The organism is Rhizobium sp. BR 314 (assembly GCF_047445805.1).
GTDB lineage: Bacteria > Pseudomonadota > Alphaproteobacteria > Rhizobiales > Rhizobiaceae > Rhizobium > Rhizobium lusitanum_B.
Map to the genome: position 1 here is coordinate 173,014 of NZ_JARWLA010000005.1, position 115,343 is coordinate 288,356.

The following is a 115,343-nucleotide window of genomic DNA, read 5'->3' on the forward strand; positions in this document are numbered from 1 at the left end:
CGCCGGATGCCGAGCTTTGGGATCTGCAAAATCCCATTATCGATGCCTATTTCGCGGCTCTGCCGAAGGGCCGAGCACCGCGGATACTGGGATCACGCAGCCTTTTCGTTGCTGATGATCGCAAGGAGGCGCTTCGCCTTGCCGATATCGGCCTGCGTCGGAGTGCCGAGCGCTTTGCCGTCAGCGGTTTCAAGGTTCGTGGCGAAACGACGGCTGATCTCATCAAGGCATTTGATGTGCATGTCGGTACACCCGAAGATGTAATCGCCTCACTGCGCGCAGATACGGCTCTCGAACGGGTGACGGATCTGGTCTTTCAGGTGCATTCCATTGATCCGCCGCACGACTACATCCTGCGCTCCCTCGAGCTGATTTCGCAGAAGGTTGCGCCGGCACTCGGCTGGTCGAAGCAGATATTCGCCAACAAAGGTCCGCAACTTGCTGCCTCGGCCTGAAACAAGAACAGAGAAAGAGAAGGTATATCCATGACCTCGTCGACAACTGACGTCATCGATCTGCTGGCCGGCATCCGCGAGGGATCCTCGCTGCATGCCTTGAGAGCGGCAAGGCCACAAACGCGGCACAATGCTCAAAGAAGCTATGAAGCTCTGTTCGAGCCTGCGCATGAGGGTGATGTAAGCCGCGGCGAACGCTTTGCCTTAGCATCGTTCGTGGCGGGCCTGCATGCGGCCGATAACGTCACCCAGTTTTATCTGGCTGCACTGGAGAAGGCGGAAAGCGAGCGTGGGCTCATCGATGCCGTCAAGACGGAGACCAATGGCGGCCGTACCGTCGGCCCCTATGGACATTATCCGGCAGGATCGCTTTCCGCCGAAGATCGCGATGGACTTGTCTATCATGTCTCCGAAGCGGGGCGGCCGGTTCTTGGCAGCAAACTTTCGGTGGGATTTGAACATGCCCACCTTCTCGTCTATCGCCCGCGCGAAGCGAGTGCCGAGGCACTGCAGCGGCTCTTGAATGCCGGTTGGACGACGACGGGCGTGGTGACGCTGTCTCAGATCGTTGCCTTTCTTTCGTTCCAAATCCGGGTGGTCGCCGGGCTGAGCGCATTGAATGCCGCCAGCGCCCAGCAGACCGTCTCCGCCTAACTGCAGAAGGACAGTTCCCATGACCGAGACCGTTATCCATCCCACGATCGAAGATCGGCCGAATGTCTTTACGCAGACGGAAATCGGCTGGACGCCCTGGTTGAACCCCCTTCCCGAAGAAGAGCTGACCGAGCGTCACTGGCGAGGACTTGTCGACGCGTCGCGCGCCAAGTCGCCCTATTTCATGCTGCTGGCCCGCGATCCGGAAATCCTCGAGGCGCGGACGAAAACCGACAAGGACATCTTCTACAATGTCGAGGGCGGGTTGCCGCGCGCCGACCGCGAGCTTGCCGCAACGGCAGCGTCGCGCACCAACGGCTGCATTTTCTGCGCTTCGGTTCACTCCCGCTTTGCCTCGCATCATTCGAAGCGCAACGACGACGTCCAGCGTCTACTCGATGAAGGCACCGGCACCGATCTCGGCAGCCGCTGGAATGCCATTGTGGCATCATCGGTCGCGTTGACGACGACGCCGTCGGAATTTGGGGCCAGCGAAATCGCAGAGCTGCGCAAGGAAGGCTTGAGCGATCTTGAGATCGCCGACGTCATCCATGGTGCGGCTTTCTTTAATTGGGCAAACCGCTTGATGCTGTCGCTTGGCGAACCTTTGCCGGTCCAGTGATCTGGCCGAGCCGGCCCTAGATGTCGATGCGCGGGGGACCTTCATATCTTGCCCGGCGCACTCCAAAGCATGGGGTGCGCCAGGGTAAATTCTTGCTTGATATTTTCCGATACGCTTCTGTTGTCGTGGCCATGAAAACCACCCGAAAACGCGGTCTTTGAACCATGCCCGGAACGGCGCCGACACGGCACGGGTCTCGGCTGCGAACGAGGTGCCCGCGCTTGCTACGGCAGCCAAAGTTTGATACTTAACAAGCTAAGTGTCGTGCATGGATGTGAGGCAACGTTGGAACTGTTGAGCTCTCTGGATCTGCTCCACAAGGACCGCATACGGACGCCCTTCAATCGCTGGGTCGACGATCTGCACGACATTTGCGGTAGTTTCCGTCCCAGTAGCATGGATACGAGTCTCGACATTCACGGTGAGGCCCGGCGCATCAATGCATGCGGCATGGAATTTTCCCATATCTCGAACGATCTCGATCGCATTCATCGCGACTGGGACGACGTGCGCCGTGACGCGGTCGAGCAGCTCTTTCTGATCGTTCAGTTGGAAGGCTCTTGCGGCGTGGAGCACTCTGGCCGGCAAAGCGCACTGAATGTCGGCGATTGCATACTGGTGGACTCCACCAAACCCACGACGTTTCATTTCCATGGGAAATACAGCAACCATCTGTCCCTCAACGTCCCGGGACAGCTCATCTATTTCCATGGCAGTGACAAGCTCAACGTGGCGCGCACATTGGAAGCCGCAAATCCAATGGCTGTAACCCTGCGGGCACTGGTTGCCAAGATCCTTTCGACCTCAGAGAGCGACGCCCAGGCGCCGGACCTGCGACAGACGATGCTCGATGCAACCCGACAGGCGTTTGTATCCGATCTCGAGAGCTTGATGTCCTTCGATTCTCTGAATGATCTGGGATCCAGCCGGCTGCAGATGGTCGACGTTCTGATTGATCAGCATCTGACCCGGTCCTACCTGTCAGCGAAATGGCTGGCAAAGCGTATCGGTGTGTCGATGCGGGTGCTTCAGCTGCATTTTCAGGATATGGGAATGACCTGCACCACCCTCATTCGCGACAAGCGTCTGCGTTTCGCACGGGAAAAGATCAAACAGCTCCGGTTTCAGCACGATGCGCAGACCATAGCGGATGTGGCTTATTCGGTCGGCTTCAATGATTTGTCCTATTTCAATCGCTGTTTTAAAGACCTCTTTGCCTGCACGCCGACCGATCTTCTGAGATCGACAGATCGCAGCCTCGCAAACTAGATCAGCCCCGGCGCTTACCTTCCCACATGTTCGCTGCGTCCGTTGAACTGGGGTGGTCGCCCACCGAGCGGCAACAGACCTAATCCAATTGGTCGTTAGTCGGTCGAGCAAATGGAATCGGCTCGACTTCATCTCAGATTCGTTTCGCTCCAAGACAGGCTTTCATGGCGCGTGTTCGTTTGTGCAGACGCGGTCGCAAAAGAAAATCCGCCCGAGTTTCTCGAGGACGGAGCGCAGGCCGGCGTATTGGAGGAGGAACGAAGACTATGAATTCAGTGAACTTCAGGCGCGTAGTGGCGTTCGGCCTGCTGACGGCGACAACGGCTCTGGTCGGCTTTTCCGTTGCACAGGCGCAGGAGCTTGTCCTCGGGGTCATCGGCAACAGTAAGGATATGGTGCAGCCATACTCACCCACGGACTCTGTATCCGCAGATTCCATGTACGATCAGCTGTATGACGGCCTAACCAACCACGATTCCAAAGGTGGCGTCGTCATGCGCCTTGCGGAGTCCATGACCCCGAACGCGGCCATGGATGTCTGGACCGTCAAGCTTCGTCCGAACGTCAAGCGCCACGACGGAAAGCCGTTTACCGCAGATGATGTGATCGCAAGCATCCGTTACATGTTGGACAAGGTCAATCATTTCGTCGTCTCCAGCCAGATCGACTTTGTCGATCCCGCCAAGATCCGCAAGGTCGACGATCTGACTGTAGAGTTCACACTCAATCGTCCCTTCGGTCTGTTTGCCAACGCCTTCGCCGACGACCACTTCAGGATGCGCGCTATCGCCGCCGATGGCTCCGTGGTCGGCACGGGGCCGTTCACACTCGATTCCTTCACGCCCGGTCAGGAAACCCGTATGACCCGGTTCGAAGACTATTGGGGCGAGAAGCCCGGTTTCGACAAGCTTCGCATCATCGGTTTCCGCGATCAGCAGGCGGTCACCAATGCTTTGCGCGGCGGCCAGATCGATATCGCCTATTCAGTGCCCTATACGGACGTACCGGCGCTGACGAAGGATCCGAAGCTGAAGACCGTGATGAGCGGTACGACGACCTATCCCATGCTGGCCGTCAGGGTGGACACAGAGCCCTTCAAGGATCCTCGGGTCCTTGAGGCGCTGAAGCTGGTCGTTGATCGTCAGCAGATTGTCGACAATGCATTCAGCGGTTATGCGACGATCGCCAACGATTATCTCGGTAACAACACAGCCTGCCCGGTTCCATCCGTGGCGCAGCGCGTGCAGGATATTGCCAAGGCGAAACAGCTGCTGGCCCAGGCCGGGAAAGCCAATCTTCGCCTCGAAGTCGTGACCGACGGCGCCTATTCCGGCATGATGGAAATGGCGCAGCTTTTCGCCCAGCAGGCTGCACAAGCCGGCATTACGGTCAAGGTGCGCCGCCTCGATCCCGCAACCTTCCTCAACCGCTGGCGGGAATGGCCGTTCCTCGTCAGTCTGGCGAGCGGACCCTATGAAACCGGGACTCTTGCAGCCCTGCTGCCGGATCAGGGCGAGAACGCCACGCATTTCGACGATGCCGAGTATAACGATCTCGCCAAGCGCCTGGAAAGCACGAGTGATCTAGCCGCGCAGTGCAAGCTGGTCACCCAGATGCAGGAAGTCGAATACAAGCGCAGCGGCCACATCGTGCCGGCTTATCCGGAGAACATCACCGTCTATCGGGATACCGTCAGCGGATTGAAGCCGGATTTCTATGGCCGTACGCCGATCCAATATGCCGGCGTTACCGTCAAGAAATAGAGCAATTCCGGGAAAAGTGCGGAGCGACTTTCCGCCCGGAATGCGGAACTGAACAAGAAAATAGGGCGCTTTCCGCGATCCGAAGGAAAGCGGAAGCGCCCTAGCAGGCCGCATAGCAGGAAGAAGTATTTCCATGACTGCCGATAGCCAGAACCATAATGACCCTATGGTGTTCGGGTGGCTTTCCAGGCTACAGCCTTTGTTCGCAATGCTGTTGCAGGGCATCCTTACCCTACTTGCCGTATCACTCCTGATCTTTCTCGCTGCGAGAGCCTTGCCTGGCGATGTCGCCAATATGATCCTCGGTCAGAGCGCGACGCCGGAACAGCTCGTTTCACTTCGCTCAGATCTTGGTCTCGATCAGCCGCTGTGGTGGCAATATCTGTCGTGGCTCGGCGGCATCCTGCGCGGAGACTGGGGTGTCTCCCTTGCCAATGGACAGCCGGTCGCCGATATCCTCGCGCTTGCGGTACGCAATTCCGCAGCCCTGAGCGGCGTTGCGCTTGCGGTGATGTTGCCGCTATCTGTGCTGCTCGGGGTGCTGGCCGCGCAGTTTCGCGACGGCTTCATGGACAAGCTTTTTCTCGGCATGTCGATGATTGCCAATGCTGTTCCGGATTTCGTCACCGGGACTGTGCTGGTGGCGCTCTTTGCGACAACTGTGCTGCATGTCCTGCCGGCGGTCTCCTTCATTCCGCCTGGCGGCTCGCCCTTCTCCTATCCAATTGCGCTGGTGCTACCGGCATCGACGGTCATCATCCCCGGCGTCATGTATCTCTCAAGGCTGGTCCGCGTCGCCGTGATCGATGTGATGGCGACCGAATACATCCAGACGGCGATTCTGAAGGGACTGTCTCCGAGCCGAATCCTCTTTCGCCATGCCTTGCCGAATGCGGTGGCTCCGATCATTCCGGCAGCAAGCATGGTGGCGGCGTTTACCGTCGGCGGCGTGGTCGTGGTCGAATACCTGTTTGCCTATCCCGGTGTCGGAAGCGCTTTGGTCGATGCTGTCACCAACCGCGATCTGCCCGTCATTCAGGCGAATGTCCTCGTGATCGCATCGGCCTATTTTATCCTCAATCTCGTCGCCGATGCACTCGCCCGCAGAAATGGCGCACCGGACCGGCAAAGGAGGCTCAGCGCATGAGTATCGATGTGGACCTAAATGCTGCGACACCGCGTCGATCTCGCCCTCGTCCGGCTGGTTGGCGGCGTCTCTGGACATCGGCACAGGTGCGATGGGGCGTCACGCTGCTGGTTGCCATGACGGTGTTGATCGCAATCGGCCCGTTTCTGGCGCCGTACGATCCGGCGGCACCTGTCGGCAAACCCTATGCCATGCCGTCTGCTATGGCCTTTTTGGGCACGGACAATCTCGGGCGTGACGTTTTCTCCCGCGTGCTTTCGGGGGGCACCTATCTGGCCTGGATGGCGCCGATTTCGGCGTTGCTGAGTGTTGCGGTCGGTGCCGCCATCGCGCTTGTCACAACCTATTACGGCGGTTGGACGGACCTTCTGCTGATGCGCTCCCTGGATGTCCTGCTCGCATTCCCGGGCGTTCTGCTGACGCTTCTCTGCGTTTCGGTATTCGGGCCTGAGCCGGTTCTGCTGGTTGGACTGGTGACGCTGACTTTGATGCCAGGCGTAGCGCGGGTCATCCGCGGCGCTGCCCTACCGCTACTCAATCAGGAATATGTGCTGTGGGCAAAGGCCGTCGGCAAACCCGCACACAATATCATCCTGCGCGAGCTCTTACCCAATGTGTCCTCGCCCCTGCTCGTCGAGCTTGGGTTGAGGCTCAGCTGGTCGGTCGGGATTCTCTCGTCGATGAGTTTCATCGGCTACGGCATTCAGCCGCCGGCTGCCGATTGGGGGCTGATGGTCAACGAAAATGGCGGTGGCCTCGGCACCCAACCCTTCGCAGCACTCGCTCCCATCGTGATGATCGTTCTCTACACCATTGGCGGCGCTCTCGTTGCCGAAGGCGCCGCCCGCGTGGTCGCCCGAACTGAAGGCAAAGCATGATGCCGGTACTGAATGTTTCTGGATTGACCGTAGAGCGCAGCGACGGCGCGTCGATCATCGAAGATGTTTCGCTTGTCCTTGAAGTCGGCGAGGTGATGGGTGTCGTCGGCGAATCCGGCTCTGGAAAGTCGACTTTGGCGCTGGCGCTTCTCGGCCATGCGCGCCATGGCGTCCGTATCGGAGCGGGTTCGGTGCGCATAGCGGATACGGAAATGCTGGAGCTGGATAAGGCCGCGCTACGCACGGCGCGCAGTGGCCTCGTCGCCTATGTCGCCCAGGATCCGGGTGCGGCGCTCAATCCGATGCTAAAGCTCGGCACGCTGCTGACCGACGGCCTGAGCGGCACCAGCGCGGAGAAGACCGAACGGGCGCTGGAAATATTGCGCAAGGTCGGCTTACCCGGCGACGACAAGTTCCTTGAGCGCCGACCTCGCCAATTGTCGGGCGGCCAGCAGCAGCGCATTGCAATCGCAATGGCGGTGATTGCCAGACCCAAGCTCATCATCCTGGACGAACCCACAACGGGTCTCGACGTCCTGACGCGGAGCAAGGTGCTGGAGCTGATCCGGCAGCTTTGTGTCTCCGACAATCTGACGGCGATCTACGTCAGCCACGATCTTGCCGTCATTGCCAATGTGGCCGATCACGTGACAGTCATGTATGGCGGCCAGGTCGTCGAACAGGGACGGATGCGAGATGTTCTGGCGACCCCACGCCACCCCTATACTCGCGCACTGCTCGATGCCGTTCCCTCCGTCCAGACGCGGCAGGCGCTGCGGCCGATCCGAGGGCGCGTGCCGGCCGTCGGCGAAGGGCCGAGCGGCTGCATTTTCTCGGACAGATGCGATCATGCCATCGAGGAATGCCGGGTTCGGCCTGGGCTGAAATTGGCGGGCGGTAGTCTCGTGCGCTGTTGGCGCCCCGAACTGGCGCACTGCCTCACCGGACTTTCAAGAGGTTCCGACCACCCGGAGAAGGCAACGGTTGTTAAAGCTCCGCCTATGTTGACGGCGACGGGACTCAATGCTTTCTACGGTAGTTGGCAGGTGTTGCATGACGTCGATCTTCGCGTGGAGCCGGGCCGCTGTCTCGCCGTGGTCGGCGAGTCCGGAAGTGGCAAGTCGACCCTGTCGCGCTGCCTGATCGGGTTGCATGACAATGCAACCGGGCAACTGAGCCTAGACGGCGCATCCTTGCCTATAACGGTGGGCAAGCGTGACCAGAATGCCCGGCGGCAGCTGCAATATATCTTTCAGAACCCGAATGCCTCTCTGAACCCCCGCCGCACGATCGGCGGGAGCCTGGAAGCGGCGATTTTCGACGATGTCGACAGGCGGAGCGGCAGGGCCAAGGCCATCATCGCCGAGGCGCTCGACCGCGTGGGCATCTCCGTCGACCTCGCATCGTGTTTCCCGTCCGAACTATCCGGGGGCCAGCGGCAGCGCGTTGCGATTGCCCGTGCCCTCGTCGCCAAACCAGCCGTGCTCTTATGCGATGAGGTGACCTCCTCGCTCGACGTTTCGGTACAGGCGTCCGTCATCGAATTGCTCCGCAGCCTGCTCGACGATGGTCTCGGCATGCTGTTCGTCACGCACGACCTGGCCGTGGTTCGCAACATTGCCGACGAGGTCGTCGTTCTGGCCGGCGGCCGGGTGGTCGAGCGTGGCGCGACAAGCGCCGTGCTGCAGGCGCCGCAACATCCCTACACACGCTCTCTGCTCGCAAACACCTTGCAGCTGCCGACCGATGCCGGCTGCCCGAGCATGAAGCCCGCTGCGGCAAGATAGGCCGCGATCAGTTCACACACTGTCCATCCAACAAGAGGAGAAAACGATGGCAAGTCACTTTGACGGATTATTGAACGAAACGATGCCGCTGCTGGAAGTCGATTTCACGGCCGAAGGGGCGCTGGCCGATCTGCAGGATCCGCCGAATACAGGTGGCTTCGAACTCGTCGGCAGCCTCGTGCAGCCGAAGTCTCCGATCCATATGACGCATATCTGGATTACGGAAACCGAACAGCCGATCCATTGGGTCTCGGAACACGTCCATGACTATGATGAGGTCCTGATCTGGACCGGCAGCGACCCGAATAATCCGCGCGATCTGGGCGCCGAAATCTATATCGACATCGAGGGGGAGCGGCGCACGATCACCGCCTCCGGCTCGATCTTCATTCCGGCCGGCGTCAAGCATTGCCCGCTCGGCATCAATCGCGTCTGGCGGCCGTTTACCTTCCATGCCCTGTCGCTGGCCTCGACCTACAAGGCGAAAGTTTGATCGGCATCAAGCATAAGCTTCCGTCGGTGGTGCTTCTGCCGACGGGGCCTTCCGCATTGACCTAGAGTCGGATGATTTTAGGTCGAGTCGACCTAAAATTTGAATCCGCTCTAGAATCAAAGAGGTAGAGCATGATGTCGTCCGAAAACCGCTTACACTTTTCGGCATCATGCTCTAGAACCGTAGGTCTTCATCCTTCCAGAGACGGAAGCCGCCGAGAAACGCATTCTCGTTGTCGCCGGCGCGGCAGCCATCGGGCAACTCATCCAACTTATCGACATTGCCGCCACCGATGACGATCTCATGCGGCAGCAGCGCCGCCTGCAATTTGGCCACCACTTTCTCGACCGACTTGCGCCATTTCTTCTTGCCGTATTTTTCCAGGCCGCGCTCGCCGACATAATCCTCGAACGTGCCATCCTTCTTGTAGGGCAGATGCGCAAGCTCCATGGGCAGGCAGACGTAATGGACGATCATGGTCGAGCCCAAACCGGTGCCGAGCCCCAGAAACAGCATGTTGCCGCCTTTATAGCTGCCGATTGCCTGCATGACCGCATCGTTGACGAGCCTGACGGGCTTGCCGAAGGCGGCGGAAAAGTCGAAGTCTTTCCAGCCAGGCCCGAGATTGTGCGGCTCGATTGCCGGCCTGTTATTTGCGACCGGGCCGGGATATCCCATGCCGATAACGTCAAACTGCCAGTCGGCCGTAAGCTGCTTGACGGCCTCGACCATCTTTTGCGCCGACATCTCCATGCCGGAGGGAGCCGTACGGCGCTCGCTACCAGAACTTAGCCGAACCTTGACGTGAGAGCCGCCAAGATCGATTGCCAATACGACAAGATCCTTGGCTGCGGCTGATGGCGCTTGCTTGGCAGACTTAGGTTTTACGCTCACGATGCGCTTCCCTCCGGGTACGTTTATTGCGATTGAGGTTTACTTGGCCTTGTCGGAAATGGTCACCGAAAAATCCGCTCCCTCCCAATGGTCGGTATCGGGCCAGTAGAAGGTGAACACGATGGGTGTGCCCATGGGCAGCCGCTCTGTCGCAAGCTCGACCACATCGATACCGAAGCCGTTTTGCCGGGTCGTGATATCGTTTTCACTCGCCCAGCCATCTGCGCTCCAGCGAATGATTGCTTTCGCCATCACTTCGATCCTAAGGCGCTTGCCTGCCGGGACCTGCGACATCTTGTTGTTGAAGCGCCAGAGCACGAAGGGCGCGGTCGTCTTGTTCCTGACGTAACGTTCGACGCCCTGCGACGGCATATCGAAGACGGCATTGTCCTTCAGCGAACGCAGTAGCTTGATATGCTCGGCATGAGCCCATACGAGCGGCATGGCGCTGCCAGACGGTTCACCGAAGACGAGGCCCCGCTCAGGCATATCGGGCTTATCCCAGACCTGCTCGGGCAATAGCCCGCCTGGTCCGGCCGATCCCTCAAGCGCTCCGAGCAAGGTGATGGCGGCTTTTGGCCTGCCGGCGGCAAGTTCATAATGGGCACGCTCGCCGGCCAGCAATGGCCAAGGGCGACCGATACCGGTACCGTCAAAGGCGCTGCCATCCTCGTGTTCCCCATATCCGTCGCCCGTATAGCGATACCAGAGCGGGCCTTGCGGCAGATCGCATTTGAGTTGCGCGTCGATCACCTTGACCGTGTCGACAATGCGCGGATCGTTGGCGGCGCGTAGGCCGAACCGGACGAGCGCCAGGGCATCAGGGCTGACGACACGGGCAGTCGGCAGATAGGACTCCGCAGGCGGGCGGTTCTTGATAGGCACGAAGCCATCGGCGGGCGAGGCGCCCTCGGCAATGTCCGGGGGCGCGATGCGGACATAGTAGCCCTTGACCCCGAGATTCGCAGTGGTGCTGTCGGCATCGACATAGGTCCAGCGCTCAACCTGATCGTTCCAGGCGTCCGCCGTCTGCCTGAGGTAATCGGCATTGTGATCGTGCCCGGCAATTTCCAGAATGTCGGCGGCGGCGAGCAGCGCGGCGATTTCGACCGCGAGGGTGAAGGGGGAAAAGCCGCCGTCTTCCTCCCAGCGGTCTTCGCCAGTCACCGGGCCGTTGACGACCACGTAGCGAGCCGCTTTCTCGACCATCGAGACATAGGAGAGCAGAGCGTCGCCGGTCAGCGCGCCCTCGCGGCGCAGCGCGTCTGCAAGCAGGATCGGAAAGGCGCACTCATCCATCTGTATGCCGGTCCAGTAGGGCTCGCCGTCGAGCCAGGCATTCTGCGGCCAATGTCCATCAGCCTCCTGGATCGCGCGCAGATAGGCGAGGATGCGGATTGCGTCCTGCGGAGCGCCTGCTGCAAGAAAGCCTCCGGCCGTCTCGACCAGATCGCGCGGCCAGACCAGATGATAGCCGCCAAGATCCTCGTCGCCCTTGGCGAAACCCCAGGGAATGGAGAGCGAGGCGACGGCAGGTCCTTCGAACGACAACGGCCGGTGCGTTGCAAGCACGGCGGTCGATATCCGGTAGCGATTGAGTTCGGGCGGCGGCGCTCTCGGCTCGTCCAGTGCCAGCAGCGTGCTCTGCCAWTTCCGCCAGTCGGCAATATAGGAGCGTTCGGCATCCTTGTAGCCAGCTTGCAAGCTGGCGAGTGCGTTGTAGCCTGCTTCCTCGGCGCGGTTTCCGAAGCCGAGTGACAGAAGGACCGTGTCGCTGCCGGCAGCAAGGTCGATTTCGCCTGTCAGCGCCACATTGCCGTTGGCGGCATGGGCAATACGGGGATCCAGCTGGCCAGTTTCCTGAAGCTGGCGCCATCCGTCGGAAATGCCGACATAGCCGGCCGACGCGGTTCGCCATCCGCCGCTCACGGCAAGCGCCAGCGAGATTCCGCCTCTGCCCTTCGCAAAGAGCATCGGCGTGCCCTTGTAGTCTCCCACCCAGCCGGTATTCCCGGCACCGGCATTGATGAGATGCGGGGCGGTCAGCACATAGAGCCGGTAGTCGTGAACCGATCCGTGCAAGGCTTCGAACGATATCTGCTGCAGCAGGCTGTTGCGCACGGGATCGACGATAATGCGCTTGATAATGCGGTAGCGCCCGTCGAGGGCCGTATTGACGAGGCGATAGGCGGGGACGCCGTCCTCGATCGTCGTGACCACGCTTTCAGTATCGCGTTTTTCCTCGGAGAAGTAGCCGTCAGGACCGGTCACGATCAGGCCGATGTCGCGCGTACAGGCGCAATCGACCCGCGGAAAATAAACCTCGTTGAGAATGCCGTGGCTCAGTGTGAACCAGATGCGGCACGCCGGCGAGAGAGCCGTTCCGACGCCGCTTTTTGCGCTGGATGTCCAACGAGGAGCGATACCCCCCGCACTAGAGGCCGAGATATCGTCCTGTATCATTCGTTTATCTCCGTTGCCGTTGCAATCTGCTCCGACAAAGCGGCTTCGGCAAGTGCTGCGTGTGAAGATGTTGTTGCAGATCTCGCGGCCTTCCGTCTGGTCATGGATCATGCTCGGCGGCAGCAAAATCGTCAAATTGACATATTAATAAACATGTTAAATAGTTGATCTGGGCAGGAGACTGATCGGCGAGCGAGTTTGACGCTCGATCACATGAATCATGCCTCAAAACGCTCCGTCGGTTCCAGCTAAGAGGCTTTTCAGATGCAATCAAAGCACCTCGTCGACCCCCAGCTTCTGCCCTTGCTCGATGTGTTGATTGAGCAGGACTTCTCGATCGAAATGCTTCCCAGGCTGAGACGGCTGTTCGACGAGCAAATGGCGGCAATGCCGAAGGCTGACGTATCGGGCGTGCTGGCCCATGAATTCATGGTCTCTGCTGCCGACGGGCATTCCATCCGCGTTCTGGCCTACCGGCCGGAACAGTCGCCGGCGCGTCTGCCGGGGATCGTGCATATTCACGGTGGCGGTTTCGTCGTCGGTAATCCGAATATGGACGATGCGGACAATCGTGCGCTCTGTCGCGATCTCGGCTGCGCCATCTTTTCCATCGACTATCGGCTAGCGCCGGAACATGCCCATCCGATTCCGATCGAAGACTGTTACGCCGCGCTCCTCCATATCTACGAGCATGCAGACGAACTTGGCGTTCTCCCGAACAGGATCGGCGTCAAGGGAGAGAGCGCAGGCGGAGGGCTTGTCGCCGCCCTGGCGTTGCTGGCTCGGGATCGCAAGCAGGTTCCGCTCGCCTTTCAGCATCTCGCCTATCCGATGCTCGATGATTGCACTTGCGTTGCCGCCAATCCGCATCCCTATACCGGCGAGTTTGTCTGGACTGCGAAGATGAACCGCTTTGGGTGGACGTCTCTTCTCGGGCATGCCCCCGGGACAGATGAGGTTTCACCTTACGCATCGCCTGCACGCGCCGACGACCTGGCGGGACTGCCACCCTGCTTCATGATGACCGGGACGCTGGATCTTTTCCTTGAGGAAGATCTGGAATATGCGCGGCGCCTCATCCGGGCCGGTGTGCCGACGGAATTGCATGTTTACCCCGGCGCATTTCACGCCTTCGATTTTCAGAGGGATGCCGATGTAACGGTGCGATACCGCGCCGACAGCCTGGCTGCTCTTCGTCGATTTCTAGAAGCCTAATCGAGCCACGGCACTCTGCTGCGCTGGTGGCGGAATCGGTTCTTAGTTCGCGCGCCGTTGATGTCTATGTAGAAAGTATTGACTTACCTAAGATGGGCCTTCCCGGCTGCGACTATCCGTGGTCTTGCGGCGCAATAAGCTCTGCCATCACCGTGCGATCGAAACTCCGGCGGGTGTCGGTTTCAAACGCAAGTCGTCGATCTTCATGAAGGCTGGAGACCGGATTGCGGTCGAGATCGAGAAGATCGGCTGGCTCGAAAATCATGTTGTCGCCGAGAGCTGATTTCGGCAGCCAATGTCAGGCAATTTGGCAGGTGAGTGGTCCGTCCCGAACCATGCGCCGCGGGCTTGCGCGAATGCGGAGATGCGCCAGGCATGGCTGGCGCATCTCGTTTTACATTGCGCTGGCGGCATCCTTCCGCCTGGCTGTCCGTGACATTGCAATGACCGCGATGATGAGGATGACGATCAGGCCAGCTGCGACCATTGCCGGCACGATATAGGGCTGCACCGTCGCGAGGAACGGCATCGGACCACCCTTTCGCGCAGTCGCGACATCGTCCGGAGCAACCTTTGCGTCTGGATTGCCGAAGCGGGTCAGCACGTAGTTGGCGATGTCTGCGACCTGTCCGTCAGTCAGAGGCGTGACATAGGATTGGTTGCCGAAGCCCGGCATAAGGATTTCCTGGCCGCCTACCTCGCGCTCCACTCCGTAGAGGATCGTCGCCACCAGATTGGCCGGATTGCGCGCGCCCGTTGCCGTATTGCGGAATAGTGAGGGATAAGCCTGGTTGGTGCTGCCGGCACCATCGGGCTGATGACAGCTTGCACAATAGCCGCTGTAAAGTTCGGCGCCGGTTTTCAGGCTCTCATGCGCATTGGGTGGAAAAAGGCCTCGGATCGATGGTTCGTCGGATGCCCGCGCGCCAAAATCGTGCGCGGCTTTCTTGTCCATGGGATCGCGGACCGGCGGCGTCGATTTCAGGTAGGCGGCAAGCGCCTTCAGGTCGTTCTCGGGCAGATGCTGCAGGCTGTTCTGGACGGCTTCCGCCATCCCGCCGGCTGCCTGCGCCTTGCTGTCCAGATGGCCGGTGCGGAAATATTGCACCAGATCCGCCTCGTTCCAGGCACCAATGCCGCTGATCGGATCGGAGGTGATGTTCGGCGCATACCAGGGGCCGACGAAGCCGCCTGTCAGGGCCGCATCTGCGCTTTGCCCCATCAGCAGATTGCGCGGCGCGTGGCAGGATGCGCAGTGGCCGAGTGCACCGGCCAGATAGGCACCCCTGTTGATCTCGTCGCTCTTGGAGGTATCCGGCACGAAGGGGCTGCGATCGGCGAAGAGAAGATTCCACGCCGTCATCGAGAAGCGAATGTTAAAGGGGAAGGGCAGTTGGGTCGCGTTCTCCGGTGCTTCCTCAACCGGTTGAACGCCATGCATGAAATAAGCATAGAGTGCCTGCATGTCCTGGTCGCTTATCGCGCCATAGGCATCATAGGGCATGGCGGGATAGAGGTGAGCGCCGTCTTTCTTGATGCCCTTTCGCACCGCTCTTTCGAAATCTTCCTCCGAATAGTCACCTATTCCGAACGCCTTCGAAGGGGTGATGTTGGACGAATAAATCGTGCCGAGCGGAGAGACGATGCCATAGCCGCCGGCAAAGGATTTCCCGGTTTTCGGCGCGGTGTGGCAGGCCATGCAATCGGCCGCAGTCGCAATTGCCTTGCCTTTGTCGACCAGGGCAGCGAGATCCTCGGCGGCAGCCGCCGCAGAGGCAGAGCCGAACGTAAGGCTCAAAAGCGCCAAGCCGGCGAGACGGGGGATCGTTCTCATCGTCATCATCTCCCTCATGCGCCGAGGGCTTTTGAAATATCGTCGGCGGCCTTGATGCCCAGCGCGGCCATGGTCAGTGTCGAATTGACGACGCTGGCGGATGGGATCGCGGCCCCTCCGGGGATCCAGAGATTGGCGTGATCGTGGGCGCGGCAATTGCCGTCGACGACCGAATCCTTGGGGTCGCTTCCCATAATGCATCCGCCCATGATGTGATTGTTGGCGTTGAGTGCTGTCGTGATCTGCAGATCCGCCGCATTGAACAGCGCGGCGATTTCCTTGAGCTGCACGACGGCGGCGTCGTAACCTTTGCGGACGTAATCGCCGACGTCGTAGTAAACGTCGGGGCAAGGAATTCCGTGCGGATCCATGCGCGTTTTGCTGAGCGTCACGCGGTTCTTGGCGTCAGGAAGCGGCTCGAGGCTGATCGACATGTCGACGCCATGAATGGTCCTCTTGCGGATTTCCGCGTCCAGTTCCGCGCCGACAAGCCCCTGTTTGAGTGCAGCCGATGTGGCCGAAGTAACCTGCGTGATGTTGTTGAGGATCATCTTGTTAGCGGAATAGTCCGAGCGAAAGGCGCCGTCGCGCGGGCCGACAAGACAGCTCGATTGCGCCGGCCCGCGACCGATCCACAGGGGTTCCGATGCCTGGAAGAAGCAGTGGAAGCCCGAGTGATCCATCATATTGCGGCCGACCTGATCCGAGGAGTTGGCAATACCGGCCGGGTTGCGATCGTTGGCGGCCGCCAGAAGCAGGCGTGGCGATTCCATCGAGTTGCAGGCAATGACGAAGGTCGTGGCCGTCGCTTTGTGCGACCTGTGGTCGGCGTCGTACCAATGGACGGCAGTGATGCGATTGTTCTCATCGGTATCCATTTTGTAGACGACCGATTCGGCAAGAACGATCGCGCCTTTCGCTTCGGCAGACTGGACCGTGTGAATGCCGTTATACATTGCCCCGATCGGACAGATCGGCTGACAGTTGTTGTTGCCGCAGCACGTGGGACGTCCGTTCCAGGGACGGGTGCTGCGGGCTTGCGGAATCGGCACGGATCGATAGCCATGTGCATTGACGATCTCAGCGAAACGCTTGTCGCCATAGCTCCACGGCACCATGTCCATCGGGTAGGGCCGCGACCGCTCGGAAGGAGACTGAAGCGCCGGGTCGTTCGGGCCGGCAACGCCCATTGCGTCTTCGGCCCGACAGTAATAGGGTTCGAGCTCGTCATAGGAAATCGGCCAGTCGCGGCCGACCCCATATGTGGAGCGCATCTTCAGATCGACGGGCAAGTGCCGCCAGCTGGACGCCGCCCAATGCCATGTCGTTCCGCCAACGGTTTTCAGATAGCCTTGTTTGAAGCCTTTTCCGTCGGGACCAGAGAGCGCAACATAGTTGTTTTCGGGCCAATAGAGCGGCGCGGGCGCCATGTTCGATTGCGGATATAACCCCTGGAAATCCGACCCCGACCGGTTGGCGAAGGGCATATTGCGCCAATTCTCCACCGCTTGGGCGCGCTCGATGCGCAGGCCGGCATCGAGAACGAGGACCGACTTGCCCTTGGCGGCAAGTTCATCTGCGACGAGGGCGCCGACGACACCTGACCCGACGACGACGACATCGGCAACCGCATCGCCATTGTTGAAAACGGGAGATTTCATGATCAGAGCACCCTTGGAGAATTGACAGGCATGCGAGTGACCTCCGGCGGCAGGCCGGTCCACCACATAGGGCCATTGTTGCAATAGGTGGGGACCGTCAGCCCATCAGCGACGGGGCGGTACATCAGTGCGTCCTTGTAAGCCAGCACGACGGGACCGTGTGCCGTTTCGACAGTGCCGGTATACCAGGTCGAGACGATTTTCATGGCAATGGCATCCAGGCCAGCTGCCGCGGCCGCCATTTTCAGCGAAGTGCCGGTCACATTGGCTTTTGCCAGCACGGCAAGCTTGATCGCTTTGTCCGCGAAGCCGGAATCGTCGGCATTCAGGATCTGGAAGATGCGCTTGGAGGTTATTGGAGAGAGGTCGCGCTTGTCGGTCAGTACGCTCGACGCGATATAGAAGGCAGCTTCTGCCGCGGAGGGTGTGTCGGCGAATGCCTTTGGCACGTTGAGGCCCGCAAGCAGAAGCGTTGTACCGGCCAGCAAGCTACGACGGGTGATTGCCGGCGCTTTCGCGTTCGAGCGCGCCGCGGTTGCGGCATCTTGGGGCGTCTTTGGCGTGTTCATGATCCAATATCCTGAAAGCTGCCGGCGGGAGGGCACCGGACGGGTGATGACGGACACACCTCGCTCTTCGTACTTGGATCGATCTAAGTCAACAAAAATCTGGCATGATGGAAGGAGTGGACCGAGCGATGCGGGAGGACTAATCATAGCGCCCGCAATAAGCCGCGTTCATAGCGGCGCGGGGGAGGAGATGGCGCATTGATGGTGAATGGCAAGGGTCGAAAGGGTACCACGCGGCTCATCGACGTGGCGAGAGAAGCGGGCGTGTCGCGCGCCACGGCTTCGCTCGTCATGCGTGACAGCCCGCTCGTGGCACAGGAGACGCGCTTCAAGGTTCTGGCAGCGACGGAACGGCTCGGCTACGTACGCAACATGACGGCGGCACGGTTGAGGTCGCGTAGCGGCGGGATCGTCGGCGTCATCGTCCCCAATCTGCGCAACCCGTTCTTCGCGGAGCTGTTCGCCGGTATTGAAGAGGCGCTCGAAACGCATGGCCTGGCGGTCCTGATCGGCAACAGTCGCGACGATCGGGAGCGGCAGGCGGATCTCATGCGGCGCATGTGCGAGCACGGCGTGGACGGGATCATTTTCTGCCCTGCTGTCGGGACCGCGGAAGATTGGCGAGCCATGCCGTCGCTGCGCCGCCTCCCCTGCGTGCAGGTGCTGCGACATGTGGTGGAAACGGTTGATTATGTCGGCGTCGATTACCGCGGTGGAATGTGGGCGGCAGTCGAAGCGCTGGCGGGGCTCGGTCATCGCCATATCGCGTTTGCTATCCAGGAGGCGGAGCATTCCGCCCTTGTCGAGCGGCTGGAGGGATATAACGCGGCGATAGAGGCGTTTGGCCTTGGCGCTCCTTGCATCGTCAAGATCCCGGAGACCTTCGAGGATATGGGGAGCCGGGTTGCCGCACTGCTGAGCGCCACGCCCGCGCCGACTGCGACCATATGTTTCAACGATGTGGTAGCGTTTCATCTGGCTGCGGCGTTTCATGATCGCGGGCTGCGACCGGGGCATGACCATGCATTGATAGGCTTCGACGATGTGCAGGCGATCGAGGTTCTACGCCCGCGCATGGCTTCCGTCGCTACGCATCCCGGCGAGGTCGGCAGAGCGGCAGCGCGACGAATGCTCTTTCGCATCGAGCAGCCGGATGCGCCAGCCGAGCGGATTGTTCTGCCGACAGAGCTTGTATTGCGCCCATCTGCCGCAGCGCCTTCAGAGGCCAGCAGCCACACCATATCCTCATAGGGTGCAACGGCGAGGTGGGTCGATCCTTGAAGGCTGCCGCAGGAGTTCTTTCGCTGTTTTAGCCTGTGATGAGTAGCATACTGCCATCGGAAGTTTTTGACCGGGCAGCGGCAGTTTCCTAATATCCGCGATCACCCGCTCCGCTCCTACCCAACTCTTCCGGCGGCGGCAGGCGCATGGAGTGTCGATGCCCTCGGTTGCAATTCTGGTTTTCCCCAAAGTCCAGGCACTGGATGTCTCAGGTCCAATGGACGTGTTTGACGAAGCGAATGCGTTCGTCGCCGCCGAGCGTCGTTATGATGTGACCTTGATTGGCCCCCGCGGGTTTTTCCATGCGTCCAACGGCATGCCCATGGCCGCTCACGAGCACTATGAGCGTGCGACCCGGAAATTCGATCTGGTTCTCGTGGCCGGCGGCCCGTCGCTTCCGAGCGAGGCGCCCGATTTGGTCGTCCTGTCCTGCATAAAGCGACTGACCGCTCTTGCCACCCGCTACGGTTCGATCTGCACAGGTGCGTTCATCCTCGGTCACGCAGGGCTTCTGAATGGCCGACGGGTCACTACTCACTGGCAGAATGCCGATGCCTTGGCGCAGCAATTTCCCCTCGCCGAGGTCGATCGCGACCGGATCCACGTTCGAGATGGCGCCCTGTTGACGTCGGCGGGTGTTACAGCCGGCATCGATCTGGCATTGGCCATCGTCAATGAGGATCACGGCAGCGCCGTCGCTCTGGCTGTCGCCAAGCGGCTTGTCGTCGTGGCTCAGCGGCAAGGCGGCCAATCGCAGTTCAGCCCTTACATAGCCGCACCTTCGGACGATGGTTCTCCGCTTGCCGTCATCTACAGATTCGTCATGGCCAATTTGAACGGGAAGCTGTCGGTCGGCGATCTGGCGGAACATGTGGGCATGAGCCGACGCAATTTCGCGCGCTTCTTTTTGCAGGAGGCGAAGACAACGCCCGGGGAGTTCGTGGAGCAGGCAAGGGTGGACGCGGCAAGGAACTTGCTGGAGGGAAGCCCGCTTGCCTTGAAGGAGATTGCCTTTCAATGCGGTTTCGGCACCCCGCATCGGATGCGGCAGGTCTTTGCAAAGAGGCTTGGAGTGACGCCGGGCCAGTATAGAGCGAGCTTCAGAAGCCCGTGATAAAAGTGGCGACCGAAGGGCATTACCTTCGATCGCCATCGGCGACGAACAGTCCTCAGCTATCCCATTTCGAGCCCATGATCAGTTCTGCGAAGTCGACCCGCTTGTAGGTGGGATCCATGCGGGCGAGGACATCTGCCTTGACATTGCCGAACGTCGTCTCCGGCTTCTTGATCGTGCCGTAGCAGAACGCCGACAGGATACCGTGCTTGAACTTGAGGCCGCGCGGATGGCAATTGCAGATTTCGTGACGCTGTTCGCTCGTGAAGTCGTCGTAGGCAAGGCCAAGGACATCCATCTCGACGCCTGCGGTAACAAGGGCAACTGTTGGTCTCTTATGCTGGGGAATGCCCGGTGTTGTGTGGAGCGCGATGGAATCCCAGACATCATCCAAATCGCGTTCCGAGACATCGTAAGATTTGAGGAAGGTGCGTGCGGCATTCGCACCATCCACCTCGAAGCGCTCGGTTTCGCTGGCATAGGAATCCATGAGGCCCATGTCGTGGAACATCGCCCCGACATAGAGAAGTTCTGGATCGTATTTCAGGCCCTTGCGCTCGCCGGTCAGTGCTCCGAACAGGAAGACGCGGCGCGAGTGGTGATAGAGCAGGTCGGTCTCGGTGTCCCGGACCAGTCCGGTCGCGGCTTTTGCCATTGGACTGTCCGGGATCTTGATACCTGCGATGACTTCGGAAGTAGGGGACATTTGCAGCTCCAGTCGAGTGGGTTGTGGGCGAACGGACCGCTCTTGTCACCGAAACCAGTGTTTGCCGATCCGTCGGAACCGGCTTGATACTCGCGGAAGAGGACTTGGCGTTCAAACGGGTAAAGGGTTTGAATGGTGCCAACAAGGGTACGAAAGCGGCCAGCATTCATGGCAGGCGCTGGAGAGAGCGGAAGCTTCCGCCATTCCGTCCGGATTGCTCCAGATGGCGAAAACTATTGGGCGAGCAGGGCCTCGACCTTACCGGCAATCGCGAGCAATGCGCGGTCGCCATGGCGGCTGCCTTCGATCATCAGGGCGACGGGAAGGCCATCCCGATCCAGTCCTGCGGGAATCGAAATAGAAGGTGCTCCCGTCAGGGTCGCCAGCACCGCATGGCTCGTCACCGTATGGAAGGTCGAAACCAAACCGGCATCCGTTTGCATGCGTTCATCCTCGCTCATCAGAGGCGGTTGCACCGGAACGGTCGGCATGATGAGCGCATCGAGTTGGTGGCTGCGGAGGAGTTGCTCATATGTATCTCGCAGCGAGGCCAATCCGCCGTTGTGGGCATAGAGAAAGGCCTCCCTGGTTTCGGCGGCAAACGACGGAAGCCGCTCGAAAATCATGCGGACATCGGGACTGGCGATGGTGGAGGTGAATTCCGTCAGCGTTTTGCCGAGCCGGTTCGCACAAAAGGCCGTCCAGAATTCGAATGCCTCGTTGAACACCACAGGCCCGCCGATGCGCGCATCGATATCCTCAAATTCAGAAGCGGAAATCGGAACGAGATCTATTTCTCCCGAGAGGGCAAGTCTGCTGAGTGCGCTAGCTATGGCATGGTCGACACTCTGCGACAAGCAGCGTTTGTCCCAGAGAACACCGAGGCGCAAAGGCCGCTCCGGCAGCGCCGGGAGGGCATGCTCGCCTGTTATGATTCCGTCGATTTCGGCCAGATCGGCACAGTTTACCGTCATCGGGCCGATCGTGTCGCGGGTTGGCGACAGCATGAGAGCGCCTCCCTCCCTGTACCGTCCCGTCGATGGCCGAAAGCCGACGATCGAGCAGAAGGCAGCCGGAATACGCGACGACCCTCCCGTGTCGGAGCCTAGGGCAAAGGGCACGACGCCGCGAGCGACCGCGGCGCCGCTGCCGCCGGAGGAACCGCCTGCACTGCGGTTCGGGTCGAATGGGTTGCGGACGGCGCCGAATGCAGGGTTGTTTGATGTAATGCCGAACGCAAGCTCGTGCATGTTCAGCTTGACCGGAACATAGCCGCCGGCCGATCGAAGGGCGGCAACCGCTGGCGCATCGGCGTTTGCGAGATTTTCAGCGAGACCTGGGCATGCGCCGGTGGTCATATAGCCCGCCACGTCGATGTTATCCTTCACTCCGAAGGCGATACCGTGAAGAGGCCCGCTTTCGGCCGTGGGAAGAGCTTTGGCGTTCGTTTGAATGACAGCGTTGTCATGATTATCCGCGGCGCGCGCCAAAACGATTTCACGCAGGGCGTCAAGACCATGTTCTGCGACGATGAAACGAGCATCACGAAGAGACATGGGAGAATAAACAACACTCATACAGCGAACCTCCCTGTTCAAAGCATGCTGTGGTTATAGATGGGCCGGTCGATTTATCAACGTGACCCGAGGTCAATGTTACGAAAATGATGCTCCCCTTGGCCGAGGCCGGTAGCGCAAAGGCCGGGCTTCAGTCGCCTTCGGCCAGGTGAACACGCACGCTCCAGCCCTCCAGCAGTGGAAATCTCACTGTGTCAAAAATGGACGGCGACAGCGCAGGGGAAACTTCATAGCGTCGAGACTGATTGGTTTGAGCCGGTTGTGTGACTGTTGAGCCTGCGACCGAAAAAACGCGGCCACGGGCCAATTGGGGGGAGACGATCGGTCCGGCGTGGCGGCGCTGGCCGATCTGTCGGTGTTGAGATCGAAATAGACGGCTGAGGGGATGCGAAAGGCGCTTAGAGAAATATCGAGATCATGTACGCAGCGCGCGGCAGCGCTGACGGGCGAGAAGGGCAATTCCAACAAAGAGATCGAGTTGCCGTGAGCGTCCGGATGCCTTCGCCAATTGCCATGCGGTCGCTCAGACGCGAGACCCGCATTTCTGCGATTTATCCACTGCCTGTTCTGCATCGCCACAGCGTCAGGCTCAACGAAAGAATGACAATGACTGACCAAATGACCCCTGACAGAAAGACCCGTCTACCGGGCGGAGCCGACGCGTTGCGCGAGGTTCATGGCGATTGGCTCGTTCTCGGCGCGATCCAGGCGAACGAGACGTCGACGCAGAAATCCTGCGTGATCGTGCAGGAGCAGATCCACAACGACACGCGCCAGCGGTTGCTGCTGATCGAATTGCGCCCGGATGCCGGAAAGGTGACCGGAACCTTGGTGCTGCCGTTCGGACTTTTGTTTCAGAAAGGGGTTGTCCTGCAGGTGGACGAAGGCAGCCGAGCGCCTGCCATCCCCTTCCGCACGGCGCTGCCCGCCGGCTGCTTCATCGATCTTGAAATCGATGCGCTGCGTCTTTCATTGCTGAAAACAGGCAAGACGATGCAGATCCACGCCATTGCCGCTGACACTGGTCAGATCGTCACCTTCCCCGTCTCCCTCAACGGCTTTGCGAGCGCGCTTGCCCGCGCGGAAATGATCGTTCGATAAGATTGCTTCTGCGAGAGAACCTCATCGTTACCAATGCAGTACGCAGAAAATGCGATGCGAGGCCAAATAGCGTCACCAGAGCGTTTCCGCGCTTCAAAAAGGCGGAAGCACTTTAGACGATAGCGGAGCCCATCCTATTGATAGGCTCCGCCAAAATCTGGGTTGGAACGTAGGCCGGATAGTAGCTCGTTGCTGCTTTGAGCCTGCTGCTATCTTTAATCGTGCGTTGTCTTGAAATAGCGTTCCAGAAAGCGACTGTAGCTGCCCATCAACGCGCTGAAGGTAAAGTAGACGGCTGCAGCGAAGAGATAGCCTTCCAGTACAGCGATGCCTTGCCATGCAGGATCTCGCATCGCCGACCGGACTGTATCGAGAAAGTCGAGAAGACCGACGATGGTCACGAGCGTGGTGTCCTGGAAAAAGCCGATGAAGAGGCTGACCAGCGGAGGGATGACCTTCTTCATGGCTTGCGGCAGTACGATCTTGTACATGACAAGCCAATAATGGAGGCCAAGGGCCGATCCGGCTTCGCTCTGGCCTCTTGGAATATCCTGAAGACCCCCGCGGACGATCTCGGCGATATAGGCGGCGGCAAAGATGATGATGGCAACCTGCGCTCGGAGCAGCTTGTCGATCGTGACACCCTCCGGCATGAACAGAGGCAGCATCACCGTCGCCATGAAGAGAATGCTGATCAACGGAACGCCGCGGACGATCTCGATGAAGCCGACCGCAAGAATTCTGATGACGGGCAGGTCGGATATACGTGACAACGCCAGAAGGATGCCCAGAGGCAGGGCACAAGCAAGTCCGACGAAAGAGAGCAGGAACGAGAGCGGCAAACCTCCCCACTGGCTCGTCGGCACGGGTGGCAGACCGAAAGCGCCGCCAGCCATCAGAATATACAGCGTCGGCATCAGTACCAGGCACCATGCGCCGAGCAACGTTCTGCCCCAAAGCCAGGGCAGCATTGACACCAAGGCGCCGGCCATAAATAAAATCTGTGCCAAAAGCGGGCGCCACTGCTCCTCGTAAGGATAGAATCCGAAGAGCATGTAGCGCAGTTTCGTGGCGAGAAACGGCCAGCATGCCCCGGAACCGCTCTTGCAATCGGCAGGAGTGCCCGCAAATGTCGCATTGACCAGCAGCCAGTCGATTGCCAGCCTTCCCAGCATCAGCAAGGCGCCTGCGCAGGCAAGCGTGATCATGGTGTTGCCAGGCGTTCCGAACCAGGTCCGCATCCATTGCGTCTGCCTTTTGGGCGGCAGTTGCGGGGTAAACTCGGTCAGTCGAAGGTCGAGATCAGCCATTGTCAGCGCTCCTTCAACGCCATGCGGGCATTGTACCAGTTCATCAGAAGTGAAATTGCGATGGAAAGGCCGAGATAGACCCCCATGAACACAGCTATCGTTTCCATGGCCTGCCCGGTCTGGTTCATGATGGTATTGGACACCATAACGAGATCCGGATAGCCGATGGCAATTGCAAGCGAACTGTTCTTGAACACCGTCAGATAAATGTTGGTAAGCGGAGGGATCATGATCCGCAGCGCTTGGGGAAGGATGATCAAGCGCAGTGCGGTGCCGCGTGAAAGTCCAAGGGCTATGGAAGCTTCCCATTGCCCCTTATTGATAGCCTGAATACCAGCGCGCACGATCTCGGCAACGTTGGCCGATACGTTCAGCGCAAGGCCAACGAGAAGCGCGACGAATTCCGGTCGTATCTGAAGGCCGCCACTTAGGCGGAAGCGACCCTGCTGAGGAAGATCCCAACTCAGATTGATCCCGTATAGAAGCCAAACCAGTAGGAGTGGAGTGATAGATAGTGCAATTGCAATCAGCAAACCATGGTTCGATTGGCCGCTAGCAAGGCGGCGGCGCAAGGCCGAGCGATAGGACAGGAAGCCTATTACCAAGCCGGTGGCAACTGCGAGCAGCGGAACAGCGAAACCGTTAGCTGCCGATACTGCTGGAATAGCAAGTCCGCTATTGGAAAGATATACGCTTGGCGCAATTGCCAGAGCAGCGCGCACCGGCGGCAGAACATTTATGATAAGAGCATACCAGAATAACAGATAGAGCAGCAAAGGGACGTTGCGCATCACTTCGATGTAGGCAAGCATCACGTGCTGTAGCAACGGATTGTGTGACATGCGTCCGATGCCCACGAGCAAGCCGATCAAGGTGCCGAGGATGGCCGCCAGAACGGAAACCTTCATCGTATTTGCTACGCCGGCCAACAATGCGCGCGCGACGGTGTCTGTCGGCTCATAAGCGATCGCGGTCTCGCTGATAACGAATCCGGCCTGTCGTGACAGGTAACCGAAGCCGGTTGCAATATCCTGCTTGGCCAGGTTCTGACTGGCCGTCGTAAACATCGACCACGCGAGGATGACGACGAATACGACTGCCAGGCATTGATAGAATAGCGCGCGATACCGCACGTCATGAAGCAAAGCCATGCGTTCTTCCGGTACATTCGAGAGCGGGGGATGTCCCGTATTCGGTTTCCGAATACGGGATTGATTTCCTTAGAGCGTTTCCGACCGGCTTTGAGCCGTGAAACGCTCTATCGTCTTGGTTATACGCATTCCAGATGGAAAGCGGCTGTGCATCTTCCCGAGAAGGCTTAGCGGAAAGGCGGTGCGTAAAGCAGGCCCCCAGCATTCCAGGGCATGTTCGGGCCACGGGTCAGGCCGAGCTTGGTCTTTTCCCCGAGGTTGCGATCGAAGATCTCAGCATAGTTGCCGACCGACTTGATGATGTTGTAGCCCCATTTCTTGTCTAGCTTGAGCATCGGCCCGAGTTCGTCCGTCACGCCGAGCATGCGCTGGATTTCCTGGTCGTCGCTTTTCAGCTTTTCGTCGACATTGGCCTGGGTAATGCCCTTTTCTTCCGCTGCCATCACCATCCATTCGGACCAGGATACGATGTCGTGCCAGTTTGAATCATTTTGACGAACGGCAGGAGCAAGCGGCTCCTTCGAGATGGTCTCGGGAAGAATGACATAATCATTCGGGTTGTTGGCAACCGCACGGATTGAGGCGAGGTCTGATCGGTCGGACGAGATGGCTTCACAGCGGCCGCCGAAGAAGGCTGCGCGATTTTCGTCGGGGCTTTCGAACACGACCATCTCGAATTTGGCACCCTGCGCCTTGAAGAAATCGGTGAGGTTCTGCGCCGTGGTCGTTCCCGGCAGGGTGCAGATTGCAGCGTCCTTCAGTTCCTTGGCGCTGGTGATCCCCAGTGATTTCGGAACCATCAGGCCCTGACCGTCGAAGAACACATAAGGGCCGAAGTCGAGACCGAGCGATGCATCGCGAGAAAAGGTCAATGTCGTCTGCCGGGACAGAATATCGATTTCCCCGGACTGGAGCGCCTGGAAGCGCGTGTTGATATTCGTGGGAACGAACTCGACTTTGTCGCCGTTACCAAACACCGCAGCTGCGACGGCACGGCAGATATCGGCATCGAAGCCTTCCATCCGACCTTTGTCGTCAGGCGCTGCAAAGCCTGGATTGGCGATGGATACCCCACATACCACCTTGCCGCGCTGCCTGACCGTGTCGAGCGTATCGGCTCGAGAAATAGATGGTGCCAGCGTACCGAAGGTCGCGAACACGCAAGCGACGCCTGCCCACAAGATCTCACGTCTCATTAAATTCCTCCCATTTTCTCATTCGGTGCAACGCCGCGCTCCTCCGCTTGGCTTATTTTGCACACATGATTGTCTACAATAAAAGAATACCCATAACAACTACATGTTTCTAAATTGGCCGCTCATTGTCATGTGGTGCAGGTTTGGCGGCACTACAGGGCCAATCTGGCTGAATGCAAAAACTCTTGGATGCAAGAACGAGGCCAAACTGAATAATATTGTGTACAATATTTTGAGGCCGGCACTCTCAAACCTATGTCGAGCCTCGCAAGCGATCTGATCGGTTGCTCGAGCGTCGGATTGCTCATTGATAGGAGCGGCCAACAGGCCTTGCAGTTCGAAGCCGTCAAGCGGTTGTCATTGGCGGTGATGAAAACAGCTCGCGCGGGCGGCCTATCCGGCCTCGCCGGCGTGCAGGGTGCCGATACATAGGTTTTTACCCATTCATGTAGAGGATCTTAAGGAAATCGTCGCTATTGGACCTCAGTGCCAATGAACCGCCGGTCTTCTATGCGTGTTGTCCTGATCAAAGCCGTTCTGAGCGGTCTGCTGTCTCTTATGGCCTCGCTGGCGATCTGCTTTAGCATCGTTCCCCTTCTCGGCGGCCAGGTCGATGGTGCCGGCTTGCTGATGGCGATCATCTGTCCCCTGACGATCGCCATTCCAGTATCGGCTGTGCATTTTCATCAAGCGGAGAAGCTGCGGCGGGCCGAGGCTAGCGCTGCGAACGCATTGGTCCGATTGGCCAGGATCTATGAAGAGTTGCGCGTGCAGTCACGGTTGGACGGGCTGACCGGCATTCCCAATCGTCAGACCTTTCAGAAGGAACTGGCGGATATAAGCAAGATGGGCACGCCTGGAGGGCTGCTGTTTCTTGACCTTGATCATTTCAAGTCGATCAACGACCGATATGGGCATGCAATCGGTGACGAGGTGCTGCGAAAGGTTGGGCGGTTGCTAAGCAGCCGTTGCGGGCCGGGCGATCTGACCGGGCGTCTCGGAGGTGAGGAATTCGTGCTGTTCTTCGGCGACCTCGCCGTCGGAGATATGTTCGAACGCTGCGAGGAAATCAGGCTGGCTGTCGCGCGGCTGGATGTTCGGGCGTCGACGGGAGCGACTGTGCGCGTTTCAGTCAGTATCGGCGCGGTCTATTGCGAAGCAGGTTTCGATGCGGAAGGCTGCCTTGGTGACGCAGACAGGAACCTCTATGCGGCGAAAGCGGGCGGTCGAAATACCGTCGCGCTTGCTGGTTCGGACTTGTGACGGACTGAGGATTTGATCCTGAAAGCCAGGCGATGCCGCTTCAAATCCCTTGGCATCACCGGCATGTTCCGATCGCATCCAGCCGGCCCATCCTGTTGAAGCTTGCCAATCCCGTGTAAAACCGAAATGGCATGCCGATTTGGCTGTCCAATCGTGTATGTCTTGGGAAAATCCTCGTTGAGAGCAAGCAATGATTGCGGCTTGTCAGTCGATTGCATTTATGGTGGTGCCGAGGCTACAATTCTGAAAGTTGTGTGCCGACGGGTTTGGTGAGGCATGATGAGTGGCATTCTGAAGCTGGTTGGGGCTGGCGCCTTTATGGTGCTGCTGGCCAGCGGTGCGTTAAATGGATGGCCGCTTGATACAGAGCGTCAGGCGGATGGCTTGCAGAAGCAGATGACCGATTGCGATCGCAATATCGACGTTTTGATGCGCTTTCGAAATGGCGAAGCCGGAACGGAAAAGCTGGATCGCAAGGTGGTTGAGGGCAGAGTCAAGACATGCCTCGGCGAACTCAAAAACTACTTCTATGTTACGGTCGCCAGAACAAAGCTCAAGGCGAGAGGTGTTTCCACCTTTTCCGGCTTTTAGTCTGGATCCCGGCATTGCTGCAAAGTCACGGAGCACGAGATGCTCTGGCCTGGGATGCAGCAACAGCTAGCGCTGCGAGACAACCTGCCATCTGAAATGAAGTCTGGCATTGCTTTCCAGCGCATGCGTGTTCATCAGCCGATCTTACGTGTAAATCGATTTGCAAAACTATTTGCAAATCGATTCATAATCTCCTAGCTTGCCCGTATGACCACGATCGCCAAAGTTGCTAAGCATGCGGGAGTGTCGCCGACCACTGTGTCGCATGTGTTGAATCATGCCGATCGGGTCTCGGCGGATCTGCGCAAGCGCGTGCTGGAAGCGATCGCCGAGCTGGGTTACGTGCCGAACCCGATGGCGCAAAGCCTTCGGACGGGCCGTACCAATCTTGTCGCCATGCTGATCCCGGATATTCGCAACCCGTTCTATCCGGAAATGGTCCAGGCCGCGCAGTCCGATCTTGAAGCTCTCGGGCTCGACCTGTTGATCTTCAACACCGACGTTCCAGGCGGGCACTCGCAGGAGCACGGCGAGCACTATCTCCGCCAGATCCGCAACCGCCGGATCGACGGGCTGATTGTCGGTGATTTCGCGCTGCACGGCATGCATGACGCACTTCTCGAAATAGACCTTCCGACCGTGTTCATCGGCGATCTACCCAATCAGGCCGTCGACAGCGTTAAGATCGATGACTTCGGCGGCGGTTACCAAATGGGAGCCTATCTGGCCAAGAAGGGGCATCGCCGGATAGCGCATCTGACCGGCCCTTCGTTCTTTGCCGAAGCCATGGCGCGCGCTGCCGGTTTCGAACAGGGGCTGCGCGACAATGGCGTCGAGCCGCTGGCTGAGTTGCGGCGCGAGGGAAGCTATCTCGGCCCGTCAGGCGAGGAGGCGGTGGATTGGCTTCTTGCGACACATCGCGATGATCTGCCATCGGTGATCTTCTTTGGAAATTACCTGATGGCAGCAGGTGCGCTCGCCGCCTTCTTCGATCGCGGCGTCAGCGTGCCCAAGGATATCGGCGTTGCCGTCTTCGGCGATCAGCCGCAGCTGGAATATGTGCGGCCGCGGATCACCAGGGTCGGCAACACGCCATCGCTGTTAGCTCATCGTGCCACCGAGTTGCTGCTCGAAAGGCTCTCCGGAGCCTATGCGGGGCCGCCGCGCTCCGAAGTCATTCCGTGCAATCTGCACGCCTTCGATACCGCATGATTTGACTGATGCCACGCGGGGGGAGCTGTCGTGGCGCGTTGATAAAATGGGAGGTAGTCATGACAGGTAAGGACAAGTCTATTGCCGCAATCACCCGGCGTGGCGTGCTTAAGGCCGGCGCCACCATTGCAATCGGGGGTGCTGCCGGATTGAGCGGATTTCCATATTTGAACCGCATGGCGGTTCGGGCACAAAGCGCGCCGCTGAAGTTCTGGCAGTTCTACGCGCCGGGCGGCGCGGTGCAGAGCCAGGTCGACTGGTTCGAAAGGGCCGTGGCCGCCTGGAACGATAGCCATCCGCAGAAGGTCGAGCTCGAATATGTGCCCAATGCGGAATACATAAACGGCCCAAAGCTTGCGACCGCCTTCGCCTCAGGCGAAGGGCCGGATGTCTTCCTCATCTCGCCGGGCGATTTCCTGCGTTATTACAATGGCGGTGTCCTGCAGGATCTGACGCCGCATATCGACGCCAAGGCTGATTTCCCCGAAAGCGTAATCGCCAACCGGATGGTCGACGGCAAGATCTACGGCATTCCGATGGAAGTCGAGCCGATGGCGATGTACTACTCCGTTAAAGCCTTCGAAGAGGCGAAGCTGAATGAGAATGATGTCCCCAAAACGTGGGCGGAATTGCTCGAACTCGCCAAAAAGCTGACGACGCCGAAGCGCTTCGGCGTGCTGTTTGAGACCCAGCCGGGCTACTATCAAAACTTCACTTGGTATCCCTTCCTCTGGCAAGGCGGCGGCGAATTCCAGACGAAGGACGGCAAGAGCGCCTTCGATTCACCCGCCACGGTACAGGCGCTGAAACTCTGGCAGGATGCGATCAACTCGGGCGCCGCCCCACGGCAGGTCATGGGCACTGGCGCAAATGACACCGTCGCCAATCTTGCTTCGGGTTACTGCGCTATCCAGAATGTCGGCATCTGGGGTATCTCGCAACTGCAGAGCAATGCCAAGGATTTCAAGTATGGCGTCTTTCGCCTGCCGACGCCGTCCAAAGGCAAGTATGTCACTGTTGGCGGTGGCTGGGCTTTCGTGGCCAATGCGAAAGGCAAAAATCCGGATGCAGCTGCACAGTTTTGCGCCTGGGCGCTTGCTTCGAAGGACGCGGCTTCTGTTCAGCGGGTGGCCGACTGGTGCACCAAGGGCAAGTCCGACATGCCGCCACGCGAAAGCGCGCTTGCCGCAGGCGGTGACGCGTTCAAGACAGGCATGATCGGCAAGTTTGCCGCTGACGTTCACCCAGGTACGCGCGCTGAGCCGCGCCTGCCACCGGAGGTCTACAAGATCATCTCCGATGCGATCCAGCAGACACAACTCGGTGGTGCCGATCCGCAGGCGACCGCGACCTCTGCCTCGCAGCAGCTCGACGCATTTCTTGGCTCCTATGGCGGCGCACCAATCCTCTAGGAGGAACCGCCGACCGCCGTGGCAATCGGCTTCGGCGGCTGCTTCCTATTTCGGGATGAGATCATGACGACAATTGTGGATGTAGCGGAAAACCGTGTCAACGGAGAGTGCAAAGGGCTTTCCGCTCGCCATCGTGAATGGATTGCAGGATATCTTTTCGTGCTGCCTGACGCACTTGGCCTCTTCCTTTTCCTCGGCGTGCCGATGCTTCTGTCGCTGGTGTTGAGCGTCTATGAAGTCAACGGATTTGGCGCTTACAATTTCGTCGGCGCCAAGAACTATATCCGCATTTGGCATGACCCGTTGTTCTGGAAGGGGGCGAGGGTGACGGCCCTCTATGCTGTCATGCTCGTGCCCTCCCTCTTTGTCGCTGGCCTGGGGCTGGCGCTTCTCGTGCAGCAGACCAATCGCTTCAATGCCGTCATCCGCTCAATGTTTTTCGCGCCGAACATGGTGAGCCTCGTGGTCGTCGCCCTCGTCTGGCAATTCATGGTCATCGACAAGATCGGGGTCGTCGGCCAAACGATGGCGAGCCTCGGTCTCAACTCGATTTCCTTCCTTGGCGATCCGAATTTCGCGTTGATCACTGTCGTCCTCGTCAGTGTCTGGTTCCTGATGGGCTTCTACATGCTGATCTTCCTGGGTGGCCTGCAGGACATTCCAAAGGAATATTACGAGGCGGCGATGATCGACGGTGCCGGGTCGGTGAAGCGCTTCCGGTACATCACGCTGCCGCTTCTGAAGCCTACCAGCTTTTTCGTTCTCATGGTGTCGATGGTCGCTGCCGTGGCCGGTGCGCAGGCCTTCGACATCATCTACGTCATGACCAAAGGCGGTCCGGCAAATTCAACGGCCGTACTGATTGTCTACATCTATCAGCAGGCATTTTCCTTCGGCGCGTTCGGCTACGCTGCGGCGATGTCATCGATCCTGGTGATTGCGCTCATGGCTGTTACCGCCATTTTCTTTGCCGTCACGCGCGGAGGGCGTTTCGACCATGCGGAATGATCCATCCAATACCTACGTCGCGCGATCGCAGGTAACGCTGGTGCGGTGTCTGTGGATGCTCATCGCTGCCATATTGGCGCTGATGACACTTTTCCCATTGCTCTGGATGGTCTCTATCGCCTTTAAGCCGGCAACTGAATCTTTTTCATCGGCGCTCATCCCAGAAGCGCCGACGTTTGATAATTTCATCTACGTGCTGACCGGCGTACCGTTTATTCGCTATATGCTAAATAGCTTCTTCGTCTCGGCAACAGTGACAGTTGTAGCTCTATTCTTCCACACCATGGCTGGATATGCACTTGCGCGACTGCGGTTTCCCGGGCGGGAAATTATCTTCCTCGCGATATTTTCAACCTTCCTTGTCTCGCTGCCTGTCGTGATTGTGCCGCTCTTCATCATTGTCAAGGCGATGGGCATGATCAATTCCTATGCGGGACTGATCGTGCCGGCGATCTTCAATGCTTTCGGTATCTTCCTGCTGCGACAATATTATCTCTCATTACCGCGCGAGATAGAGGAGGCTGCGGTGATCGATGGTGCCAGCTATTGGCGCATCTATTGGAGCATCATCCTGCCTTTGAGTCGCCCGATGATGTCGGCTCTCGCCATTTTGTTCTTCCTTGCCAACTGGAATTCTTTCCTCTGGCCGCTCACCATCACCTCCAATCCCAACCTCTGGATGGTGCAGGTCGGTATCGCCAACTTCAAAAGCCAATATTCGGCATCCTGGAACTACATGATGGCCGCCTCCACCATCGTCGCCATTCCTACCCTCATCCTCTTCGTGATTTTCCAGCGTCAGATCATGGATTCGCTGAAGACCAGCGGCCTGAAATAGCCGCCTTCATCCAAGACAGGAGACCTTCATGAACAATCTCGGCCTTTCACCCCTGCGCGGGCTGGCAAAACTGCGCGAGGCAAAAACGCGACGGTTTTCGAGTTACGATCGTACCGGCGGCAATGATGATCGTTTCCACATCGAGCCGGGCAAGACCGAGGTGATCGCCGAACACAAAGGGGCGGGCATCATCACTCATATCTGGGCGACGCTTGCCTGCGAGAGCGAGAGCTTCCTGCGCAAGATCGTACTTCGCGCCTATTGGGATGGTGAGACGGAACCCAGCATTGAAACCCCGATCGGTGATTTCTTCGGTATGGGTCATGGCCGCACCGCAAATTATGCCAGCCTGCCGATGCAGGCGAGCCCGGAGGACGGCAAGGCGTTCAACTGCTATTTTCCGATGCCGTTCGGATCGCACATGAAGCTGACAGTGACGAACGAGGCCGAGCACGACCTGCTGTTTTACTATTATGTCGATCTTGAACTACACGAAAAGCTGGAAGAGGGAATGGGCCGCTTCCATGCACAATACCGGCAATCGCGGCCGCAGGGCATGAGCGATGTAGGCCTTACCAATGAGGAATATCTCTTCGGCGGCGAGAATGTCGACGGCAAGGAGAATTACACGATCTTGGAGGCCGAGGGTCGGGGCCACTATGTCGGCGTTCTCTACAGCGTCTATTCGCGGCGCCGCTCCGATGTATGGGACTGGTATGGTGAGGGCGATGACATGATCTTCATCGACGGCGAGCAAGGGCTTTCCGTGCCTGATACGGTGCGGAAGCCCGATCCGCGCATTGGGCCGAAAGCGGCTTTGATCGATCCTCGGGCTGAGACCTCACCCGGCGCCAATGACGCCTGGCCACCGACGCTGCACGGAACCGGGACGGAGGATTATTTCAACACGGCGTGGTGCCCGACGCAGGAATATTGCGCACCCTATCACGGCATCATCGCCGCCGGCGGCCCGAACTGGACCGAGCCGGTGACGCTATACCGCTGGCATATCGAGGATCCGGCCATTTTTCAGGAGCATATTCGGGTGACGATCGAGCATGGCCACGCCAACCGCCGTTCCGACGATATTTCCTCGGTCGCCTTCTGGTATCAGGCCGAGCCGCATAAGCCGTTCGGTGCCCTTCCAGGCGTTACCGAGCGCGTTCCGACTTTTCGCCGGCCGTTCAAGGAGATGGACATCGCCCTGAAAAGAGCCAGGGGGTGATCCCGGCTGATTTCACGGGCGTCGGCACAGCGTCAGGCTGCGCTTACTCCGAACGGCACGGCGGCTTCGCTGCGCGTCAGGGCTTCGGCTGTTTCGATAATGGCGTGCGTGTCGATGCCGAAATGCGCATAGAGGTCGGCGATCGTGCCGGTCTGACCGAAATGCTCGACGCCGAGCGACACGGTTTTATGACCATGAACCGAGCCGAGCCAACCAAGCGTTGCCGGGTGGCCGTCTGTAACGGTGATCAGGTTGGCCACGCGGGAAACATCGCCGAGCACCGCTTCGATGTGGCTGTGGGCGCGGAGATGCCCGTGGCGACGGGCACGTTGCGCCGCTGTCCAGCCGGCATTCAGTCGATCGGCGGAGGTGACAGCCAACACTGCTACGTCGCCATAGGCTTCGGCCATGCTCCCTGCCGCCATCAATACCTCCGGCGCGACGCAGCCCTGATAGGCAAGCACGATGCGGGTGCGGGCGGAAGGCTTGCGCAGCCAGTAGGCTCCGTCGATCACACCCTGCCGGAAGGCGTCGTCCTCGCGCCGCAGGGCTATCTGCTCCAACGGCCTCGTCGTCAGGCGCAGATAGATCGAGCCGCCGGTTTCGTCGCGAAGCCAGGTGCGCGGATCGTGTGTCGCGTCGCCATCACGCTGCATGTAGTCGAACGCCCAGTCCATGATGACGGACAATTCGTCGAGATAGGCCGGTTCGAAGCTTGCCAATCCGTCCTGGCTCATGCCGATGAGCTGTGATCCGATTGATTGATGCGCGCCGCCTTCGGGTGCGAGCGTTACGCCCGACGGCGTGCCGACGATCATGAAGCGTGCGTCCTGATAGCAGGCATAGTTCAGCGCATCAAGGCCGCGGGCCACGAACGGGTCGTAGACGGTACCGATCGGCAACAGCCGCTCGCCGAATAGTGAGTGCGAGAGGCCGGCGGCCCCGAGCAGCAAGAAGAGGTTCATCTCGGCAATGCCGAGCTCGATATGCTGGCCGGCCGGGCCGAACTCCCATTTCTGCGTTGAGGGAACGCGCTCGTCGCGGAATGTGTCGGGCAATTGTTCGCGGGCAAAAAGACCTCGGCGGTTGACCCAGGGGCCGAGATTGGTCGAGACCGTGACATCGGGTGCGGTCGTGACGATGCGTGCGGAAATAGGATCGTCACGTTGCGCCAGCGCGTCGAGAATCTTGCCGAAGCCGGCCTGCGTCGACAATTCGCGATCATCGAGGAAAATTGGCCCGACCGACGGCAGCGTGGGCGCGCTGAAGCGCCGCCTGCCTTCGGCGAAGAAGGGAACAGTCTTTAGGAAGTTGTGCACCCGCTCGGGCGAGCGGATCGCGCCGAATTTCTCCCATTCCTCCCCATGCTTGACCCCGATGCGGGCCTGGAAGGATTCCATCTGTGCCTTGGTCATCAGGCCGGCATGATTGTCCTTGTGGCCCGCCAGTGGCGTGCCCCAGCCCTTGATCGTGTAGGCCAGGAACACCGTGGGCCGGTCATGGTCGATGCTTTCAAAAGTGCGGGTCAGCGTCTCGATGCAATGGCCGCCGAGATTATTCATGAGGTCTGAGAGTTGCTCATCGCTTCGCGCTGCAAGAAGCTCGGTAACTCCGGCTTCGCCGCCGATTTCGTCGCTGAGCCGCTTGCGCCATGCGCCGCCGCCCTGGAAGGTCAGCGCGGAATAGAGCTGGTTCGGGCAACGGTCGATCCAGCCGCGCAGCGCCTCGCCGCCGGGCTCCTTGAAAGCGGACTGCTGGAGTGCGCCATATTTCAGCACCTTCACATCCCAGCCGAAGGCGGTGAAGATGCCCTCGATACGCTGCCACAGTCCCTCGCGCACCACGCCATCGAGGCTCTGGCGGTTATAGTCGATCACCCACCAGGTGTTACGCAGATCGTGCTTCCAGCCTTCCTGCAGGCATTCATAGATATTTCCCTCGTCCAGTTCGGCATCGCCCACCAGGGCGATCATCCGCCCCGCCGGGCGATCCTTCGACCACGACTTGGCGGCGATATAGTCCTGCACGATCGAAGCAAAGGCGGTAATCGCAACGCCGAGGCCGACGGAGCCGGTGGAAAAATCGACGTCGTCGATGTCCTTGGTGCGGCTCGGATAGGACTGCGCGCCGCCGAAGCCACGGAAATTCTGTAGCTTTTCCTGCGTCTGATTGCCCATCAGATACTGGATACCGTGGAAGACGGGCGAGGCATGCGGCTTGACGGCGACGCGATCCTCCGGCCGCAAGACATGGAAGTAGAGCGCCGTCATGATCGAGACCAGAGACGCGGACGAGGCCTGGTGCCCACCGACCTTCACCTCGCCCTTTTCGCGCAGATGATTGGCATTGTGGATCATCCAGCATGCGTGCCAAAGAGCCTGGCGCTCCAAATCCTTCAGGCATTCCAGCTTTGCTGGCGTCAAGGACGCTCCCCTCATCGTCGACTCTCTCCCTCATGTGCGACTTTTCCGAAATGCTACACCTGAATTCGAGGTAAAATTGGTCTCAGTTGACCAAATCTTGGGAAAATGCGAAATTTCCTTTCGAAAAATGATCAGTTAACGGTTAAACATGCCTATACCAAAACCTTCGCTCGATACCGCCACCATTCGAATTCTCGATCTGTTGCAGCAGAATGCCGAAATGAGCATTTCCGAACTAGCGGAAGCGACCGGCCTTTCGGCCTCGCCCTGCTGGCGGCGTGTCAACGATCTGAAGGAGAGTGGCGTCATCAAAGGGTCGGTGGCGCTGGTCGATGCGCCAGCGCTTGGACTGGCGGTCAACGTCTTCGTACAGGTCTCGCTAAAGCAGCAGGACCGGGAATCGCTCGACGTGTTCAACGCCGCCATCAAGACCAAACCGGAAATCGTCGAGTGCTATCTTATGACGGGGGAGGCAGACTATATGCTGCGGGTCGTGGTCGAGGACCTGATGAAGTTCCAGGCGCTCGTCGTCGATTTCCTTACCCGCATTCCGGGCGTTGCCAATATCCGCTCAAGCTTCGCGCTCAGCCAGATCAAATATACGACGGCGCTGCCGACCGACCATCTGAAGAGCAAATCGTAGCGCGTTGAAACTAGGTAGCTGTGCCGATTTCATTCAGGGAAAATGACAGCTGAGATTATTCGGATTATCGCGACTCGCGGTCGATATCCCGCCTCAGCACCACCGCGGTTGTGATGTCTTCAACGGTCTCGTGGCTGGCGATCAAGTCGCGAACCTGGTTGAGGTCGTTGATCGATGCCGCCTCCAGTTCGACGACCAGATCGAGCTGACCGCTCACCGACGAAACGCGCTTTACCTCGGTGTGTCGTGCGAGCAGGTCAAGTAGGTGGAGCGCCGGTGTGCGCTTGAGGCTGACGAGAAGGATCGCGCGAATGACGTTCGCGTCGATCTCGCCAATGTCGGCGCGATAGCCTCGGATGACGCCGCTGCGCTCGAGGTTGGTAACGCGTTCGCTCGTTGCGCTTCTCGACAGGCCGATCCGCCCGGCCAGGGCTTTGACCGCGATACGTGCTTCCCTCGACAGGATTTCGAGTATTTCCCGATCTTTGGCGTCAAGGTCACGCATGGTCTTCTCGCTTTGAGGCCGGACATCTGTCGGCATATTCCGACAGTGTGCCGGTTCTATCCGACAGGATACTTGCTTGATCCGGCAGGATACTTGATGCCTGAAAACCGATTGCGTGCCAAGCTATCGGAAAGAAAATAGCTTGGAAAAACAACAACTATGACTGATCTCTCCCATCCGGCTCCTCAACTGTCCGCAGGCGATGCCGAGAGGCTCGCCAAGGAAATATTCGGCGTCACGGCCAAGGCCTCGCCGCTCGACAGCGAGCGCGACCGCAACTATCGATTGAAGACGGAGGCCGATGCCGGCTGGATCCTGAAGATCGTCAACTCCAGCGAACCGAGGATCGAAAGCGAGTTTCAGACTGCTCTTCTCAATCATCTTGCCGCCGCCAATTCGGAGCTTGTGGTTCCGCATCTGAAGCCCAGTCTCTCCGGCGACTTTCTGGCTTCCACGACGGCTCCGAATGGCGAGACCCATGCCTTGCGTCTGGTCGGCTGGCTGGCCGGGACGCCGCTTGCCGAGGTCGGCAGAACGATCGATTTGATGCGCAGCCTCGGCCGGTCGCTTGGTGAACTTGACCGGGCGCTCCAGGGCTTCATTCATCCGGGCGCCCTGCGCGAGCTTGACTGGGATCTGCGTCATGCGGCGCGGGCACGGTCTCGCCTGCATTTTGTCCGCGACGGCGCCAGGCGGGCGATCCTCGAACGCTTTATCGCGCGCTTTGAAACTCTCGTCGAGCCCAAGCTCTCGCGGTTGCGCGCGCAGGTCATCCACAATGATGCCAACGACTGGAATGTGCTGGTCGACGAGCACAACAATCAGAGAATTTCGGGTGTTATCGATTTCGGCGATGCCGTCCACACCGTTCTCGTCGCCGAAGTGGCCATTGCCTGCGCCTACTCGATCCTGGATATGGAGGATCCGATCGGTGCGGCTGCGGCTCTCGCCGCCGGATTCCATGAGAAATATCCGCTGCAGTCCGAAGAGATCGACATCCTGTACGACCTCATCGCTATGCGTCTGGTGACGAGCGTCACCTTCTCCGCTTCCCGTCACGACCAGACCGACGACAATCCCTATCTGGCGATCAGCGAAGCGCCGGCATGGCGTCTGCTTGAGAAGATGGATGCCATGAATCCGCGCTTTGCCACTGCCGTTTTGCGCAAGGCATGCGGCTTCGATGCAGTCGACGGAGCCGGCGCGGTCCGCCGTTGGATCGCCGACAACAGCAAGAGCTTTGCCGATATCGTCCGCCCGGCGGCCGCCACGATGAGCAAGGCGATCGTCCCTTATGGCGACGCGTCGCATGTCATGACCGTGGCATCGGCGGAACAACGCCCACAGGAAGCGACCAAATGGTGGACGGACTTTGCCAAGCAGCACAAGATAGAACTCGGCGTCGGTTCCTGGGGTGAGAAGAGAACCGTTTATACGGACAAGGCCTTTGAATCGCGGTTCATCGAGGGCAAGCGACGCATCCATCATCTCGGCGTCGACCTGTTCATGCCCGCCGGAACGCCGCTTTACACTCCGGTGGCAGGTATTGTCAGAAGTGTCGAGATCGAACACGAACCGCTTGGCTATGGCGGCCTCATCGCGCTCGAACATGCCCCCGAAGGCTGCCCGACCTTCGTCACGCTTTGGGGTCACATGGCGCATGAAGCGCTCGGCCGACTGAAGCCCGGCCAACGCCTGGAAGCCGGTGATCTCGTCGGCGATATGGGCGATATTCATGAGAACGGCGGCTGGACTCCTCATCTGCACTTCCAGATTTCGACCGACACCGCGCTGACGGCGACAGAGATTCTGGGCGTCGGTGAATCCGCCTATCTCGACGTCTGGGCCGAACTTTTCCCGGACGCGTCGGCTCTAGCCGGCCTGCCACCCGAAACTTTCACTCATGATGGTCGGACGAGAGAGGAATTGATCGCCAAGCGCAAGGAATTGCTGCTGCCCAATCTTTCCATCTCCTATTCCGAGCCGATCAAGTTCGTCCGCGGCGATGGTGTCTGGCTGATCGACAATTACGGCAGGGCCTATCTCGATTGCTTCAACAACGTCTGCCATCTCGGACACGCGCATCCCGATGTCGTCGAAGCACTGTCCCGTCAGGCCGGGCTGCTCAATACCAATACACGCTACCTGCACGATAACATCGTCGAGTATGCGGAGCGCCTGACCGCGACATTGCCTGAGGGCTTGTCGGTTGCGTCCTTTGCCTGCTCGGGGAGCGAGGCTAACAGCCTGATGCTTCGCATGGCGCGCAATCATACCGGGCGCAACGACGCGATCGTCGTCGACTGGGCCTATCATGGCACGACGCAGGAGCTGATCGATCTCAGTCCGTACAAGTACAAGCGCAAGGGCGGCAAGGGACGTCCGGAGCATGTGCATGAAGCGGTCATTCCGGATAGCTATCGTGCTCTGGAGGAGTGGCCGGCCGAAGAACATGGCAAGCGTTTTGCCGAAAGCGTTGCCGAACTGATCGAAAGCATGCGCAAGAAGGGGCGGGCTCCCGCATTCTTCATGGCTGAATCGATCCCGAGTGTTGCCGGTCAGGTCTTCTTTCCCGATGGATATCTGAAGGAAGTCTATGCCATGGTGCGTTCGGCGGGCGGTCTTTGCCTTGCTGACGAAGTGCAGGTCGGTTTCGGCCGTGTCGGCAGCCATTGGTGGGCTTTCGAAACCCAGGGCGTGGTTCCAGACGTTGTGTCCATGGGCAAGCCGATCGGAAACGGCCATCCCATGTCGGCGATCGTTACGACACGCGAGCTTGCGGACAGCTTCAACAACGGCATGGAGTATTTCAACACCTTTGCCGGCAATCCGGTATCGTGCGCCGTAGGGTTGGCGGTTCTTGACGTGATCGAGCGGGACAAGTTGCGCGAGAATGCCTTCAATGTCGGCAACTATCTGCTTGATGGTTTCCGCAAGATGCAGGATCGCCTCGACATCATCGGCGACGTGCGCGGCCTTGGCCTCTTCCTCGGGATGGAGCTGGTCACCGACCGCAGGACAAAGGTGCCTGCAACGGATCTCGCGCGAAAGATCAATGACGGCGCGAGAGAGCGCGGCATCCTGATGGGAACCGAAGGGCCGCACGACAACGTCCTGAAGATGCGCCCATCCATGATCTTCAGCCAGGCAAACGCCGATCATCTGCTCGATGTTCTGAGTGCAAGCTTCGAAGCCGCACTGAGATAGTTTGTAGCACATCGGCAGGCCATCAAAAAGACCGCACCCCCGCTCCAGCAATGGTCGGGGGTGCGGCCTTTTACGTTTCAGGTGGCCAAGCGCAGATCTTGTCGCTACCGCCTCGGCCGTGTGATCGGCTGCATCGAAACATGTGGGGACCTTCATTTTGCGCGGCCTATCTCGTCTGCTCTCGGCTGACGATGGCACCGCGAAAATCACCGGCCGACACAATGCCGGTCAGTTCCGGCAATGTGTCAGGTACGCTGACACCTTGCTTGGTGCTTGCCAAAAATGGCTATGCAAAACTCTGATGGTGAAGGTTGCTGGGAAACCGACAAAACGAAACAAAATACCAACAGAGGAAACTGACGTGTTCAAACACAAGCTTACAAATCTGATCGCTGCGGCGGCCGTTGCGATCACGGCGACATTTTCCCTATCGCATGCTCGTGCTGACGAGTTGGCGACGCTGAAGCAGTCGGGCGAACTGCGCGTCGCCATGAGCGGCCAGTATCCGCCGTTCAGCTTCACGAACGATCAGAACCAGGTCGTCGGTTTCGACGCGTCGATCGGCGAGGCCATTGCCGAGCGTCTGGGCGTCAAGGCCAAAATCATCACGACGCCCTTTGACGGGATCATCGCAGGCCTCCTGGCGAAAAAGTACGACGCCGTCGTCGCGTCGATGACCATCACGCCGGAGCGCGAAAAGGCCGTAGACTTCGTCGGCCCTTACTATCACGCTGGCAGAGCGATCGTGGTAAAGGCAGATTCCTCCATCCAGAAGCTGGAAGACCTCAACGGCAAGATCGTCGGCGTCACGCTCGGCGACGCGCATGAAAAGTGGGCGAAGGCCCAGGGCAATCTGACGGTCCGCTCCTATAAGGGTCTTCCCGAAATGCTCGTCGATCTCGACGCCGGCCGCATCAACGCTCTCGTGATGGACAGCGTTCCGGTCATGGTCGCCGTCAAGGAAACCGGCCAGAAGATCCGCATTCTCGATACGCCGAACATCGAAGGCGGCCGAGTCGCTCTTGGTATCGCGATCCGCAAGAACAATCCGGAACTCAAGGCAAAGATGCAGAAGGTTCTCGAGGACATGCTCGCCGACGGTGCCTATGAAAAGATCTCGATGAAATGGATCGGTAGCGATATTCGCTAACCAGCATTTCAGCTTGGGCCGGAGTGATCCGGCCCATTCATTACGAGTTTTCGGAGCGTTTCTATGGATTTGGCGCTAATGCAGCGCGTCCTCCCGTTTTTTCTGGAGGCCGCGTGGGTGACATTGAGTATTTCCGTCCTCGCTATCCTGCTTGGTTTCTGCATCGCAGTCGTCTTGGTGGCGGGTCGGCTGTCGGATTTCTTCGTCGCTCGATGGTTTTCGCGGGCTTATGTCAGTGTGTTTCGGGGTACGCCCTGTCTCGTGCAACTGTTCGTCCTTTATTTCGGCGGCCCGCAAATCGGGCTGGAACTTGAGCCTTATTCGGCCGGCGTCATTGGCCTTGCCCTCAACATCGGCGCCTACATGGCAGAGTCCATTCGCGGCGCCATCATCAATGTCGATCGCGGGCAGGCGGAAGCAGCGCGTTCGATCGGTTTCGGTCGCGGCCAAACGCTGTGGCTGGTGACCCTGCCGCAGGCGGCGCGCCTGATGATCAGGCCGCTCGGCGTGAATGCCGTTGCCTTGATCAAGGGATCGGCTCTGGTATCGACGATTTCGGTTATCGAACTCACCTACACTGCTCAGCGCTTTATCAGCTCGACCTACAAGCCCTTCGAAATCTTTACCGTGTCCGCCGCGATTTACATCGTGATGGTCTACGCGGTTCGGTTCCTCGTCGATCGCCTCGATCAGCATTTCGCGCCAAGGTGAGGATGCCCATATGCAAAATCTCGATTTCAGCGTCGTAACGCCCTATTTCGGTCTTCTGATGACCGGTCTCTGGTGGACGCTTATCATGTTCGTCTGTTCGAGTGTGGTCAGCCTTGTGTTCGGCATCGCCTTTGCGCTGATCGTCCTCTACGCCCCGCCGATCGCAGCCTTTCCCATACGGTTCCTCACCTGGCTTTTCATGGGAACGCCGCTCCTGCTGCAATTGTACCTGATCTACTACGGACTCGTGCAGATCGGCATCGATATTCCCGCTGTTGGCGCAGGCATCATTGGTCTCAGCCTGCATTTCGCCGTCTACAACGCCGATGTCTTCCGCGCCGGCATCCTGTCGGTCGATTCCGGCCAGATGGAAGGTGCGCGCTCGATCGGCCTCAGCCGCGGCCAGGCTCAACGCTACATCATCGTGCCACAGGCGCTACGCAAGACGATAGCGCCGATTGGCAACAATCTGATCGTGCTGCTCAAGGACACCTCGCTTGTTTCGATCATCGGTATCGCCGAGCTCGTCTACAGCGCGCAGATCGCCATCAGCGAAACCTATACGCCCTTCGAATTTTATCTAACCATTGCAGGTATTTACTACGTGGCAAACCTCGTCCTCGAAGCCGGATTGCAATTTCTTGAAAACAAGGTGGAGATGTCCCGATGAGCGCCGCTAAGCCCATGGTAGAAGTCAAGGGTGCCCGCAAGGCATATGGGGCGCTCGAAGTGCTCAAAGGGATCGATCTGTCGGTCTCGCGCGGGCAGATCATCGCAATCATCGGCCCGAGCGGTTCGGGCAAAAGCACGCTTCTGCGGTCGATCAATCATCTCGAAGTGCTGAACGGCGGCGAGGTCTGGCTCGATGGCGAGTTGGTCAATCGTCGGCTGAAGGGAAATGCATTCGAACGGCACATCAACGCCGTGCGCCAGCAAATGGGCATGGTGTTCCAGCATTTCAATCTGTTTCCGCATCTGACCGTCCTTGAGAATATCACGCTCGGCCCCGTCAAGCTCAAGGGCCTTTCGAAGCCGGCCGCGCGGGAACTGGCGGTGGGGCTGCTGTCCAAGGTCGGGCTTGCCGACAAGATCGACGCCTATCCGTCACGGCTTTCCGGCGGCCAGAAGCAACGAGTCGCGATCGCGCGTGCTCTGGCCATGCAGCCGAAGGTGATGCTCTTCGACGAAGCGACATCGGCCCTGGACCCAGAGCTGGTCGACGAGGTCAATGCCGTTATGAAACAGCTTGCCGCCGAGCACATGACGATGCTGATCGTCACCCACGAAATGCGCTTTGCCGGCGAAGTGGCCGATCGCATCGTCTTCATGGATGGCGGCGTGGTCGTCGAGGAAGGCGCGCCGCAACAGATCCTGCAGAACCCGAGCCATGAAAGAACCCGGTCGTTCCTGAAAAAGCACCTTCATGATCGATAGGATGCATCCGGCCTGATCGGCTTGGAAATGCATTTATATCACCCATGTCAGGATTTGTGACGATCCGCTCTCTTTTGCGGATCGTTGCCGCACGATATTCTCCGCTTTAGATTTATAGGAGTGGGCATGAAGAAGATCGTCTTGTTTTCCGGTGGGAGCGCGTGTCGTTCGATCAACATCGCTTTGTGCCAAAGCGGTGTCGAGGTCACACGCATCGTGCCCGCCTGGGACAGCGGCGGAAGTTCCAAGGTCATTCGCGAGCGATTGGGCATCCTCTCCGTCGGCGACATCCGCCAGGCGCTGATGACGATGGCCCATGGAGAGGGATGTGCCGGCGATGTGGTGAAGATCTGCAATGCGCGGATCTCGGCCAACCTCGGTCTCGATGACGCCCGGAAGGAGTTCCTGTTCTATGCCAAGCGCGGCCATCCGCTGCTCGAGAGAATGGAGCCGGGCCTGCGCAGCGCGATCCTGAACTATCTCAATACGTTCGCTTCGGCTGTCGGCGACGATTTCGATTTCAGGCATGGCAGCATCGGGAACTTCATTTTGACCGGCGCTTGCCTTGCGCATAACGGCGATGTCAACACGGCAATCTTCGTGTTTAGAAAGCTATGTGGCATCAACGGCAATGTTTGGCCCTCCTCGATCGATAGTGATCTCGTGCTGTCGGCGACGTTGAAAGATGGAAGGACAGTGGTTCCGCAGGATGCGATCACGACCATGTCCGAACCAGAGGCCCGGATCGGGGTCGCTAAACTCGACCTCAGTCGCACGAGCGGTGAGCGGCCAACCGCAAACTCGGCTGTTCTCGACGCAATAGCGCAGGCTGACCTCATCGCCTTCGGGCCGGGCAGCGTCTATACGAGCGTCATCCCGCATCTTCTGGTGGATGATGTCGTCGCAGCTGTCGAACGGGCCAACTGTCCGAAAGTGCTCATCGGCAATATTCTGCAGTGCCGTGAGACGATCGGCCTGACGTTGGCGGATGTGTCATCGGCGTTCGATTTTCACTGGCGCGACCACGGTGGATCGTCGGGCCTGTTTTCTCACATTCTGGCAAACCGCGTGCTCTTTCCCTTCGAAAAGACGGTTGGCAGATTCCCCTATCTCACGGACGGTTTGTCCGAAACGCCTGCCTATCTGCTCATTCGGGATGAGTTCGAGGATGCCTGGAGCCGCGGTCAGCATGACGGCGAAGCGATTGCTGCAAGCCTGCTGAAGATCATGGCAAGCGGCAACGAGGCTGGCCGGGCATGAGGTGAGCGGATAGGCTCCATTGCCGATGTCTATTCCGAAGCTTGACTATCCCCGTCGCATCTTTGCGCGCGACTTTGCCAAGACGTGAGCAACGTTAAAGGCCGTTAAAATGGGCGCGCAGCGGCGTTACGAGCGGTCTCGATCCTTGGCATCACCAGCAGGAGCCGGGCCAGCAGTGTCGCGGAGTATGAAGCGCGCGCCCAGAACGACCTTCATGTCCTGCGAACCGTCCCTGTGTTCGATGGCGTCGCAGAGAAGCTTCAACGCATGCCGTCCGGCCTCCTGCGAAAGACCGCTCAAGGTCGAAAGCGCTGGGTAGGTCATGGCAGGCAGCGCGTCGTCGCATCCGATGAGGCTGATATCCCTGGGAACATCTATGCCGAGGGCCGAGAGCCGTGCATGCGCTCCCTGGGCCGTCAGATCGTCGAACGCCAGGATTGCCGTCACGCCCGCCGCGACGGCTTCCTCGGCGGCCGCTTCGCCGCCCTCGAAGCTCGGTTCGGATAGGGGGATGATCGAAAGGCGCATGTCCGTCCGGCGGCATGCCTCGGTCGCCGCCTCCATACGCTGCTGATTGGACCAGGATTCCTTTGGGCCTGAGAGATATGCAATGTGGCGGTGGCCGTTTTCGGCCAGGAAACCGACGGCTTCCATCACAGCCGCCTGCGTATCGATCAACACGCGCGGCAGACCGGCCATATCGCGATTGATCAGCGTGATGGGGTGGCGCGCGGCATGGATCTTCACTTGCGCCTCGCTCAGGCGGGTCGACGCCAGGATGATTCCGTCGGTCTGTCCGGCAAGCCGCTCGAAGAGCGTGTTTTCCCGCGCACCGCTCTCGCCCGAGGAACCGAGAAACAGGCAGAGCCCCAGCGCGTCTGCCTGGCTCTGGATCGCCTTGATGAGCGGCGGAAAGAACGGATTGGCGATATCGGGCACCAGCAGGCCGATATTGCCTGTCCGGCCCGTCGACAGCGCGCGCGCCATATTGTTTGGCCGATAACCGATCTCCTCGGCGATCGCGAGGATCTGCGCAACGGTCTTCGGATTAAGCAGGTCGGGCCGGCTGAACGCGCGCGACACTGTCGAGCGGGACGTATTGGCGCGTTCGGCAATCTCATCCAGCGTCGGCTTTACCCTCGTCTTCGGATCCCTTTTACCAGCGATAGTCGTGCCCTCCCTCTTCGGCACTCGCGGCGGCAAGGGCCGCGATGCAGCTTGCCAGAAGAGCCTCTGCGGTCGAAACCTGCAAGGGTGCTTTGCCCGTCAGCGCGTCGAGGGCGTCGTCCGCCGGGCCGATAGGGGCGGGCAGATCAGGTTCCCAAAGGCTCCGGCTGTCGGTCTCGACAAGAAGACGGCCTTCGCCGAAAAGAATATCCATTCGCCCGCGCGTGCCGATGAGGCGCATGGCGTAATCGCCGTGCCTTGCTGCGGCCTCAGGCTGCCTCCAATCCATGTCGATCACAGCCTGCAAACCAGTCTCCAATGTCAGCAGCGCACGGCCGGCCAGGGCAAATCCCGCGTGCTTCTCCGGGCAAGCGGGGCTCTTCCAGCCGCTGACACGGCCCGAGCGCGCGCCCGTCAGCCATAGGACAAGATCGATGTCGTGAACAGCCAGATCGTTCACGATGCTGCCATAGAGTGAGGGGTCGAAAAACCAGGCTGGCCGCGCCGACGGCAGCAGCTTGTGCGGGCCTGTGGAGGTGATGGCGACCAGATCGCCGATCTCACCGCCAAGGAAAAGTTCGCGCGCCTTTCGTGTGACGGGATAGAAGCGCTTCTCCAGCATCAGCGCCACACGGTTGCGGCCGCCGTCGGCCTTGGCGATCCTTTCCACCTCCTCGACGGTCAGAGCCAAAGGCTTGTCGGCGATGACAAAAAGTCCTCGCTCAAGGCAGGCTTCGATCAGCCCGGCACGAAGTCCTGGTTCGGCAATCACCGCAGCCGCATCGATATCATGCCGCGCAAGCAGCGACGTCATATCGGCATAACCGGGAACGCCAAGCTTGGCGCCATAGCTGGCCCGCCGTGCCACATCGTGATCGGCAAGAGCAACCAGTTCGACGTCCGAGCGTGTGGCGAGGGCGTCGGTCACATAGCTGATATGGCCATGGGCGGCGCCTAGGATCGCAAGCTTCTTGACGGACATCACGCGCCTCCGATCTCATTCATCGCGACTCGCCGGCCGGTTTCGGCCGAGCGATAGATGGCGGTAATCACGCGCACAGCTTCAAGCCCGTCGCGGAAGGTGATCCGCGCGGGGCGCTTGTCGAAAATGGCATCCCTGACATCCTCCCATTGGTCGACATGGCCGCGAATGCCGATGCTAACCTGGCTTCCAGCCCCGCTTTTGATCGAGGAATCCGCGGTGGCCGGCAAAGGTTGGTCGGGAAAGCTCCAATCGACGACATCGGTGTGATTGAGCGCTACATGCCCTTGATCGGTGAACAGCATGAGTGCTGCAGGCCGGCCGGGAGGTGTTGCCGTGCTGGTGATGAGCGTGCCGCGAGCGCCGTTTTCGAAGAGCAGAAGTGCCTGGCAGAAATCCTCGCTGCCACCGGCGCGTCCGGCCATGTTCGTCGCCTCTGCCGTGACGCTGGCAACGGGGCCGAAAAGCCAAAGCATCAGGTCGAGCGTGTGAATGCCCTGGTTGAAGAGCGATCCTCCGCCTTGCGCATCAAGCTTACGCCATGGTTTTTCATCGTAATATGCGTCGGCGCGATGCCAGTAGACCTGACCTTCAATGGCGATAGGCCGGCCGAGTTCGCCTGCATGCAGGCGGCGATGAATGTCCTGATGCTGCGCTTCCAGCCGTCGCTGGGACATGGTCGAGCACACGAGATCGGCGGCGAGGGAGCGGTGATAGAGATCGATTGCCTCTTCGAGGTCGACCGCGAGCGGCTTTTCGACGACGACATGCAAGCCCTTATCGAGCGCGGCGCGGGCGGGGGCATAGTGGGAGCCGCTCGGGGTCGCAATCACCACGACATCCAGATCGGCATTGTCGATCATGGTCGATGCATCGGCGAAGAATTGCACATTTGCCGGCGTTCCGAACGCTGCCAGCTCCTCTGCTGTTCCTCCGGCAACGGCGGTCAGCTCCACCCCGTCCGTGGCGGCGATCGCATCCCGGTGAACCCTGCCGATCGTTCCTGGCCCGACCAATCCGACTTTGATTGCCGTCACATCTATCTCCTTTGGTGTCCGCTCTGTTGCTTATTTATGCAACCGCTTTCATGGAAATTGCAAGGGCATTTAAGTGATAGCAGTACAAATGTCGCGATTATCGCATCAATCCCATACCAATAATCTTAGAATGTCGATATCTGTCCTATTGACTTATGCAATCGGTTGCAAATAACTTGGAGGCAATGACACAGGGAGCACAGCAAATGCCGCTTGCATGGCAAACAGATCGTCTCGCCACCCAAAGCTATTCGTCCCGCGACGAGATGGCGGAAGCGGCAAGCCGCGATTTGGCCGAGGCCCTGCGCGGCCTTCTGGCTACAAAGACGCGCGTCAGCGTCATGTTCGCTGCTGCTCCGAGCCAGCAGGATACACTCGCGCTTTTGCGCAATGCGGCAGATATTGACTGGAGCCGAATCGCGGCCTTTCACATGGATGAATATATCGGCCTCGATATTGGTCATCAGGCGCGTTTCGCCAATTGGCTGGATCGCCACCTCTTCACCCTGGTTCCGTTCGAGAAAATCCACCGTATCGAACCCCATCGCTTTTCCTCGCCGGAGGCCTGTGCGGCCGACTATGCCGGAAGGCTTGCGGAAGAGCCGCTCGATCTCGTCTGTCTCGGCGTCGGCATGAACGGACATCTTGCCTTCAACGACCCGCCTGACGCCCGCTTCGAGGATCGGCAGAGCGTGAAGGTGGTCACGCTTGCGCAGGACTGCCGCATTCAGCAGGTGGAGGACGAGTGTTTCGCAAGTCTGGCCGATGTGCCGCAACAGGCGATTACCGTCACCATCCCGGCTCTGCTGTCGGCTGGGCGAATGATTTCCGTCGTCCCCGGTGCGCTGAAGAAAGCCGCCGTCACGCGGATGCTGACAGGGCCGATTGCGGAGGATTGCCCGGCCAGCATTTTGCGGCGGCATCCACAAGCGGTGCTCTATCTCGATGAAGCTTCCACGCCCGACGTCTTTCGGAGAGCGGCATGATCGTCGGGCGGCACGCGATATCAGGAGACATCCTTGAGCTGACCGTGAGCGACGGCCGGATTGCTGCCGTCAAAGAGCTGGATGGCGCGACCGGTGAAGACCTTCCCTGGCTGGCGCCTGGTCTGGTCGATCTGCAGGTCAACGGATGGGGCGGTCATGACTTCAACAGTGCCGATATCGATGAAGAAACGGTTTACGCCGTTGCAAGAGGATTGCGCGAACAGGGTGTCAGAGCCTTTCTGCCGACCGTGATCACGGCTTCCCAAGAGACGATCTGCAATGCGCTTTCCGTCATTGCCGGTGCGCGCCGGAAGCATGCCTGGCTCGCCGGCATGATACCCGGCATCCATGTCGAGGGGCCGTTCATCTCGCCGCAAGACGGCGCGCGTGGTGCGCATCCGCGTGATCATGTCCGCGAACCCTCATGCGAGGAGTTCGACCAGTGGCGGAAGGCATCCGGCAACCTGGTGAAGTTGGTAACGCTCTGCCCGGCTACGGAAGGTGCGGATGCCTTCATTCGTCACGCCCGTGCTAGAGGATGCCTCGTCTCCATCGGGCATTCCGCGGCCGACACGGCTGACATCGCCATGGCTGCGCAAGCCGGTGCAGGCTTCAGCACGCATCTCGGTAACGGCATTGCCTCGACACTGCCCCGTCACCCCAATCTCCTATGGGCGCAACTCGCAAATTCGAGGCTGCAGGCGATGTTCATCGCCGATGGCCATCATGTCGATCGCGAAACTCTGACCGCGATGATGAGGGCTAAAGGCGTGGAGCGGTCGATGCTCGTCAGCGATATGGTTGCGCTCGCCGGCATGGCGCCTGGCCGCTATCGCCAGCCGATCGGTGGCGACGTTGAGCTGTCGGCTGATGGACGTCTGGCGATGGTGGGAATGGCGACCCTTGCAGGCGCGGCGACGCCGCTTGCCGACGGCGTGGCTCTGGCAGCAAGCCTTGAGGGCTTCAGCCTCGGCGATGCGGTCACCATGGCGGCGGTCAACCCGGCGAGAGCGCTTGGTCTGGAAACGGGCTTCGTCGAGGGCGCGGCAGCGGATTTCATTGCTTTCCATTGGGCGCCGGGAGATCGCCACCTGCGCCTGTGTGAAACGACATTGGCAGCGGGCCTTCCCGCTTCGCCCAAGAAGACATCGGGGAAATAAAAATGGCACGCGTGGAAATCCGCAAACTGCATAAACACTACGGCGACTTTCATGCGTTGCGCGACCTCGAAATCACCATGGAGGATGGTGAGTTCGTCGTGCTCGTCGGCCCCTCTGGCTGCGGCAAGTCAACCTTGCTGCGCATGATCGCCGGGTTGGAGGACGTCTCCGACGGAGAAATCCTGATCGACGGCCGTGTGATCAACGAGGTCGATTCCAAGGACCGCGATATCGCAATGGTCTTCCAGAACTATGCGCTCTATCCGCACATGACCGTTCACGACAATATGGCTTTCTCTATGAAGCTGCGTCGGGCTCCGGCGGATCAGATCCGCAAGGAGGTGGAGGCCGCCGCTGCTACCCTCGGCTTGAGCGATCATCTCAAGCGCTATCCGAAGCAGCTTTCCGGCGGGCAGCGCCAGCGTGTCGCCATGGGGCGGGCGATCGTGCGCAAGCCGAAAGTCTTCCTGTTCGATGAGCCGCTGTCCAATCTCGATGCCAAGCTGCGCGTGAAGATGCGCTCCGAGATCAGGTCGCTGCATCGCCGCCTCGGCAATACGATGATCTATGTGACCCACGATCAAGTGGAAGCGCTGACCATGGCGGACAGGATCGTCGTCATGCAGGGCGGAGTCGTCGAACAGATCGGCTCGCCGCTGGAACTCTACGATCGTCCGGTCAATGTTTTTGTTGCCGGCTTCATCGGCTCCCCGTCGATGAATATCCTGGCGGGTAGCATTACGGGATCTGCCTTCATTACGCGGGACGGCACCGCCATCCCTCTTCCGCAAAACTTGCCCCACGCCGCCGGAGAGTTGCTGCTCGGTATTCGCCCTGAGGCACTGGTTCTTTGCGATCCTGCCGATCCGTCCGCCGTGACGGCGAGGCTTGTTTCGGTCGAGCCGACCGGCGCGGAAAGCCATGTGAGCCTTACACTTGGCGGCGAGGAAATCGTCGCGGTCATTCGGGAGCGCCTGGCCGACAAGCCCGGTACAGCGCTGAGTTTGAAACTCTTGGCCGCCGGCGCACATCTGTTCGACAAGGCAACCGGCGCAAGGGTGCCGGACAATATCCCATAATAATCGACCACGAAGGTCCAATTCGTGAAGAGGAGAACTGAAATGGCATCGCACTTTTTGAAGACAGTCTCGCTCGCCGCAATGCTCGCCGGTCTTGCCAGCTCGGTACAGGCTGAGACATTGACCCTTTGGGGCGGCTCTCCCGAGCTTGAGCCTTTTTACAATCACGTCGCGGCAGAGATGAAGGCGGCTCATCCGGATTTCGAACTGAAGGTGGAAACCATCAGCCTGCGGGAGCATGAGAAGCGGCTTGCTTTCGCGTTGCCGGCAGGCTCGGCGGCCGACATCGTCGAAATGCAGTCGGAGGCGCCGCGATACGTACAGTCGGGGCTGCTGGCGCCGGCACCGGAGGCGATCAATGTTTTCGTGAAGGACCCTAAGAACTTCAGCCCGGTCTACATTGCGGCCGTTTCTGACAGCGAACATGTCTATGGCGTGCCGCTCTATCACGGCCAATCGGCGCTCTACTACAACACGGAGAAATTCGCCAAAGCCGGGCTTTTCGGCCCGCCGAAGACGGCGGACGACTATTCGCAATATGCGGCGAAGCTGACCGAGCGCGATGCCTCGGGCAATCCCACCATCAGCGGCTGGTCGTTGCGCCTGTCAGGCGGCGGCCAGGGGATCAGCGAGAAGTTCTGGATCAATCTACACCAGTTCGGTGGCAAGCTCGTCGAGAAGGATGGCGAGGGATGGAAAGCGGCTGTTGCAAACGAGGCCGGCCGCAAGGCTCTCAAGCAATATCTGGATCAGCTTTTTGTCGCCAAGACTGTCAGCCCGCAGATGAAGGCCGATGCCGAGGCTTTCGAACTGGGGCAGACGGCGATGTTCATTCGCGAATCCTGGGTCATCGGCGATATCGCCAAGAAGGCGCCTAGTCTGAAATACGCGACCGCGCCGCTGCCGACGGGGTCTCTGGTCGTGCCGGCATCGCTGTTCGTTCCTGCTGATAACGACAAGAGCAAGCTTGCCTGGGAATTCGTGCAGAAGACCAACGCGCCGGAAAATCTCCAATGGCTTCTGGACAATGTCGGCTGGTTGCCTTCGCGCAGCAATGTCGATTTCTCCGCGATCATCGCCAAGAAGCCGGTTCTCGAAGCTTTCGTCGCGCCGCCGGTCGATTACACCTATTTCAGCCTGCCGCCGATTGCACCATCCAGTGAAATCCTGACCCGATTTGCCGCCCGCCTCGAAGCTGCTTTCGCCAATCCGGCCCTGGCGAAGGATGACGCCGCCATCGATGCCATGCTCAAGGAAGCCAGCGGCGAGATCGACAACATCCTGAAGCGCGAAGGTCTTCTGGCGCAATAGCGCCGGCAGAGGCAGAGAAGAGAGGGGATGGGACGCTCCCGTCCCCGCAAGGGAAGGACTGTCTGATGAAAAAGCGCAGACAATTGGGGTTTGTGATAAGCGCGCTGGCGGCGCCGCTAACGCTCTTCGTTTTGGTCAGAGTCATGCCCATTTTCGAGACGCTGCGGCTCAGCCTGTTCAAATGGGATATCATTTCCAAAAACAAGCCGTTCATCGGCCTTGCGAACTTCCAGGAGCTTGCTGGCGATCCGTTGTTTCTGGAAGCGCTGCGCAACACCACGATCATTGCCTTCGGGGTATTGGCTCTGACGATCCCCTTGGCACTTGGACTAGCGGCGCTCATCCAGCACCGCTTTGGCAGCGCGCTCTCCGGCTTCTATGAAACCAGCCTGTTTATACCGCATATCGTCTCGCTCGTTCCTGCCGCCATGGCCTGGAAATGGGTATTCGACGCGCAGTTGGGGCCGCTCAATGCCTTTCTCGGGATCTTCGGCATCCCGGCGCAGGCGTGGCTTTTTCATCCCGCCTGGTCAATCGTTTGCATCATCGTGCTCTGCTCGTGGCAGGCGCTCGGCTACGCAGTGCTGATCTTCCTGATCGGGCTGCGCAATATTTCCACCTCGCTCTATGAGGCCGCAAGGTTGGATGGCGCCACGGCGTGGGAGTGCTTCCGCTATATTTCCATACCACAATTGAGACCCGTTACGCTCTATGTCTCGGTGGTCACAATGATTGCGGCTTTCAACATCTACGGTCAGGCCTTCGTGCTTGCTTCCGATTCACAAGGGGCGCCAGGTAAGCTGGTGCGGGTGCTGGTGCTCGATATGCTCGAAAACAGCTTCCGCAACTATCGCGTCGGCTACGCTGCCGCCGAGGCCGTCGTTCTCCTTGCCATCGTTTTGCTCCTGACGGCCGGTCAATTCGTTTTCTTTCGTGACAAGGCAGCACGTCGATGAGCATGACCCCAAGTAAGAAGAGCCGGGAACGATATTCCGGTTCCAAATTCGCCATCGATTGCGTCCTGACCGTTTTCGGCATCCTGATGGTTTTGCCGCTGATCATGCTCACGGCGAACGCCTTCAAGACACCGGCCGAATTGCTGGCATGGCCGCCGCGCCTGATCCCGCAATCGCCAACGCTCGACAATTTTTCCTCGGTTCTGACCGACACGCCATTGCTGACATGGATGGGCAACAGCCTTGCATTTGCAGCGATCTCCACGATGGCGATCGTCCTGACATCATCGATCACGGGCTATGTGCTGGCGAAGTTCCGCTTTCCCGGCGTCAATCTCATCTTTGTCGGGGTGCTGGCGACCGCCATCGTTCCCTTCGAAGTCTATATGATTCCGCTCTATCTCGGTGTGAAGCAGCTGGGCCTGCTGAACTCGATCGGCGGCCTCCTGGCCGGGTACCTAGTGATGAGCTTCGGCATATTCCTCATTCGGCAATATGCCCTGACATCGATTCCCGACGAATTGCTGGAAGCCGCACGCATGGACGGCGCCGGCGAATGGTGGATTTTCTTTCGCATCGTGTTGCCGCTGATGCGCGGTCCGATCGGAACGCTGACCGTCCTTGCTTTCTTCCAGGCGTGGACCACATTCGCCTGGCCCATGATCGTCAACACGGCGCGAGACAAATATGTCCTAGAGGTCGGGCTGGCCCTGTTCCAGACCGGGTTCACCGTCGATCTTGGCCGCCTTAGCGCCGCCGCCGCTCTGTCGCTCATTCCGAGCGTCATCTTCTTCGGCACGATGCGGCGCAATTTCGTCAAAGGTGTCGCGACGAGCGGCATGAAGGAATAGGCTCGGTAAGACTTCGATTCTCCCACTTTGCCAAACAACATATGCACTGAAGAAAGGGACAGATGATGCGGCAGACTTGGCGTTGGTTCGGCCCGTCCGATCCGGTATCGATCGACGACATGTTACAGGCGGGTGTTGAAGGCGTCGTCACAGCACTTCATCATCGCGCCCCCGGCGAGGTGTGGACGTCGGAGGATATTGCCGCCCGTCAGCGCGAAATCTCGGTCATGAGCGATGGCAGCGCGTCAGGATTGAGCTGGGATGTGGTCGAAAGCCTGCCGGTTTCCGAGGACGTCAAGCGCCAGAGCGGGCCTTGGCGGGAGCATATCGGCAGCTGGAAGACGAGCCTTCGCCATCTCGCCGATGCCGGGGTGCAGACCATCTGCTACAATTTCATGCCGGTCCTCGACTGGACGCGGACCGATCTTGCCTATCGCCTGAAGAATGGTGCGACGTGCATGCGTTTCGATGCGGTGGATTTCGCCGCTTTCGATCTGTTCCTACTGCAACGCCCAGCGGCGCGGGAGGAACTTGAGCCGGAGGTCGGCGAGGCCGCGCAGCGCCGCTTTTCCGAAATGGATGATGAGCGCAAGCGCCAGCTCGTCGCCAACATCGTCTCCGGCCTGCCGGGTGCCGCGATCCACATGACGATCGACGAGGTGAAGGATCATCTCGCGCAATATAACGGTCTGTCCGCTGAAAAGCTGAAGGCGCACCTCATCGATTTCCTGGGCGAAGTCGCACCGCTTGCGCAGGAGCTGGGGATGCGGCTTTGCTGCCATCCGGACGATCCGCCGTTCCCGCTGCTGGGGCTGCCGCGCATCATGTCGACCGAAGCCGACTACCGCGCCATGGTCGAAGCTGTCGATATTCCGGCCAATGGCGTCACGCTTTGCACCGGCTCGCTTGGTGCCCGGCGCGACAACGACCTGCCGGGCATGATGGCAAGGCTCGGCGACCGCGTTCATTTCCTGCATCTGCGCAACGTCGCGCTGGAAGACAATCAGCATGGCGGCTCGTTCCACGAGGCGGCGCACCTCGAAGGCAATACCGACATGGTGGCGGTGATTGCCGCCGCGCTTGCCGAAGAGACGAGACGGAAAGGGCAGGGCCGTAAAGACTGGCAGATTCCTTTCCGCCCTGATCACGGCCAGAATATCCTCGACGACCACATCAGGCAGACGCGCCCCGGCTATCCGGCGATCGGCCGCCTCAAGGGACTTGCGGAACTGCGCGGCATCATGACAGCCCTGTCGCATCCGATTGTTGCCGGCGGCAAGATATGAGCAGGCTGAGCGCTGCAAGTGTACCGTTGCCGCACAGGGCGGCCAAATGGCCTGCCTATAGGCCGCAGGACCATGGCGCCGGCATAGTTCATCTCGGTATCGGCAACTTCGCCCGCGCCCACCTGTTGTCCTATACGGACAATGCGCTTGCAGCCCATGGCGGTGACTGGCGGGTCGTTGGCGCATCATTGCGCGGCTCACCGTTTGCCGGCCTTCTGGAGCCTCAGGACTATCGTTATACCCTTGTGGAAAGAGGCGTGGAAACGAAGGCTTCCGTCATCGGCGCTCTTCATTCCGTGGTTTCCGGAGGAGAGCGCATTCCAGACGTGCTCGCGTTGATGGCCTCCCCCGCATGCCGGATCGTCAGCCTGACCGTGACGGAAAAGGGTTATGGCTTGACCGGCACGGGAAAGCTCGACACGTCTCATCCCGACATCGCGCGGGATCTTGGCCGGCCGCAATCGCCGCAGGGAGTGATCGGCTTAATCGTCGCCGCGTTGGCATTGCGGCAGCAGAAAGGGCTTCCCGCCTTCACCGTCCTTAGCTGCGACAATCTTCCTCAAAACGGCCGCCGACTGAGGGAGGCGGTGCTGGAGCTTGCCGCGCTCGTGCACGATCCATCGCTCGTCCGCTTTATTGAGGCCCATGCAGGCTTTCCCTCTGGTGTCGTTGACCGCATCACGCCCATTCCGGGTCAAGAGGTGTTCGTGCTAGCACGGGCAGAGACCGGTTATGATGACCTGGCGGCCATTGAAACCGAGCCGTTCCGCCAGTGGATATTGGAGGACAGCTTCTGCGTCGGCCGTCCCGCCTGGGAAGCGGCAGGCGCACTCTTCGTGCCCGATATAACAGACTATGAGCGCATGAAGCTATGGATACTGAACGGCACCCATTCGCTGATCGCTTATTGCGGCTGTCTCTACGAAAAGAAGTATGTCCGGGACGTTATGGCCGATGGCCGCCTGAAGGACCTGGTGGCGCGGCATCTCTCGGCGGCTTCGAGCGCGATCGGGCAGCTAGGCATCGATCTTGACGCCTATGTCGGAAAGCTGAAGGCGCGTTTCTCCAATCCTGCGATTGCCCATGCGACGGCGCAGATTGCGATGGACGGCACGCAGAAGCTGCCGCAACGAATAACTGCTCCTGCCTTCGCCGCGTTGAAGCGCGGAACGGACTTCGAGCCGTTCGCCTTTGCGATCGCAGTCTGGATCGCCTATGTGGAGCGCTGGGCAAAGGGTCTAGCGGCCTATGAAGTCAGCGACCCGCAAAGTGCGGTCCTGCGCGAAGCGCTATCGAAGCCGTCGAGCGAGATGGATCTCCTGCGGGCGGCCAGTGCGGCTTGCCCGCATGTTCTTCCAGCCGAGCTGCTGGACGGAAAGTTCGGCGCCGCCTTGCTGCGGCACATCGGAACCGTGCGAGCTTGAGCTCCATTGGAAGCCGCGGGGATGCAGCGTTGCTGTTTCCTGCGGCCGAGCTTGGTCTCACGACAGCTGATAGGGCGTCGTCTCTCGGACATTGTGATCGACGGAGATGCTGCGGCGCAAAGGCGGAACGGCCCGGCTGGCACAATTGTTTCGCTCGCATATGCGACAGGATATGCCGATTGGTTCGAAGGCGGATTTGTCGGTGACATTGAGATCGTCGGCATAGACGAAGGCGCTCGCATAGGAGATCTCGCAGCCCAGCGCCAGCGCATGGCTGGACCGTTGTGTGCGAAACCCGCCAACGCCCTTGCTCACATGCGTGGCAAGACAGAGATAGCGGACGCCATCCGGCGTTTCGGCGAGTTGGCGGATGAAGCGGCCCGGTGTCTCGAAGGCCTGGTGAGCGTTCCAGAGCGGACAGGCGGCTCCGAAGCGTGCGAATTGCAGCTTGGTGGCGCTGTGGCGCTTGGTAATGTTGCCGGCGCGGTCGATGCGGGCAAAGAAGATCGGTATCCCTTTCATGCCCGGGCGCTGCAGGGTCGATAGCCGATGGCAGCCCTGCTCCAGCGACGTGCCGAAGCGGGCGGCGAGCAGTTCGATGTCGTGCCTAAGGTCGCGGGCGGTTTTCAGAAAACTTTGATAGGGCATGAGAAGCGCGCCGGCGAAATAATTGTGCAGGCCGATGCGGCAGACCTCGCTGGCCTCTTCGCTACGGAAGCCTGCCTGGCGAACGATGCTTTCCACGACCTCGCTGGCGTAGAGTTGCGCGGTTTGTACCGCCATCTGGAACGTGCGGGTTTCGGCCGGGGCATAGGGATTGAGGGTCAGCACCCGTCCCGCCGGATCGTAGCGGCGGACCGCATTCATGGCCGACGGCCCGTGTATGACGCGAACGCTGAATTGACTGTCCAGATAGTCCGTCAGGATCGGCTGGCCATCTCCGCCTTGCAGCCCGAGCTTGCCTGCGAGCGCTTCGGCCATGGTGTCGAGTTCCTGCACATAGTTGTCGACATAGTGAAAGAAGTCGCGCACCTCGTCATAGGGCGTCGCTTCAAGGGCTGCAGCGCGGCCGAGCCTGTCGTCCAGGCTGGCAAGCTGTTCGCTATTGCGCCGATAGGCCTGATGACAGCTGACCAATGCGCGGGCAAATCCCGGCGCATTCTGCGCGATCAGTTTCAGCTCCTGCAAGGTCGGCGAATAGGATTCGAACAAGGGATCGCCGAGTGCTTCGGTGAGTGCCGACATAAGTCGATCGGTCTCGCCGGTGGAGAGTTCCGCAATGTCGAGACCATATTTGTCGGCCAAGGCAAGCAGGACGGCGGCCGATACGGGGCGCTGATTGTTCTCGATCTGGTTGAGATAGCTCAACGAGATGCCGAGACGTTCGGCAAACTGGCTTTGTGTCGCATCATGTTCCAGACGCAGCTCCCGGACTTTTCGCCCGATGAAGAGTTTCCCGATGGCCATCTTCGCAACTTCGCAATTGTTAATTTGAATTTTTATAAGTCCGCATATCTGCGCGTTCAATGATTTTCTCGTCGCCGGACCCTCGCTATGACTTCGGCATATCGAGGGAGGCATCATGCAGACGATATTGGATCAGCTCGAAGCACGCCGCGCCGAGGCGCGGCAGGGTGGTGGCGAGCGCAGAATCGCGGCCCAGCATGGAAAGGGCAAGCTGACTGCGCGCGAGCGCATCGAAGTGCTTCTCGATGAAGACTCCTTCGAAGAATACGACATGTACGTCACTCACCGCGCGACTGATTTCGGTATGGCGGAGCAGAAGATCGCGGGTGACGGCGTCGTGACCGGATGGGGAACGATCAATGGCCGCCAGGTCTATATCTTCTCCCAGGATTTCACCGTGCTCGGTGGCTCCCTGTCGGAGACCCACGCGCAAAAGATATGCAAGATCATGGACATGGCGATGCGGAACGGCGCGCCGGTCATCGGCCTCAACGATTCCGGTGGCGCGCGCATTCAGGAAGGCGTGGATTCGCTTGCCGGCTATGCCGAGGTGTTCAAGCGCAACGTCGAGGCCTCCGGCGTCGTGCCGCAGATTTCCGTCATCATGGGACCATGCGCGGGCGGTGCTGTCTATTCGCCGGCCATGACGGATTTCATCTTCATGGTGCGGGATTCCTCCTACATGTTCGTCACCGGCCCCGACGTGGTGAAGACGGTAACGAACGAGATCGTCACGGCGGAAGAGCTTGGCGGCGCACGCACCCACACCTCGAAATCCTCGGTGGCCGACGGCGCCTTCGACGATGATATTGATACGCTCGAACATGTCAGGCTGCTCTTCGACTTCCTGCCGCTGAACAATCGCGAGAAACCACCGGTAAGGCCATTCCACGACGACCCGGCGCGGCTGGAAAATCGGCTCGACACGCTGATACCCGATAGCTCGAACAAGCCCTACGACATGAAGGAACTGATCCACGCCCTTGCCGACGAGGTTGAATTCTTCGAGCTGCAGACCGCTTTTGCGCGCAACATCATCACCGGCTTCATGCGCATGGAAGGACAGACGGTTGGTGTCGTTGCCAATCAGCCGATGGTGCTGGCCGGCTGCCTGGACATCGACTCCTCGCGCAAGGCTGCGCGTTTCGTTCGCTTTTGCGACGCCTTCAATATTCCGATCCTGACCTTGGTCGACGTGCCCGGCTTTCTTCCCGGCACGGCGCAGGAATATGGCGGGGTGATCAAGCATGGTGCCAAGCTCTTGTTTGCCTATTCCCAGGCCACGGTGCCGATGGTGACGCTGATCACGCGCAAAGCCTATGGCGGCGCGTATGACGTGATGGCGTCGAAGCATATCGGTGCGGATGTGAACTACGCTTGGCCGAGCGCTGAAATCGCCGTCATGGGCGCCAAGGGCGCGACGGAAATCCTCCATCGAGCCGATTTGGCCGATCCGGAAAAAATTGCCGCGCGAACCCGCGAATACGAGGAGCGCTTCGCCAATCCCTTCGTCGCTGCCGAGCGCGGCTTCATTGACGAAGTCATCATGCCGCATTCGTCCCGTCGTCGCATCGCCCGTGCCTTCGCCTCGCTTCGCAACAAGCAGGTGGACGCGCGCTGGAAGAAGCACGACACGATACCTCTCTGACAGGCCATTCCCATGATCAAGAAAATCCTGATCGCCAATCGTGGCGAAATCGCCTGCCGAGTCATCAAGACCGCCAAGCGTCTCGGCATCTCGACAGTCGCCGTCTATTCCGATGCAGATCGCAACGCCCTGCATGTGTCGATGGCGGACGAGGCGGTACATATCGGTCCGTCGCCCTCGAACCAGTCCTATATCGTCATCGACCGGATCATCGATGCCATTCACAAGACCGGTGCCGACGCTGTGCACCCGGGCTACGGTTTCCTCTCCGAGAACGCACATTTTGCAGCCGCGCTCGAGCGTGAAGGCGTGATTTTCATCGGCCCTCCCGTCGGCGCGATCGAGGCCATGGGCGACAAGATCACGTCCAAGCAGCTGGCGGCTCGCGCTGGCGTCTCGACGGTGCCTGGACATATGGGGTTGATCGAAAATGCCGACGAAGCAGTGTTGATCGCGAATGAGATCGGCTATCCCGTGATGATCAAGGCATCGGCGGGCGGCGGCGGCAAAGGCATGCGCATCGCACACAATGCCGACGAGGCCCGGGAGGGATTCCAGGCATCGCGCAACGAGGCCAAAAACTCCTTCGGCGACGACCGCATCTTCATCGAGAAGTTCATCACCGAGCCGCGCCATATCGAGATCCAGGTGCTCGGCGACAAGCAGGGCACGGTCCTTTATCTCGGCGAGCGGGAATGCTCCATCCAGCGGCGCAATCAGAAGGTCATCGAGGAAGCGCCGTCACCTTTCCTTGATGAAGCGACCCGTGAAGCCATGGGCGAACAGGCCGTCGCGCTCGCCAGGGCTGTCGGCTATCATTCCGCAGGAACGGTGGAATTCATCGTCGATGGCAAGCAGAACAAATTCTATTTCCTTGAAATGAATACCCGCCTGCAGGTGGAGCACCCAGTGACGGAACTCGTGACCGGGCTCGATCTCGTAGAGGAAATGATCAAGGTTGCGTCCGGCGAGCCTCTGTCCTTTGGCCAGGCCGACGTAAAGCTCAATGGTTGGGCGATCGAAAGTCGCCTCTATGCCGAAGATCCTTATCGCAACTTCCTGCCGTCGATCGGCCGGTTGACGCGATACCGCCCGCCGGTCGAAGGCCCGACGAGCGCTGGTGCTATCCTGCGTAACGACACCGGCGTTTATGAGGGTGGCGAAATCTCGATGTACTATGACCCCATGGTCGCCAAGCTCTGCGCCTGGGCACCCAGCCGCAAAGAAGCGATCGATGCGATGAGCGGTGCTCTCGACGATTTCGAAGTCGAAGGGATCGGGCACAACTTGCCCTTCCTGTCCGCTGTCATGAACCAAGAGCGCTTCCGTTCCGGTCAGCTGACAACAGGTTACATCGCCGAGGAATTCCCCGAAGGCTTCCATGGCGTCGAACCTGACCAGGCGTCGGCCCGAAAGCTTGCAGCGATCGCAGTCACGATCAATCAGGCTGTTCAAAGGCGCGCTGCGGATATTTCCGGCACGATCGGCAATCACCGCCGCAAGATTGGCCGGGATTGGGTCGTCGGCTTCGGCCAGTGGCGCTTCGAGACTTCCGTGGAACTGATGGACGGTGATCTTAGCGTATCGTTTGCCGACGGTGACATGCTGCGTGTGAAGACCGACTGGCTGCCCGGCAAAACGCACTGCGCTTTTGCTGTCGGCTCCGATATACTGGGCGTCAAGGTCGATCTGGTGGGGTCGTCGATCCGCCTGCGCTGGCGGGGAACGGAGATAATCGCCCGTGTCCGCTCGCCGCGTGTTGCGGAGCTTGCCCGCCTGATGCCTATCAAGCTGGCGGCGGATACGTCGAAGCTTCTGTTGTGCCCGATGCCGGGAGTGCTTACCTCTCTCATCGTAGAGGCGGGCAGTGTCGTCGAAGCGGGTCAGACGCTGGCCGTTGTTGAGGCCATGAAGATGGAAAATGCCTTGAAAGCGGAACGTAAGGGCGTCGTTAAACGTATCGAAGCGAAAGTAGGGCATAGCCTTGCGGTCGACGAGCTGATTCTGGAGTTCGAATGATGGTTGAACGATCCCTAGAGGAATGGGCTGATCTGGCCGAGAAGGAGCTCAAGGCATCGCCTGAGACGCTCATCTGGGAAACGCCTGAGGGAATAGCGGTCAAGCCGCTCTATACTGAGGCGGATACGGCAGGCCTGCCGCACCTCTCATCGCTGCCCGGTTTTGCGCCATTCACGAGAGGCCCGCGCGCCACCATGTATGCCGGCCGCCCCTGGACGATCCGCCAATATGCCGGCTTTTCCACCGCCGAGGCCTCCAACGCCTTCTATCGCAAGGCGCTCGCCGCCGGTCAGCAGGGTGTCTCCGTCGCCTTCGATCTCGCCACTCATCGCGGCTATGACAGCGATCATCCGCGAGTGGTCGGAGATGTCGGCAAGGCCGGCGTGGCGATCGATTCCGTCGAGGACATGAAGATCCTCTTCGACGGCATTCCACTGGAAAAGGTCTCCGTCTCGATGACCATGAACGGAGCCGTCATCCCGATCCTGGCAAATTTCATTGTTGCCGGCGAGGAACAGGGCGTGCCGCGTGCCGCACTTTCGGGCACGATTCAGAACGATATTCTGAAGGAGTTCATGGTCCGCAACACCTACATCTACCCGCCCGAGCCCTCGATGCGGATCGTTGCCGACATTATCGAATATACGGCCAAGGAGATGCCGAAGTTCAATTCCATCTCCATCTCCGGCTATCACATGCAGGAGGCCGGAGCGACGCTGGTGCAGGAGCTTGCCTTCACGCTCGCCGACGGGCGCGAGTATGTGCGCGCGGCGCTGGCCAAGGGGCTGAATGTCGACGATTTCGCCGGCCGCCTGTCCTTCTTCTTCGCCATCGGCATGAATTTCTTCATGGAGGCAGCAAAGCTGCGGGCGGCGCGTCTGCTCTGGACGCGCATCATGGAAGAATTCAAGCCGGCCAAGCCATCGTCGCTGATGCTGCGCACGCACTGCCAGACGTCAGGCGTCTCGCTGCAGGAACAGGACCCGTACAACAACATCATCCGCACTGCCTTCGAGGCTATGTCAGCAGTGCTAGGCGGCACGCAATCTCTGCACACCAACTCCTTCGACGAGGCAATCGCCTTGCCGACGGAGTTTTCGGCGCGCATCGCCCGCAACACCCAGCTCATCCTTCAGCATGAGACAGGCGTGACGAATGTCGTGGATCCGCTTGCAGGCTCCTATTACGTCGAGAGCCTCACCAATGAACTGGCCGATAAGGCCTGGGCGCTGATCGAAGAGGTGGAAGCGCTGGGCGGCATGACCAAGGCCGTCAACGAGGGTCTGCCGAAGCGACTGATCGAGGAGGCGGCGACGCGCCGGCAGGCAGCGGTCGACCGGGGCGACGAAGTCATTGTCGGCGTCAACAAGTATCGGCTGGAGACGGAGGAAGACATCGAGATCCTGGCGATCGACAATGCCGCCGTTCGTAGTGCTCAGATCAAGCGCATACAAGAGACACGCCGGCGCCGCGATGACGTCAAGGTCGAGCAGGCGCTCGAGCGCTTGAAGACGGTGGCAGCGACGGGCGAGGGCAATATCCTCGACGCCGCCGTCGATGCAGCGCGCGCCCGCGCGACCGTCGGCGAGATTTCCGACGCCATGCGCACCGTCTACGGCGATCACTCAGCCGTCCCCCAAGTTGTCAGCGATATCTACGGTGCCGCCTATGCCGGCGATCCCGAGCTTGTGACGCTCAGCAACCGCCTCTCCGACGTGACTGCATCGCTGGGGCGCAAGCCGAAGATCATGGTCGCCAAGCTCGGTCAGGATGGCCATGACCGCGGTGCCAAAGTCATCGCCTCGGCCTTCGGCGATGTCGGCTTCGACGTGGTTGCCGGTCCGCTGTTCCAGACGCCGGACGAAGCGGCAGACCTTGCCGTCAGGGAAAAGGTTCAGGTGATCGGCATGTCCTCGCTTGCTGCCGGGCATAAAACGCTTGCACCCCAACTTGTCGAAGCGCTGAAGGAGAAGGGCGCCGATCAGGTCATTGTCGTGGTCGGTGGTGTTATTCCGCGCCAGGACTATGATTTCCTGCTCGAACATGGCGTCAGCGCGGTGTTTGGCCCCGGCACCAATGTGCTCTATGCTGCCAACTCCATTCTTGACCTTCTGGAAGGCAAGCGCAGGAACGCCTGATGCTATTTTGCAGAGCCGTTCTAATGGGTGCAGATAATGTCGGCGGTTGTCCGATCTGTGCTTGAGGGAGTACTCAAGACGGCAGGAGCGGTGAGCGATGCCATGATGGCTACAGGCGGCTATACAGCTTCTCGATCATCCGCTCGGGATGATCTCGAAGGAGGGGCGCGGGTCGATGTTTTCTATCCTCGTGCCCATTGCCGTTTCCGCCGATGCTCACATTGCAGCTGATATCGATCGGGGCGAAGGGGATGGATCGATCGGAATCGCTGTGATCGACGACGAGCGCGACGGGCTCGAAGCGATCAGCCTGCTTTTGAGGACCTTGGGTTACCGCGTCTATCCGGGGCGCTCGGCGGCGGAGGCATGTTTTGCGCATGCCGTGGAAGGAAATGACAAAGCGCCGATTGATCTCGTCATTACCGACTATCGGCTGGAAGCCGGTACGACCGGGCTGGATGCGATCAAGCAGATGCGAGCGCATCTTGGCCATTCTGTCTCGGCCGTGATCCTCACGGGCGATACTTCGCCGGAGCGGTTGAAGGAAGTCGCGGCAAGCGGCCATCTGCTATTGCACAAGCCCGTCGATGCAGAACAGGTGCGCCAGGCAATCCTCCAGCTGTGTTCTCCGCAAATGCCAGCGTTTTCGGCTTCGCATCACTGACGAACTGCGGGGGCTATCTGTCGCGAGGCTGCATGTTTCGATTGCCTCTCGCAGCCTAAAAAATGTCCACCAGCAATCGAATGTGCGGAAGAGATGCGTGCTTCGCATAGGTGCAGTGCGGAATTGTCGCTGTTTTAAATCGATTGAATAGCCTATATTCCAACCATCGAAACGACGCCGGACCAATAGAGGCTGCCGACGTCAGACAGCCCTCAGGAAAGGGGATTATCATGAACGTCGCACGCTCCTTCAACAATTGGCGCAAGTTCCGTCAGACCGTAGCCGAGCTTGATCGCATGTCCAGCCGCGAGCTGCAGGATCTCGGCATTGCGCGCGCAGATATCCGCAGCGTCGCTCGCGCAGCCATGGGCCGCTAATAGCGTCCCATTCAGTCATCAGGACCGTCGAACGCTCGCTGAAAACGCGGGCGTTTTTGCGTTTTGAAACCGTGTTTCACGTAGGCCTTCCATCAACTGTCTGTCGCTTTTTGAGGGTTGCGTTTCTTGCATAGCTGCAGTGCAGCATAAGTTCTGGAAGTTTTCGCTGGCTAAAGTATAACAATACTCATTGAAGCGCTGCACCTCCTCCCGCGGCGCTTCGAATTCAGACGGCCCACTCCTCCTCCTCCCAGGGACGTCTGTAGGAACAGCGGCACTCCTCCTCCCAGTCGCTGTTCGGTTTTCGAAAAGCCTGCCGCACCTCCTCCCGCGGCAGGCTTTTTTCGTTTCCGATGATGCTTCCAATAAACCTATTCCCACTCCTCCCGGCGGAGAGTGCCTGATGAACGGATCGGTCGTTTGATGAAGGCGATGTCATCGTTGTAGCCGTGATCCAAAACGTGGCGTGGCTCATCGCGCTCGTGCCGCCATAGGTGTGAACTACGATTGGTAGCAAACTCATTTGTCGAGTTGAGAAAGGACGCAGGCTCATGGCGAAGTTCTAGCGGCTGCCTGTCACTTCAATGGTGGCCGACGGGAACGCAATTTTGGTGCTGCTCCCAAATTGCCCGAGCGAGCGCGTCTCGATATTGCTCGCCCGGTGATGATGGCGTCGAGATATCATCTCGACGGGCATGGTTGCGTTCCATTTCGGCGGCTCCATGAAGCTCTGCCGAAGATGGCAACGCGAAACCAGCGAAATTTCAGTCGCAGGACATTGTTCGCGAGCCGGTGAAACTGACGGCTCGACGGGGCGACCGAAAATGTTGCGTCGCCCTACTTGTTCTTCAAAAGCCAAATCTTGCCGGCCATGGTTATGGTGTAGGCATCTTTTCCGGCATCTTCGTTGAGGTTGAGGCGCTCCAGAAGGCCAAGCTCCTTCAATTCCTCCAGCGTCTTGTCGCTGATGAACTTGATTTTCTGCGGGCGTTCTTTCCAACGGTCCGTTTTTGCATATGTCACGGTCGCGTTCTGGTGCGTCCACTTCTTGTCCGATTGCGGATAGAGGTCGCCCTGGTGCGCAAGTTTCAGTCCGGCGATCTTTGATGGTGTCAGTTCAATCATGAGTGCGAGCAGTCTCCGTCGCTATTGGAATCTGGCGCACTTACCACAAAAAAACGGGTGTCTTCAGAAAATATCTGATCAGCATTCTTCTTGTCGCTCAACGGATGCGATTTCGGCTGCATGTGTGGCCAGACGCGCCAACTCCAGGTTTCAAGGACATAACGCGCGCCGTAAAAGTCGAAACCTCGACCGGAAAGGATGTGCCCCTCAGTCTCTGACCGTAAACAGCTCCACGGCTTCGGCGAAGCCTTTCAGTTTCCGCGTTCCTATCGAAGCCGTATTGGCGATCCGGGCCGTCTCGCAGAAGCAGCCGGACATCAGCAGTGCCTCGCCGCTCTCGCTGCAGATGCCTTGTATGCGGCTGACGACATTGACGTCGGGGCCGATCAGGGTGAAATCAAGCCGATTGCCGGCGCCAACATTACCGTAACTGACTTCGCCATAATGCAAAGCAATGCCCACCTTGATGCGGATGCCGTCATATTGAAAGCCCTCCACATCATCGCGGATCGCACTTGCGGCTACCAATGCGGCATTGCAGGCGCCGGCAGGATCGATGCCGGGAAAGAAGGCGAGAACGGCATCGCCCATGAATTTCAGGACTTCGCCGCCTTCCCGGGTGATCGCCGGTACGACTTTGTCGAAATAGGCATTCAGAAGGCCGAGCACGACATTGCCCGGCAGTTGGTTGGAAAGCTCGGTGAAGCCGCGCAGATCGCAGAGCAGAAGGGCGGTGTCCATCGATTCTATCTCACCGCGCCGGATATGTCCGGCCAGGATCCGGCTTGCGGTCATGGGGCCGATATAGGTGTCGAGCAGGCTGAGTTCGCATTGCCGGAGCACACGCAATTCGCTGGCGGTGCGCAGTGCTGGTAGGATGCGCGCAAGTACCTGCTGCTCGGCTGGCGTAAAGCCGCCAGGCCGTTTCGTGCCGAAGGCCGCCGAACTGATCGGTCCGTCGGCATTGCAGAGAGGGGCGATCATCAGCTGAACTAGCCCGCGGCCGGCAAAGACGTCGATGTGCTGCCAGCGGCCATGCCGGCTCTCTCCGGGGCCAACGATGAGGGTTTCACGCGTTTCCAACGCTTTTTGCAGCGGCGTGTTGGCAATAGTCTGAAGCCTGCCGTGCTCGCGGTCATGGATTTCGATCGGTTCGCCCGGCGCCCAGGCGAACGTGCGGCCGATGAATTCGGGATGTAGCGTCATCAGGTGCAGCGTCAGCCGATCGACGGGGACGCCGAGCGCCTGCAAGCGGCGGCCCAGCCCGGAAACGAGGCCGACTTCATCGAGAGCATGGCACTCGTCCCCAGTCAGCCATTCGATCAGGCTCAGGGTTGCGGCCGCGTTGATGCCGGGTTGAGTGGTTTTGGAACTGGGAATTGCAGCTTGAGGTATGTCCAGCAGCATGGTCATGACCATCTCCTCGTGTTGCAGATGCGGCGTCTAGAGCGTGATGCCGAAAAGCGTGTGTGGTTCTTGAGCGACATCATGCTCTATCTTTTTGATTCTAGAGCGGATTCAGGTTTCAGGTCGAATAGACCTGAAACCATCCGGCTCTAGTGAGCGCCGGCACCCGAAAGGTGAGAGGATTTCTTGAGGAACAGGCTGGCAAGCAGCGCAACAACGAGCGCAACGCCGAGCAGATAGAAGGTATCGCTGAAGGCCATGATGTTTGCTTGTTTGCGCAGGCTGCCGGCAATGGCGACGATCGCCTTATGTGTGGCGAGCGCCTGATCGCTGACCCCATGATTGAGGAAGTAGCTTGTCAGTCTGGCGACGCGGTCGCGGGTGGCGTCCTCGAACATCGAGACGGAATTCGTCAGGATATTCGAGTGGAACTGCTCGCGCTTGGTGAGGAAGGTCTGCAGCGCTGCGATGCCGACTGCACCGCCGAGATTGCGCATCATGTTGAAGAGTGCCGAGGCCGAGCCGGCATTTTCCTGCTCGATGCCTGCGGTGGCGATCGCGGTGAGCGGTGTGAATGCCAATGCCTGGCCGACGGCACGCACGATATTCGGCCAGAAGAGCTGATCGCTGGCATAGTTGCCGGTCATATAGACATTCATGAAGTTCGAGGCGGCAAAGAGCGCAAAGCCGACGATGATCAGCAGGCGGGCGTCGAAACGCTTCATCAGCTGTGGCACCAGCGGGATCAGGATCAGCTGCGGAATGCCGGTCCAAGCGAGCACCAGGCCGATCTGCTCGGAATTGTAGCCCTGAATGCGCGTGAGATAGATCGGCAGGATGAAGACCGAACCATAGAGTGCAATGCCGAGCAGGAAATTGGCAAGCATGCCGAAGCCGAAATTGCGGCGCACGAGCAGGCGAAGATTGAGTAGCGGATGAGCGGCGCGAAGCTCGATGATCAGGAAGAGCGACAGGGACACTGCGGCGATGACCGACAGACGGACAATGAATGGCGAACTGAACCAGTCGTCCTTATTGCCTTCTTCAAGCACTGCTTGCAGGGCGGCGAGACCGACCGCCATGGTGATGATCCCCGGCCAGTCTCCCTTTGCCAGCAAGGAGAGGTTCATCGGCGAGCGGTCAAGCGACACCCAGAGCATGGCAACCATAAGAATGCCGGGCACAAGATTGACGTAGAAAATATACTGCCAGCCCCAGCTTTCAGTGAGGTAGCCGCCAATGGTCGGGCCGATGGCCGGCGCAAAGGTCGCGGAGAGGGCAAAGAGCGCAAGGCCCATCGGCTGCTTGGGTTTTGGAAGCAAGGTGATGATGATGGTGAAGGCCATCGGGATCAGCACGCCGCCCGAAAAGCCCTGGATGGCGCGCAACACGATCATCTGCTGCAGGTTCGCGGCGAACGCGCAGCCGACCGAGAAGACGAGGAAGAGGATCGCGTTGGTCAGCAAATAGAGGCGGACCGAGAAGACGCGGGCAAGCCAGGCGCTGAGGGGGATGACGACGATCTCGGCAATCAGATAGGAGGTCGAGATCCAGCCGCCGTCATCCGTGCCGGCGCCGATCGCGCCCTGGATGTCGGCGAGCGATGCATTGACGATCTGGATATTGAGGACGGCCATGAAGGCGCCAAGGGTGGAGCCGATGACGGCGGTCCACATGCGCAGCGGGCTCATGGCAGGCCTGGCGGCCGGGGCAGCTGACCTAGTGGTCGGCAAAGTGGAATTATTGTTGGCGGCGATCTGAAGAGTGGCCATGATGCGGCTCCTTCCGGCTCAAGCCGGAATAATCTCATGACAGTGTTGAGGCGATAATCGGCGAAGAACGGTAAGGATCATCCAGCGTGGCCGGATGGTCCCCCCGCATTGGCGGTGGATGTCTGTGCGGCCTTGGTATCGATTTCAGGCTCGACCGACATGCCGGAGCGCAACAGGCCGGCCAGGCGCTCGTCATCGATGACGATCTTGACCGGAATGCGCTGAACGATCTTGGTGAAGTTGCCGGTGGCATTGTCCGGCGGCAGCAACGAGAATTCCAGGCCGCTTGCTGGCGAGAGGCTGTCGACATGCCCCTTGATCGCCACGTCAGGGAAGCTGTCGACCTTGATCTCGACTAGCTGGCCGGGGCGCACATAGGTGAGTTGCGTCTCCTTGAAATTTGCGACGACATAGACGGAATGCAGCGGCACGACCGCCATTAATTGCGTGCCTGATGTGACGTACTGCCCGACCCTGATCGAGCGGGCACCGACCGTGCCGTCCACGGCTGCAACGATATCCGTATAGGAAAGATTGAGTTCCGCTTGCTGAACGGTTGCGGCAGCCCGATCGCGCTGGGCGGCGGCCTGATCGCGCTGGCTCTGCAGCACCGGCACCTTGTTTTGGGCGGCAATGATGGCGGCCTGATCGCGTTCGACGGCGGCAGCGGCTTGATCGCGAGCCGATTGCGTCTGTTCGGCCTGAGATTGGCTGCCGACGCCGTTGGAGTTCAGCCGAGCCGAGCGCGCGGCATCGGACTGCGCGAAGACGAGCGAAGCCTGCGAAGCGGTTTCCGTCGCTTTGGCTTGTGCGATCAGCGATTGTTGCAGCAGGATTTGCGCATCAATGTTAGCAATCGCCGCATCTGCGGCCTTGAGGTCAGCCCTGGCCTGCGACAACGCCGCTTGGAAGTCGCGGTCGTCGATGCGGGCCAGCACCTGGCCGGCCTTGACGGTGTCGTTGTCGTTGACAAGCACTTGCCTGATATAGCCGGCGACCTTGGGGGCGATCGCGGTGTAATCGGCCTTTACATAGGCGTCGTCGGTCGATTCGATGAAGCGGCCGATCGTCCAATAGCGATAGCCGAAATCGGCAGCAAACGCGGCGCCGGCCAGGAGGGCCGCGACGAGTACGCCACGCTTGATGAGCTTGCGTCCTGCTCTCGGGTTTTTTGCCGTGCTTGGGGCAGGGGCTTCGGCCACGGGCGCCTGCGGAGCTTCAATGCGGGGCGTCTTTGTCACCTCACCTGCCGGCACGACTTCGGCCTGGCTTGCGTTCTTGAACGCCTCATTGCGGGGCAGCTCGACCATTTTCCATCTCCTTCAATATCATGGCCCGCTTGCCAGGGGCCATTTTGTTGAGGTGAAGATGCGTCCGAATGGTCTTTCTGATAATCTCCTCGAATCTGGAAGGATCATCAATTCAGAGTGGATAATCCGAGGAACAAATGGATCGGCTGACCAGCCTTACAGTCTTTGGCCGGGTGGTGGAGTGTGGCGGTTTCTCCGCCGCCGCCCGCCGGCTCAATATGTCCGTCACCATGGTGGGCAATCATGTGCAATCGCTGGAAGATCGCCTCGGCGTGCGGCTTTTGAACCGCACGACGCGCAAGGTCAGTCTGACGGAAACCGGGAAATATTACTACGAGCGTTCCTCACAGATCCTCGCAGACCTTGAAGAGATCGACCGGACAGCAGGCGCGCTCAACACCACGCCGCGCGGCACGTTGAAAATCTACACCAGCGGCGCCATCGTTCGCTTTCTGCTTCCCGTCGTCAACGAGTTCATGACGCAATATCCGGCAATTTCTCTGGATTTCAGCGTCGGTGAGCGCGCGATCGACATGATCGAGGAGGGTTATGACTTGATGATCCGCACCTTGCCCACGCAGGAATCGACGCTGGTTGCGCGCAAGCTCACGCCGTGGCGACATATGCTGGTTTGTTCACCCGAATATCGCGACACGCATTCCATGCCAAAGGTGCCCGCCGATCTGGCTGAGCATAATTGCCTGCAATATGCCTATTATCCCTATGGCGACGAATGGCGCTTCGAAGATGCCGACGGTAATCAGACGGGCGTCAAGATTTCCGGTAATGTCGTCTCCAACAGCGCTGAAACGCTGCGATTTCTGCTGGCGAGCGGCCAAGGCATCTTCCTAGCTCCGAGCTTCATCGTCTTTGAAGACGTCGCTGCCGGCCGGCTCGTACGCGTAATGCCAGACTATCGGGCAGTGGAGTTCATCATCAGCGCGATTTATCCGAACCGCAGCCATCTGCCGACCAAGGTGCGGCTGTTTATTGACCTACTTGTGGAACGCTTCGCCGAACATCGGAAGTGGATGACATGAGTTCTGCTATGGGGCTGCTTGGCGACGGCCCCGTGCGGCTGCAGGGCATTTTATCGCACATCGGTTTGTGCAAGCGGCTGATGAACGCCGCATCTGACGATATCAAATGAATGGGAAGGGCGTGAATGGCTAGCGACACTGAGAACAACGCTGGGGATCTGTCGGTCGATCCGGCGTTTTTCGACCTATTGACCGGCAGTTTTCGCCGGATTGTCGGAACTTCGCTTGTCGCCGAAGGGCAAGGGCCGGACTGGCTCTATCACAAGGCCCCTTTTGTGGTCGTGGCCCACAATACCGATCCTGATCCGCGCTTCGTCTTTGCCAACAAGACGGCCCAGAATTGCTTTGAATACCCTTGGGACGAGTTCGTCACCTTGCCCTCACGACTGTCGGCTGAGCTTCCCAATCGCGCGGAGCGCCAGCGATTGCTGGATGCCGTCAGCAGCAACGGCTTCATTTCCGACTATCGTGGATTGAGAATCGCAAAATCCGGGCGACGATTCTGGATCGAAGACGGTATTGTCTGGCAGCTCATTGACAATGATGGAAATCACCGCGGGCAAGCGGCGACGTTTTCCACCTGGAAGGACGCCTAAGGCGAAACGTCAGCCTCCATCCCTTGCACAGATGCGCGCCAACCAAGACATAAGGCTGCCGCGGAATGCATCGAATGAAAGGGCGGACCCCGGCGGCAAAACCACCCCGGGGTCCGCAATATATCACTTCGGCTTGACGTCCATCGCCAATGTGTCCTCGTCGGAGCGCGGCGCGTAGGAGATCTTGTCCTTCTTGACGCCCCATGCCGATACGTTCACTGCAAGCGGAAGATCCGGCCTGTCGGTGGAAACGAGAAGGTTTGCCTTTTCGAGGAGATCGCGACGCTTGGTCTCGTCCATCTCGCTTGCGGCATCCTCGATCAGCCTGTCCATCTGCGGGTTGGAGTATCCGCGCGTGTTGAACGCACCGAGCGACTTGGCGCTATCATTGGTGTGCATTAAAGACGACAGCATGTAGTTGGCTTCGCCGGTCAGCGTACCCCAGGAAGCCATGTACAGCGAATACTCGCCGCGGGTCTTGGCGGGGTTGAACACGGCTGCTGGAACGCCGTTGACGTCGACCTGGACATTGATCGCAGCAAGCAACTGAGCGACGGTCGGTCCAAGTTCCGTCGGCAAGCGGTCGTTTGCGTAGTTCAGCGACACCTTGAAGCCGTTCGGATAGCCGGCATCAGCCATCAGCTTGGTTGCCTTCGCCACGTCGAATGGGCTGGGCGCAATATCCTTGTTGTAACCGAAGATGTTCGAGGCCACCATTTGCGTGGGAACCTTGCCCATGTCCTCAAGTGCGACTTCGGTGATTGTCTGGCGATCGACGGCAAGGTCGAACGCTTCGCGCACGCGCGGATCGAGGAAGGGGTTCTTATCCAGCTTCTTTCCGGATTTGTCCCAGACCATCGGAGTGTCCTTGCGGAAGTCGAACTCCAGATAGGGGATGTAGACCGACTCGTCCTTGACTACCGTGAGCTTGGAATCGGATTCCAGAGCGGCAAGATCCGTTGACGGGACTTTCGAAATCAGGTCGACCTGGCCGGCCTTCAACTGCGCGACTCGGGCCGCGTCATTCGGGATTTCCTTGCGGATGACATGATCCCAAGGCTGTACGCCGCCCCAGTAGCCGTCGAACTTCTCAAGGACGAGATCCTGCGTCGGTGCCCATTTTACGAACTTGTACGGGCCAGTGCCGATCGTTGCCTTGCCTGAGTTGAAGCCATCCGCCGCCGTCTCCTTGGTCGAATAGGCAGCTGCTGCCTTGTGAGACACGATGAACAGACGAACGAAATCATTGGGAAGGGTCGGCGCGGGCGCAAGGGTCTTGACGCGAACGGTGTGCGGATCGACGACTTCCACGCTCTTCACTCTGCGGACATAGATCGTCGATGGGTTTGGACCGGTGACGTTCGGAATACGCTCGATCGAGAACTTGACGTCCTCGGCGGTGAAGTCGGATCCATCGTGGAACTTCACGCCTTCGCGCAGCTTGAATTCCCAGGTGGTGTCGTCGACCGGCTTCCAGCTCACGGCGAGGGAAGGTTCGACCTCAAGCTTGTTACCGGACTTCAGCAAGGTATCGAATACATGCTTGGTGGCCTCGGCATTGGCGGAGGTTGCCGTGAAATGCGGATCCATCGAGGCCGGGCCGGATTTGGTGGCGATGACGAGATCTGCAGCCATCACCGACAGCGGCATCATGATGGTGGTGGCCAGCAATGCGGCCTTGAAGACGGAGCGTATTGTCATGTGTTCCCTTATCTCTTTCTCATGGGCAAGAACGGCTTGCCGCCGGTTGTTTGTGCCCGGCGTCAGGAGACCTCGTCTCCATCCCCTTCGGGCTCAAGGTCAGGGACCAGCTGCTGCGGCCAGTTTTCGGAAGCCACCACAAGCTTGGTCAGGATTTCGGAGAGGTTCAGGCGTTCGGCGGGCGAGAGGCATTCGAGCATCGTCCGCTCGTAGCTCATCATCTTCTCCTCGACGGCCTCGACCGCGGCGCGACCTTTCTCCGTCAACTTGAGTGCGACGCGCCGCTGATCGATCCGGTCGAGCTCGCGGCTGATCATGCCGAGCGTGTCCAATTTGGTGACGGCGCGGCTCAGAGTGTTTTTCGGAAAGCCCGAGGAGCGGACGACCTCGGTCAAGGTGAGCTCATCACTCAGATAGAGGGACCAGAGCACCACGAATTCGGGTCGAAGCAGGCCCAGCTGCTGCTGGATCAACCCATAGACCGGATTGTTGAACTGCAATGCCAGGTAGTTAAGACGGAAGGAAAACCAACAGGGGTTCCGCCAAAGTTTAGGGTAGAGCGGATCGTCTTCCGAGAGGCTCGAAAGCCCCGGCTCCTCTCTTCCGGCTCTCCCTTCATATAGGGCAGTGCGCAACAGTTCGTCCATCGACAAAACCCGATCAGATTTTCCAATTAGTACTATTTGGGACGATATTTAAAAAATTTGTTGCGTCAACTCCATTTTTTTGTTCCTAATGGAACCGAATTACAAAACAAATAAAATGCGGAGATGCTCGTCGCACTGGGCTCTTCGTGAGGGGTTAGTGCGTTCAACCGGCTGATCCCCCATCATTGCAGGAGACGAAAATGCGCATTCAGGACATGCATTGGTCGCAGGTCGAGGCCCGTGTGAAGGAAGACGATCGTTGCATCATACCAATCGGGTCGGTTGAGCAGCACGCCTATCTGAGCCTTGCGACCGATATGATCCTGGCCGAGCGTGTTTCGGTTGACGCGGCGGAGCCGACAGGCGTGCCCGTCTTCCCATGCCTGCCCTATGGCATGGCGTCCGGCTTTGCAGATTTTCCAGGTACGGTAACGCTTTCGCTTCGTACCTATATCAACGTCATCGAGGACATACTCGACAGTGTCTATCATTCCGGTTTCCGGCGTATTCTCATCGTCAACGGCCATGGCGGCAATACGCCGATCAACCCGCTTTTGTCGGAATGGATGAACAGCCATCGCGATACCTCAGTCAAACTCCATGACTGGTGGCGCGCTCCGAAGACCATGGCAAAGGTGCTGGAAATCGATTCGGCCGCCAGCCATGCAAGCTGGATGGAAAACTTTCCATGGACGCGCCTGGAAGGCGCGCCGGTTCCGAACTTCAAGAAGGATCGCATCGATTTTGCAGCGGCGGCGCGCGTCGACGCGGGACGCAAGCGCGAACGCATCGCCGAAGGCAATTACCACGGCGTATTCCAGCGGCCAGATCAGGACATGATGGAAATCTGGAAGGTCGCCGTCGAAGAGACGCGGCATGAAATCGAGCATGACTGGCACTGAGACGCCGGACCTATCGTTTTAACGCAGGGTCCCTTGCGCAATCGCAGGGGACGCATCCAGAGAGAAGCACATGGCTTCATTCATTTTTCGCAGATCTGGACAGGCGCTCATGGTCCTGATCGTCATGTCCATTCTCGTCTTCATCGGTGTCTACGTCATCGGTAACCCGATCGACGTGCTCATATCTCCTGACGTTACGCAGGAAATTCGCCAGCGTGTCATCGAGGAATACGGGCTCAATCAGCCTCTCTGGAAGCAGTATATCGATTTTGTCCTTAAAACGGTTAGTGGCGACTTCGGCAGATCGTTCGTGTTCAATATGCCGGTCGTTGAGCTGATTGCGCAGCGCTTGCCGGCAACGCTGGAGCTTGCCGTCATTGCGGTTTTGCTGGCCTCGGTGATCGGCGTGCCGCTCGGCGTCTATGCGGGCTATCGGCCCGATGGCTTCCTGCCGAAGCTGATCCTGGCTGGCTCGATTCTCGGATTTTCCGTACCGACCTTTTGGATCGGACTTATGCTCATCATGGTTTTTGCCGTGCAGCTGGGTATTCTGCCGGCTGGTGGACGAGGGGCGACCGTCAATCTTTTCGGCGTTCCATTCTCGTTCCTGACCGGCGACGGATGGACGCATCTCGCCTTGCCCGTTCTCAATCTCGCTTTGTTCAAAATGGCCATGATGTGCCGATTGGCAGCAGCGGGTACGCGTGAAGTCATGACCACCGACACGATCAAGTTTGCCCGCGCCGCCGGCATTCCGGAAGGTACGATCCTGCGCAAGCATGTGCTGAAGCTGATCTCCATTCCACTCGTGACGGTGTTTGGGCTTGAGCTTGGCTCCACGTTAGCATTCGCGCTTGTCACGGAGACCATCTTCAATTGGCCAGGCCTCGGCAAGCTCATTGTCGATTCCATTGCGTCATTGGATCGGCCTGTCATGGTCGCCTACTTGATGATGGTTGCCGTCTTGTTCGTCGTCATCAATCTCTGCGTCGATCTGGCCTATGCTCTCCTCGATCCGCGCCTGCGTCAGAAAGGTCGTTGAGATGTCGGCTTCCAATCGTATTAGCACTCCGCAACGGCGTGTCTCGCCGATGATGGAGTTCTGGCGCGCTTTTGCGAAGAACAAGGTCGCGGTTGTCGCCCTTATCGCTGTTGCCGTCATCGTTTTGCTGGCCATATTTGCACCATGGATCACGCCGCAGGATCCATATGATCTCAAGTCTCTGGTGCTACGCGATGCGCGCAGACCTCCCGGCTATGTCGGTGCGAATGGAATGCACTACTGGCTTGGCTCGGACAGTCAGGGCAGAGATCTTTTCTCCGCGATGATCTACGGGCTGCGCATTTCTCTCGAGATGGGACTGATCGCCGGCGCGATCGCCTTCAGCCTAGGTGCAATCGTCGGGTGTTTTGCAGCCTATCTCGGTGGGCGCACCGAGACATTCATCATGCGTCTTGTCGACGTCCAGCTCTCCTTTCCTGCCATTCTTCTGGCCTTTGTCGTTGCCGCTCTGCTCGGGCAGGGAAAGTCGCAGCTGATTCTGGCGCTCGTCTTTGCACAATACGCCTACTTCGTCAGAACCGCTCATGGTGCCGCGTCGGCTGAACGGCAAAAGGACTATGTGCAGGCCGCTCTTTCGATACCGATGAGCGGTTGGCACGTCGTGACGCGACATATTCTCCCCAACTCGCTGCCGCCCCTGATCGTAGTCGCAACCGTTCAGGTCGCATCAGCGATCTCGCTCGAGGCGACGCTCTCCTTCCTCGGTGTCGGCTTGCCTCCGACCGAGCCCTCGCTCGGCATGCTGATTGCCAACGGCTTCCAGTATCTTCTGTCAGGACGCTACTGGATTTCCATCTATCCCGGCGTCGCGCTGATTATTCTGATCATGGCGATCAACCTCATGGGCGATCAGATCAGGGACATATTGAATCCGAGGTTGCGCAAATGACCGCTCTTTTGCAAGTCGACAATCTTCGCACCTACTTCGAAACTGAACGCGGCACGGTCAAATCCGTCGATGGCATTTCGTTCGATGTCGAGAAGGGCCAGATTTTGGGGTTGGTCGGCGAATCCGGTTCGGGCAAATCCATTACGGGTTTTTCGCTGATCGGGCTGCTCGATAGACCGGGGCGTATTCAGCCAGGAAGTTCGATCCGATTTGAGGGGCGCGAACTGGTCGGATTGTCCGAGGGTGAACTGCGCAGCATTCGCGGCCGGGAAATCTCCATGGTCTTTCAGGACCCGATGATGACCCTCAACCCGGTGCTGAAGGTCATCGACCAGATTGCGATGGCGATAAGAGCGCATGAAAAGGCGTCCGACGCCGAGGTTCGCCGTCGCGCGATCGATGCTCTGGCGCGGGTGCGCATCGTCGAGCCTGAGAAAAAGGTCGATCAATATCCGCATCAGTTTTCCGGCGGCATGCGTCAGCGCGTCGCAATCGCGATCGCTCTATTGCACAAGCCCAAGCTGGTGATCGCGGACGAGCCGACGACGGCGCTCGACGTGTCCGTTCAGGCCGAGATCCTGAAGGAAGTGAAGGCGCTTGTCGCCGAACTCGGCATCTCGATGATCTGGATCAGCCATGATCTGGCGACCGTCGCATCGATATCGCAGAAGATTGCCGTCATGCGCCTCGGCAAGATCGTCGAGATGGGATCTGTGCCGGAGGTATTGGGATCGCCGAAACACCCCTATACGCGAGGATTGCTTGATGCCTTGCCCTCGAGAAAACGGCCTGGAGAGCTGCTGACCTCGTCCGCTACGGAAAATGCCGAGCAATTTTCTGTTTCGGGCGAGGAGCCGAACAAGCCGATCGAAGCGAACCCGGAATTTGTCAGCGTTAAAGACGTCGACATGGTGTTCCAGAAGCCGATGGGGTCGGCGGGCCGTTTTGCGCAGCGCCTCGGTATCGCCAAGCCGCCTCATGTCAATCATGCCGTGCAATCGGCAAGCCTGACGATTGCACGCGGTGAGGTGCTGGGGCTGGTGGGTGAATCCGGCTCCGGCAAATCCACGCTGGGACGGATCATCTGCGGCATCTACACGCCGACCTCAGGCAATGTCCTCGTCGATGGCCGCAAGGTGCGGGAAAACGACAACAAGATCGGGACTTCGGTGCAGATGATCTTCCAGGACCCCTTCGCATCGCTTGATCCCCGGCGCACGATATTTCAATCCGTTACGGACGGTCCGATAGCACATAGGCTTTGCACGAAGAAAGACGCGCGCAGTTATGTCAACCGCTGGCTCAAGGCTGTCGCCTTCGACCCGGCACTGGCAGACCGCTATCCGCACCAGTTTTCCGGTGGACAGAGGCAGCGCATCGCGATTGCGCGCGCGCTTGCCATGCAGCCGGAATTGATTGTTTGCGACGAACCTGTGGCATCGCTCGATGTGTCGATTCAGGCGCAGGTCATCAATCTTCTTCTGGAGCTGAAGCGCAGCCTAAATCTGACGCTGCTTTTCATCAGCCATGATCTATCCGTCGTCCGACATCTGTGCGATCGGGTAGTCGTCATGCATCACGGGAAGATCGTCGAGGAAGGTGCGGTCTCGCATATCTTCGCTGAGCCGAAGCAGCCGTACACACGAATGTTGCTGGACGCAGTTCCGAAGCTTGCCTGGTAATGGAACGGATCGGTGGGCCGTAAGTAAGTTACGGCCTACCGAAATTCCTTCATTCGATATCCAGATGCAAGTCAGCCCTTAGCTCTGCCGATTTGCGTCGCGCTCAGTGCGCCTCCGCCTTGGGCGCATTGCGAAGCGCGATGAAGACCAAGGCGGAAAGCAAAGCGATCATCGCTGCCACCAGCACCAGGACCGAACCGTGCGCTTCCGCGAAGGCGGCTTTGGCTGCCACAGCGATTTCCAGGCCATCGCTCCCGCCGAGTTCTCGAGCCACCGTCATCGCTTCGCTGATAGAATTGGAGATCCCGTCGCCGGCGACGGGATTGGAGAAGGCAGAGCGGTAGATCGAGTTTACGAGAACGCCGAAGATCGTGATGCCCAATCCTCCGCCCAGCTCATATCCGGTGCTTTCGAGTGCGCCTGCGGCTCCGGCTTTTTCCGCGGGTGCGCTTCCCATGATCGCGATGGACGATGCTAGAAGCCCGACACCAAGCGCAAAGCCGAGGATGCCAAGAAGAACCGCGACGATATAGGCCTTTTCGACAAGGTCGGATAGCGAGATTGCAAACAATGCGAGCGCCGCTGACGCCATCGACGATGAGGCGACCGCCCGAAGGCCGTATCGGTTGGCGAGCTGGCCGCCTATCGGTCCGCCGATTGCTGCGGCAACGACGAGGGGCAGCATGAACACTCCGGCTTGAAGCGGTGTCTTATCCAGAACGAATTGAAGCTCCTGTGCCAGCACCAGTTCGAAGCCGGCAAGCGAACCGCTCGCCACGAACGCCATCATCAGCCCAACGGCAATCGCGGGTTTTGTCAGCAAGGACAGATCGAGCATCGGGTTTTCGGAGGATATTTGTAGGCGGGAAAACCATGCAAGCAGGCCGACGCCAACGATGAGCGTTGCCCCGGTTTCGACGTTGAGTCCTGCTTTGAAGCCGGATTTGACGCCATAGACCGTGAGAATCAGTCCTGCCACCAGGATCAGTGCCTGCCCGGGCTTCCATGTCGCTTGCGAATTGCCTGATGACGGTGGGACAAGCCGCCAAACGACCGGAATTACGATCAGCATGATAGGCACGTTGACGAGGAAGACCGAGCCCCACCAGAAATGCTCCAGCAGTACCCCGCCGACGAGAGGGCCAATCGCGGCGCCGGCCATGCTGACGATGCTCCAGATCCCGAGCGCAGTCGCCCGTTCGGCGTCGTCTTCGAAGGTCTGCCGGATCAGGGCGAGAACGCACGGCATGATCATCGAAGAGCCGATCCCGAGCGCCGCACGCGCGACAATCAGCATCGGCGCGGAGGTGGAAAATGCAGCGGCGATTGAGGCCGCTCCGAACACCCCAAGCCCGATCAGGAGTATCCGGCGATAGCCGATCCTGTCCGCCAGCGTTCCCATCGGCACGAGTAGACCGGCCATGACTAGCGGATAGACGTCGATGATCCACAGGACCTCATTTCCCGAGGCTCCCAAGGCGACCGCGAGGGAAGGGATGGCGATATGGAGGATCGTCATGTCCACCACGACGGGTGTGAATGCCATCATGACGGCGACGAGGATGAACCAGCGACTCGAATGCATTAAGGCACCTGGGCAGATAGTTTCGAACGGTCGTTTTCTCACTTGGAATTGACGTACGAGCGTTCGCAAAATTAACAAGGAGCGACCGGAGACATCAAAAAGCAGATCGTATTAGTGCGATTGCCGCTCGCGTCTCCCCGTCGGACGAGCAAGCCTTAAGGCCGTGCTCGTCCGAGGCGCGGAAAATCGTACTGATAGACAGCGACTGGCAAAGACGCCCGCATAGGCGATGGCGGATGGAATTGAGCGACGTCGACTGGCATTTCGGCTTCCTTTTTAGATGGAGATCGTGCCGCCCATCCGGTTAGGGATGGGCTACTGTCGTCGATTTGGAACCTTCTTCTCCGGCATGGTCCTCGACCGGTCTCTTCGTCCGCAAGATCTTGAGAACGAAGACGAAGAATGCCGGGACGAAAAAGACGGCAAGGACTGTGGCCGAGATCATGCCGCCGAGGACACCGGTACCGATCGCGTTCTGGCTCGCGGCACTCGGACCGGTGGCGATCGCAAGCGGAACAACGCCGAGAGTGAAGGCGAGTGATGTCATGATGATCGGCCGGAACCGGACCCGCGCAGCCTCGATGGCCGATTCCAGCAGCGACTTGCCCTGCCCGTAATAATCCTTGGCAAATTCCACGATGAGAATTGCGTTCTTGGCGGAAAGCCCGATGATCGCGATGAGGCCGACCTTGAAATAGAGGTCGTTCGGCATTTCCCGCAGGATCATCGCCAACACGCAGCCGATGATGCCGAGCGGGACTACGAGCATGACCGAAAGCGGGATAGACCAGCTTTCATACAGGCCTGCCAGCAACAGGAATACGAACAGGATCGAGAGGCCGAACAGCATCGGCGCCTGTGCGCCCGAGGCGATTTCTTCTCTCGATTGCCCCGACCACTCGTAGCCGAAACCACTCGGAAGCTCCGCCGCCAGACGCTCCATCTCTGCGATGGCCGCCCCTGACGACTGACCTGCGGCCGCCTCGCCCGTGATGCGGATCGTGGCATAGCCGTTATAGCCGACGATCTGCGGGTTGCCCTTGCGCCATGTCGCGGTTGCAAAGGAGGCCAGAGGAACCATGCCGCCGTTCGCATTGCGAACGTTCAGCTTCATCATGTCCTCCACCTGCATGCGGCTACGTCCATCGGCTTGGACGATCACCCGCTGCATCCGCCCTGCATTGGGATGGTCGTTGATGTAGGAGGATCCGAGGTTAGCCGTGACGATATCGTTGATGTCGGCAAAACCGACGCCAAAGGTGTTTGCCTTCTCGCGGTCGATTAGAAGGATGACCTGTGCGGCTTCGGGCATGCCCTCGGTGCGGACATTGGTAAGAAGGCGGCTCTTTCCTGCCTTCTCCATCAGTTCGGCGGCGGCATTCTTGAGCGCTTCCTGTCCGCGCCCTGCGCGATCCTGAAGCCTGAACGAGAAACCGCTCGTTGTGCCGAAGCCGTCGATCGCGGGCGGCGACAGGGCGAAGGAGGTTGCATCCTTCAAGGTGGAGAGCTGCTGGTTGACGCGGGCAGCAACTTCATCGGCCGAGCTGCCTGCTGGCCGCTCGCTCCAGTCCTTGAGCGTGACGAAGGCCATTGCCGCATTCGCGCCGCTGCCCGAGAAGCTGAAGCCCTGAACGGCGAAGACGTCCCTGACGGCCGGTTCAGCCTTGAATATGGCTTCCACCTGCTTGAGCGAGGCGATCGTGCGGTTGGCGCTTGCTTCCGGCGGTCCCTGGATATCGACGATGAGAATACCCTGGTCTTCCTGAGGCACGAACGAGCCGGGCAGGTTGACGAAGAGGCAACCGAGGCCGAGCACGAGCGCCAGATAAACGACCATCATGCGGCCGGATCGACGCGCCATTCCGGTAGCCGTCCGGGCATAGCCGGCGGTGAGACTGCTGAACTTGCGGTTAAACCAGCCGCCAGGGCCGCTCTTCTCATGATGCCCCTGCTTGATGGGCTTCAGGAACGTGGCGCACAGCGCTGGGGTCAGCGAAAGCGCCAGGAAGGCCGAGAAGAGGATCGACACGACCATGGTCAGCGAGAACTGGCGATAGATGATGCCGGACGCGCCTGGGAAGAAGGCCATGGGAATGAAGACGCAGGACAGCACCAGCGTGATGCCGAGGATCGCCCCGGTAATCTGGCTCATCGCCTTCTGGGTCGCGGCCTTCGGAGAAAGACCCTCTTCGGCCATGATGCGCTCGACATTTTCCACTACGACGATAGCGTCGTCGACGAGGATGCCGATTGCCAGCACCATCGCAAACATGGTCAGCACGTTGATCGAGAAGCCTGTCGCGTACATCACCGCGCAGGTTCCAAGCAGCGCCACCGGCACGACGAGTGTCGGAATGACGGTGTAGCGGAAGTTCTGCAGGAAGACGAACATCACGATGAAGACGAGAGCGATAGCCTCGATCAGCGTGTGCACGACCTTTTCGATCGAAGCCTTGACGAAGGGGCTCGTGTCATAGGGAATGGAGTATTTGACACCCTTCGGGAAGAACTTCGACAGCTCGTCCATCTTGGTCTTGATTGCAGCGGAAACGGCGACGGCGTTACCTGTCGAGGTCAGCTGGATTGCAAGACCAGCGCTTGGCTGGCCGTTGAGGCGGCTTGTCGTCGAATAGTTTTCCGCGCCGTCCTCGATACGGGCTACGTCGCGTAGCCGCACGGTCGAGCCGTCCGAATTGGCGCGCAGGATTATGTCGTCGAACTGCTCGGCCGTCTTCAATTGACCCTCGACGATGACGCTGGCCGTCAGGTCCTGGCTGATCGGATTCGGGGTTGCGCCGATCTGACCGGCCGCAACCTGGGCGTTCTGCGCTACGATCGCGGCGTTGATGTCCGCGCTCGTCAGATGCAGTCCGACCATCTTGTCCGGATCGATCCAGACGCGCAGTGCGCGCTGCGAGGCAAAAACCTGCGCACGTCCCACGCCTGGCAGTCGGCGGAGTTCACCGAGGACGTTTCTGTTGATGTAGTCGCCAAGGGCAATCTCATCCATTGTGCCGTCGGTGGAGGTCAGAGCCGCGATCAGCAGGAAGCCGGAGCTGGCTTCCTCGACCGAAATCCCCTGTGTACGCACCGCGGCCGGAAGTCGAGATTCAACGCGGCGGACGGCATTCTGCACGTCGACGGTTGCTTTGCCGATATCGGTCCCCGTGGTGAAGGTCGCATTGATGCTGACCGAGCCGGAATTGTCGGATGTCGACTCAAAGTCGACCAGCCCGTGCACGCCGTTCAATTCCTCTTCGATCTGCCGGGTCACGCCCTGGTAGATCTCCTGGGGCGAGGCACCGGGATAGGAGGCTGAAATCGACAGCTGCGGCGGCGCCACATTAGGATACTGCGCGACCGGTAGCATGGGGATCGTGATGACCCCGGCAATCATGATGAAGAATGCGCAAACCCATGCAAGGACGGGCCGCTTGATGAATAGCTGTGCCATGTTTCTGTTACTTCGTGGCCTGTATGGACGCGCTGGGTTCGGCGGCGTCGGGCTTCCATGCCTCCCCGTTCACCTTTGCTCCGGGCTGGACCTTTTGAACTCCGTCGGCAATCACCTTTTCGCCCTCTTTCAACCCGGAAAGGACGACCCATTCAGAGCCGAGGGAACTGCCGAGCGAGATGTCGCGTACTTGCGCGGTGCTGTCGGCGGCGAGGACGTACACCTGGGGCTTACCCTCTGAGGTTCGGGTGACCGCGCGTTGCGGGATGGTGAGACCTGCCTGCTGAACCGCTTGTTCGATGCGTACACGAACATACATGCCAGGCAGCAGATCGCCCTTCGGGTTCGGGAATTCTGCCCGAAGCGTGACCTGGCCAGTGTTCGGGTCGACGTTCGCATTTGAGAACAGCAGCTTGCCGGGCAGCGAATAGACCTTGCCGCCGTCGAAGACGAGTTCGACGCGCGCCTGGCCGGGAGCCGGGCTGTCGAGCTTGCCTTCGCTCACCGCCTGCTTGAGCGCAAGAAGCTGCTGGGCCGACTGTGTGAAGTCGGCGTAGACGGGATCGACCTGTTGAATGAGCGCCAGATTGGAGGTGCTGTCGGCCGTCACCAACGTTCCCTCGGTGGCAAGGGCGCCGCCGATGACGCCGGTAATCGGCGCCCGCACCTCGGTGTAGCCGAGGTTGATCTTGGCCTCGTCAAGCACGGCCTGTTGGGACGCGACGTCGGCATCGGCCTGATCGAGATTGACAGCGGCAGTATCGTAGTCCACCGCGCTGACGACGTTGCGCTCGCGGAGCGTTCGCTGGCGCTCGAGCTGCTGCTTGGCATTGGCTTCAATCGCTTTTGCCTTTTTCAGCGCCGCTTCGGCGCTGGCGACGCGAACCTCGAACAGGCGCGGATCGATCCGGTACAGGACATCACCCTTCTGCACCAGGCTGCCCTGTTCGAAAACCCGTTCCTGCAATATGCCCGAGACTCTGGCCCGCACTTCCGAAACCCTGGTCGCGGCGATACGGCCTGGAAGTTCGCTCATCACGGGAACGGGATGCGCCTTCAATTGAATGAACCCCACGGCAGGCGTCGGCATCTGGCCTTCTTCCGGGGAGGTTGCTTGTTCCTGGGAGCACACTTGACCTGCGACCAGCGCGAGCATAGCCGTTACCGTCAGCAGTGCTTTTCGCCCGCGCAGTCCCTTGTTCATCAGCATTGATGGTTTCCTGTCTGGACCGAAGGGTGAGGATTTTTCCGGACATTGCGTCACGCCGCCCCACCGCTTCGATTTTATTTTCGAACGTTCGTGTCTAGTCTTGTGGTTCACACCGAAGCCGTCAGATGATTTCTCAAGATCGTCTGACGGCTTCGGGCTACTGTCTTCGCGCGATTCCGGGCGGAAAACTGCCGCGCACTTATCCGGGAATTGCTCTATCTGACACCAAACAGGAGAAGCGTTGCGGTTCGATGGAGTGTATGTGGAGGTTTCGTGGAGATGCGAAATGAATGTTGACGGCCAGCGTCGCGGGGCCTTTTCTCGGGGCCGGAGGTGCGAATGGAAAACGCTCTTGTACTGATCATTGAGGACGAACCGGAAATTTCCGATATCCTCGAACGCTATTTCGAACGCGAGGGGTTCCGCGTTCTGACTGCATCGGATGGCGAGATCGGGCTTTCCCATCACCAGCGTCTCAGGCCCGATCTGGTCGTGCTGGATGTCAAGCTGCCCAAGCTCGATGGTTACGCGGTCCTTGCCGCGATCCATAAGCGCGGCACCACGCCGGTCATCATGGTGACCGCGCTTGCCGATGATGTGGACAGGCTGCAGGGCCTGCGTGCAGGCGCCGACGACTATGTGGTGAAGCCATTCAACCCGGCCGAGGTCGTCGCCCGAGCCCGCGCGATCCTCAGGCGCTCCGTCAGCGGCGGCATGGCGAACAAGGTCCTGCGGGTTGGACGGTTATCGATCGATCCTGTTGCGCATGTGGCGTCGGTCGACAACGGCGATGGTCGGATTGTTCTGCCCTTGACCCGAACCGAGTTTCGGATTCTCGAATTCATGGCCGGTTATCCGAACCGGGCCTTCGAAAGAGGTGAGATTATCGATGCCTGCCTTCCAGAAGGTGACGCGCTTGACAGGACGGTGGACAGTCATATGAGCAAGCTTCGCAAGAAGCTGGATGCGGTTGGCGTCGGTAACCTCCTCAACGGGGTCAGGGGAGTAGGCTACCGCCTTGGCGACCTTGGTTAAAAACAGCCTCAATCGGCAGATCGTCTGGTCAACGACGATCGTCGCGTTCGTATCCCTGTCGGTCATGTTCTTCGGCTTCCTGATCTACGGTTGGGTCTGGGATTGGCTCTTTCCTGGGCCCGCCACGGCGGAGGAATGGGCGCCGACCGACTTCGTCGTTCTTGCTATCAATGTGGCGATCGGCCAGGCGGTTGGCGCCTATGTCGGGTGGCGGCTTGCTCGGCGGCTGGTCAAGCCGCTCATCGCCGTTGCGGAAACGGCACGGACCATAGCCGAGGGAGACTTCACCGGCCGCGCCACGGGGCAGGGCACATTCGGTGAGGCGGATCGGCTGATCGAAGATTTCAATCAGATGGCGGAGAAGCTCCAGAGGGCAGAAAAGGAGCTTATATACTCGAATTCCGCCATCGCCCATGAGCTTCGCACGCCGCTGACGATCCTTCGGGGGCGGATGCAGGGGCTTGCCGACGGCGTCTTTGAGCCAAGCCAGGATGTCTTTCTCGGCCTGGTCAAACATATCGATTCCCTCACTCGCATCGTCGACGATCTCAAGACACTTTCGCTGATGAATGCGGGCCGGATGGAGCTGCAGGTGTCGCGTTTCGATTTGGCTGCCGAAGTTGGCGATACCGTCGATACGATGAGGCCGACCCTGTCGGCACAGCGGCTCGAAATCGTAACGGACTTGCGCAGTGCGTCGATCATAGCGGATCGGGCGCGGCTTCGGCAGGTCGTTCTCGCGTTGATCGACAATGTCGCGCGTTATGCACCAGCGTCGCGGCTGGAGGTCAAGACCTTCATGAAGGGCGGATTCGCAATCCTGCAGATTTCGGACAGCGGCCCCGGAATGACCCCCCTTGAGTTGGAATACGCCTTCGAGCGCTTCTGGAGAGCCGACGAGGCGCGGAGCAGGAGGGCTGGAGGGTCCGGTCTCGGCCTGTCTGTCGTTAAGGCAATCGCCGAGGCGCATGGTGGAAAAGCCTCAATCGAAAGCCGCAAAGGCGGCGGGACGACCGTCCGCTTCACCGTTCCGCGCTATTAAACCGGCACAATCCCGGAGCGCTTGCGCGTTTCCTTCCCCGGATCGTGAGTGCGCGCTATCTTCCCGTTTCCTCACGCATTCCGGACCTAAGTCCGCCTCGCAGTTTTCCTGCGAATACGGCAGGGCATCGTCTGACGGCACAAATTCTTGACGTGCCCTCGACGCGATCTTCACACAGCTTCGTCAAAACAGCGGCCGGAAAGGATCCGTCTCATTTTCAGGACAGGCTGAAGGAAGATGAAACCAGAAACCGGTTCGGACATGTTGGAATTCCTTGACGCCATCCATCGCAAGGGTCTGCTGGAGTTCTCCGGCAATCGCACCCCGGATGCTGAAACCGGACTGTTGTTGAAGCATGCGCTTGAATCCTCGCTCATTCGCGCGGGCGACGCCCATGGACAATTCGGCCTTTGTTTCGTGTTGACGGGAAAGGGACGCCACGTTCTCGGCTTGAAAGCCGATGTCCGAGAGAACGATGCCGCAGACGAGACACTCGATGCAGGTTCCAGGCGTAGAGAAATCCTCGCAATTATATTCCGCCTCACGCCCGCCATATGTTTCATCGGCGTGCTTTGCGGGATCGTTCTTTCGCTCCTTATCGTAAGAAGATAGGCCCCATCTTCCCGGGCAGTCACATAAGCATGCTGAGGCAATGCTTCTTCAAATTTGCCAGCAGAACGCCGTTGCGATCCCGAGGTCGCGGGAGCGCGACGTCGATGGTCTCGCGTATTCGACCCGGATTGGGCTCCATGACGATAACACGATCGGCAAGATAAAGGGCTTCCTCGACATCGTGCGTGACGATGATGATCGAGACTTGGTTTCTTTCCCAGATTGACAGTAATTCGTCCTGAAGACGCATCCGAAGGATTGAGTCGAGTGCGCCGAAAGGCTCGTCCATCAGAAGAGTATCGGGCTCCTGCGCAAGAGCGCGTGCGATTGCTGCTCGCTGTGCCATCCCTCCCGACAACTGGCGCGGGTAGGCCTTCGAGAATTCGGCGAGCCCCACCAGCTCGATATAGTGCTTGGCTTTTTCCTGACGCTGGCGGGCAGTAAGATCGCTGTTGTCGAAGGCGAGGGCGACATTGCCCTCAACGGTAAGCCACGGAAAGAGACGATGGTCTTGGAATACCATGCCGACCTTGGTTCGGGATGATGCCTGCGTATCGCAGACGATCGATCCTCGAAAATCGCTATCAAGGCCCACGATGAGGCGCAGCAAGGTTGACTTGCCGCATCCCGATGCGCCGACCATTGCGACGATCTCGTTCCGGCGCACGGTGAAATTGATGTCCTTCAGGACCGGCCGCGCAACGCCATCAAGGGAATAGGCCTTGCTGACATGTTCGATCGATAGCGCATTCATCGCTGTTCTTTCGTCCAGGGAGAGAGGGATGCCGCAACAAGACGGACGGAATAGGTGAGCAGAACGCCGCCGACCGCGAGTGCGATGACGCCAACGAGAACGATATCCATTCTGAACTGGTCGCGCGCGCTTGCGAGATAGCTGCCGAGTCCACGCCCGTTCCCTACGGCATATTCCGCACCGATTGTTCCAATCCAGGCTGAGAGTATGGCGATCTGCAGGCCGAGATAGATGCTGGGGAGGGCGGCGGGGAAATAGAGCTGCCGGATGCGCGTGCCGCGACGCAGGTTCAGGACGTTCGCGACGTCGATCAGTGCCGGAGGAACCTGGCGAACGCCCTGCTCCGTCGCAAGAAAAAGTGGAAAGAAGGTGGAGAGAACCGTAAAAACGATCTTCGTGCCTTCGCCATTGCCGAACCACGCCGTTAATAGAGGGATCCAGGCGAAGAGTGCGACCTGTCTGACGGTATGGATGCCCGGTGATATGCTCAATGCTATGGCACGGGATGTTCCCGCGAAATAGCCGAGAACGATGCCGATCACACTGCCGGTCACGCTCCCGATCAGCACACGCAACAGGCTTGCAAGAAGAGAGGGCCAGAGTTCGCGTCCCGAGGGATCCAGAAACGGCACTTCAAGTACCTGCAGAGGCGTGACGGCCATCGGACCGGACAGAAAGCCCGCCGCTGCCGATGCCCACCAGATGAGAGCCGCCGTCAGGGGAATGATAGCCCCGCGCGGGATCCACACCGGAAGCCTGAGGCTCTCAGACATTGGCGGCACTCCCGTTGCGCACGGCCGTCTCAGCCATTTTCAGCAGCAGGTCCAGTCCGAAGCCGACGGCGCCGACGATGATCATGCCGACAATTACGATGTCGAGCTGGAACAGCGTTCGTCCCCAAACCATCATGTAGCCAAGGCCATCCGTTCCCGCGAGCATTTCGACGACGATCAGGGAAACGAAAGCCTGGCTGAGGGAAAGCCTCACGCCGCTCGCGATGAATGGCGCCATTGCCGGCATTATCAGCTTGAAGAAGCGGGTTCTGGCGCGAAGGCCGAGTACGTCGGCAACCTCGCCAAATCTCGTCGGAATATTCCTAGCGCCCTCGGCCGTGCTGATGGCCATGGGCACGAAGCAGGCCTTCGCCAGGATAACGATCTTCAGGCTTTCCTCTATTCCAAGCAGGAGTATCAGGATCGGCAACCAGCCGAGGGACGGCACGGCGGCCAGCGCCCGGAAGGATGGCCCGAGATAGGCATCGGCGGTCGCGGATCGGCCAATAAGAAGGCCGAAAAGGAAGCCGAGCGACGCTCCGATCAGGAAGCCTTCGGCGATGCGTTGGAAGCTGATGAGGGCGGCCGTGAGAATGTCGCCGCTCGCCAAAAGCTCGAGAAATGTTCGGAGCACCGGATCCGGCGGTGGCAACACTTGCAACGAAACCCATCCCTCCGCGGCGCTGATCCACCAGAGAGAGAGGGCAAGCGCCGGAGCAGTGAGAACGAGCAATACTGTGGCTATCGTTCGATGCCAATCCGGCCGCCATGGTCCCGGCCGAACGTCCGAGGCCTTTCCCGAAAGGGAAAGATCATCCTGCGCTTCGAACGTTGCCATGATCTGCTCCCGTCAGTTTTCGAGGCTGCCGGCGGCAGAGCGATCAGGCCAGAGAGCCTGGAGCTTGAGCGATGCGACGGCATTGTCGATGAAGCTGCGGTCGACCCAGGTTTTGAGATCGATATCGCGGCGAATGAGCTTCTGCTCGCGGTCGAAGGCAATGCCGCTCTGGTAGCGAGCGACGAAGAAATCATCGAGGCGCGGATTGTACTTCTGTCCGAGTGGGCTTCCGGCGTTGGATTTGCGGAGCACTTCGATGGGCGTGCCGGCGCGCGACCAGATCTGATAGGCCTCATCGCGGTTCTTGTCGTCGGCAAGCCACTGCGCCGCCTTGACGAAGCCGGTCACGACTTTCTGTGTGGCCTCAGGATAGGCCTTGCGAAACGTGTCGGTTGCAAGAAATGCGCCGAAGCCTTCTCCGCCAACACCCGCATCGGAAGACTTGTAGAAGATCTTCGCGACGCCCTTGTCCTCAAGCGGAAGCAGGAAATCCGCTCCAAACACCGCATCGACGCTCTTGGCCGCGATGGCCGCGAGCTGATCGGCATTCTTCAGGTCGACGATGGTGACGTCCTTTTCGGAGAGCCCGGCATTCTTCAGCGCTGTAATCAGCCCCCAATGAATGATGGTGGCCTTCTGAATCGCGACCTTCTTGCCCTTGAGATCCGCAATCGATTTGATGTCGAGGTCGGGTCGTGCCGCACCGAAGATGGCGGTGCCGCCATAGGAGGCGAGAATGACGGTGTCCAGACCATTCGCCTTACCGATGATGTTCGGCACGGCGCCATAAGAGGCAAAATCGAGCTGCCCGTTGGAGAGCGCTTCGTTGATAGCCGGGCCGGTGCCGGTGAAATAGGTGAACTCGATCTTGGTGGGCGTGCCTTTGAATTCATCGGCGATAAAACCCTTGGCATCGGCGATCGCCTGCAGGCCCACGCCGAACGGCGTGCCGAACCCAAAGCCTACATCACCGAAACGAATGGTGGCTGGTGCATCCTCCGCTTGCGATGGCGCTGCGCTCAAAGCGACCGCGGCTGCGAGCAACAGGGACGAAAAAAGTCTGCGCATAGTTTTCTCCAGTTCGAGCATGATGCCCAAAAGTGTTAGCGGTTTTCGGGCGAAATCATGTTGTAAGCATTTGATTCTATAGTGGATTCTGATATTATTTCGCCTCGACCTAGCATCGTCCGGCTCTAGGGAATAATCGTGCCGGCCTCGAAGATCCGGTAACTCATGTCGCCAGCCGTTCCGCGTGGCTTTGCGTTCTTCCACCCCATCTCGCGGCGGAAGCTGCCCATGACGCCGCGCGCCACGAGATCCGCTTCCGTTGCGCCTTCGATGCTTTCGGAAAGCGGGGAGACGTAAAGCGCATCGGTCGGGCAGAAAAGCTCGCAGAGAAAGCATGTCTGGCAATCTGCCTGGCGCGCGATGACAGGCACTCCGTCGGCAACCGCATCGAACACATTGTCCGGGCAGGCCTCCACGCAAAGATCACATTTGACGCAGCGGTCTGCGCTCACGATTTCGATCATGATGCTTCACTCATTACTTGGATGTCGGTCTGAAAGGCTGCCCAGAGGCCATCGGTGCCGCCGGTCTCGATCGTGCGCAGCAGGGTTGGGTCTTCACTCGGAAAGTCCGGCCGTCGCTGAAGACCGCGGCTTTCCTTGCGCAAAAGCGCGCTTTCGGTCGACCATCGTGCGGTGGCAATGAACGCTTCGGCTTCTCGTGCCCTGGCATTTCCAGCCGAGCGCCAGCTGCGATCGTCCCAAAGCGCGCGCAGATCTTTCGACGCGGCTTCCAGCGTCGACTGGGTTCTGAAGAACCCGCCATCGAGAGGAAGAATATGGCGTTTGGCCACCTCGATCACGGCCAGAACATCCGAGGCGTCGTTCGACGCGGTCCCCTTGGCAGGATCGGTGACGCGGGTAGTGCGCCTTGTTCGCCAGTTTCTTCCCAGCGCGCGAACGAACCTTGCCGCGTCTTCGCCGGCCCAGGAGCCCGTCGCCATCGCCCAGCTGGAATTCGGCCCGCCACCTCCCGAGGTCGCGCCGGACATTCCCTGCCGGTTTGCCGCATCCCCGGCGGCAAAAAGGCCCGGAATCGTCGTCGACGACCGATCATTGATCTTGAGGCCGCCGGTTCCGCGAACGGTTCCTTCATGACGCAGGGTAATAGGGAACCGTTCGGTGAACGGATCGATACCCATTCTGTCGAACGGGACGAAGATATTGGGCTGGCCGCGGCGAAAACCCTCCTGGAGCCGGGGCGGGGCCTTGTCGAGCACGGCATAGACAGGCCCATTGATGAGTTCGCGCGCGACGACGCTCTGGCGGTCGCCGCTCGACCCAAGGACATTTCCCTGCTCGTCGCTGAACGTCCCCCAGAAATAGACCACGCCTTTCGTCACGCTGGAATAGGCCGGAGAGATGCCGTACTGGGCGGAAAACTCCATTCCCGACAGCACAGCACCTGCCTCTGCGGCCATCAGATAGCCGTCGCCGGTCAGATTGTTGGTGCCGAGCGCCCCGCTGAGGAAGGCACAGCCGCCCGTCGCGATAACGATGGCTCCGGCCCTGATCTCCAAGGTTTCTCCGGAGCGACGAAATCGAGCAAGTGCACCGGCCACGATCCCGTCGGACATCAGCAGCTCTTCCGCTGGACAGTGGTCGATGACCTTCACGCCGGCCTTGATGAGCTTCTGGCGCATGAAACGAAGATAGTCCGGTCCGCGCAGCATACCCCGATAAGGCCGTCCGTCTTCATATTGAGGGAAGTCGTATCCCCATTCGGCAAGTAAATTCAGGTTCTCGAAGGTGCGGTCGAGAACACGTTCGATGCGGTCGGGTTCGGAGAAACCATGACCGAGCCTAATCCGCTGGGCGACGGTGGCGGCTCGCTCGGATGTACCTCGCTTCGTGTAGATCGTCGTGGTATTGCCGGCGGCGGTCGCGCCGCTCGTACCGACATAGCCTTTTTCGATCAGAACGACGTTCGAGCCGTTCGATACCGCGTTCCATGCAGCCCAGCATCCTGCCGGGCCGCCGCCGATGACAAGAACGTCGGTATCCAAATGCACTGCTGCAACAACCATGATCCCTCACTTTCTATTTAAACTACTAAATTGATAGGATTTATCTAGAAAGCTTTGTGCCGAACGACGGCCCCTGAGGAGAAAATTATGCTAAACGCCGGCGGGCGAAGGAGGCGAGCGCTAACCTTAGGAAGTAAAAGGAGAATTTTGTGTAGGCGCCTGCCAAAGGCCCAGCTCTCAGGACTGGGTTGCCCAGCCTTGCGGAGAAACGCAGATGCGCGCGGCCTGTCACCGCGCGATCGCTAAATCGCGTTTATTCGGATCGAAACGCCGTGAAAGCTGGCAACGATTGACCATGCCGGCTTCCACGATACGGCAAATGCCAAACTTATTCAGCGATACGCACGATCAACTTGCCAAAGTTCTTTCCTTCCAGAAGGCCGAAGAAGGCTTCTGGCGCTTTTTCAAGTCCGTCCACGATATCCTCTTTGTATCTAAGACGGCCCTCGGAGATCCATTTCGTCGCCTCCCGATAGAAGTCGGGGCGCTGATCAACGAATTCGCGCTGTATGAAGCCCCTGATTGTCAGGCTCTGGCGAAGAACGGCGCGCATGACGGTGGGGAGTTGATCATGCCCTTCGGAAGCCGCAGCCCCGTCATTGTAGTGGGCGATCAATCCGCAAACGGGTACGCGTGCGAAGTCGTTCAGCAGCGGGAAGACTGCGTTCCAGACATGACCGCCGACGTTTTCGAAATAGATATCGATGCCATTCGGGCAGGCGGCTGCGAGCTGGCTGGCGAAATCGCTCGAGCGGTGGTCGATGGCAGCGTCAAAGCCGAACTCACTGCGAATGTAATCGCATTTGTCTGCGCCGCCGGCGATCCCGACGACCCGTGCGCCGAAGATCTTGGCGATCTGGCCGACCGCGGAACCAACGGCGCCGCTTGCCGCTGCAACCACCAGCGTTTCGCCAGCTTTGGGCTTGCCGATGTTACGAAGCCCCGCATAGGCGGTGAAGCCCGTCATTCCAAGAATGCCGAGAGCGGTGGTGATAGGGGCTGCATCCGGATCGAGTTTGCGTAGTGTGGCGCCGTCCGCGATCGCATGGGTTTGCCAGCCGGAATGCGAGAGGACTATGTCGCCCGGCTTGAATGCCGCATCGCGACTGCTGACGACGCGCGCAACGGTCCCGCCTTCCATGACGCCACCGATTTCGACCGCCTTCGCATAGGATTTTGCATCGTCCATGCGGCCGCGCATATAGGGATCAAGCGAAAGATAGAGGATCTGGAGTAGAACTTCGCCATCGGCGAGATCGCGAACCTCCTCTCGCTCAAGCCGGAAGTTTGCCGCAACCGGCTTGCCGGACGGACGCGATGCAAGGACGATGCGCGAAGAGGTGGGTTTGCTGGTCATGCCTATGGTTCCTGCTTGCTAGTATCAGAATTCTAACCTTTGACGGGGAGTTCGCCAGCACAATCGGTCGCGAACTACTCCTTGAACCAGAGCGCAACGCCATTGGCCGCTTCGGCATCGACGAGCAAGCCGTCTTCGAAAGGCCTGGGTGAAAAACCTCCACTGGCCAAGGCATCTGCTGCAGCCTCAAGCGAGCGGACCGTCAATCCGAGCGCCACCTTGCTCTCGTTGCCGTCAAAGCTCTGCGGGATGGCCGATCCGAAACGCGAATTCGCGCTCTCTTCGGATAGAATGTGAAGAACGGCCGTACCCGCTGGGATGGTGATACCAGCATCGGTCGCTTCCGGCGTTGCCGACGGAAAGCCGTCAAGCAGTTCGATGATCGTTTGTGGTGTGCGGCTCACGATGAAGACATCGCTGATATTCAAGGCGCCGTTCGGATGATCTTGATCGGCGGCGCGCCACACAAGCTCAGGCGTGTTGTGCTGGCAGAAGAAGAAGCGGCCATTGGAGACCACCTCCGCACCGATCTGGAACGTGCGGAAGCTCGCCGGTTTCTGCACGCCGTCGACCTCGACTGGGCGCGAAAAATCCTTCCAGTCGGTGACTGGCTTGCCCGCGCTTGCCAATTCGCGCTGCAGGGCTGCTGCATCGCTGGTGCGAAGGGCAAGGCCATTGAGGCCGGATGGGTAGGACCAAAGATCGGCCCTCTTCTTTTCGCCCTCCGATGGAAAACCGAGAAGCTCCAGATAGTTATCGCGGAAAATGGCAAGATGATTGATGGAGCCGAGGGTGTGGTAGCCGCGTGGGGTCAGTGCAAAGCCGAGCTTGCGATAGACGTCGGCAGCGGTGTCAAGCTTATCGTGTACGCCGATAACAGCGTGATCGAGAATGAGTGGCTGAGCCGTGGCGGGCATGACGGAGGTCTCCGGGCAAAGGGTCTGTTGGATGGCGCTGATCTGGTTGAGGCGGCCTTGAGATCGGGCAGCACATCCGGCAGCAAATGGAAATCTTTAGTCTACTAATTTTGTAATCTATATAGCCTGCCGATTTCGGTGGCGATTCCGATTGATTCCAAAAGAACCCCATGAACGTGGAAAAGAATTCCAGCTGACCTATGCAATGGCAGGTTTAGCTTCAGGATTTTCGCCTTTTCGTCGCTGGAATGTCCAATCGGCAGGACTTTTCTGAAATCTGTCCATTTCGGCAATATTCTTCGCCTTATGTTCGTAATTAGTCTATTAAATTTATAGACTAATTGCTTGCCCCGCGGCTATAAAATGACCGTATCTCCGCTCTGGATGGTGGCGAGGGCGACGGATCGAACCGACAGCAAAGGTATGCGACAATGACAACTCTGAATGAATATCTCGGGCAGAAGCGGGCAGCGCTGCTAAATCGGCGAGCGCGTGTGAAATCTGGAGAGCTTGGTGCGGTCACCTTGAAGGCAAGCGCCAGCGCCGAGGGGCGCAGCGGCGTGCGTCGGATCAGAATCCGGGATTTTCAGGTGATTTCCGACAGCCCGCCCGACTTTGCCGGCTACAATCTGGGTCCATCGTCGCCGGAACTGCTGCTTGGCTCAGTTTCCAGTTGCCTCACGCATACCTACCTGATCCATGCCTCCGATCAGGGCATACCGTTGGAGTCACTTCATGCGGAAGTCACGGCTGTGATCGACGCCCGCGCCGGCGCCGAAGGCCATGAAGACGTGCCGGTCTATCCTCAGGATATCAGCTATCTGGTGACGCTGGTTTCCTCCGCAAGTGCGGAGGACATCGCCCGGCTGCAAGCGACTGTGGAGAAGCTATGCCCGATTCTCAACCTGCTGAAACGCGGCAATGAGGTGCATGGACGGGTCGATCATCAACAGCCTGGCGGTTGAAGAGATGGGGAGGTGTCGTAGCGATGAGGTGAGCCGCCGAAAACCGACGGCCACTCAATAGGCGGCAAGGAGATTCGTGCCGAAATCCGGTTCGACGCCTAGGATCGGTGCCGCACGGCTGACGATGTCGTGAACCATCGGTGCTGCGGTTTCGGCAGCGAGGTTCAGGTTGTGTACCCCGGTCAGCGGCTGGTCGATGAAGGCCAGAACCACATATTTGGGGTTCTTCATGGGAAAGGCGGCCAGGAAGGAGTTGAAGCTGAGCTTATGCGAATAGACGCCGTGAATTACCTTGTTTGCGGTGCCCGTCTTTCCGCCGACGTGATAGCCGGGAACATCGGCCATTCTGCCGGTGCCCTGCTCACCGTTCAACTGGAACAGGTAGCGGATGGTATCGCTGGTGCTCTTCTTGACGATTAGCGTTTCCGTTTTTTCTGCCTCTTCCTGCGTGCGCGGAAGGAAAGTAGGCTCGATCAGCTTGCCGCCGTCAATCAGCGCCGCGCCCGCGACGGCGGTTTGCATCGGCGTGGTGGCGACGCCGTGGCCGAACGCTATGGTTATGGAGTTGAGCTTCTTCCAAACTTTTGGCTGGCTGGGCGTTTTCACCTCAGGCAGTTCCGTCTGCATTTTCGACAACAGTCCGAAACGGGTCAGATAGGCCTTCTGATCGCTCATGCCCACCTTTTCCATCATCTTGGCCGTGCCGATGTTGGACGAATAGCGGAAGATTTCCGGGATCGACAGAACACGCCGCGGCACGTCGCGGTCGTCATGGATCGTGAAGCCGCCGTAATGCAGAGGAGCGCTGGCGTCGAAAGTGTCCGACAGCTTGACCGTACCCGTGTCGATGGCCAGCGCGATTGAGAAGGTCTTGAATACCGAGCCCATCTCGTCGGTGCCGTTCGACATGCGGTTCAGCCAACCCTTGTCGCCGTCTGCCTGTGGATCGTTCGGATCGAAATCGGGCGCAGAGGCCATGGCCAACACTTCGCCGGTGTGGATATCAAGAATGACAGCACCGGCCGCCTGACTCTGATAGCGGCCGAGCGCATCCGACACCACGTCATGGACGATGCTTTGGACGCGCAGGTCCACTGAAAGTTTGACGGGCTGCAGCGTATCCTGGCTCGTCAGGCCGGTGGAGTCGAGATCCGACAGGCCCTGCATGTCAAGATACTTCTCCATTCCGGCCACGCCATGATTGTCGATATCGACATAGCCGAGAATGTGCGCGGCTGTGCGTCCGCCGGGGTAGAAGCGTTTGACCTCCGGTCGGAAGCCGATTGCAGGAATGCCGAGCGCCAGAATTTCGCTTTGCTGTTTCGGCGTCAGCTGGCGGCGTAGCCACGCGAAATGCGAGCGGTGGTCGGCCAGCTTCTTGTAAAGCGATTTGCGGTCAATATCGGGAAATACCGTTGCAATCTTTTCGACTGCTTCGTCTGCGTCGACGACGCGGTTTGGCTCGGCGAACATCGAGACGGTGCGGATGTCTGTTGCCATCAGCTCGCCGTTTCGGTCGACGATATCCGGGCGGGCGGCGGTCACTCGCTCGGGCGGGATCGATGAGGTGTCATCCTTCGGTAGCATACCGAACAATGTAAGCCTGGCGAAGATCACGGCATAGACCATGATCAGGCCGCCGCAGAGTATTACGATGCGAGTTTTTGCAAGCTTGCTTTTTCCCGTGGCCTGCATCGGCCGGCGCCCGCGCGATCCCGGACCGAAGGTGAGCCTGACGAGGCGGCCGCTATTTGCGCTTAAAGCATGAATGATCGACATTATCGACTTATTCGCGTGAGCTGGAAAAGCGGACGTGCCTTTCGATCAGAGATTCATAAGGCAAAGATGGTTAACAGGGCCCTAATATTAAGGGAGGCTTCCCATCCATTTCGAAGGTTCCGGTCATCAGCCGCCTGGTTTTCCCAAACGATGTTCAAGCTCACGGGATCAGCCCACATAGGCGCTCCGCCAGTCGCTCGTGGCGCCGATGACCGATCCGTGTTCGTCGAAGAGATGAACAAAGGTTTCGCGGATCGAGGCGGGGATCCAGTCACCGCTTCGCGCCGGACTGATACCTCGCTGCGCGATCGTGAAGGGCTGGCCGTTCGCTGTCTCGGCATGGATGATGGTCTCGGATCCCAGGATTTCGGTGCTGTTGACAGCGACCTTGAAGGAACTCTCACCGACCTCAGCATGTTCGGGGCGGATGCCGAGCGTTACAGGTGCTCCGTGAGGCAACGCGATAGGCCGCTCGCGAGCGAGGGGCACATGCAAACCACCATCGAGGTCGACGCCAACATGCTCGCCGCTGCGCGCCAGTTTTCCCTGCAAAAGGTTCATGGGCGGCGCGCCTAGGAACCGTGCGACAAAGAGATTTTTCGGGCGTGCATAGAGTTCCATCGGCGGACCGACCTGCTCGATCCGCCCTTCGTTCAGGACGACGATCTGGTCGGCCATGGTCATTGCCTCCACTTGATCGTGCGTGACATAGATCATGGTGGATCCAAGCCGGCGGTGCAGGGCGGTAAGCTCGCCGCGCATCTTGACCCGCAATTCGGCGTCGAGATTGCTCAGCGGCTCGTCGAAGAGAAAGGCCTTTGGCTCCTTGACGATGGCGCGACCGATGGCGACGCGCTGGCTCTGACCACCTGAAAGCTGGCTGGGGCGTCTCGAAAGCAGATGTTCGATCTGCAGAATTTCCGCCGCCTTGGCGACGCGGGCACCGATTTCCGCCTTTGGCAACCTCTGGTTCTCCAGACCGAACCGCAGGTTCTGTTCCACGCTCATATGCGGATAGAGTGCATATGACTGGAACACCATCGCCATGCCACGGGCAGAGGGAAGCAGATGATCGCATCTGGCGCCATCGATGCGAATTTCTCCAGAGGAAATCTCCTCCAGACCAGCCATCATGCGCAGGAGCGTGGACTTTCCACAACCGGATGGGCCGACGAATACGGTGAACGAACCATCGGCGATGGCCAGATCGATGCCGTGAATGACCTCCAGGCTCTGGAACGCCTTGCGGACCGATTTCAGTTCGATGCCTGCCATTATCCCATCGCTCCGATTTCGATCGACTGGCCTGCAGCAATGTGGCGGCGGTCGCCGAGTTGCCGGACGTGGTCATCGACTGCGATTTCACCGATGTCGAGGCTGCCGCCGAGAACGTTCAGACTGACCGTCCCGCTCCGCCGCGTCAACGTGCCGAATCCCGTCCCGGCCGACCAGAACAGGCAATAGTCGCCGTCAACCTTTGGTTTGAAGGTCACCCGGCCCGAAACCATGTCGGCCTGCAGGCCGGAAAACGCGTTGACCAGCTGCCAGGCCGACATCGAACGCGCGTAGTAAGAGCCGCATTCAATGTCGTTCCACGGATTGCGTTTGCTCCCATCGTGGCGATCGCGCGCGCCGCGGACGATGTCTAGTCCTTCTTTGATCAATCCATGCATGATCATGTGCGAGGCAGACATATATTCAATGCCTGTCCAGACCTCCTCGGCGTAGGGAGCCGCCACCATCGGCTGGCGGATGCCCTCGGGATAGGTTGCAATCAGCAAGCCGGCCTCGTCCTCGAAGGCGTAGTTGCGGCAGGGGTTGAAATGATCCCTGAGCGTCGGGCGGAAATTGTTGGTGTGGACTGACGAGAGTGCCGTCTGCACCTTGCCCGCATCGAGAAAGCCGCCGATCCCGGCAACTTCAGCATGCCATTGCCCAAGGATCTGGTCGGAGATGCAGCCTTCGCCCATCTGATATTTGAGCTCGGAAAACTCTTCCGACCAATAAGTTTCCATGAAATCATCCGCGAGCACGCCGGCCGCACGGCCAACATCGAAGGGGATCAGGACGCCCTTATCGGACAGATCGATCTTCTGGATGAACCAGCGGCCGTTGAAGAGCGCATCGTCGATATAGGCGGCTCCCGCCTTGCCCATGCGTGCCGTCTTTTCCGAAAGGTCGGTATCGCCCAGAGCCGCCGCCATTTCGGACGTGGCGAGTAGTGCGGCGACATATATCGTGCCGAGCCAGGAGTTCGGCCCGAACAGTTCCATGTCCAGCGTCTGGTGCTGCCTGCCCGACAGGATGCCCGTCGCATCGGGATCCCATCGGTCCGGATTGGCCGGCGACCAGGCATATTCGATGGCGCGTTTGACGTTCGGCCAGTAGCTACGCAGCCAGTCCGTGTCACCGGAAAGCTTCCAATCGCGATAGGTCTTGACGATCGCGCCGAAATGGCCGTCGGCACAGGGGCCGATAATATCGAAGCCGGAACCGAGCGGCAGTTTCTGACGAAAGGTGAGGCCACCCGTCGGCAGCTGGTTATAGGTAAATTCCGTTTCCCGGAGCGTGCGCTCGATTGCGGGGAAAAGATGGGCGAGCGCCTGCTGGTAGTTCCAGACATGCGTGCAGGATCCCTCGCAGGAGCCGTCATTGGTATGCTGCCCTTCCCAGGCCCAAAGCTCGCCGTTTTCGAGACGAATGCAGGTCGCGGTGCGCAGGAGCGCAAGCGTTGCGCTGGCAGCGTCCTTCACTTCTGCCGGCAATGTGGTGTCGAAAAGGCCATCTCGGAAAGAGGTTGTTGCTGCGGCTAATGCGTCCCAGCGCTTGAGCGCATCGCTGGCGCTGGCGTTCGAGCCCGGCCATTGTGTCGCGTAGTAGTTTTTCCAGATCGGCGTCTGCCGTTCGGGAATGATGCCGTCCGGCTTGTCGCGATAGGCCCAGTAGACATCGCCCTCCGGAAAGTTCCAGGAAATCACAAATCGTACCGTCTTGCGGCCACCTGGTGGGACGGTTACGCTCGCGCCGAGCGTACCGTGTTCCGGCTGCTGGCTCATATGTTTGGATGTTCTCGGCTCGTCGTAGTGCCGTTTCGGCAGTCGGCCGGGACGTGCGAACTCTTTCCAGTAGACCGCGAGATCGTCGAACCACTGGCCGCGATAGTGATGATCGGTGTGATCGACATCGTCGGCGTCCGTCGCGATCGTCAGGTCGCCGTGCTGCGTTGGCGAAAGGTCCTTGTCGGAAGACGTCAGGTGCAGGCTGCTGATACCGTCCTGCTGCCGGAAACTGTGCCTGCCGCTATTGGCGCCGTAATTGCCGAGCGTGCCGGCAAGGGTGTAGGTGAGCGCGTCGGTGGTGTCGTTGACGATCTCGAATTCGAACATCGCGACCGGCATCGAGGAGTCGCGGTCATTGTGCGGAATGAACGGGCTGAGAGCCGTCATCCGCACGCCGCCTGGGAAGTGTTCGTCGCTGAAGACCAGGTCGGCAATCGGAAAGCGGCCGTAGAAATCGACCTTACTGAAATGCGGGACGCCGACCAGGGTTTGCCGATTGGCACCGTGGCCGAAGCCGTCGAACATCTTGCGGATACCAGGTGCACCGGAAGGGTTGAGATCATAGGGACCGTTCAGCACTCGCGCATCTACGAGGGTGCCATCCTTCTCGGCCTTGATCGCAAAATGCGAATAGCCGTTATAGCCTTGCAGAGCCGGTCGGTTGCGGATCGACCAGTCGATCAGCCGGCCGCTGCCGGAAATGGAAAAGCCACCGGAACCGATGCCGCCGAGCGGGAAGGCGATGTAGCGCGTGCGTTTGCCCTGATAGGCAAAACGCGGTTCGATGGAAGCAAGGTCGTCCCACATCATAAGCAAATCCCTCGATGTTAATTCTTGATGCCGCTCATCGTGATGCCTTCGATCACAAATTTCTGGGCGATGAGAAAGAGAAGTACGACGGGCAGGACCGACATGCTCATTGCCGCCATGACGACCGAAAGATTGCCCGAGCCCATGTAGCCGCGCAGGACATCCATGGCGACAGGCAGGGTGAGGGACTCATTGGAACTCAGCAGCACCTTGGCCTGGAAATAATAGTTCCAGGTCTGGGTGAAGGTGATGATGCCAAGGGCTGACAAAGCCGGCCGCAGCTGCGGCAGCGAAATACGCCAGAAGATCTTGAGATAGCCGGCGCCATCCATCAGGGCCGCTTCCTCCAGCGCCTTCGGCTGGCTCAGCATGAACTGGCGAACGAGGAAGACGCCGAAGCTGGATGTCAGATACATCAGCGCCAAGCCGATCGGACGGTCGAGCAGGCCAAGCTGCGCATAGCCGATATAGATCGGCAGGATGGTGACCTGAGCCGGGAACATAAGCCCGCAAAGCAGGATGAAAAACAGCGTGTCGCGCCCGCGGAATCGCAGCCGGGCAAAGGCAAACGCCGCGAGCGTGCAGGTGACGAGCTGGCCGACGGTGACGATGACCGCGATCATGACCGAATTGAAATAGATCTGCAGGAACGGCACACGGGACGCAAGCACAGCCCGGTAGTTGGTAAGATCGAAGCCGGGCGGCAGGAAGCTCGGCGGGAGCTTGTAGGCTTCGCCGACCGGGCGAAACGACATCGAGAACAGCCACAGGAACGGTAGCAGCATGCCGAGCGCAAGGGCCAGCATGACGGCGATGATCGCCCAATCGATCCAGCGCTTTGCAGCACGCGTTTCCATCGCGCTCATCATTGCTGCACCCATCGGCGCGAGATGATCTGCTGGATGGCGGTGATGATGAGGATGATGACGGTCATGACGACGGAGATCGATGCGGCATAACCAATCTGGAAGCTGCCGAAGCCCTCCTCGACGATCAGGATGGACAGCGAGCGCGTGGAGTCTCCCGGGCCGCCCTGGGTCAGGATCACGATGGATTCGAAGACCTGCAGCGCGCCGATCGAGGCATAGACGACGCAGAAGAACACGACGGGCGATATGTAGGGTAGGGTGATGCGGAAGAATTGCCGCCATGCCGGCGTGCCGTCCATGACGGCTGCTTCTTGGATGTTTTTCGGCACACCCTGAAGGGCAGCGATGAAGATGATCATGAAGAAGCCGGTGTTCTTCCAGACATCCATGATGATGATCGAGGTCATCGCGTGATTGGCATCCGTCAGCCAGCGCACGCCGGGCAGGCCGATCAGGCGCAAATAGTAGTTTATGACCCCGAGATCATCGCCATAGAAATAGCTCCAGACGATCGACACAAAAGCGGCGGCGATGATGACGGGCAGGAAAAAGGCAAGCCGGAAAAAATAGCGCAGCCAGCCCGGCATCGCTCGATTGAGCGCAAGCGCCAGAATAAGGCCGACCGAAACATTGAAGGTCACGGCAAAGAAGGCAAAGCGCAGCGTGTTCCAGAGGATTTGAAGTGACCGCTGATCGGTAAAGAAGCGCGTGAAGTTGTCGAGGCCGACCCATTGCGAACCGAGCATCGGATCATAGTAGGAGAAGGCGAGAATGACGGTCACGATGACGGGCGCGATGACGAAGGTCAGATAGAGCACTGCCGTTGGCAGAGCGAAGAGATAGGCCGCGCGCGCCTGGGCTCGGCTTAAGTCGGAAGGGCGGCGTCTTTCTGCGATCACACTCATAGAGATGTTGCTCGAAAGAGTTGAGGAGATTGATTGGCACACATTAGAAAACCCGCAGGCGCCGATCGACGGCGCCGCGCAGTCATTGGTTTGAAACGGCGATGCTCGACGGCTGAGAGTCTCAGCCGCCCATCCGTTTCTTCAACCGCTCGAAGGAAGCGTTGAGTTCGGCATCGGCTTGCTTGACGCCATCGGCAATCGAGGTTTCGCCCGCCATCATTGCCGTGTAGTAGCGGATGAAGATCTTCTCGACTTCCTGGAAGTTGGCCGGCGAAGGCACTGCCTTGGTGTCAGGCAGCGTCTGATAATAAAGGGCAGCGCTTGGCGGGAAGCTAAGGAAGGCTTGCGTTTCCGCGGCCGACTTACGACCCGGCACGCCGCCACCCTTTTCTCCTTCTTCCTTCTGCGTCGCTTCGCTGGTGAGTTCGAGGACCAGTGCCTTGGCAAGATCGGCCTGCTTCGTGGTCTTTGCGATCGCGTAGCCGCCGAAGCCGATCACCGTGGTATCGCTGACTTTCCGTGGCGGAATGGCTACGTCCATGTTCAGCTTGTTCGTCTTGGCGCTCTGGATAATCCAATGGCCGCGACTGATCATGGCGACCTGGCCGGCCATGAACTGGTTGTCCATCGTATCCTTACCGGGGATCGGCGAGACGCCGTCGACATGGATCAGATCGTAGAGGAACTGAAGGCTCTCCGAAACTTTCGGATCGAGCATGTTGGAGGCCGTCCAGTCATCGTTGACGACGCCGGTTCCGTTCGAGAAGAACCAGGGCTGGATGAAGAAATTCTGGTTAGGCACCTCATAGCCGAACTGTTTGACGTTGCCCGATGCGTCCTTGACCGTGAGTTTTTTCGCAACGTCGCGAAATTCGTTCCAGGTCCACTTGCCATCCTTCGGATAGGCAATGCCGGCCTTGTCGAACAAATCACGATTGTAATTGATCATGATGTTGTTCCAGCCGATCGGAATGTAGTTGATATTGCCCTTGTAGGTCGACTGCTTGAACAGGCTCGGGGCGAAGTCGGAAAAGTCCGGATTGGCGGCGACGAAGTCGTTGAGCGGCAGGAAGAGACCACGCGACGAGAAACTCTGGAAGGTCTCGATGGCCGTGCCGTAAACATCCGCCTGCTGGCCGGAGTTGAACTGGCCGAAGACCTTGGTCACATAGTCGCCCCAACCCGTGGAAATCGGGTCGACAGACAGCTCGACCTTGACGTTCGGATATTTCTTGTTGAAGCGTGCGATGGCATTGGTCATCGCCGCGAGTTCCGCATCGCCGCCGAAACCCTGCATCTTGAGCGTTGCCGTGACATCCGATTGGGCAAAGGCACGTCCGACGCCAGCGCCAAGCGCCAGAGCCGCAGACGAAATCAGCAGCGAGCGCCGCGAAAGTTCATGCATGTGATCCTCCCTTGCGCTTTCTCCAGCGCGTTCCCTCTTGTGTGATCGTGGCAGTCGAAACGTTTCGTTTCCAAATTCAAAAATGCCGCGAACCTTGATCCTCCCAGGTTCTGCAGCACCATAATTGCCAAGTCGAAACGTTTCGTATAACAGCATCTCAGAGCCTCCTTGGCAAGAGGGTCTGAGAAAATGCGAGCGGAGGGAGCATGGCCACCATCAAGGATGTGGCGAAACGGGCAGGGGTGGCGATCTCGACCGCATCGGCTGCGATCAATCGATCGGCACCCGTCAGCGATGAGGTAATCGCCAAGGTCGAGGCCGCCGTTCGTGACATCGGCTATGTGCCGCACGGCGGAGCCCGCAGTTTGCGGATAGGGCATTCAAGGCTGATCGGGCTGATCTTGCCTGATATCACCAACCCGCATTTTGCCAGGGTCGCCAAGGTGGTCGAATCCGCCTGTTTGAATGCCGGCTACATGGTTGCGGTTTATTCGACCGGTGAGGATCACGCCCGCGAGCAGCAGATATTGACGATGATGCGGATGCAGCGGGTCGACGGGTTGATCATTATCCCGACACGATCCGACGCGAAACATGGCGCCCGGATTGTCGACCAGATCCATGTTCCGACGATCCTGCTCGACAGCTTTGTCGAGGGGCTGCCTTATGATGTGGTCAAGCTCGACAATATTGCCGCCGGTCGTATCGCCACCGAACACTTGATAGAGCTTGGTCACCGGCGGATTGCTGTGACGATCGGCCGTGACAATATCGTCACCGGCGAGCATCGCCTGGAAGGCTATAGGCAAGCGTTGGCAGCCCATGGCCTACCGATCGAGCAGGATCTGTTGCTGCCCGGCCGCTTCGACCAGTCGGTCGCACATGATGGCGTGTTCGCGCGAATGAAGCAGCCCGATCCGCCGACTGCCATCTTCGCGCTGTCGAACATGATGATGCTCGGCACATTGGACGCGCTGCACGAACTCGGTCTTTCCGTTCCTGAAGACGTGTCTGTTATCAGCATCGACGATTTCGATTTTGCCAACATCATGAACCCGCCACCGACCGTGGTCGCAGCACCTGTCCTCGAGATGGCGCAGACCGCCATTTCAGCACTTCTGGACGAGCTGGCAAGCAAGCGCCTGCCGAGCGGATCGCAGACCGTCTTTGAGCCAAGATTGATCGTCCGCAAGTCCTGCGCACCGTGCTTTACCGCGGCAATGGTAGATTGATCAGCGGCTACGAGAGGCCTGGTTCAGCAGAACTGCCCGCGTCTTTATCCTCGTGTCCTCCAATTCGATGATGCGATAGCCGAAGGTTTGGGCATCTGCTTGGAGTTCATCGGACTGCTTGAAGATTTGGTACGAGACTGCCGGCGAGACGAATTGGCGGATATTCCCGTCGCGAGCCTCATCCATCATGTGATAGTGGCCCGAGAATATCGTGATGTCGCAATCTAGGCCGCTCAGCAGCGACCTGATCTCATCTCGATCTCGCAGGGCGGCGCCGCTTCGATCCACAGGCGTCGGCACCGCCAGGATCGGATGATGCACGAAGAGGACGGCGCTTTCTACGGCATCGAGTTCGCGCGCAAGCCAGGCGCGCTGGTTATCTCCCAATATGTTGTCCGATGTGTCGAGGAAGACGCGTTTCAGATGTCTGTGGGCGTGGGAATAGCAGAGCTTTCCATTCACCGCGTTTTCGCCCGCTGTCCAATATTGCATAACGTCAGCATAGACATCGTGATTGCCGAGAATGACGGATATGTTGAAATCGTATCCCCTCAGAATCTCGAAAAATCTGGAGACGGATTGTACCGTGCCGATATCGCCTCCAAAGACGATATCGGAAATCCCCCTGCGTACGATGTCGTCGAGAACCAACCGCAGGCGGTCTTCGTGCTGCTTTGGCTCACTATCATAGCGCATCCTGCCGCCAGTTACGTCGGTGTTCATGACCAGTTTTTGGCCGAGGTGGGTGTCGGTCAGAAAGGCGATCGTGGTCTTCGTCATTCTCTGGGTTCCGTTTCAGACAGGTGCTGGCGCATCGTAGCTCGCCGGTTGGATGAAATGCTTCGACGCGTGTCGAAACATGCGAACGTGGGTCATGCTATTTTGGTGTCCGAAACAGGGAAGTCATGACCATGGGTTCACAGCCGAATATCGCTTCTGCGGCCGCGTTGATCGCCGATCCCGCGCGCGCCGTCATGCTCGTCGCTTTGCTGGATGGCCGGGCACGGCCGGCCGGCGAACTCGCCTATGCCGCCGGCGTGACCGCGCAGACAGCCAGCTCGCACCTGGGCAAAATGCTGGCCGGAGGCTTGCTGACGGTCGAGACCGAAGGGCGGCATCGTTATTATCGCCTTGCCGGCCCTCATGTGGCGTTGGCCCTGGAAAACCTGGCATCGATAGGGCCGATGGTGATTACTCGGAAAAAGGCATTGACCCGCGAGGCGCAGAAACTGCAGTTCGCTCGCTGCTGCTATGATCATTTGGCCGGCCGCCTCGGGGTCGCCGTTACCAAGGGAATGCTCAAAAAAGGGCTTCTCGTCGCCGCCGACAATAAGCGATTTGAGGTGACGCCGATCGGGGCCGAGTGGTTTTCAAGCATGGGTCTCGATTTGACGAAAATCAAACCGGCTCGCGCAGGGCTCGCACGGCAATGTCTTGATTGGACGGAGCGGCAACATCACCTCGCCGGCCCGCTTGGCGTGCACTTCACCAGTCTGCTTTGCAATGAGGGTTGGATACGGAGGGAGAAATCATCGCGCGTTGTCGAAGTGACGCCGATGGGGTGGCGGAAATTCGAAGATCATTTCGGTATCCAGGAACAGGTCCTGATGGAGCGCGATCATAAGGAAGCGTGACAGCGCACGGGAGCGCGCCATCAATCGCGGCAGGCAAAGAGTGTAGCTCAACGTTTGAGTGCTCGGTCTTCTCTTGTAAAAAGCGCAAGCCACGGTCCCATATGAAACAGGCTCATCAGCAGATACATCACCACCATTCCGCCCAACATCGAGCCGCCCTGCGCCGAGCAGATCATATCGGCCGCCGTATCCTGTGCCGTCAGTAACGCCATAATGGCGAAAACTGGGGCTGCGGCCAGTTGCAACCAGCGCCCTGTGCCGGGAATTCGCAGCAGGCCGGCGGCGTGTACGCCGGCCCTTTCACGGATTTCGGACAGTTTGGACATCAGAGCGCTCCGTAGCGGTCGTGATGGCGCCACCAAACTCCGGTCTCATTGCGGCCGAGCGGTGCGCGGTCGAGCCATTGATACATGCCCCAAACACCATCCAATCCACGGGCATAGGACGAATAGGTGTGATAGATCTCGCCGCCCTGCAGGGCGAAGGCGCTCACACCTGGCCGATCGCGTGTGTAGGTCGCGACATCCGTCCCCGTCATCGACGCCATCAGTTCGACCGGTCCCTCGCTGCCGCGCAACTCCCATTGCTGCATCGTCTTGCCCGCTTGAGCGTCCGGCATTGGCGGCTCACGACGGTAATTGTATTCGATATCGCCGTTGCGCTGCTCTTCCGGGGTGAACCAGACATTGAAATCGTGATTGAAGTCACTGTCTGCAGAGGATGCCCAATTGAAGGTCCAGCCCATGCGGCGTTTGAACTCCTGCAGTTTCGCGAGCGGCGCCCGTGACACTGCGGAAAAGGCAACGTCATGGTTTTCGAGATGCACGGCAATCCCGTTAAAACCATCCGCGATCGATGAGCAGGACGGGCATCCCACCGTATAATCCGGCCCGAACATGAAGTGATAGACGAGCAGCTGGGACCGTCCGTCGAAGAGCGCCGAGAGAGGGACCAAGCCCTTCTCCGTCTCAAGGCGGTAGTCCTTCTCGACCTTCACCCAGGGCAGCTGTTGGCGGTTGGCGGCAATTTCGTCGCTGCGCCGTGTCAGCTCCTTTTCCTGCTCCAGTAGGGAAAGCCGCGCCGAAAGCCACTCCTTGCGTGTACCGGTTCTATGCATTGTCATGGTTCATCTCCTTGATTGGCTTGATTTGCCATCGCCGGCCGACGTCTTGCCTGCCGATGGGGAATAACTTACGGCTGGAAGCTCAAGGGGTGGGAGTTACAAGTGTGACGGGATTTCGATGGACTCGCTGATCGTCGCTGCCGCACAGGCGCTCGCTGCCGGCGACGCACTTGGAGCGATGAAACGGGTGGCGCTGCGTGACGATCCGCCCGCGCTCGCCCTGCGCGGTATCGCCATGGCGCAGCTCGGCGACCTAGATAGGGCCAAGTCGCTGCTAAAAAGCGCTGCGCATGCCTTCGGTCCGCGCGAAACGGTCGCTCGTGCCCGCTGCATCGTCGCCCAGGCGGAGATTGCCCTTGTCTCGCGCGATCTCGGCTGGCCGGAAAAGGCACTGGAGACGGCGCGCGTCGTTCTCGACAAGCATGGCGATAGCATCAATGCAGCGCATGCCCGCAATCTGCAGATCCGTCGCCGGCTTCTGGTCGGCTATCTCGATGAAGCCGAGCGACTGCTTGCGAAACTCGATCCTTCGCCATTGCCGCCTGCCGCAAGGGCAAGCTACGAACTCGCGGTTGCCGGCATTGCCATCCGTCGTCTGCGCACGGGGGCGGCGCGAGCCGCTTTGGCAAGAGCGGCGCAGGCGGCGCGCAGAGCCGATATTCCTGCGCTCGAAGTCGAAGTGCAGGCGGCCGGGCGGGCGCTCGACGCACCGGCGGCGCGGCTGATTTCCAAAGGATCGGAGAGGCTGCTATCGCTGGGCGAGGTCGAGGCACTGCTGTCCTCCGGGACGCTGGTCGTAGATGCCTGCCGCAACGTCGTTCGTCGGGGGAGTGACGTGGTATCGCTGGCAAGTCGGTCAGTGCTGTTCGTGCTGGCGCGGGTCCTTGCCGAAGCGGCTCCGGCGGACGCGTCGCGCACCGATCTTCTCTCCCGGGCGTTCCGCGCCCGCCATGCCGATGAATCCCACAGGGCGCGGCTCAGGGTCGAGATCGGGAGGCTGCGCGCTGTCTTGGAGCCCTTCGCCGATATCGACGCGACCCCGCGAGGCTTCATGCTCACACCGCGCGGGAAGGGTGATATAGTGGTGCTGGCGCCGCCTTTGGAGGCCGAACATGGCTTCCTGCTCGCCTTGTTGGCAGACGGCGAATCCTGGTCGAGTTCTGCGCTGGCGATCGCGCTCTCAACCAGTCCGCGGACAGTGCAGCGCGCGCTCGACGGTCTCGCCGCAGCCGGCAAGGTGCAGAGCGTTGGCAATGGTCGGGCCCGCCGCTGGATGATGCCGCCCGTCGTCGGCTTCCCGACAACATTGTTACTCCCGGGTCCGCTGCCGAGCGACTAGGATCATAGCCATCGAATTCAACAACGCAGTCGAGTGAAGGGTAGGGCAATGAAAAAATCTCAAGCAGAGATCATTCGTGAATATGGTCCGTTCGATGATGCGCCTCGCATCAACGGTGTCACGTTCGACGGCATGCATGTCTGGTTCGCCGCCGGTGACAAGCTGCATGCGCTCGATCCGGAAAGTGGCGCGCGGGTGCGCTCCATCGAGGTGGAATCGCACGCGGGCACGGCGTTCGACGGGCGTTATCTTTACCAGATCGCCGAGGACAGAATTCACAAGATCGACCCGGATAGCGGCAAAGTGCTGTCGACCATTCCGGCGCCTGGCAATGGCGGCGATTCTGGTCTTGCCTGGTGCGAGGGAAGTTTGTGGGTCGGCCAGCATCGTGGTCGCAGGATCCACGAGATCGACCCGGAGACCGGTGCTATCCGCCGTACCATCGAATCGAACCGCATCGTAACCGGTGTCACCTGGGTCGATGGCGAGCTGTGGCATGGAACCTGGGAGGGTGACGAAAGCGACATTCGCCGTATCGACCCGGCAACGGGCGAGGTGCTGGAACGGTTGGAGATGCCCGAGGGCGTTGGCGTTTCCGGCTTGGAATCCGACGGCAGGGATCGATTCTATGCGGGTAGCGGAGGCGGCGGCAAGCTGCGGGCGATCCGCCGTCCACGTTGAAGAGCGTCTTTTCAACTCGTTGATCGTGCAGCATACGGGAGGCCGCCATCGCGGCCTCCCGTATGCTTTTTGGTGTCGTCGTCGCTCAATGCCGGAGGTGCTGGCGCTTCGGACATCTTGTCGTGCAAGGTTGGACCGCCGTCGTCAGAGCGCCGTTGATTTACCGGGCATGCCCCTTTATTTCTCACGCTGAAAGAAGAGGTCAGCTAGTCATGGATAATGAAACAAGCCTGCGAAACGAGCGCAAGCGCGGCTCTGGCGTGAAGGTGGTCTACGATATCTTGCGCGACGAGATTCTGCATCTGGAACTGCCGCCGGGCAGCCCCATCGACGAAGTGCAGCTCTCCGAACGCTTCGGCATGTCGCGCACCCCGATCCGCGAAGCGCTGGTGCGGCTTGCCGGCGAGGGGCTGATTGATACGCTGCCCAATCGCTCGACCATGGTGTCGCAGATCGACTTCCTCAACATGCACAGCTATTTCGATGCGTTGGTGCTGATGTATCGTGTCACGACGCAGCTTGCGGCGAAGTATCACCGGCCCGAAGATCTGGAGATCGTGCGCGCGCGCCAGGCGGAGTTTGCCGCCGCCGTCGAGGCGCAGGACGCGCTTGCGATGATCTCCACCAATGCCGAATTACATCTTGCCATCGCGGAAGCGGGTCGCAACCCTTATTTCACCGCTCTCTTTGGCCGCCTGCTCAACGAGGGCCGGCGCATTCTCCGTCTCTACTACCAATCCTACAATGATCGGCTGCCCCGTCGTTTCGTCGAGGAGCATGATGAGATGATCGCCGCCATTGCCGCGCGCGATACCGATCTTGCCGAGAGCCTTGCACGGCTGCATGCGGAACAGATCGTGGCGCAGGTGCAGAAGCTTTTGGTTCGGGGGGACCGCCTGGATGTGAAGCTCTGAAATTTCGGAGCCTCGAACCTGTCTTGCTTGCATATTTCTTGTCGACAAATTGAATACAAAGCTGTATTGATATTGCTGAGAAGGTGACGAGGGGCCGAGATTGGGCCTGGCATCGTTGCCGATGCATTCCAAGCCCAAGAGGCCAAGCCCCAAGAGGACAGACAGATGACCGCAAGCATTTTCTCCGGCGTGATCCCGGCCCTGATGACGCCGTGCAAGGCCGACCGCAGCCCCGACTTCGACGCGCTGGTCAAGAAGGGCAAGGAGCTGATCGCTGCCGGSATGTCGGCGGTAGTCTATTGYGGCTCGATGGGCGACTGGCCGCTCTTAAGCGATGCCCAGCGCATGGAAGGCGTCGAGCGCCTGGTCAAGGCCGGCATCCCGGTCATCGTCGGCACCGGCGCCGTCAACACCGCCTCGGCGGTTGCCCATGCGGCRCATGCCCAGAAGGTCGGCGCCAAGGGCCTGATGGTCATCCCCCGCGTTCTGTCGCGCGGTTCGGTGATCGCCGCCCAGAAGGCGCATTTCAAGGCGATCCTRTCGGCGGCGCCGGATCTTCCGGCCGTCATCTACAACAGCCCCTATTACGGCTTTGCCACGCGCGCCGATCTGTTCTTTGCGCTGAGGGCCGAGCATGGCAATCTCGTCGGCTTCAAGGAGTTCGGCGGTCCGGCCGACATGCGCTATGCGGCGGAGAACATCACCAGCCGCGATGACGAGGTCTCGCTGATGATCGGCGTCGACACGGCGGTGTTCCACGGCTTCGTCAATTGCGGTGCGACGGGGGCGATCACCGGCATCGGCAATGTGCTGCCGAAGGAAGTGATCCATCTGTGCAAGCTCTCCCAGGCAGCGGCTGCGGGCGACGCCGATGCGCGTCAGCGGGCGCTCGAGCTCGAACAGGCACTGGCGGTGCTGTCGTCCTTCGACGAGGGTCCGGATCTGGTTCTCTACTTCAAGCACATGATGGTGCTGAAGGGCGACGAGGAATATGCGCTGCATTTCAACGAGAGCGATGTTCTGTCCGAGAGCCAGCGCGGCTATGTCGAGGCGCAGTTCAAGCTGTTCAACAGCTGGTATGGCGAATGGAGCAAGCTTGCCGGCGCCGTGCAGACCTACAAGGCCTGAGGCCCATGCGGGCGTCCCGCTTTCGACGCCCGCCGATGACCTGATATCCAAACTCAAAGGCCCCCAGCAAGGGGGCCTTTTGCGTTTCGGAGGCCCGATCACCCACCATAAAGATAAGGCA

Annotated in this window: 99 protein-coding genes (1 of these 99 running past the window's edge); 57 read left to right on the forward strand and 42 right to left on the reverse strand. The window is 59.3% G+C overall.

The genetic code is table 11. The annotated features are described in order from the left end of the window. The 9 genes from QD461_RS09520 to QD461_RS09560 form a co-directional block, all read left to right on the forward strand. Positions 1–455 carry the 3' end of a putative FMN-dependent luciferase-like monooxygenase gene (locus QD461_RS09520; protein ID WP_414087518.1) on the forward strand. Its footprint begins 595 nt before the window's first position, so 455 of the gene's 1,050 nt are visible here — the last part of the coding sequence; its start codon lies off the left edge, out of view; the stop codon is at positions 453–455. A 30-nt stretch (positions 456–485) separates the two neighbouring features. Continuing rightward, a complete protein-coding gene (locus QD461_RS09525) occupies positions 486–1,109 on the forward strand; it encodes a CMD domain protein (protein WP_414087519.1) in 624 nt (207 codons plus the stop codon). A 19-nt stretch (positions 1,110–1,128) separates the two neighbouring features. Beyond that, positions 1,129–1,731, forward strand: a complete 603-nt coding sequence (locus tag QD461_RS09530) for an alkylhydroperoxidase domain protein (RefSeq protein WP_414087520.1) — start codon at positions 1,129–1,131, stop codon at positions 1,729–1,731. A gap of 303 nt (positions 1,732–2,034) precedes the next feature. Next, positions 2,035–3,000 carry a helix-turn-helix domain-containing protein gene (locus QD461_RS09535; RefSeq protein WP_414087655.1) on the forward strand — a complete coding sequence of 322 codons (966 nt, stop codon included), beginning with the start codon at positions 2,035–2,037 and terminating at the stop codon, positions 2,998–3,000. Between the two features lie 266 nt (positions 3,001–3,266). Continuing rightward, complete coding sequence (locus tag QD461_RS09540; RefSeq protein WP_414087521.1) at positions 3,267–4,763, forward strand: ABC transporter substrate-binding protein; 1,497 nt, start codon at positions 3,267–3,269, stop codon at positions 4,761–4,763. 133 nt (positions 4,764–4,896) lie between these two features. Further along, positions 4,897–5,910, forward strand: a complete 1,014-nt coding sequence (locus QD461_RS09545) for an ABC transporter permease (protein ID WP_414087522.1) — start codon at positions 4,897–4,899, stop codon at positions 5,908–5,910. Beyond that, positions 5,907–6,788 (forward strand): ABC transporter permease, encoded by an 882-nt coding sequence (locus tag QD461_RS09550; protein WP_414087523.1) that lies wholly within the window; start codon positions 5,907–5,909, stop codon positions 6,786–6,788. Before QD461_RS09545 ends, QD461_RS09550 begins: the two co-directional genes overlap by 4 nt. Beyond that, entirely contained in the window at positions 6,785–8,575 is a 1,791-nt protein-coding gene (locus tag QD461_RS09555) for an ABC transporter ATP-binding protein (protein WP_414087524.1), read from the forward strand. Before QD461_RS09550 ends, QD461_RS09555 begins: the two co-directional genes overlap by 4 nt. A gap of 46 nt (positions 8,576–8,621) precedes the next feature. After that, a complete protein-coding gene (locus QD461_RS09560; protein ID WP_184703573.1) occupies positions 8,622–9,068 on the forward strand; it encodes a hypothetical protein in 447 nt (148 codons plus the stop codon). Between the two features lie 174 nt (positions 9,069–9,242). On the opposite strand, the gene QD461_RS09565 is transcribed toward QD461_RS09560, so the two are convergent. Continuing rightward, a complete protein-coding gene (locus QD461_RS09565) occupies positions 9,243–9,962 on the reverse strand; it encodes an ROK family protein (RefSeq protein WP_184703574.1) in 720 nt (239 codons plus the stop codon). A gap of 39 nt (positions 9,963–10,001) precedes the next feature. Then, positions 10,002–12,425 carry a glucan 1,4-alpha-glucosidase gene (locus QD461_RS09570; protein WP_414087525.1) on the reverse strand — a complete coding sequence of 808 codons (2,424 nt, stop codon included), beginning with the start codon at positions 12,423–12,425 and terminating at the stop codon, positions 10,002–10,004. Between the two features lie 264 nt (positions 12,426–12,689). Between QD461_RS09570 and QD461_RS09575 the strand changes: the two genes are divergently transcribed. Together QD461_RS09575 and QD461_RS09580 are read left to right on the forward strand one after the other, a co-directional pair. Further along, positions 12,690–13,640, forward strand: coding sequence for an alpha/beta hydrolase (locus QD461_RS09575; protein WP_414087526.1), 951 nt, complete (start codon positions 12,690–12,692; stop codon positions 13,638–13,640). 124 nt (positions 13,641–13,764) lie between these two features. Further along, on the forward strand, positions 13,765–13,923 hold the full coding sequence (locus QD461_RS09580) for a fumarylacetoacetate hydrolase family protein (RefSeq protein WP_414087527.1): 159 nt from the start codon (positions 13,765–13,767) through the stop codon (positions 13,921–13,923). 111 nt (positions 13,924–14,034) lie between these two features. Here QD461_RS09580 and QD461_RS09585 read toward each other — a convergent pair whose 3' ends face one another. The 3 genes from QD461_RS09585 to QD461_RS09595 are packed head-to-tail and all read right to left on the reverse strand — an operon-like array spanning position 14,035 to position 17,704. Beyond that, positions 14,035–15,474 (reverse strand): cytochrome c, encoded by a 1,440-nt coding sequence (locus QD461_RS09585; protein WP_414087528.1) that lies wholly within the window; start codon positions 15,472–15,474, stop codon positions 14,035–14,037. Positions 15,475–15,488: 14 nt separating this feature from the next. After that, positions 15,489–17,135: a GMC family oxidoreductase gene (locus QD461_RS09590; protein WP_414087529.1), complete on the reverse strand. Its 1,647-nt coding sequence runs from the start codon at positions 17,133–17,135 to the stop codon at positions 15,489–15,491. A 2-nt stretch (positions 17,136–17,137) separates the two neighbouring features. Then, positions 17,138–17,704 carry a sugar dehydrogenase complex small subunit gene (locus QD461_RS09595; protein WP_414087530.1) on the reverse strand — a complete coding sequence of 189 codons (567 nt, stop codon included), beginning with the start codon at positions 17,702–17,704 and terminating at the stop codon, positions 17,138–17,140. Between the two features lie 201 nt (positions 17,705–17,905). Here QD461_RS09595 and QD461_RS09600 point away from each other — a divergent pair, with 201 nt between their 5' ends. Both QD461_RS09600 and QD461_RS09605 read left to right on the forward strand, forming a co-directional pair. Then, positions 17,906–18,955: a LacI family DNA-binding transcriptional regulator gene (locus QD461_RS09600; RefSeq protein ID WP_414087531.1), complete on the forward strand. Its 1,050-nt coding sequence runs from the start codon at positions 17,906–17,908 to the stop codon at positions 18,953–18,955. Between the two features lie 187 nt (positions 18,956–19,142). After that, positions 19,143–20,099, forward strand: a complete 957-nt coding sequence (locus QD461_RS09605; protein WP_184703581.1) for a GlxA family transcriptional regulator — start codon at positions 19,143–19,145, stop codon at positions 20,097–20,099. Positions 20,100–20,154: 55 nt separating this feature from the next. Here QD461_RS09605 and QD461_RS09610 read toward each other — a convergent pair whose 3' ends face one another. Beyond that, positions 20,155–20,805 carry an HD domain-containing protein gene (locus QD461_RS09610; protein ID WP_184703582.1) on the reverse strand — a complete coding sequence of 217 codons (651 nt, stop codon included), beginning with the start codon at positions 20,803–20,805 and terminating at the stop codon, positions 20,155–20,157. Between the two features lie 233 nt (positions 20,806–21,038). After that, positions 21,039–22,382 carry an amidase family protein gene (locus QD461_RS09615; protein ID WP_414087532.1) on the reverse strand — a complete coding sequence of 448 codons (1,344 nt, stop codon included), beginning with the start codon at positions 22,380–22,382 and terminating at the stop codon, positions 21,039–21,041. Between the two features lie 618 nt (positions 22,383–23,000). Between QD461_RS09615 and QD461_RS09620 the strand changes: the two genes are divergently transcribed. Beyond that, entirely contained in the window at positions 23,001–23,483 is a 483-nt protein-coding gene (locus QD461_RS09620; RefSeq protein ID WP_414087533.1) for an invasion associated locus B family protein, read from the forward strand. A 215-nt stretch (positions 23,484–23,698) separates the two neighbouring features. Here the strand turns inward: QD461_RS09620 and QD461_RS09625 are convergent, their stop codons facing one another. From QD461_RS09625 to QD461_RS09635, 3 genes are all read right to left on the reverse strand, one after another. Beyond that, a complete protein-coding gene (locus QD461_RS09625; protein WP_414087534.1) occupies positions 23,699–24,793 on the reverse strand; it encodes an amino acid ABC transporter permease in 1,095 nt (364 codons plus the stop codon). A gap of 2 nt (positions 24,794–24,795) precedes the next feature. Then, positions 24,796–25,944, reverse strand: a complete 1,149-nt coding sequence (locus QD461_RS09630) for an amino acid ABC transporter permease (protein ID WP_414087535.1) — start codon at positions 25,942–25,944, stop codon at positions 24,796–24,798. Positions 25,945–26,111: 167 nt separating this feature from the next. Then, positions 26,112–27,140 (reverse strand): amino acid ABC transporter substrate-binding protein, encoded by a 1,029-nt coding sequence (locus QD461_RS09635; protein WP_414087536.1) that lies wholly within the window; start codon positions 27,138–27,140, stop codon positions 26,112–26,114. Between the two features lie 492 nt (positions 27,141–27,632). On the opposite strand from QD461_RS09635, the gene QD461_RS09640 reads away from it, so the two are divergent. From QD461_RS09640 to QD461_RS09670, 7 genes are all read left to right on the forward strand, one after another. Next, positions 27,633–28,403 carry a GGDEF domain-containing protein gene (locus QD461_RS09640; RefSeq protein WP_414087537.1) on the forward strand — a complete coding sequence of 257 codons (771 nt, stop codon included), beginning with the start codon at positions 27,633–27,635 and terminating at the stop codon, positions 28,401–28,403. A 318-nt stretch (positions 28,404–28,721) separates the two neighbouring features. Next, entirely contained in the window at positions 28,722–28,994 is a 273-nt protein-coding gene (locus tag QD461_RS09645; RefSeq protein ID WP_184703588.1) for a hypothetical protein, read from the forward strand. Between the two features lie 207 nt (positions 28,995–29,201). After that, the gene (locus QD461_RS09650; RefSeq protein WP_414087538.1) at positions 29,202–30,206 is read left to right on the forward strand and encodes a LacI family DNA-binding transcriptional regulator; all 1,005 of its coding nucleotides are present in this window, start codon (positions 29,202–29,204) and stop codon (positions 30,204–30,206) included. A gap of 59 nt (positions 30,207–30,265) precedes the next feature. Next, on the forward strand, positions 30,266–31,618 hold the full coding sequence (locus QD461_RS09655; protein WP_414087539.1) for an ABC transporter substrate-binding protein: 1,353 nt from the start codon (positions 30,266–30,268) through the stop codon (positions 31,616–31,618). Positions 31,619–31,681: 63 nt separating this feature from the next. Beyond that, positions 31,682–32,626 carry a carbohydrate ABC transporter permease gene (locus QD461_RS09660; RefSeq protein ID WP_414087540.1) on the forward strand — a complete coding sequence of 315 codons (945 nt, stop codon included), beginning with the start codon at positions 31,682–31,684 and terminating at the stop codon, positions 32,624–32,626. Then, positions 32,616–33,464 carry a carbohydrate ABC transporter permease gene (locus tag QD461_RS09665; RefSeq protein WP_414087541.1) on the forward strand — a complete coding sequence of 283 codons (849 nt, stop codon included), beginning with the start codon at positions 32,616–32,618 and terminating at the stop codon, positions 33,462–33,464. Before QD461_RS09660 ends, QD461_RS09665 begins: the two co-directional genes overlap by 11 nt. 28 nt (positions 33,465–33,492) lie before the next feature. Further along, entirely contained in the window at positions 33,493–34,689 is a 1,197-nt protein-coding gene (locus QD461_RS09670) for a glycoside hydrolase family 172 protein (protein ID WP_414087542.1), read from the forward strand. Positions 34,690–34,721: 32 nt separating this feature from the next. Here the strand turns inward: QD461_RS09670 and QD461_RS09675 are convergent, their stop codons facing one another. Continuing rightward, positions 34,722–37,046: a transketolase-like TK C-terminal-containing protein gene (locus tag QD461_RS09675; RefSeq protein WP_414087656.1), complete on the reverse strand. Its 2,325-nt coding sequence runs from the start codon at positions 37,044–37,046 to the stop codon at positions 34,722–34,724. 214 nt (positions 37,047–37,260) lie between these two features. Between QD461_RS09675 and QD461_RS09680 the strand changes: the two genes are divergently transcribed. After that, positions 37,261–37,755 (forward strand): Lrp/AsnC family transcriptional regulator, encoded by a 495-nt coding sequence (locus tag QD461_RS09680; protein WP_414087543.1) that lies wholly within the window; start codon positions 37,261–37,263, stop codon positions 37,753–37,755. 64 nt (positions 37,756–37,819) lie between these two features. Here QD461_RS09680 and QD461_RS09685 read toward each other — a convergent pair whose 3' ends face one another. Then, a complete protein-coding gene (locus tag QD461_RS09685) occupies positions 37,820–38,260 on the reverse strand; it encodes an Lrp/AsnC family transcriptional regulator (protein ID WP_184703596.1) in 441 nt (146 codons plus the stop codon). 159 nt (positions 38,261–38,419) lie between these two features. Between QD461_RS09685 and QD461_RS09690 the strand changes: the two genes are divergently transcribed. From QD461_RS09690 to QD461_RS09715, 6 genes are all read left to right on the forward strand, one after another. Then, positions 38,420–41,467 (forward strand): aminotransferase class III-fold pyridoxal phosphate-dependent enzyme, encoded by a 3,048-nt coding sequence (locus tag QD461_RS09690; RefSeq protein WP_414087544.1) that lies wholly within the window; start codon positions 38,420–38,422, stop codon positions 41,465–41,467. Between the two features lie 361 nt (positions 41,468–41,828). Beyond that, entirely contained in the window at positions 41,829–42,617 is a 789-nt protein-coding gene (locus tag QD461_RS09695) for an ABC transporter substrate-binding protein (protein ID WP_414087545.1), read from the forward strand. A gap of 63 nt (positions 42,618–42,680) precedes the next feature. Then, a complete protein-coding gene (locus QD461_RS09700; protein WP_414087546.1) occupies positions 42,681–43,328 on the forward strand; it encodes an amino acid ABC transporter permease in 648 nt (215 codons plus the stop codon). A 10-nt stretch (positions 43,329–43,338) separates the two neighbouring features. Then, positions 43,339–43,998, forward strand: coding sequence for an amino acid ABC transporter permease (locus QD461_RS09705; protein WP_414087547.1), 660 nt, complete (start codon positions 43,339–43,341; stop codon positions 43,996–43,998). After that, a complete protein-coding gene (locus QD461_RS09710) occupies positions 43,995–44,762 on the forward strand; it encodes an amino acid ABC transporter ATP-binding protein (protein ID WP_414087548.1) in 768 nt (255 codons plus the stop codon). Before QD461_RS09705 ends, QD461_RS09710 begins: the two co-directional genes overlap by 4 nt. A gap of 126 nt (positions 44,763–44,888) precedes the next feature. After that, positions 44,889–46,022 (forward strand): gluconeogenesis factor YvcK family protein, encoded by a 1,134-nt coding sequence (locus tag QD461_RS09715; protein WP_414087549.1) that lies wholly within the window; start codon positions 44,889–44,891, stop codon positions 46,020–46,022. A 126-nt stretch (positions 46,023–46,148) separates the two neighbouring features. Here the strand turns inward: QD461_RS09715 and QD461_RS09720 are convergent, their stop codons facing one another. From QD461_RS09720 to QD461_RS09730, 3 genes are read right to left on the reverse strand one after another with little or no spacing between them, the layout of a single operon-like run. Then, complete coding sequence (locus QD461_RS09720; RefSeq protein WP_313206294.1) at positions 46,149–47,213, reverse strand: LacI family DNA-binding transcriptional regulator; 1,065 nt, start codon at positions 47,211–47,213, stop codon at positions 46,149–46,151. Next, positions 47,179–48,171, reverse strand: coding sequence for a Gfo/Idh/MocA family protein (locus QD461_RS09725; protein WP_414087550.1), 993 nt, complete (start codon positions 48,169–48,171; stop codon positions 47,179–47,181). Before QD461_RS09725 ends, QD461_RS09720 begins: the two co-directional genes overlap by 35 nt. Further along, positions 48,171–49,208 carry a Gfo/Idh/MocA family protein gene (locus QD461_RS09730; protein WP_414087551.1) on the reverse strand — a complete coding sequence of 346 codons (1,038 nt, stop codon included), beginning with the start codon at positions 49,206–49,208 and terminating at the stop codon, positions 48,171–48,173. Before QD461_RS09730 ends, QD461_RS09725 begins: the two co-directional genes overlap by 1 nt. Before the next feature lie 185 nt (positions 49,209–49,393). Here QD461_RS09730 and QD461_RS09735 point away from each other — a divergent pair, with 185 nt between their 5' ends. The 8 genes from QD461_RS09735 to QD461_RS09770 all read left to right on the forward strand — a co-directional run bounded on the left by QD461_RS09735 (position 49,394) and on the right by QD461_RS09770 (position 58,261). Then, positions 49,394–50,194, forward strand: coding sequence for a 6-phosphogluconolactonase (locus QD461_RS09735; RefSeq protein ID WP_414087552.1), 801 nt, complete (start codon positions 49,394–49,396; stop codon positions 50,192–50,194). After that, on the forward strand, positions 50,191–51,354 hold the full coding sequence (locus QD461_RS09740; protein WP_414087553.1) for an N-acetylglucosamine-6-phosphate deacetylase: 1,164 nt from the start codon (positions 50,191–50,193) through the stop codon (positions 51,352–51,354). Before QD461_RS09735 ends, QD461_RS09740 begins: the two co-directional genes overlap by 4 nt. A gap of 2 nt (positions 51,355–51,356) precedes the next feature. Next, positions 51,357–52,433, forward strand: coding sequence for an ABC transporter ATP-binding protein (locus QD461_RS09745; protein WP_414087554.1), 1,077 nt, complete (start codon positions 51,357–51,359; stop codon positions 52,431–52,433). A 42-nt stretch (positions 52,434–52,475) separates the two neighbouring features. Further along, positions 52,476–53,744, forward strand: a complete 1,269-nt coding sequence (locus QD461_RS09750; RefSeq protein ID WP_414087555.1) for an ABC transporter substrate-binding protein — start codon at positions 52,476–52,478, stop codon at positions 53,742–53,744. Between the two features lie 65 nt (positions 53,745–53,809). After that, the gene (locus QD461_RS09755) at positions 53,810–54,700 is read left to right on the forward strand and encodes a carbohydrate ABC transporter permease (RefSeq protein WP_414087556.1); all 891 of its coding nucleotides are present in this window, start codon (positions 53,810–53,812) and stop codon (positions 54,698–54,700) included. Next, complete coding sequence (locus QD461_RS09760; protein WP_414087557.1) at positions 54,697–55,551, forward strand: carbohydrate ABC transporter permease; 855 nt, start codon at positions 54,697–54,699, stop codon at positions 55,549–55,551. Before QD461_RS09755 ends, QD461_RS09760 begins: the two co-directional genes overlap by 4 nt. 65 nt (positions 55,552–55,616) lie before the next feature. Then, the gene (gene uxuA, locus QD461_RS09765) at positions 55,617–56,837 is read left to right on the forward strand and encodes a mannonate dehydratase (protein ID WP_414087657.1); all 1,221 of its coding nucleotides are present in this window, start codon (positions 55,617–55,619) and stop codon (positions 56,835–56,837) included. Beyond that, the gene (locus tag QD461_RS09770; protein ID WP_414087558.1) at positions 56,834–58,261 is read left to right on the forward strand and encodes a mannitol dehydrogenase family protein; all 1,428 of its coding nucleotides are present in this window, start codon (positions 56,834–56,836) and stop codon (positions 58,259–58,261) included. Before uxuA ends, QD461_RS09770 begins: the two co-directional genes overlap by 4 nt. Positions 58,262–58,318: 57 nt before the next feature. On the opposite strand, the gene QD461_RS09775 is transcribed toward QD461_RS09770, so the two are convergent. Continuing rightward, the gene (locus tag QD461_RS09775) at positions 58,319–59,728 is read right to left on the reverse strand and encodes a helix-turn-helix domain-containing protein (RefSeq protein WP_414087559.1); all 1,410 of its coding nucleotides are present in this window, start codon (positions 59,726–59,728) and stop codon (positions 58,319–58,321) included. Between the two features lie 115 nt (positions 59,729–59,843). Between QD461_RS09775 and QD461_RS09780 the strand changes: the two genes are divergently transcribed. From QD461_RS09780 to QD461_RS09800, 5 genes are all read left to right on the forward strand, one after another. Further along, on the forward strand, positions 59,844–61,376 hold the full coding sequence (locus QD461_RS09780) for an acyl-CoA carboxylase subunit beta (RefSeq protein ID WP_414087560.1): 1,533 nt from the start codon (positions 59,844–59,846) through the stop codon (positions 61,374–61,376). A gap of 12 nt (positions 61,377–61,388) precedes the next feature. Then, complete coding sequence (locus QD461_RS09785) at positions 61,389–63,395, forward strand: acetyl-CoA carboxylase biotin carboxylase subunit (protein WP_414087561.1); 2,007 nt, start codon at positions 61,389–61,391, stop codon at positions 63,393–63,395. Further along, positions 63,395–65,533, forward strand: a complete 2,139-nt coding sequence (gene scpA / locus QD461_RS09790) for a methylmalonyl-CoA mutase (protein WP_414087658.1) — start codon at positions 63,395–63,397, stop codon at positions 65,531–65,533. The genes QD461_RS09785 and scpA overlap by 1 nt, the downstream gene beginning before the upstream one ends. 175 nt (positions 65,534–65,708) lie before the next feature. Further along, positions 65,709–66,197 carry a response regulator gene (locus QD461_RS09795; RefSeq protein WP_414087562.1) on the forward strand — a complete coding sequence of 163 codons (489 nt, stop codon included), beginning with the start codon at positions 65,709–65,711 and terminating at the stop codon, positions 66,195–66,197. A 230-nt stretch (positions 66,198–66,427) separates the two neighbouring features. Beyond that, positions 66,428–66,574, forward strand: a complete 147-nt coding sequence (locus QD461_RS09800; RefSeq protein WP_184703617.1) for a DUF1127 domain-containing protein — start codon at positions 66,428–66,430, stop codon at positions 66,572–66,574. A gap of 837 nt (positions 66,575–67,411) precedes the next feature. Here the strand turns inward: QD461_RS09800 and QD461_RS09805 are convergent. The 4 genes from QD461_RS09805 to QD461_RS09820 all read right to left on the reverse strand — a co-directional run bounded on the left by QD461_RS09805 (position 67,412) and on the right by QD461_RS09820 (position 72,188). Continuing rightward, the gene (locus QD461_RS09805; RefSeq protein WP_184703618.1) at positions 67,412–67,699 is read right to left on the reverse strand and encodes a hypothetical protein; all 288 of its coding nucleotides are present in this window, start codon (positions 67,697–67,699) and stop codon (positions 67,412–67,414) included. Between the two features lie 207 nt (positions 67,700–67,906). Then, entirely contained in the window at positions 67,907–69,112 is a 1,206-nt protein-coding gene (locus QD461_RS09810; protein ID WP_414087563.1) for an adenylate/guanylate cyclase domain-containing protein, read from the reverse strand. Between the two features lie 143 nt (positions 69,113–69,255). Continuing rightward, positions 69,256–70,878, reverse strand: a complete 1,623-nt coding sequence (locus tag QD461_RS09815; protein ID WP_414087564.1) for an MDR family MFS transporter — start codon at positions 70,876–70,878, stop codon at positions 69,256–69,258. 77 nt (positions 70,879–70,955) lie between these two features. Next, the gene (locus QD461_RS09820; RefSeq protein ID WP_414087565.1) at positions 70,956–72,188 is read right to left on the reverse strand and encodes an HlyD family secretion protein; all 1,233 of its coding nucleotides are present in this window, start codon (positions 72,186–72,188) and stop codon (positions 70,956–70,958) included. Between the two features lie 137 nt (positions 72,189–72,325). Between QD461_RS09820 and QD461_RS09825 the strand changes: the two genes are divergently transcribed. Beyond that, positions 72,326–73,228, forward strand: a complete 903-nt coding sequence (locus QD461_RS09825) for a LysR family transcriptional regulator (RefSeq protein WP_184703622.1) — start codon at positions 72,326–72,328, stop codon at positions 73,226–73,228. 125 nt (positions 73,229–73,353) lie between these two features. Continuing rightward, on the forward strand, positions 73,354–73,824 hold the full coding sequence (locus tag QD461_RS09830; RefSeq protein ID WP_414087566.1) for an MEKHLA domain-containing protein: 471 nt from the start codon (positions 73,354–73,356) through the stop codon (positions 73,822–73,824). A gap of 123 nt (positions 73,825–73,947) precedes the next feature. On the opposite strand, the gene QD461_RS09835 is transcribed toward QD461_RS09830, so the two are convergent. Together QD461_RS09835 and QD461_RS09840 are read right to left on the reverse strand one after the other, a co-directional pair. Beyond that, a complete protein-coding gene (locus QD461_RS09835) occupies positions 73,948–75,525 on the reverse strand; it encodes an ABC transporter substrate-binding protein (protein WP_414087567.1) in 1,578 nt (525 codons plus the stop codon). 62 nt (positions 75,526–75,587) lie between these two features. After that, a complete protein-coding gene (locus QD461_RS09840; RefSeq protein ID WP_414087568.1) occupies positions 75,588–76,160 on the reverse strand; it encodes a MarR family winged helix-turn-helix transcriptional regulator in 573 nt (190 codons plus the stop codon). Positions 76,161–76,372: 212 nt separating this feature from the next. Between QD461_RS09840 and QD461_RS09845 the strand changes: the two genes are divergently transcribed. The 4 genes from QD461_RS09845 to QD461_RS09860 all read left to right on the forward strand — a co-directional run bounded on the left by QD461_RS09845 (position 76,373) and on the right by QD461_RS09860 (position 80,708). Next, positions 76,373–77,074 (forward strand): creatininase family protein, encoded by a 702-nt coding sequence (locus QD461_RS09845; RefSeq protein WP_414087569.1) that lies wholly within the window; start codon positions 76,373–76,375, stop codon positions 77,072–77,074. A gap of 70 nt (positions 77,075–77,144) precedes the next feature. Continuing rightward, positions 77,145–78,116 (forward strand): ABC transporter permease, encoded by a 972-nt coding sequence (locus tag QD461_RS09850; protein WP_414087570.1) that lies wholly within the window; start codon positions 77,145–77,147, stop codon positions 78,114–78,116. Position 78,117: 1 nt separating this feature from the next. Beyond that, positions 78,118–79,026 (forward strand): ABC transporter permease, encoded by a 909-nt coding sequence (locus tag QD461_RS09855; RefSeq protein ID WP_414087571.1) that lies wholly within the window; start codon positions 78,118–78,120, stop codon positions 79,024–79,026. Continuing rightward, positions 79,023–80,708, forward strand: a complete 1,686-nt coding sequence (locus QD461_RS09860; RefSeq protein ID WP_414087572.1) for a dipeptide ABC transporter ATP-binding protein — start codon at positions 79,023–79,025, stop codon at positions 80,706–80,708. Before QD461_RS09855 ends, QD461_RS09860 begins: the two co-directional genes overlap by 4 nt. A 103-nt stretch (positions 80,709–80,811) precedes the next feature. Here the strand turns inward: QD461_RS09860 and QD461_RS09865 are convergent, their stop codons facing one another. The 3 genes from QD461_RS09865 to QD461_RS09875 form a co-directional block, all read right to left on the reverse strand. Beyond that, positions 80,812–82,293, reverse strand: a complete 1,482-nt coding sequence (locus QD461_RS09865; RefSeq protein ID WP_414087573.1) for an MFS transporter — start codon at positions 82,291–82,293, stop codon at positions 80,812–80,814. Positions 82,294–82,597: 304 nt separating this feature from the next. Beyond that, positions 82,598–85,747 (reverse strand): multidrug efflux RND transporter permease subunit, encoded by a 3,150-nt coding sequence (locus QD461_RS09870; RefSeq protein WP_414087574.1) that lies wholly within the window; start codon positions 85,745–85,747, stop codon positions 82,598–82,600. Between the two features lie 7 nt (positions 85,748–85,754). Beyond that, positions 85,755–86,957 (reverse strand): efflux RND transporter periplasmic adaptor subunit, encoded by a 1,203-nt coding sequence (locus QD461_RS09875; RefSeq protein ID WP_414087575.1) that lies wholly within the window; start codon positions 86,955–86,957, stop codon positions 85,755–85,757. A gap of 339 nt (positions 86,958–87,296) precedes the next feature. Between QD461_RS09875 and QD461_RS09880 the strand changes: the two genes are divergently transcribed. The 3 genes from QD461_RS09880 (at position 87,297) to QD461_RS09890 (ending at position 89,646) form a co-directional block, all read left to right on the forward strand. Then, positions 87,297–87,992 (forward strand): response regulator, encoded by a 696-nt coding sequence (locus QD461_RS09880; protein ID WP_184703632.1) that lies wholly within the window; start codon positions 87,297–87,299, stop codon positions 87,990–87,992. Next, on the forward strand, positions 87,976–89,034 hold the full coding sequence (locus QD461_RS09885; RefSeq protein ID WP_414087576.1) for an ATP-binding protein: 1,059 nt from the start codon (positions 87,976–87,978) through the stop codon (positions 89,032–89,034). The genes QD461_RS09880 and QD461_RS09885 overlap by 17 nt, the downstream gene beginning before the upstream one ends. Before the next feature lie 237 nt (positions 89,035–89,271). After that, positions 89,272–89,646: a hypothetical protein gene (locus tag QD461_RS09890; RefSeq protein WP_414087577.1), complete on the forward strand. Its 375-nt coding sequence runs from the start codon at positions 89,272–89,274 to the stop codon at positions 89,644–89,646. Between the two features lie 19 nt (positions 89,647–89,665). On the opposite strand, the gene QD461_RS09895 is transcribed toward QD461_RS09890, so the two are convergent. The 8 genes from QD461_RS09895 to QD461_RS09930 all read right to left on the reverse strand — a co-directional run bounded on the left by QD461_RS09895 (position 89,666) and on the right by QD461_RS09930 (position 97,379). Then, positions 89,666–90,400 carry an ABC transporter ATP-binding protein gene (locus QD461_RS09895; RefSeq protein WP_414087578.1) on the reverse strand — a complete coding sequence of 245 codons (735 nt, stop codon included), beginning with the start codon at positions 90,398–90,400 and terminating at the stop codon, positions 89,666–89,668. Continuing rightward, the gene (locus QD461_RS09900; RefSeq protein WP_414087579.1) at positions 90,397–91,173 is read right to left on the reverse strand and encodes an ABC transporter permease; all 777 of its coding nucleotides are present in this window, start codon (positions 91,171–91,173) and stop codon (positions 90,397–90,399) included. Before QD461_RS09900 ends, QD461_RS09895 begins: the two co-directional genes overlap by 4 nt. Next, complete coding sequence (locus QD461_RS09905) at positions 91,166–92,011, reverse strand: ABC transporter permease (RefSeq protein WP_414087580.1); 846 nt, start codon at positions 92,009–92,011, stop codon at positions 91,166–91,168. Before QD461_RS09905 ends, QD461_RS09900 begins: the two co-directional genes overlap by 8 nt. A gap of 12 nt (positions 92,012–92,023) precedes the next feature. Next, positions 92,024–93,079, reverse strand: a complete 1,056-nt coding sequence (locus tag QD461_RS09910; RefSeq protein ID WP_414087581.1) for an ABC transporter substrate-binding protein — start codon at positions 93,077–93,079, stop codon at positions 92,024–92,026. Positions 93,080–93,204: 125 nt separating this feature from the next. Next, positions 93,205–93,543, reverse strand: a complete 339-nt coding sequence (locus QD461_RS09915; RefSeq protein ID WP_184703638.1) for a ferredoxin family protein — start codon at positions 93,541–93,543, stop codon at positions 93,205–93,207. Then, on the reverse strand, positions 93,540–95,105 hold the full coding sequence (locus QD461_RS09920; RefSeq protein WP_414087582.1) for an FAD-dependent oxidoreductase: 1,566 nt from the start codon (positions 95,103–95,105) through the stop codon (positions 93,540–93,542). The genes QD461_RS09915 and QD461_RS09920 overlap by 4 nt, the downstream gene beginning before the upstream one ends. A gap of 328 nt (positions 95,106–95,433) precedes the next feature. Continuing rightward, entirely contained in the window at positions 95,434–96,462 is a 1,029-nt protein-coding gene (locus QD461_RS09925; protein ID WP_414087583.1) for an NADP-dependent oxidoreductase, read from the reverse strand. Positions 96,463–96,536: 74 nt separating this feature from the next. Then, positions 96,537–97,379 carry a VOC family protein gene (locus QD461_RS09930; protein ID WP_414087584.1) on the reverse strand — a complete coding sequence of 281 codons (843 nt, stop codon included), beginning with the start codon at positions 97,377–97,379 and terminating at the stop codon, positions 96,537–96,539. A 431-nt stretch (positions 97,380–97,810) separates the two neighbouring features. Here QD461_RS09930 and QD461_RS09935 point away from each other — a divergent pair, with 431 nt between their 5' ends. Beyond that, complete coding sequence (locus QD461_RS09935) at positions 97,811–98,344, forward strand: OsmC family protein (RefSeq protein WP_414087585.1); 534 nt, start codon at positions 97,811–97,813, stop codon at positions 98,342–98,344. Positions 98,345–98,398: 54 nt separating this feature from the next. Here the strand turns inward: QD461_RS09935 and QD461_RS09940 are convergent, their stop codons facing one another. The 6 genes from QD461_RS09940 to QD461_RS09965 form a co-directional block, all read right to left on the reverse strand. Continuing rightward, positions 98,399–100,123: a peptidoglycan D,D-transpeptidase FtsI family protein gene (locus QD461_RS09940; RefSeq protein ID WP_184703643.1), complete on the reverse strand. Its 1,725-nt coding sequence runs from the start codon at positions 100,121–100,123 to the stop codon at positions 98,399–98,401. Between the two features lie 168 nt (positions 100,124–100,291). Then, positions 100,292–101,398 carry an ABC transporter ATP-binding protein gene (locus tag QD461_RS09945; protein ID WP_184703644.1) on the reverse strand — a complete coding sequence of 369 codons (1,107 nt, stop codon included), beginning with the start codon at positions 101,396–101,398 and terminating at the stop codon, positions 100,292–100,294. After that, complete coding sequence (locus tag QD461_RS09950; RefSeq protein ID WP_414087586.1) at positions 101,398–103,992, reverse strand: GH116 family glycosyl-hydrolase; 2,595 nt, start codon at positions 103,990–103,992, stop codon at positions 101,398–101,400. Before QD461_RS09950 ends, QD461_RS09945 begins: the two co-directional genes overlap by 1 nt. A gap of 17 nt (positions 103,993–104,009) precedes the next feature. Continuing rightward, positions 104,010–104,849, reverse strand: a complete 840-nt coding sequence (locus tag QD461_RS09955) for a carbohydrate ABC transporter permease (protein ID WP_414087587.1) — start codon at positions 104,847–104,849, stop codon at positions 104,010–104,012. Between the two features lie 8 nt (positions 104,850–104,857). Further along, positions 104,858–105,766 (reverse strand): carbohydrate ABC transporter permease, encoded by a 909-nt coding sequence (locus QD461_RS09960; RefSeq protein ID WP_414087588.1) that lies wholly within the window; start codon positions 105,764–105,766, stop codon positions 104,858–104,860. A 121-nt stretch (positions 105,767–105,887) separates the two neighbouring features. Next, positions 105,888–107,171, reverse strand: a complete 1,284-nt coding sequence (locus QD461_RS09965; protein ID WP_414087589.1) for an ABC transporter substrate-binding protein — start codon at positions 107,169–107,171, stop codon at positions 105,888–105,890. A gap of 206 nt (positions 107,172–107,377) precedes the next feature. On the opposite strand from QD461_RS09965, the gene QD461_RS09970 reads away from it, so the two are divergent. Continuing rightward, positions 107,378–108,403, forward strand: a complete 1,026-nt coding sequence (locus QD461_RS09970; protein ID WP_414087590.1) for a LacI family DNA-binding transcriptional regulator — start codon at positions 107,378–107,380, stop codon at positions 108,401–108,403. On the opposite strand, the gene QD461_RS09975 is transcribed toward QD461_RS09970, so the two are convergent. Further along, positions 108,404–109,183, reverse strand: a complete 780-nt coding sequence (locus tag QD461_RS09975) for a metallophosphoesterase family protein (protein WP_414087591.1) — start codon at positions 109,181–109,183, stop codon at positions 108,404–108,406. It lies immediately after the preceding gene. A 125-nt stretch (positions 109,184–109,308) separates the two neighbouring features. On the opposite strand from QD461_RS09975, the gene QD461_RS09980 reads away from it, so the two are divergent. Further along, the gene (locus QD461_RS09980) at positions 109,309–110,037 is read left to right on the forward strand and encodes an ArsR/SmtB family transcription factor (protein WP_414087592.1); all 729 of its coding nucleotides are present in this window, start codon (positions 109,309–109,311) and stop codon (positions 110,035–110,037) included. Positions 110,038–110,084: 47 nt separating this feature from the next. On the opposite strand, the gene QD461_RS09985 is transcribed toward QD461_RS09980, so the two are convergent. Beyond that, positions 110,085–110,363 (reverse strand): hypothetical protein, encoded by a 279-nt coding sequence (locus tag QD461_RS09985; RefSeq protein WP_414087593.1) that lies wholly within the window; start codon positions 110,361–110,363, stop codon positions 110,085–110,087. After that, the gene (locus QD461_RS09990) at positions 110,363–111,160 is read right to left on the reverse strand and encodes a DUF899 domain-containing protein (protein WP_414087594.1); all 798 of its coding nucleotides are present in this window, start codon (positions 111,158–111,160) and stop codon (positions 110,363–110,365) included. Before QD461_RS09990 ends, QD461_RS09985 begins: the two co-directional genes overlap by 1 nt. A gap of 118 nt (positions 111,161–111,278) precedes the next feature. Here QD461_RS09990 and QD461_RS09995 point away from each other — a divergent pair, with 118 nt between their 5' ends. From QD461_RS09995 to QD461_RS10010, 4 genes are all read left to right on the forward strand, one after another. Then, positions 111,279–112,499: a helix-turn-helix domain-containing protein gene (locus QD461_RS09995; protein WP_414087595.1), complete on the forward strand. Its 1,221-nt coding sequence runs from the start codon at positions 111,279–111,281 to the stop codon at positions 112,497–112,499. Between the two features lie 48 nt (positions 112,500–112,547). After that, on the forward strand, positions 112,548–113,180 hold the full coding sequence (locus QD461_RS10000) for a PQQ-binding-like beta-propeller repeat protein (protein ID WP_414087596.1): 633 nt from the start codon (positions 112,548–112,550) through the stop codon (positions 113,178–113,180). 212 nt (positions 113,181–113,392) lie between these two features. Further along, positions 113,393–114,094, forward strand: coding sequence for a GntR family transcriptional regulator (locus QD461_RS10005; protein ID WP_184703655.1), 702 nt, complete (start codon positions 113,393–113,395; stop codon positions 114,092–114,094). 165 nt (positions 114,095–114,259) lie between these two features. Continuing rightward, positions 114,260–115,222 carry a dihydrodipicolinate synthase family protein gene (locus QD461_RS10010; protein ID WP_414087597.1) on the forward strand — a complete coding sequence of 321 codons (963 nt, stop codon included), beginning with the start codon at positions 114,260–114,262 and terminating at the stop codon, positions 115,220–115,222. Positions 115,223–115,343 lie beyond the last annotated feature (121 nt).

Coding starts and splice junctions, on each gene's coding strand:
- QD461_RS09525 (WP_414087519.1), top strand. CDS start 486: ATGACCTCGTCGACAACTGACGTCATCGATCTGCTGGCCGGCATCCGC.
- QD461_RS09530 (WP_414087520.1), top strand. CDS start 1,129: ATGACCGAGACCGTTATCCATCCCACGATCGAAGATCGGCCGAATGTC.
- QD461_RS09540 (WP_414087521.1), top strand. CDS start 3,267: ATGAATTCAGTGAACTTCAGGCGCGTAGTGGCGTTCGGCCTGCTGACG.
- QD461_RS09545 (WP_414087522.1), top strand. CDS start 4,897: ATGACTGCCGATAGCCAGAACCATAATGACCCTATGGTGTTCGGGTGG.
- QD461_RS09550 (WP_414087523.1), top strand. CDS start 5,907: ATGAGTATCGATGTGGACCTAAATGCTGCGACACCGCGTCGATCTCGC.
- QD461_RS09555 (WP_414087524.1), top strand. CDS start 6,785: ATGATGCCGGTACTGAATGTTTCTGGATTGACCGTAGAGCGCAGCGAC.
- QD461_RS09560 (WP_184703573.1), top strand. CDS start 8,622: ATGGCAAGTCACTTTGACGGATTATTGAACGAAACGATGCCGCTGCTG.
- QD461_RS09575 (WP_414087526.1), top strand. CDS start 12,690: ATGCAATCAAAGCACCTCGTCGACCCCCAGCTTCTGCCCTTGCTCGAT.
- QD461_RS09585 (WP_414087528.1), bottom strand. CDS start 15,474: ATGAGAACGATCCCCCGTCTCGCCGGCTTGGCGCTTTTGAGCCTTACG.
- QD461_RS09590 (WP_414087529.1), bottom strand. CDS start 17,135: ATGAAATCTCCCGTTTTCAACAATGGCGATGCGGTTGCCGATGTCGTC.
- QD461_RS09595 (WP_414087530.1), bottom strand. CDS start 17,704: ATGAACACGCCAAAGACGCCCCAAGATGCCGCAACCGCGGCGCGCTCG.
- QD461_RS09600 (WP_414087531.1), top strand. CDS start 17,906: ATGGTGAATGGCAAGGGTCGAAAGGGTACCACGCGGCTCATCGACGTG.
- QD461_RS09605 (WP_184703581.1), top strand. CDS start 19,143: ATGCCCTCGGTTGCAATTCTGGTTTTCCCCAAAGTCCAGGCACTGGAT.
- QD461_RS09610 (WP_184703582.1), bottom strand. CDS start 20,805: ATGTCCCCTACTTCCGAAGTCATCGCAGGTATCAAGATCCCGGACAGT.
- QD461_RS09615 (WP_414087532.1), bottom strand. CDS start 22,382: ATGAGTGTTGTTTATTCTCCCATGTCTCTTCGTGATGCTCGTTTCATC.
- QD461_RS09620 (WP_414087533.1), top strand. CDS start 23,001: ATGACCCCTGACAGAAAGACCCGTCTACCGGGCGGAGCCGACGCGTTG.
- QD461_RS09625 (WP_414087534.1), bottom strand. CDS start 24,793: ATGGCTGATCTCGACCTTCGACTGACCGAGTTTACCCCGCAACTGCCG.
- QD461_RS09630 (WP_414087535.1), bottom strand. CDS start 25,944: ATGGCTTTGCTTCATGACGTGCGGTATCGCGCGCTATTCTATCAATGC.
- QD461_RS09635 (WP_414087536.1), bottom strand. CDS start 27,140: ATGAGACGTGAGATCTTGTGGGCAGGCGTCGCTTGCGTGTTCGCGACC.
- QD461_RS09640 (WP_414087537.1), top strand. CDS start 27,633: ATGAACCGCCGGTCTTCTATGCGTGTTGTCCTGATCAAAGCCGTTCTG.
- QD461_RS09645 (WP_184703588.1), top strand. CDS start 28,722: ATGGTGCTGCTGGCCAGCGGTGCGTTAAATGGATGGCCGCTTGATACA.
- QD461_RS09650 (WP_414087538.1), top strand. CDS start 29,202: ATGACCACGATCGCCAAAGTTGCTAAGCATGCGGGAGTGTCGCCGACC.
- QD461_RS09655 (WP_414087539.1), top strand. CDS start 30,266: ATGACAGGTAAGGACAAGTCTATTGCCGCAATCACCCGGCGTGGCGTG.
- QD461_RS09660 (WP_414087540.1), top strand. CDS start 31,682: ATGACGACAATTGTGGATGTAGCGGAAAACCGTGTCAACGGAGAGTGC.
- QD461_RS09665 (WP_414087541.1), top strand. CDS start 32,616: ATGCGGAATGATCCATCCAATACCTACGTCGCGCGATCGCAGGTAACG.
- QD461_RS09670 (WP_414087542.1), top strand. CDS start 33,493: ATGAACAATCTCGGCCTTTCACCCCTGCGCGGGCTGGCAAAACTGCGC.
- QD461_RS09675 (WP_414087656.1), bottom strand. CDS start 37,046: ATGATCCACAATGCCAATCATCTGCGCGAAAAGGGCGAGGTGAAGGTC.
- QD461_RS09680 (WP_414087543.1), top strand. CDS start 37,261: ATGCCTATACCAAAACCTTCGCTCGATACCGCCACCATTCGAATTCTC.
- QD461_RS09685 (WP_184703596.1), bottom strand. CDS start 38,260: ATGCGTGACCTTGACGCCAAAGATCGGGAAATACTCGAAATCCTGTCG.
- QD461_RS09690 (WP_414087544.1), top strand. CDS start 38,420: ATGACTGATCTCTCCCATCCGGCTCCTCAACTGTCCGCAGGCGATGCC.
- QD461_RS09700 (WP_414087546.1), top strand. CDS start 42,681: ATGGATTTGGCGCTAATGCAGCGCGTCCTCCCGTTTTTTCTGGAGGCC.
- QD461_RS09705 (WP_414087547.1), top strand. CDS start 43,339: ATGCAAAATCTCGATTTCAGCGTCGTAACGCCCTATTTCGGTCTTCTG.
- QD461_RS09710 (WP_414087548.1), top strand. CDS start 43,995: ATGAGCGCCGCTAAGCCCATGGTAGAAGTCAAGGGTGCCCGCAAGGCA.
- QD461_RS09715 (WP_414087549.1), top strand. CDS start 44,889: ATGAAGAAGATCGTCTTGTTTTCCGGTGGGAGCGCGTGTCGTTCGATC.
- QD461_RS09725 (WP_414087550.1), bottom strand. CDS start 48,171: ATGTCCGTCAAGAAGCTTGCGATCCTAGGCGCCGCCCATGGCCATATC.
- QD461_RS09735 (WP_414087552.1), top strand. CDS start 49,394: ATGACACAGGGAGCACAGCAAATGCCGCTTGCATGGCAAACAGATCGT.
- QD461_RS09740 (WP_414087553.1), top strand. CDS start 50,191: ATGATCGTCGGGCGGCACGCGATATCAGGAGACATCCTTGAGCTGACC.
- QD461_RS09745 (WP_414087554.1), top strand. CDS start 51,357: ATGGCACGCGTGGAAATCCGCAAACTGCATAAACACTACGGCGACTTT.
- QD461_RS09750 (WP_414087555.1), top strand. CDS start 52,476: ATGGCATCGCACTTTTTGAAGACAGTCTCGCTCGCCGCAATGCTCGCC.
- QD461_RS09755 (WP_414087556.1), top strand. CDS start 53,810: ATGAAAAAGCGCAGACAATTGGGGTTTGTGATAAGCGCGCTGGCGGCG.
- QD461_RS09760 (WP_414087557.1), top strand. CDS start 54,697: ATGAGCATGACCCCAAGTAAGAAGAGCCGGGAACGATATTCCGGTTCC.
- uxuA (WP_414087657.1), top strand. CDS start 55,617: ATGCGGCAGACTTGGCGTTGGTTCGGCCCGTCCGATCCGGTATCGATC.
- QD461_RS09770 (WP_414087558.1), top strand. CDS start 56,834: ATGAGCAGGCTGAGCGCTGCAAGTGTACCGTTGCCGCACAGGGCGGCC.
- QD461_RS09775 (WP_414087559.1), bottom strand. CDS start 59,728: ATGGCCATCGGGAAACTCTTCATCGGGCGAAAAGTCCGGGAGCTGCGT.
- QD461_RS09780 (WP_414087560.1), top strand. CDS start 59,844: ATGCAGACGATATTGGATCAGCTCGAAGCACGCCGCGCCGAGGCGCGG.
- QD461_RS09785 (WP_414087561.1), top strand. CDS start 61,389: ATGATCAAGAAAATCCTGATCGCCAATCGTGGCGAAATCGCCTGCCGA.
- scpA (WP_414087658.1), top strand. CDS start 63,395: ATGGTTGAACGATCCCTAGAGGAATGGGCTGATCTGGCCGAGAAGGAG.
- QD461_RS09795 (WP_414087562.1), top strand. CDS start 65,709: ATGTTTTCTATCCTCGTGCCCATTGCCGTTTCCGCCGATGCTCACATT.
- QD461_RS09800 (WP_184703617.1), top strand. CDS start 66,428: ATGAACGTCGCACGCTCCTTCAACAATTGGCGCAAGTTCCGTCAGACC.
- QD461_RS09805 (WP_184703618.1), bottom strand. CDS start 67,699: ATGATTGAACTGACACCATCAAAGATCGCCGGACTGAAACTTGCGCAC.
- QD461_RS09810 (WP_414087563.1), bottom strand. CDS start 69,112: ATGACCATGCTGCTGGACATACCTCAAGCTGCAATTCCCAGTTCCAAA.
- QD461_RS09815 (WP_414087564.1), bottom strand. CDS start 70,878: ATGGCCACTCTTCAGATCGCCGCCAACAATAATTCCACTTTGCCGACC.
- QD461_RS09820 (WP_414087565.1), bottom strand. CDS start 72,188: ATGGTCGAGCTGCCCCGCAATGAGGCGTTCAAGAACGCAAGCCAGGCC.
- QD461_RS09825 (WP_184703622.1), top strand. CDS start 72,326: ATGGATCGGCTGACCAGCCTTACAGTCTTTGGCCGGGTGGTGGAGTGT.
- QD461_RS09830 (WP_414087566.1), top strand. CDS start 73,354: ATGGCTAGCGACACTGAGAACAACGCTGGGGATCTGTCGGTCGATCCG.
- QD461_RS09835 (WP_414087567.1), bottom strand. CDS start 75,525: ATGACAATACGCTCCGTCTTCAAGGCCGCATTGCTGGCCACCACCATC.
- QD461_RS09845 (WP_414087569.1), top strand. CDS start 76,373: ATGCGCATTCAGGACATGCATTGGTCGCAGGTCGAGGCCCGTGTGAAG.
- QD461_RS09850 (WP_414087570.1), top strand. CDS start 77,145: ATGGCTTCATTCATTTTTCGCAGATCTGGACAGGCGCTCATGGTCCTG.
- QD461_RS09855 (WP_414087571.1), top strand. CDS start 78,118: ATGTCGGCTTCCAATCGTATTAGCACTCCGCAACGGCGTGTCTCGCCG.
- QD461_RS09860 (WP_414087572.1), top strand. CDS start 79,023: ATGACCGCTCTTTTGCAAGTCGACAATCTTCGCACCTACTTCGAAACT.
- QD461_RS09865 (WP_414087573.1), bottom strand. CDS start 82,293: ATGCATTCGAGTCGCTGGTTCATCCTCGTCGCCGTCATGATGGCATTC.
- QD461_RS09870 (WP_414087574.1), bottom strand. CDS start 85,747: ATGGCACAGCTATTCATCAAGCGGCCCGTCCTTGCATGGGTTTGCGCA.
- QD461_RS09875 (WP_414087575.1), bottom strand. CDS start 86,957: ATGCTGATGAACAAGGGACTGCGCGGGCGAAAAGCACTGCTGACGGTA.
- QD461_RS09880 (WP_184703632.1), top strand. CDS start 87,297: ATGGAAAACGCTCTTGTACTGATCATTGAGGACGAACCGGAAATTTCC.
- QD461_RS09890 (WP_414087577.1), top strand. CDS start 89,272: ATGAAACCAGAAACCGGTTCGGACATGTTGGAATTCCTTGACGCCATC.
- QD461_RS09895 (WP_414087578.1), bottom strand. CDS start 90,400: ATGAATGCGCTATCGATCGAACATGTCAGCAAGGCCTATTCCCTTGAT.
- QD461_RS09900 (WP_414087579.1), bottom strand. CDS start 91,173: ATGTCTGAGAGCCTCAGGCTTCCGGTGTGGATCCCGCGCGGGGCTATC.
- QD461_RS09905 (WP_414087580.1), bottom strand. CDS start 92,011: ATGGCAACGTTCGAAGCGCAGGATGATCTTTCCCTTTCGGGAAAGGCC.
- QD461_RS09910 (WP_414087581.1), bottom strand. CDS start 93,079: ATGCGCAGACTTTTTTCGTCCCTGTTGCTCGCAGCCGCGGTCGCTTTG.
- QD461_RS09915 (WP_184703638.1), bottom strand. CDS start 93,543: ATGATCGAAATCGTGAGCGCAGACCGCTGCGTCAAATGTGATCTTTGC.
- QD461_RS09920 (WP_414087582.1), bottom strand. CDS start 95,105: ATGGTTGTTGCAGCAGTGCATTTGGATACCGACGTTCTTGTCATCGGC.
- QD461_RS09925 (WP_414087583.1), bottom strand. CDS start 96,462: ATGACCAGCAAACCCACCTCTTCGCGCATCGTCCTTGCATCGCGTCCG.
- QD461_RS09930 (WP_414087584.1), bottom strand. CDS start 97,379: ATGCCCGCCACGGCTCAGCCACTCATTCTCGATCACGCTGTTATCGGC.
- QD461_RS09935 (WP_414087585.1), top strand. CDS start 97,811: ATGACAACTCTGAATGAATATCTCGGGCAGAAGCGGGCAGCGCTGCTA.
- QD461_RS09940 (WP_184703643.1), bottom strand. CDS start 100,123: ATGTCGATCATTCATGCTTTAAGCGCAAATAGCGGCCGCCTCGTCAGG.
- QD461_RS09945 (WP_184703644.1), bottom strand. CDS start 101,398: ATGGCAGGCATCGAACTGAAATCGGTCCGCAAGGCGTTCCAGAGCCTG.
- QD461_RS09950 (WP_414087586.1), bottom strand. CDS start 103,992: ATGATGTGGGACGACCTTGCTTCCATCGAACCGCGTTTTGCCTATCAG.
- QD461_RS09955 (WP_414087587.1), bottom strand. CDS start 104,849: ATGGAAACGCGTGCTGCAAAGCGCTGGATCGATTGGGCGATCATCGCC.
- QD461_RS09960 (WP_414087588.1), bottom strand. CDS start 105,766: ATGAGTGTGATCGCAGAAAGACGCCGCCCTTCCGACTTAAGCCGAGCC.
- QD461_RS09965 (WP_414087589.1), bottom strand. CDS start 107,171: ATGCATGAACTTTCGCGGCGCTCGCTGCTGATTTCGTCTGCGGCTCTG.
- QD461_RS09970 (WP_414087590.1), top strand. CDS start 107,378: ATGGCCACCATCAAGGATGTGGCGAAACGGGCAGGGGTGGCGATCTCG.
- QD461_RS09975 (WP_414087591.1), bottom strand. CDS start 109,183: ATGACGAAGACCACGATCGCCTTTCTGACCGACACCCACCTCGGCCAA.
- QD461_RS09980 (WP_414087592.1), top strand. CDS start 109,309: ATGACCATGGGTTCACAGCCGAATATCGCTTCTGCGGCCGCGTTGATC.
- QD461_RS09985 (WP_414087593.1), bottom strand. CDS start 110,363: ATGTCCAAACTGTCCGAAATCCGTGAAAGGGCCGGCGTACACGCCGCC.
- QD461_RS09990 (WP_414087594.1), bottom strand. CDS start 111,160: ATGACAATGCATAGAACCGGTACACGCAAGGAGTGGCTTTCGGCGCGG.
- QD461_RS09995 (WP_414087595.1), top strand. CDS start 111,279: ATGGACTCGCTGATCGTCGCTGCCGCACAGGCGCTCGCTGCCGGCGAC.
- QD461_RS10000 (WP_414087596.1), top strand. CDS start 112,548: ATGAAAAAATCTCAAGCAGAGATCATTCGTGAATATGGTCCGTTCGAT.
- QD461_RS10005 (WP_184703655.1), top strand. CDS start 113,393: ATGGATAATGAAACAAGCCTGCGAAACGAGCGCAAGCGCGGCTCTGGC.